The organism is Cellulomonas sp. P2_F12 (assembly GCF_056403775.1).
On record NZ_JBFUEV010000001.1, the window covers coordinates 226,806 to 339,582 of the forward strand.

Consider the following 112,777-nt stretch of genomic DNA (forward strand, 5'->3'; position numbering starts at 1 on the left):
TGGGGGCAGGAGGCAAGTCTGCCGTTCGGTGGGGAGCACGTGCTCCGGTCGGGGGTGTTCACCGTTGAGCTCGTCAATGGGGGGTCGTTGGCGAAGTTCGCGGTGACGACCGGGTTGGGTGATGTGCGACCGCCGGGGGTTGACGGGCAGATAGAGGGAACGGCGCCGCGGTGGTCGCGGCGGGACGTGTTCAATCCTGCGGTGCCGCCTCGGACGGTCGCGGCGCTTTGCGTGCTGGCGTGCGGGTGGCCGGGTCCGGTGCAGTCGATCGGGTCGGCGGAGCTGGTGGGGCACATGGTTGACGACCTGCTCGGGATGACGAAGTCGGACGGGTTCCTCACGCGGCGTCTGGACCAGGCGCTTGCGGATCTGGGGGTGGTGGTGTTCCCCGGGCAGGACAAGGTCCCGACGATCGCGGAGCAGATGCTGCGGGGCGGGGTGCTCGAGGACGCTGTGTATGTCGAGCTGGGGCAGCTCCTGGAGCAACGCCGCCGTGAGGGTGCCCGCGCGGTGGCGGAGCGTGCACGTTCTGAGCATGGGCGCACGGCCCGTGTGCGCCCGGCGCCGCCTCAGCTGCCACGGTTTGGGGGTGGGCAGCGATGAGGGGCTGGGCGGCTTGAGCAGATGTGTTGGTGGCGGCCGTGGGCAGACACCGGTGGTGGGGTGACGTCCATCCCGCTAGACCTGGGTGTCAACGTGGCAGCCGCATCGGCGCCGCCGCCCGGCGGTGACGAACCGGCGAGCTCGCCCGAGGCGCCTCCCGCTATAGCGCCGCACACGGGTGCCGTGAACTACCCGCGGGCGCGCTCAGGCTGAGGGGCCGGGTCAGCGTGTCGGCGTGTCGATGACGGGCGTCTCGACTCCTTCATAGACGGGAAGAATGTGGGTCTCCATCTCCGCGTCCGTCATGGTGGGTGGTTGTCCCTGCCACATCTCGTGTACATCACGCGCGGGCCACTCGTTTTGAGGCATGGACGCCGGACATCTGGGCGGCGATGGGCTACCTTGCGTCGGTGGCCGCGCACGACTTGCCAGTGACGTTCAGCTCCGGCGGCCGCGCCGTGCGCGGGAACCTCTTCCTCCCCGATCATCCGCCGAAGGCGTCCCTGCTCTTCGTGCACGGCCTGCACAGCAATCGCGCCGGCTACCTGCAGCGGGCAGCGAGTGCCAGCCGTCACCTCGGCGCTGCGACGCTCGCCTTCGATCTCAGCGGGCACGGGGAGAGCGACGGCCAGTTGGGGCAGCTGACCCCCGCCGACCACCTGCACGACGTCCTGGCCGCCTACGACTTCCTGGGTGCGAGCGTTCCCGAAACCGCTCTCGCCGCGCCACGGGTGGGTGTCTGCGGCGCCAGCTACGGCGCCTACCTGAGCGCCCTCCTCCCGAGCGCGCGCGCCGTGTGGCGACTTCTCCTTAGGGCGCCGGCGATGTATCCCGACGAACTGTTTCACTTGCCACTCGATCAGCAGCGGCACACCGAGGTGGCGCGCTCACCGAGCATGCTGATCCGGTCGTCGGGCGCGTTTCCCGGGCGACTGCTCGTGGTCGAGTCGGAGGACGACACCGTCATTCCGCACGACGTCGTCGAGCAGTACCTGGCACTTTTCCCACGGGTCGAGCACGCGACCCTGGTTGGCGCCGAGCACGCTCTCGTTCTCCCTGAGCACAAAGCAGAGTTCCTGGCACTCATCCTCGACTGGTTCGGTCGAGCGGGCCCCTAGTTGTGGGCGTTGTCGACGATGTACTCCCGCGCCACGTCGTACGCACTCTCGATGGTCTCGTCCTCCGCCTCCTTCGCGCTCCTACGCCAGTCGATCGTCGCGATGAGGTCGCTCGTTGCGGCGGGGATCAGCGACGCGACGTCGTCGGACCCGTCCCGGTCGATGTCGCGGCTGGCGCGAAGCGTGTCGTAGACCAGCTTCTGTGCGACCAGGACGCGCCAGAGGACCGGCCGCGCGAGAGGGTGGAAACCGAGCAGCAGGAGCTTGACGTCCGGCATCACGCCCGACAGTGGCGATGTGCCGTCCTGCTTGAACTGGAGGAACTCACTGAACGACATGACCCGGTCGAGGTCACGATCGCGCACGGTCATGGCGTCGACCACACGGTCCATCGTGCCCCGGTACATGCCTTGGCGCACGTACCACTCCGGCCGGGAGGCGAGCAACGACCTGTGGCCACGTTCTTCCGGATCGGCTCGGTCCGGCTCGTATGTGAGCTGCGGTGGACGGTGCGCCAGATACTGGTCCTCAGTGGCCGACCGGTAGAGAACGCGGAGCAGCCGGTACTGCATCTTCAGCCGCGAGTCGAGGGCGAGGTCGACGGCGGTCAGTCGTTGTTGGAGTATTCGGATGGCTGCCAGCGGCGCGAAGAATCGGTACACCGTCGAGTTGAAGTAGTAGCCCTCGGTCGCGAGCCACCCGGTGCCGTCGGGCCTGAGGTTTCCCCCGCGACTGTCTCTGGCCAGTGCTCGGACCCGACTCTCTGCGTCCTCGGCGAGCTCGAAGAACTGGAACAGCAGAGGCTCGCACTGGGTGTACAACCGCTTCAGTGCCTCGTACTCGTAGTCCCGGCGCGCGTCACGCGTGGACTCCTCTTCGCGCAGTGCGGACGTCAGCGCAGCGAGCTTCTCGTTGCTCTTCGCCAGCTTCTTGCTGTTGGCGTGGCTCGTCGCCATGGCGATGACGGCCACGACCAGCGACACCGTCGCCGGAACGATCACCTTCATCGTGCTGAGCGTCTCCGGGTCCATTCGCCGCCCCCCGAGGTCGATCCCCCAGATGTCTTCCAGCATGGACCCGGGGTCGTCTCGAGCACCACCCCCGTCCCTTATGGCACGCCGCGAGACGTGGATGAGGCGGCTGACCAGGGGCGTTCGTGCTCGATCGTCGGCGAACCGGTCCGCATCGGTCGATCAAACTGAGGCGTCACCGGAGCTGCGATGCGCGGTTGCCGCCGTTCGCGGTGTGCGGCGACGTCAAGTCCGGCGGTCGCTGTCCTGCTCGGCGCTCAGCCCGGTCCGACGATGCTGAGCATCCCGGCCACGGCGCTGCCTGGGAGGTGGCTTGCCCGGACGGCGGGTCCGCTGAGCGTCGGGAACCGCGCCTTGACCTGGTCGATCAGGAGTCCGGCGATCGCCCCCGCGATCACGTGCGTAGCCCCGGCGAACAGCTGGCCGATCCCGAGACCGACCGCGACGGGGACGAGCAGGAAGACCGAGCGCGTGCGCGCGTCCTTCAGCTCGCGTCGGACGGCCTGGTTGTAGTCGTCGACGAGGCCGTCCAAGAGCTCAGTGACGTCCGCCGGGTCGACCTCCGCCGGGAGCTGACTCTCCCAGGACCAGAGCTGTCGGCGGGCGAGCCTGAAGTCGTCGTCGCCGATGAGGTCCAGCACCCGGTGGAACGTCGCCTCGTTGGGGTCGCTCGCTGTCACGAGCGGAAGTCGAAGTCGCAGGCCTAGCTGTGCTCCCCACTCGAAGGTGAGAGCGGTCAGGTCGCTCGACGCCGATCCGCCGGTGAAGTGCACGGAATCTGCGCCCTGGTACGCCGCGACCAGCTCGGGGTCTGCCCGAGCGACTCGGTCGCGCCCGTCGTGCGCGGCATACGCCGGATGCAGGCTCGGTCGATTCTTGTCGTATTCCTTGAACCGGTCGTCGTCCCTACCCATGAGAGTTCGGAACTGCTGGTCCGCGAGCATCTCGGCCGTCAGCAGGTATCCCCGACCGGGGTCAGCCTGTTCCTCTTGGCTCAGTCCGTCGAACTCGCTGCGCCACCGGTCCCGAAGTGCGGCGTCCCACGGGATCGTCACGGCGGCGTCGCCGAGTTGGGTCACACGGAGGGCGAGGAGCTCGGGATCCCATCCGGCGTCAGCCCAGTGCGTGAAGTCGTCGTCGTCAGCCGGGCACGGGAAGACCACCGCGTCGTGCATGAGGACGTCCGAGACGAGGGCGACTAGGTCTGTGTGCGCACGCACCGAGTACGTCGCCCACCGTGGTCGCGTCGTGGGCGCGGACCCTTCGGTCATCGGGTGTCCTCCCGAGCGTTCACGATGCCTGCTCGACGTGGAGCGCCGGCCCTGCCGCATCCCACCGAGCGCCAGTGCCCAGCATGGACCCCTTGTACTCCCGGCCGAAAGTGCTGGCTCGCGCCTGCCGGCGCGGACATGGGTGGAGCCCCGCCACGGACGGAGCGGGCCCCGGAGGACTAGCGTGAGTCGCGATCGGGGGGTTGGGCGCGAGCGGAGGACCTGATGAGCCCTGGATCCGAGTTGAGAGACCCCGATGGCGCCAGGAAGTGGGTCACACCGAGCCTCGACGAGCTGCTCAAGATCGACCAGGACTCGGTCAACGTGGCGAGCTCGGCGGTGCTCCAGGCCCTGGCGGACGGGCGTGATGCTGCACGGCTGGCGCTCGCGGAGGACGTCAGCAACGCGGTGCGGACCTGGGTGCTGCGTGAGGGCGACCTCGCGGCGAGCTACTCGGCGCTCGACGTCGCCAAGGCGGTGACGTTCCTGTCGACGTCAGGCCGCCCGAACGTTGGCACGGCAGGGCTCGGTCCGGAGCAGCTTGGCGAGCTCCTCGGTATCGATGCCGAGGCGCTGGGCCAGCACCTGGTCGACTCCGGGTTGGCCAGCGCCATCCTGCCGCCGCATGTTCGCGACGGAGTGAACCAGCGGGCAAAGCTCACCGGGCTCGACCCGGGCGCTCTGATGCTCGAGCTGCTGCTCGGGAGTCCGGTGCCGGTGCTCAAGGATCCGCCGGTCCCACCTCCGACACTGGGACCACCGTGGCCGGTGGTCGGACGATCGGGTCGTGCCACCGCCGATCCTGACGGTTCCCTCGGGGTGAGCTCCGACCTGGCTGAGCTCGGCGCCTGGGAGGACTCCGCATCGTGCGGCGCGGTGATCCGTGTCCCGAGCTCGGTCACCTCGATCCGGGTCGACACCTCTGTCCGTGCAGAGTGGTTCGTCTCGGCGTTCGCGATGTACGGGTACGCCGGGGCGGGGGTGAACATCGGCGTGGGCGTCTGGGACGGGAACAACCAGCTCGCGCTCTCCGAGCGCGAGGTGGCCTCGGCGTACGCGCCCGTGCTCTGGCTCGCGATGGTCGATGGTTCCGGTGACGTCGTGCTGTCGGTCGAGCATGATCTGCCCGCTTCCGGGATCGACAGGGACCTGGTCGTTGCGGTCAAGATGCGCTCGAACGTCGGCGGCGCGGCAGTTGGTGCGTTCGGCTCGGCACGCGCGACTGCCCGGGTGGACGCGCTCGGCGTCCGATTCGGTGCCTGACGTGCAGGAACATCGGTCTGCCCGCGGAGCCGATGCTGGTCCGCCGGGGTTCGCGTTGCCCTGCGCGTTCCCCACTCGTCCCCCCGGGTGCGAGACGGTTCAACGGGTTCCGGTTTGTCCTGATTGACCCGGAAATCAGGGACGGATAGCGTCTCATGGCAAGGGGCGCGGCGGACGGAGACATGGCTGCCATGAGAACGACCCAGGCCGGCAGCGGAGCCGGCACGACGGTGCACCGAGGCTAGGCCGTTCCCGTGGCGCTCGGGCTGCTGGACGTCATCGCCCCGTACTTCTTCGCGGGCGACCGTCCGACGTCGAGCCCAGCCTCGACGTCGGGCATCGACCTCGGCGGCGTGTACGACGACGTCATCGGCTTCCTCAAGGTCCGCTCGATCGACTCCACCTGGGACGAGGACGCCGTCTGCATCTGGGGTCGAGCGGGGTTCGACGAGCCGGGTCAGGGCCAGCACACGACCCCGCACGGCGAGGTCTTCGACTGGCACGACATCGAGATCAGGTTCCGCCTGACCGCTGCTCGCACCGAGAGTGCCACGGTCGCCGCAGCCGTCGCCGCGTTGGGGAGCGCGGATCCGCTGAGCGCCGTCATCGCTGCACTGAGCGCGTCGTCCGGTCCGTCCGACGCCCCGACGTCGACGTTCCGGTTGGACCTCCTGATCACGTCCGTCACGCTGCACCTGCCGTTCGCGCGCCCGGCGCAGCTCACTGCCGACGGCCTGCTCGTCCCGGACCCGAACCACAACGACGTCAAGCTCGTGCTGCCGCGGATCATGGTCACCATCGCCCAGGGATCCACGGTCGGGTCCGTCGACGCGACGCTTGACTCGTGGGGTGCGGTCGGTCTGGACACCGAGGCCGACCCCAAAGAGCTCACGGCGATCACGCAGGATCCGCCTTACGCGTTGACCGGGAGCAACAACAGCCTGTTCGGCTGGGGATTTCGCTCGGCCGTCCTGGACTTCTCCGACGAGCACACCCCGCCCGAGATCCTGGCCATCGCGGGCACCGGCGACGACTGGAAGGGGATCTTCCTGCCGGAGGTGCGCATCTTCGTCGCGCCGTCCGGGATCCGCGGGCTGGCTGTCGACGCAGGCGCCAAGAACCTTCTCATCGGCATAGGCCCCGGTGGCGGTGTCTCCGGCGACTTCGACGCGGAGGTCGTGAACCAGGTCGGAGCCGTCGACGCGGACATCCGCTTCCAGACTGCCGACAACCACACCGTCAGTCCGCACTGGACCTCCACCGGCAGCGACGAGTTGCGGCACGGCGAGCTCACCACAGGGCGCGCCGGTGCGCTCATCGTCGACGTGCACGGCGGGCAGCCCCCCTACACCGTGACGATCGACGGCCTTCCCGAGGTCACCCGCAGCCATGCCTACACGGCGGACCACCCGCTGACGGACGGCCAGCACGTCCGGGTAGTCGTCACAGACGGCGGTGCCGCTCGGCCCGGCAAGACGTGGAGCGCTGACCTGCTGTTCCACGTGCACGCACCCGCGTCAGGCGATAGCGGCGGATCGGGCGGGGGCGGCACGCCGGGCGGCACCGCCACGACGACCCCCGGTGAGCTGCACCTCACCTTCAGTCCTGAGCTGCCGACGAGCCGCCGCGTCGTCGTGGTGGCCGGCTCGGACCAGGACCACGTCGGGTTCGCCGTGACACCGGCCTCGACAACCGACTCGACCGTCGCGCTGACCCTGGACGGAGCGAACGTCACACTCGACGCGAGCGGGCACGGCGAGGCGCTGCTGGGCCACGACGACACCGCTGCGCACCGCGTCACTGTCGGCTGGTCCGGACAACCCGTGCCGCGCGAGAGGACCGTCTACTTCGTCCGCGACCACCCGCAGGCGACCAGCGGCGGCGGCTACACACCCGCACAGGCGTGGGCGGACCGCAACCTGATGTACCGCGACCCGGTGCCCGACGGACAGCCGGGCGGCCAACGGGTCAACCCTTCCGATCTGCGCGCATGGGCGGCTCACTTCGCCGACGGCACCTCATTCGCCGTGGTCGGTGAGGCCAGCCACGAGGCCAACACGAGCCACACGACCTACAACACCGACCTCGCGGGACGCCGCATCAGCCTGGGCCGGGCCGCGCTGGACTTCGCGGACCCCTCCACGCCCACGACCTACACCACCACCAGGGGCGCGCCGATCTACTCCGGCACCAGCCAGGCCTCGGACACCCTTCCTCAGCACCGACGCGCCACGATTCGCGCCAGCGTCGACGCGGCCGCCGCCAACGCGTCGTTCTCCGGCTCCCTCCAGCGCAACGCAAGCACGTCCGGCGGCGCCGGCGGCACTCCCGCCCACGTCGAGACCCCGCCCTCCGGACAGATCGCGTCTCCCAGCTGGTTCCGATCCATCAAGGTCGTCGTGCGCCTGGTGCAGAACATCCCCGTAGCCTTCGAGGTCAGCGGAGTGATCCGGCTCGCGTCGCTGGCCGCGGACCAGCTGCGGAGCGCCGACGCCAGCCACCAGCTCGCCGGGTCGGGTCCGGCCGCCGTCCCATCGACGTTGGACCACGGCCTGGTCCGCTACGACCTCACCGCCGAGTGGGACTCGGGGAACGGTGACTTCCGGATCGACCTCATCGTCACCGGTGGGGACGCCGGCGACGCGCCGACGAACTGGCTCGCACAGACCAGCCCGCTGCCCGGACCGGCTGCCAGCCCGACGCCGGATCAGGGCCGGGACTTCGTCGGCCTGCTGACGGCACTCGCGCCTGCGATCGCGACCGCAGCCGGGTCGGCCGGCTCCCCGGTCCAGGGTGTCGAGGCACTCGCGATCGGCACCGGCGTCGTCGTGGCCATCACGATCGCCGACATCGCGCACACCAAGTCGCTCACGCTGTGGGGCTTCGAGATCCTCGTCGAACGCGACGGCGAGGGCTGGCAGACCGCCCTGCTCATCGATGTGGGCGTCGAGCTGTGGTTCGACATCACGTTCGGCTCGACCACCTTGCTGAGGCTTCCGCCCGATAAGGCGATGCGGGTGCGCTACGACGCCGTCGGCGTGCGCTTCGGTGAGCACGAAGGCCACATGGTGCTCGCGCCGGCGTTCGACGCGTCGCGCGGCTACGAGCTGACGGTGCCCGACGCCAGCTCGATCCAGATGCCCGCACCCCTGGGCGAGATCCTGCACCTGCTGGCACTGCGCGTCGCTCGGATCAACCCGCTGCAGATCGAGGCCGACATCGGCATGAAGGTCGACCTCGGCGTGGTGTCGATCGACCGCGCGCGGGTGCGGGTGACGCTGCCCGAGGCCGAGGGTGAGCAGGTCGCCGTGACGCTCACCGCCCTGGGCGCGTCCGTGAGCATCCCGAACGTGCTCGAGGGCGCGGGCAGCCTCGCGATCGACGCGAACGGATTCCAGGGCAGCATCGACCTCGCACTGGTCAGTGTCGGCGTCCGGGTTGCGGCGAGCCTGGCGGTGGAGTCGCTCCAGGACGGCGACCGGCACCTGACTGCGGTGTATGCGACGCTCGAGGTCGACTTCCCGGTCGCGATCCCGTTGGCCGCCAGCGGTCTGGGCATCTATGGCTTCCTCGGCCTGTTCGGCATGCACTACAAGCGAACCGAGGCCGCCGCCACGGGTCCTGACGACAACCCGGCGCTGGACTGGCTCGCGGCGGCTCCCGGCGGCGACGTCACGTCGCTGACCCTGTGGGGACCGCAGGCCGACCACTGGGCGTTCGGTGTCGGCATCGTGCTGGGCACGATGGAGGGCGGCACGATCCTCAACCTCAAGGGCGTGCTGATCCTGGAGCTGCCCGGACCGGAGCTTCTTCTCTACGTCAAGGCGAACTTCCTGAGCAAGCGGCCGGCGCAGAAGTCGACAACCAGCGGCACGATCACCGCGCTGGTCGAGATCCGGACCGACGAGATCCTGATCGGGATCATCGTCCAGTACGACAACCTCGCGCCCCTCCTGAAGCTGCGTGTGCCGATCGGTGCGTTCTTCCGCTACGCCGACCCCCAGAACTTCCACATCGATATCGGCAGCTACCACGCACCGGCGACTGCGCGTGTGCTTGACCTGTTCGACGCCACGGCGTTCGTGGAGATCCACGGCGACCAGATCGACGACGTGGACCCCCTCGTCCAACGGCTGGGCGGTCCCGTGCCTGGCCTCGCGATCGCGGCAGGCATCCACGCCGCGATCGTGTGGGGCGACAAGGGGAGCGGGCTGTACCTCGAGGTCAGCGCCGACGCCATCGTGGGGGTCAGCTTCAGCCCGTTCCAGTTCCTCGGCCTGTTCGACCTGCGGGGGCGGCTGCACCTGTGGATCGTGAGCATCGAGGCGAGCGCGCACCTCGACATCACGGCGCTGGCGCACGGCGGCCACACCGACGTCTCGCTGGCGGGTGACGTCTGCGGCGAGGTCGACTTCATGTTCTTCAGCGTCAAGGGCTGCGTGCACGTCGAGCTGGGGCAGAGCAGCTCGCTCGCGGAAGCACCGCCGCTGGTCTCGGGTCTGACCCTGCAAGCACGCACGACCTCCCCGGTGCACGGCACGGCGACCGCCGACCGTCCTGTCGGGGCCGCGCTCACCACGGCGGACACGGATCCCGACCACCCGGACCACACCGCGGTCGCCGCAAGTGCCGTGCCGGTCGACGTGATCCCCATCATGGGCATGATGACGGCGCCCGTCCTGGGGTCCGGATTCACCACGGTCGGTGACGCCCCGGCGCCTGCGCCGCTGTCGCAGGGCAGTGGGTGGGCGCGGCGCGGCCAGGCCGAGTACCGGTACACGCTGACGTCGGTCACGTTGAGCCCCGCCACCCCGACGCCGGTGACCGGTGTGCAGTCGGTGTTCCGCACAGGGAACCGAGTCCAGGGCGACGACACCACGGTCCAGTACGCAGTCCTCGACTGGTCGCCCGACCCCCTGGACCACATCACGCTCGTCGGCGACGACAACGACGGGCGGGTCGACGACGGATGGGGCTGGGTGTGCGTCCCGGTGGCGGATCCCGCCAACGTGCTGTGGACGTTCGAGCCGTGCCCACCCGGACCGAACCCCGACGGCTGGCAGGTGACCGGGAACGCGTTCCCGGACGAGCCAGGGACCCGGCGGTCCCACCCTGCGCCCACCACGCTCGCCGTCCACGAGCCGTGGCGCACCGGCGTCGCTTCGATCGACCCCTTGCTGGGCATCGATCCCGCCTACGTCGACCAGCTCGCGGTGCCCCACGGCGCACAGCTCAGCTTCGTCAAGCTCATCGGTGCTCGGGCGCTCGCGGCACCGCACGAACGTGCACTGCCCAAGCCGAGCGACGAGCTGAAGGAGCTCGATGCCGTGGTGCTGCGGCTGCGCCAGCAGGTGGACGAGGTGGGGCTGCTCGACGTCCTGACACTGAACGCCGGAGAGGCGACGCACGTGCGGCTGCTCGTGAACCTGGCAGGAAACCTGCTCAAGTTCGGGCAGCTCGTCGTGCGCCCGCTCGGTGCCGACGGCTCGCCGACCGGGCCGGACATCCCGATCACCGCCGCGATGCTCACGACGCCGGTCCCGGCGCAGTGGACCGACCCGACCTTCCCAGGAGCACAGGACGCTGCGCTCGCCATCGCCTACGCGCACCGGCGGGCCCAGCTCGGATGGGTGGCGGCCGTGCTGGACGCGGACCTGCCGAAGGCCACCGTCACGCTGATGCTCGGCGTCTCGGAAGCGACTGTCGAGCAGATGAGGTTCCTCGTCGCGCCCTCCTACGTCGTGTGCGCCGTCGAGCTGGCCCTGGTCGCGGAGTCCGAACGCGCCCAGGCAGACACGACGGACGCCGACGACGCCCAAATCACGATCGGCACGGCGACGACCAGCGATCCGAGGACCCGCGCGCTGCTCGCACCCGGGACCACCTACACGGTGACCATCGACTACAGCTGGCAAGGTCGTCATGTCGGCGACACCACGCCGGTCAACGACGGGACCGCGACGCAGTCGTTCAGCTTCAGCACCAACGCGTCGGCGCCGGACACCCTGGAACCGTGGCTGCTGTACACGTTCCCGAGCCAGGGGGAGAAGTTCCACTTCACCGCCGAGGCGCCGGTCGTGTGCTTCGCCTCTGACGACGTCGACCAGCTCGTCGGCGCGTACGGGCACACCCTGTATACGCACGTCGTGCCGGCGCGGACCGACCTGCAACGCACGAGCGCACCGCTCGGCGAGCTGGCAACCGTCGCCGGCGTCGTGCTCTCGACGTTCGAGCACACCTTGCAGCGCCTCGCCGCCGGCACCGACTCGCGGCCGCCGTCGCTGCCGTGCCTGGTGGTCGACCCCGGTCCCCGCCACGGCAAGGCGACCATCGACGCACCGCTGGACCGCAGCTGTGACTACACCCTGGACCTCACCTACGACCAGACCGCCACGGTCCCGGCCGTGGGTACGCTCAGCCACTCCCTCATGCACCGCGGGTTCTCGACGGGCTCCTACTCGACCCCGACGGAGCTCGCCGCCGCCATCGCGAGCCAGATGCTCGAGCACCGGTCGGTGGCGAGCTCGGTGGCGACGTTCGCGGCGTTGACCGATACCCCGTCGGACACCGATCTGGATGCGGCGCTGGCCACCCTCGGGCTCGGCGCGATCGCCCCGCCTCGGGGCGCGCGACTCGTGCTGCTGTGGGAGCAGCAGACCGTCGTCGTGGGACCGGCCACGCTGGGTGGGCACCTGCCTCCCTTCCCACCGTTCCCGCACAAGCCGCCGCACGTCACCACGGTCGTCCGCACAGTGCCGGTCGCGATCCTCATCGACGCCCCGGAGCCCGTGTGGCGTACGCGCAGCGCCCCGGTCGAGCACACCGACACCCCGACCGGCACGTCGTGGTGGGAGCTCGGCACCCAGGACTGGCTCACCGTCGGCCAGGCACCGATCGGGGAGCTAGGCGCCCCCAACCGCGTTCCGCTGACCAGGGTCATCCGCAACGACGCGGGGACCAGGCTGGTGTGCGTGCTCGGTCCTCTGCCCGGCGGTCCGGTCACACCGGAGGTGCACATCGCGCTGGACCGGGAGGTCGACGCGAGCGGCCTGCTCGACGACCCAGGGGTCAGCGCAACGCACGACACTCTGGTGCAGCTGCAGGTCGTGCGGCCGCCGTGGGAGGCGACGTCGTGAGCCGAACTGTCGCGTCCCAGTGGTTCTTCGGTGAGACCAGCCGACTGGACTGGCCGTCGATCGCCAAGGGCCAGCAGATCAAGACGGCGGGAGAGCTCGTCTCCATGATCGTGCTGCGCTGGGTGCTGCACCCCGACGTCGGGTTCCCCGCCGAACCGTTCACGGTGTGGAGCCGGCCCGGAGGCGGCGTGGACCCGGTCTCGGTGGAACTGCCGGGCGGTGCGCTCACGGTGAACCCGCTGCAACCTCGAGACATCGACCTTCCCGACCGCGCGGTGCACGTGTACGTGTCGACGACCACGACGACCGCGACGTTGACGCTCGAGGCCTACGACACCGGCGGCAACCGGATCTGTGGTGTGGTCGTCCAGGCGGGGGCGACCGGACAGACCGTCGTGCTCACCGGCACCGGGATCGCCCGCGTGCACGTGTCCGGGACCGGAACCATCACTTCTGCAGGGTTCGTCGCCGCGACGCCCTACGCCAACCTGCCCGACTGGCGCCCCGTCGAGATCGTCGGACTGCCCGTCGATGCAGCAGCAGTGCTGCCCTACGACACGGGTATGCAGGGCCTTGTCTCGAGCCCGATCGCACCGGTGGACGCAGCGGTGGACCGACTCGGGCGCGGCGCGCCACGGCTGGGCTGGGTGGCGCCCGTCGGGTTCACCGACCCGCAGTGGGTCCCGCCGGACTTCGCGGCGCTCGTCGATGAGAACCGCCAGACCCTGCTGCCCCTGCTGATGACGATGCTGTCGGCATCCGGCGGACCCGAGCAGCACGCCGGGTTCCGGGTCGAGCAGCCGCTGCCGCAGCCTCAGGACGCCTCCGGCGGGTCGTCGACCACCACCGCGCTCGGCGACTCGCGAGCAGGGGTGCCACCGCTGGGGTTGCTGCAGATCGCCGCGCACGGCGACATGTACTCGGCGCTGGCGATGGGGCTGGCGACCGCCTACCCGAGCCCGCACCTGCCGATCACCTTCTCCGCGCCGCAGGTGGAGTACATGGTGACCGTCAAGCACCGGTTCCAGGTGGACGTCGGACTGTTCAGCTACGCCTTCGACGGCGAGCTTGCCGCGTTCTTCGCTCCTACCCCGGCGACGGCTCCGGTGGCCCCCGGTGTGATGACCGCCCAGCTCGCGCCCGGTGGCCTGCGTCCGGGCGGACGAGACCTGCCGAGGTTGTCCACCGTGATCCTGGGGTGGGACCGGCCCCAGAACAAGGCGGGGTCGATGCAGGCGGTGTCTTCTGTCGTCGCGCGGGCGCTCCCAGGGCGAGAGCCGGTTCTGATCGTGCCGACTCGCAAGCCGGGTGCGCCGATCCCGTTCGTGTCGGCGGTGCCGGACAACCCGACGCTGAGCGAGGTCCAGCGGGTGACGTTCGTCGACGGGGTGTTTCCGGACCCGGCGGCACCGACCGGCACGTACACCTACTGCGCCATCGGGCAGAACCGCTGGGGCCTGTGGAGCAGCTGGTCGCAGGCCCAGATGAGCGTCCCCGACGAGCTGCCACAGCTGCCCGTGCTCGTCGGTGTCCGGCTGCGACCCGTCGACCCGCAGTCGGCGGCATCGACCCAGCCGGCGGACATCAGCATCGACGTGTCCTGGGACTGGCACACCCGCTCGCCGTCACGCATCGAGATGGCAGCGGCGCTCGACGACGGGACCGGCGTGCCGTCGTCGAACCCGCCCGCCGAGGCGTTCGCACCGACCGGATCTGCGACGCCTCTGGCGCTCAGCTGGGGCGTGGGCGGCTCCGGGGCGACCGTGGAGCCACCGACCCTGCCCGCCGGCTCGGGTTCGGTGATGCGCAGCGAGCCCGACCTGCCGGCCGGTGACACGACACCACCCGAGGAGGTCGGGCGCTACACGATGACGATCCCGGTGACGCTGGACTTCACCACCGCCGAGCAGGTCCGCGTGATCTGCTGGATCCGGGGCACCGAGCGGGTGACCGGGCTGACCAGCAGCTGGAGTGCTCCCAGCAGCGCGACCGTGCACTCCCCGGTGCCACCCGTGACCCCTGGGCCGCCTGGTCCGCTGCAGTGGACGTCGTTGGCTGATGCGACCGGCCGGGCACGGGCCCACGTGACGTGGGTGGCGGTACCCGGCGCCGTGAGCTACTCGGTGTACCACGCCGACGAGACAGCGCTGCTGTCCGCGGCCGGACACCCGCCGCCCGATCTCGCGGCGCCGCTGTCCAGCCGGAAGACCGCGCTGGACGCAGCGGTCCGCATCGAGAGCGTCCGTGACACCTTCACCCGCGTCACGTCCACGCCGATCACCGACACCTCCTACGACGCGGAGCTGGCGCGCGGCAGCCAGGTGCTTCACGGGTTCGTCGTGCTCGCGCGTAGCGCAGCGGGCGTCGAGAGCGTGTGGCCGACCACTCCACCGGTGGCGGTGGGCGGTCGCGGATACGCCTTGTACGGGATCCCGCGACCGCACGTGCCCAAGCCGGCGTCCGTATCGGCTGCTCCCGTCTCGGCGACGGCGGTATCGGTCACCGTCCGCGCCGGCGCCGGGGTGGACCGGGTGGACCTTCACCGAACCGCGCTGGCCAGGCTCACCGGGGACGTCGGCGCGATGGGGCCGGCCGTCACCACGCTCACGGCGGCGGGCGACGGCTCGTTCGCGTCGTTCAGCGACACGGTCGCGCCGTCGTGGCAGCCGTACTGGTACCGCGCGGTCGCGTGGGGTTCATCTGACGACGCCAACGGGTTGCGCCCGGCGGCAGGTCCTGCCTCGAGCGCGCAGGCGGTGCTCGTGCCGCCGGCGGCGCCTCCGGGCGTGACGTCCGCCGCGGTCGCGCCCGAGTCCGGTGGGACGCCGGCACTCCTGACGTTCCGCACCGACGCGCCAGCGGTGCGCATCTCGCTCGGGCCGTTCGTGCTTCAGGTCGTGGCGGTTACGAGCGACGGCGCGTCCGGCCACGGCCAGGCGGTGCTGAACACGACGTTGGACTCCCTGCCGTTCGGACAACCGGAGCTGCCGCTCGCCGGCTCGGACGTGATCGGGCCGGCCTTCGTGGCGGACGACGGCAGCATCGGCGTGTTCCTGCGTCCGGCGGTGGGGGACACGCTTGCCAGCGTGCGGATTCGGGTGACCGACCCGCGCGGACGCGCGGCAGATGCGACCGAGGTGATCCCGTGACCGACCTGGCCGCGCTGCTGTTCGAGCAGGAGAAGCTCGCCGCGCTCGGCATCGCCGATCCGCGCCTCGCGCCGAGCTGGGGGGACTCGCCCGACCTCGGCGACACGGGGGCCGTATCGGTCAGCGCCACCCTCAAGGCTCCCTTCGCAGGATTCGTCCAGCCGACCCCGCTGGTGTCGATGCTGGACATGGGCGGCGAGGACATGACCGCAGGCGGCACAACGCTCGAGATGCACCCGGCGGCGTACCTGGCACTGTCGCGGCTGTACCTGAAGCTGCAGGCCACGGCGGACACATCGCTCCAGCGCCCGGTGCCGCGCTACGTCTACGTCTTCGCGGGCAGCTCGGCGCCGACGGGTGCCGTGCGGGCCGGTGACTCGCTGGGCACCGGGCAGACGATGACGTTCCACGACGCCCGCGGGTGGTGCATCGACGCCGGAGCCGTCGCGTCGGCGTTCGCCGCACTGATGACCAAGCTGTCGGGGTTGAGCACCGGAAGCCCGACGGACCTGGCCTCTGGGCTGACGGCGCTCGTCGGCACGACCACCCAGATCCAGGTCGTGGCGTGCTCGCCGCAAGGTGCTCCATGGAGCGACCCGGGTGAAGGGCACGGGATCGCAGTCACCACGGGCACGACCGGCTCGCCGCAGCGGTTCACGGGCGGCGATGCCGTCACGGTCACGGACCGGACGGGCGCACACGTGCACGTCGAGAGCACCTCGTCGTTGGTGCGGGTCGGGCTGTACCCGCAGGGGCTCCTGGGGACCTCCGATGTCGCCCTCCCGTCCGTGGCCAGCGATGTGACCCTTCCCCGCGACTTCGTGCGGGTCGTGGCCGTCGACCTCGCGACCTACCTGCCCGGGCGGCGCGAGTCCGGCGACGTCGACAGCCACAGCGCGGCCGAGCCGAAGCCCGTCGTGCGCGACGGGGTCACGGTGCGCACCCTCGGGGACGGCGTCGACGTGCTGCACGAGGTCGCGGGCGCTCTCGCGGCCGCGGGCTCCAGCGGCGAGGGGTTCCTGGTCAGCCCCGACGTCGCCACCGTGCGCCTACCCGGGTCCGGCACCTCCGCGACCAGTTCCGACCTTCACTGGCCCGCCCACCCGACGCCATCGGGTGTGACCCCCGCGGCGTGGGGACCCGACGGCACCAAGCCGTTGCGGTCGGCGGACGGAGCGACGGCCACCTGGGCCGAGGTGGGCTCCCACGATGTCCTCGTGACCCTGAAGGACGGTGCGGTGCCGGCGGAGGCGTTCCTGCGTGTGTTTCCGCGGCGGATGGTCTTCCCGGACCAGCTCGCGTCGGGGCCGTCCGTGGTCCGCGGGGACGGTGTGTCCACGATTGCGCCTGCGACCGGCCCCGTGGTGCTGCGACTGAAGGACCCGCTGGCGTTGGGGACGCAAACCCGTCCGTCGGGGGCACAGGTGAACTTCGACCTGCTGGTGGCGCCGCGTCCGGCGTCGGGTCCGGAGCGGCCGCGTCTGCTCGGCGGGTTCTCGATACCGATCGCAGACACACCGTCGACGGTGCCGACACCGACGGCCGCCACCGACTTCGACGAGAACGACGGATTCAGCGGGGTCCCGGTGGGCAACCGAGGGGTGAGCCACGCCGGCGTGCTGGGCTTCCCGCTGGCCAGTCCATTGGCGGCGGTCGGTTGGCCGACGTCGGGGTCGATGAGCGACATCGCCGCGTTCGCGATAGCACTGGCGGAGAGCCTGGGCGACGAGGGGAGCACCACCTCGCAGCGCGACGCCCCGCGCATGCCGACGATGGCTCGGCGCGAATCCGTGGTTGCTGCCCGCTCCGGGGGGTCGTCGCAGTCCTGGCACGCGGTGCTGGGCGGGGGTTGGCTCACCCCGCGGTCGCGTACCGCCCGCCCGCGGCAAGGCAACCCGGGCTGGCCGGCGCAGGGCGAGCACGACGTGACCGGCGTGGTCGCGGACGGCCAGCTGGCCTACGACCTGGCTCGGGCGGCACTGCGGCGGGCGCGCGGTCTCGAGGGGCGGATGGCGGGTCTCAACGACGACGCGTCCTGGGGCGAGCCGGCTGCCGGAACCGATCACTGGGCGGGGGCGGTGCTTTCGACGGTGGCCGGCTACTGCGAGACACCGAACCTGGCGCTGGTGCCGGACCCGACCGTGCTGCCCGCTGACGCTAGCGGGGCCAGCTGGTCCTCGACTCTGAACCAGCTGCCCGCGGTCGTGCAGTCGACCTTGTCCGGGGTGGTCCCGACGAAGGACCGGGCGTTCGCCGAGTTGCGGCGCGAGGCGTTCGCCGCCAAGTACGGACGCCGCGACGCGCAGTGGGCACTCAAGAGCGCGATCGGAGCCGCGCGGGAGCTGGTGTACATCGAGGCACCTCGGTTCGGGGCGTCCACCCACGACGGCGGGCCGCAGGACGACTCGGGACACGACGACCTGACGGCCGAGTGGGACATCGTCGAGGCGCTGGTCTCCCGCTTGTCAGCCGTGTCCTCGCTGCGCGTTCTCGTGGCCGTGCCCAAACTGCCGGATCTGCCGCCGCAGTACGAAGCCTTCGCCCTGTTCGAGTACCAAGCGCGCAAGGCTGCCTACGATGCTCTCGTCGCAGCCGGCGGTGACCGGGTCACCATGCTGCACCCGATGGGATTCCCAGGTCGGCCCATGCTGACCGACACGACCGTGGTCTGCGTCGACGACGTGTGGCTGCTCGTGGGAGCGAGCTCGCCGACTCGGCGGGGCCTCACGTTCGACGGGGCTGTCGACGTCGCCCTGTTCGACAGGCAGCTCGATGACGGGTACTCGGCCGGGATCCGGGCGTTCCGACGAGGTCTCATGGCGCGCCTGGTGGGCGCCGCCGCGCCGACCTCCGGCCAGACGTCCTCGCCCGGGTGGGTCCGGCTGGCCCGACCGGGCCCCGCCGCCGTCGCGTTCGCGGAGCTGACGAACGAGGAGGCCGGCAACGCCCTCGTGGAGCCGCTCTACGTCCCCACTCCCGTCGAGGGGCACAACACCGCCCAGTCGGCTCCGATCGCCGACCCGGACGGTCGCAACGTGGCCACGCTGCTCCTCGCGGGCGTCGCCCTGCTCGGGACCCTGGAGACGCTGCCGGCGACATAGACGCGTCGCCCGTGCAGAGCGTCACTCACTCCCGGTCGACGAGCTCGGAGATCGTCGACGATCTGCTGCGCCTGGGCGATGCCAGCCGGCGGTCGCCATCGCAGGCGTGCGATGCGGTCGTCGGGCCAGAGTGCGTCATGGGCGGGGTCGCAAGTTCAAATCCTGTCAGCCCGACAGTGAAAGTCCAGGTCAGGGGCTTCTAGGGTCATCGTAGCAAGCCCCTGACCTCCCGTTTTGGCCCGACTCATGAGTCCCCGAGCCCGCAGCCCCTCGGTTCAGTTCACGCGTCCACGACGGAGATGCAGTCCCCGCCGTGTCCGGAGTGGGGCCGGCCGCGTCGTGGTGCTCACGAGCAGCTCGGCCCAGTCGCGCTCCGCGCGACCCGTCAGCTGCGCCGCGTGCGAACGGGCGCTGTCCCTCACCGCGGCCACGAGGTCAGGTTCATCGAGGAGCCGGTCGAGCAGCGTGCGCACGGATCCCGGGTCGTCAGGATCAATGCAGAACCCAGTGCGTCCGTCGACCAGCACGTCGACCACACCAGTCGTGGGTCTGCCCAGGACGATCACGCCCGCCAGCATCGCCTCGAGGGCGACCCGCGACTGCGACTCCGTCCGGGAGCACAGCAGGAGGCAGTCCAGCTCGCGGTAGAGCTCAGGCATCCGTTCGGGCGGCACCCGGTCGACCAGCACCACGGCGGCGCGCGCTGCCGGCTCCAGCGTCGCGACGAACGAGAGCAGTGCGTGTGAGTACGGGCCGCGGCCCGCCACGACGACTTTGTGGGCTGGCACCAGCGCACGAACGATCGGCGGGAGGTCGTCGCTCCCCTTCAGCACAGACAGCTCACCGACGACCCCGATCGCGACGTGGCGGCTCCACGGCATCCGCTCGACCCCTCCGACGTAGCGTCGAGCGGTGTCCACCGGGATGGGGAGCACCCGGGTGACCGGCAGTCCGGCCTGAAGGAGCGCCTCGGCGTGCGAGGGGCTGAGCGCTATCACCTCGTCGCAGCGGCTCATGAGCCTCGCGACGACGCCGAGCGCCCCGCGCCTCAGCCGGACGGGCCACGCGCTCAGCCTGTTGTACTCGCAGTGGTCGGGTGCGGTGTGGATGACGCATAGCACCGGCCGCCCTACTACGGGAGCGAGCGCCACAGCGAGAGTGGACAGCCAGCGGAACGAGAACGTCCAGTGCACGACGATGCAGTCGTAGCGGACCAGCGTGCTCCATCGGGGGCTGGCAGCGCGAGCGCCCGGCTCGTCGCGGTCGTCTGCGAAGTGGTCCACAGTCCGTGAGCTGCAGATGATGACCTCGAATGCGTCGGGCACCAACGCAGCGAGCTCCCGGACGGCGAGCGCGAGGCCGCCGCCCGTCATCGGCGGGTAGTCGTGCACCATGAGCACGCGAGGGACCGCCGGTGCTGGCCTCATTGCATCGCCCACCAGACCTCGTGGCGCATGGACGACTGCTCGCCGGCGAGACCGCCGAAGTCCGCGTCGATCGCGTCGAACTCGGTCTGGTAGGTCCGCATCGCCGCGTCCTTGGCAGCGGCCTCCTCGTCGGTGAGCTGGACGTGGTGTGCCTGAAGCGTGCCGGCGCCCAGCTCGTGCAGACCGCGACGGAGGAGCCGGTCCGCCGCATCGTTGCGTCGGCCGGTGACGACCGTCGGCAGTCCTGCGGAGAGGTAGTAGGGACTGTCCGCGTAGAAGCGCAACTCGCGGACGTGCTGCGCTAGAAGGAGTGCCGTTCGCCCGACGTCTTGATGATCGGGGTGGCCCCCGATCCCGACCGGCGCGTACACCGTCGTCGTGCTCCCCACCAATGGGGCGATCGCGCCCGACAGCTCGTCGGGGGCCATGCGTGCGCGCGGTTCAGCGGCCACCAAGGGGATCAGGCGACCGGGTTCCGCTTCGAGCGCCTCCCGGAGGCCCTGGATCGCGTTGCTCCGGTAGAGCGCGTCGAGGAGCGGCAGGTGCACCACCCGACACCGGGTCCCGGCCAGCGCGCGCAGGTCCTCTGCGCGCCGGCGCGCGACCCACGCGGCCGACTCGGTCGCGCCGTGCTTCCGGTCCAGGGCGGTCACGAAACCCGTCGCGGGTACTCCGGCGAAGAGCGTCGCGACGACCACGTCCGTCCTGCGGGACAGCACGTGCCAGGCGCTGAAGACGGCGTCGTCCAGGTGCGGGGACAGGACGACGCACGGGGACGGCAGCATCTCCATGGTGCACCGCCGACGTGGTCGTGGAGGGGAGGGACAGAATGATGTGAGTGCGCCGAAGTCTTCCCACCATGGTAGGACCGGGCACCAGGAGGCGACGATGCCGCACATTGCTGTCATCCAGAACGGCACAGACGTAGCCAGATCTGCATGGGCTGACGTCATCTCCTGCTACCAGGAGAGCTGCCGCCTGCTCTCGGCCAATGGCGAGCAGTTCGACCTGACGTTCTACTCGGACGAGACCGTTGCACCCCTGCTCGAGGCATTGGATCGTTCGGAGGTCGACTGCCTCGTCTTCGCGACCAACGCTTTGACGTCCGAGCAGGTCGCCCGGGCCGCGGACCGGCACGCGGGTCGCCTGCGCGACTTCCTTCACCGGGGCGGCGGCCTGGTCGTCCTCCACCAGTGGCTTGAGTCGCTCGACGTCGTGCTGCCCGAGGAGCTCCGCCCCAAGATGACGACCCGGACCGGCGCGGAGCCGGACGACATCAGCCTGTCCTCCGGAGCGCGGGACGACTCCGTGCTCCATGTGCCGTCGTCCGTGATGGTCGACCGGCTCCGGGACGGGGGGCACGAGCATGGACCGTCCTGGCTCTTCTTCAAGGCGCTCGACCGCCGTTCGTTGCCCGAGGGGCTGACCACCGTGCTCGCGAAGGACGAGGACCAGGCCGTGCTCGTGCGGACGGAGGATCACCTACCCGAGCGGATCGTGCTCTGCACGATGCTCCTTGACTGGCAGCACAACGTCGGTCTGCTGGCCAACGTCATCCGCTTTGCTGCGGCCGGGCCGCCGCGCCGTCTGATCTGGCGAGATCCTCAGGTGTCCTCCGCTGAGCTGCTGCACCGTTGGCTCTGCATGGACGACGCGGCATTGGTCCGGCTTGTCCCGGCCCGGGGCGAGGACCTCACGCCCGTGGACGACTGGCTGCTCCGTGAGCGAGGTTCGGCGGTGGAGATGCTGGTCGTCCCCCCCGACCATCTCGACGACGCTGCCGAGAGGCCGGAGGTGCTGAGGTTCCTCGAACGCGGTGGGACCGTCGTGAGCACTGACCGGGCGACCCGTATCTCCGCCAGCAGGATCACGGCGCTGGTTGGTGACTACAGCCAGCGCCAGCTCGCCTCTCGCCTGTACGCCGAGCTGCGCGCGGTGACCGACTGGGAGACCGTCGAATCCGCCTTCGACGCCCGCAACATCATCGCGGCGATCGCCTTGCTGGAGCTGGATCCCGCCAACGTCAGCCCCGTCGCGGTGACGACGGCCGGGCTGCGTCATCTCGCCCAGGATGCGTGCGACCGGCTCCGGACGCCGCGTCATCGCGAGGACATCGCGTCCAGCATCGCACTCGCTCAGATCGTGCCCATGCTGACGCCCGACGGTCCCCTCGACACCTCACTGGTGACCTGGATGGCCTCCCACCCACTCTGCAGGGACTTCGACGCCGAGTTCCAGATTCGCGCGCTCCGAGCCGCGTGGGAACGGGCAGCCGATCACGACTTCCTCGACGACCTGGCCACCGCGATGATGGCGCGTGAGCCCGCGCTCGTGTCGCTCGCTCCGGTCATTCGATGCCTCGACTCCGTGGCGTTCCTCGACCAGCTGGAACTGCTCGCGTCGGACCGGCCGACGACATCCCCGGTCCTGGCCGACGTCGTCGCGCGGGTGCTCGCGCGCTTCCCCGCCGATCAGGCAGCAGGCTGGCTCTCGGTCGAGGCCACGGCCGACGTCGTGCGCGGAGTTGTCGCCTTGCTCCGCCACGTGCCCGCCGACTCCGACGTGGCCGACCGCCTCGCCAGGCACGTGGCGACCGGCGCGGACGTCCTGCGTCGGGCGCTGAACCGTCACGACCGCACGGCCCGGGGCGTGGCCCGACGCGCTCGCCTCACGCACGCCTTGGTCGAGGCAGACCGGGCATTCCCGATCGGGTTGCAGCGCCTGGCGACCCTGCGATGGCCGGACGGCGGGACATCGACGGCCACGGAAGAATACGTGGACCAGGCCCTGGTCGAGCACTTGGCCACGGTGAACGTCCGTCTGCGAAACACGGTCGCGGACATGTCCGCGGACGCCGAGGTTTTGCGTACCGGCCTCCGTGACCAGCGGATCGCGGCGACGTTGGGGCGCGGATTCGCCACCTCGCTCCCGGCCCTGGTGATCACAGCGGCCGCGGTCTGGGTGGCGCTGGCGATCGGTGCTGAGTCGGTGTGGGGGCTTCTCGCCAATGTGGGAAGTCTCGCCACCATCCTGGTCCTCCTCCTGAGCCTGCTGTTCTCCGCCCTGGCTCGGGTGGGCCTCCTCGCAGCGCCGGGTCGCTCGTTCCTCGACGCGGCGGAGAAGGTCGCCGTGCCGGTCATCTCGAGCCTCGGCAAGCTGAAGAGGTCTTGACCGACCGTTCACCAGTCAGTGACTGTCCACGGCGCGGGCTGCTGGACGAACAGGTCGTCCGCGATGGCGACCGCACCTCGACGGCGCTCGACGACCCGCCCGGCCCGCCAGAGCGTGTCGAATGTCGTGCCGCCCAGGTAAACGGCGGCGAGGTCGGCGACGTCCAGGCTCAGATGGGCGGGTCCCGGCCCTCGGACGCAGGACGCGCCATCTCGCCGAGCGTCCAGGCAGTGCAGTCCGGTGTTCGCCGGAAGCACATCGTCGCGCACCTCCAGGACCAGGCGAGCGTCGCCGCCGTAGGTGCGTGCCGAGAGGGCACGATCGACATCGACCAACCGGAGCCACAGGAAGTCGCGGGTGCGCGTGGTCGTCACTGCTCGGGGGTCCGTCAGCATCCATCGCAGCGGGTCGTCTGCCGGAAGGTTGCGGGCACGGGCGGATTGGGCCTGCCGGAACGTCAGGCAAAAGCGCCAGAGCGCCCGTCGAGCGCTGTCCGTGACGGCGATCAGGTCCTCGACGACGAGGGCGGAGACCGGCTGATCGCGAAGGTCTCCTGGAGCGAGCCGGTAGGTGAGGTATCCCGAGGGCCGCCCGTCCTCATCCTCGGCGACGACGAAGAACCGGGCGCCGGGACCCGTCCGGTACAGCTCGTGGTCCATCCACCACATCTCCCAGAACTCCTGCGTACGCAGGACCTGGCCGACCTGCAGGTGCCGGTGGCGCTCGAACAGCGCGGGCAGAAGCCTGCGAGCCTCGTCGGGGTCAGGGCAACGGACTCGCTGCACGGAGCCTGCGTCCGGCCTCAGCCGAACATCGGCCAGCTGGATCTGCACCTCCACCGCGACGTCGGCCGGCGCGTACCCCACGCCGGTGACGAGACCAGGCGTGGAGGTCGACGCGATGGCAAGCGGCTCCCCCCGCTCCGCGAAGTCAGCCAGTTGGTGCGCGAGCAGGGCGGTCGCGTGGCCGTGGCCGCGGCTCGTCGGGGCGATCGCGGTCAGCGTGGGTCGCGCTGCCGGGCAGGTCGTGCCACCCGGGACGGTGAGCTCGAGCGCGTCTGAGGCGGTGCCACCGACGAGACGCTCGTCCTCGAAGACGCCCAACGCACGCGCGCGGGGAATGGCCGACCTCGCGTCGTGTCGCGCACGTTCGCTCGGGTGGCGACCGGCTCCCCGCTCCAGCACGTCGACGAGCTCGTCGAACTCGCGCGCTGAGACGGGTCGGATCGTTCGCTCCACGACGCTACCGTGGCACAACCGCAGATCGATCGGGGTCGTAACGTGAAGCCGCTACGTGTCGCCGTCGTCGCGCCGCCGTTCTACGAGATTCCACCGGACGGTTACGGCGGGATTGAACGTGTGTGTGCCTCGATCGTTGATGGGCTCGCTCGCCGCGGTCACGACGTCACGCTCATTGCCTCGGGCACTCGACGGGTCGCCGGTCGCTTCGTGCAGACCCTTCCCGTGGCGCCGGGGGAGGACACCGGCGACGACGTGGGCGTGGAGCTGTTGCACGCCGCCCGTGCCCACGCCGCAGTGTCGGCGCTGAAGCCGGACATCGTGCACCATCACTCGCGCGCCGGCCTCCTGATGCACACCGGAGGACGAGCTTCAGTCGCGACCGTCCACGGTGCCGTCTCCGGCCCCGAGTCCGAGGCCGACTACCACCGGGCGTTGGGTGGCCGTGTGCCGCTCGTCGCCGTCTCCGACGCCCAACGGCGCACGGCGGCCGAGTTGGCCTGGGCCGGCACGGTGCACAACGGGGTGGACCCGGACGCCTACCCCTTCCGTGAGAGCAAGGACGACTACCTGCTGTATCTGGGCCGCCTGAGCTGGGCGAAGGGCGCCGACATCGCCGTGGCCGCCGCCGTCGCGGCGGGCCGGCGGCTGGTCGTGGCCGGGGGGCCGACGTCGGCGTCGGAACGGCAGTGGGCCGAACTGGTCCTGCGGCGTGAGACGCACGGCGGCGTCGAGTTCGTGGGTGAGGTGAGCGGACACCGCCGACTGGCTCTGCTCGCGGGAGCCTCCTGCCTGGTACACCCCTCCCGCTGGGAGGAACCTTTTGGTCTGGCGGTGGTGGAGGCCATGGCGTGCGGTACGCCGGTCGTCGCGACCCGGCGAGGGGCCCTCCCCGAGCTCGTCCATGACGGTGTCACGGGCGTCCTGGTCGGCCTTTCCGACGAGGCTGCCGCTGGCGATGACGTGGCCGCCGCGGTGGAGCAGGCCGTGGGGCTGAGTCCACGCGCGTGCCGGGCCCGTGTCGTCAACCAGTTCTCCGCCGATCGGATGGTCAGCGGCTACCTCGCGATCTACCGGCAGCTACTCGACTAGAGGCGAACCCGACGGCGCGGGGCGTCGGGTGCGCCTCTGCCGTGTTACGTCGTCGCGGCCGGTCGACGTTCGTCGCTGTTCAGGGCCGTTGTCCGGCCCGAGGTGCACCCCGAACCGGTCGACATGAAGAGGCGACGACCGAACAGCCGGACCGCGACCTCATCCGAGGATTGGGCGCCCCACCCGAGACATCCGGGTCCGGCGCCTTGTTGCCAAGGCCGGAGATGGCCGCGCCCTGTTCGTCCAGGAGGGCCGCCGATACGCTCGTGCGGTGCTTTGGTCGGGCCCGAACACTGGTCGGGCTTGCGCTCCGGTTCTGAGCCGGAGCATCCCTCATCCCCTGGTCGAGGCCGGCGACCGTGCCCGGCCGGCGCACCCAACGGGCCAGCTGCCGGTGCTGCACCGGTGCCGACGCGTCAGGCGGGGGACGAACGTCTCCGGCAGTGAAGGAAGCTCCTGATGGCAACAGCTGAGTCCCCGACGGTCGTCCTCGTGCACGGCGCTTTCGCCGACGCCGGAAGCTGGGTCCCGGTGATCGAACGACTCCTGGCCGCCGGCGTCCCCGTTCGCGCGCCCGCCGTGCCCCTCCGAGGTCTGCACTCGGATTCCGCCTACATCGCCAGCGTGCTCGCGCAGATCCCGGGTCCCGTGCTCGCGGTCGGCCATTCCTACGGCGGCGCGGTGATCAGCAACGCCGCATCGCAGGCTGCGAACGTCAAGGGACTGGTGCTGGTCTCGGGGTTCGCCCCTGAGGAGGACGAGGCACTGAGCGAGGTCGAGGGGACCTCCCGGGACAGCGCTCTGGGACCCGCTCTGGTGCAGGCTCGGTTCCCGACCGGCGTCGGCGACGAGACGGCCGTCGAGCTGTATGTCGACCCGGAGCAGTTCCCTGCCGTGTTCGCCGGCGACCTGCCCGAGGCGCAGGCGCACGCGTTCGCGGCGTCGCAGCGGCCGATCGCCGCCTCCGCGTTCGACGAGAGGTCCGGTGCGCCCGCGTGGAAGCACCTGCCCACGTGGTCCGTCGTCGCCACCGGGGACAAGGCGGCGGGCTCGGACGTCCTGCTGTCGATGGCGCGCCGGGCGAACGCCGAGCTCCTCGAGCTCGAGGGCTCTCACCTGATCATGGTGTCCCAGCCCGAAGCGGTGACGAACGTCATCCTCGGTGCGCTCGAGAAGATCGGCTCAGGGTCGTGAACAGCTCCGGACCGATCGACGAGCTGGCGACGAAGCTGAAGCGCACCGAGCTGCAGCACCAGGCGTCCTCGGTGGCCGGCCGAGACATCGTGCAGGTCCTGACCGAGATCCCGGTCGGTGTCGAGTCGGGCTGGCACACGCACCCGGGGGAGGAGGTCGGCTACATCCTCGCCGGAACGGTCGAGATGCGGATCGAGAGCAGACCCACCCTGATGCTGCAGGCCGGCGACCCGTTCTTGATCCCGCCCGGGACGCCGCACAACGCCCGGGACCTCGGACCGGGCACCGGGATGATGCTCTCGACCTACTTCGTCGACCCGGCGCAGTCGTTGGCGACGTTCGTCGAGGTGGACTGACAGAGAGCCGTCCAGTCTTGTCGATCGAGCGAGTGTCGCGCGTCATCAGGTCATGGAGCTCAAGGAGCGGGTGGCGGTGGTGTACGGCGGAGGCGGCGCTGTGGGCGGTGCGGTGGCGAGGGCGCTCGCGCGCGAGGGTGCACGGGTCTACCTGACGGGCCGCTCGTCGACGGCGGCGCAGACGGTCGCCGACGAGATCGTCGCGTCCGGCGGCCGGGCGTCCGCCGCGGCCGTCGACCTGGCCGACTGGGACGCCGTCGACGTCTTTCTGCACGGCGTGGTCGACGAGGCCGGCGACTTCCACATCGTGGTCGACGCGACGGGCGGGGACCACGTGCAGGGCGTCCCGCTCCGCGAGGTCGGGCTCGCGGACTACCTGGCTCCGATCACGGCGATCGCGACGAACGCCTACGTGGCCGGCGCGACGGCAGCGATCCACATGACCGCCGTCGGGCACGGCGTCATCGTCCTGCTCTCGACCACGGCGGCCCGCGTCACACTGCCCTCCGACGGGTTCGGTCCCGCGTGCGCCGCCGTCGAGGCGTTCGCCCGGCAGCTGGCCGGTGAGACCGGACCGTACGGCGTGCGGGTGGTCTGCGTCCGCGCCGATGCCATCCCGGGCTCCGTGGCCGCTGGGTCGTACGCGGGCGCGATGTGGTCGCGAACGGCCGAGACGCGCGGCTCGACGCTCGAGGACGTCATGGCGACGGGCGGACCCGGAGTCCCCGGTGCGCTGCTGAGCGGTGAGCTCTCGCTCACCGCCCTCGGGGACACCGTCGCGTTCCTCGCGTCCGACCGCGCGAGCGCGATGACGGCGACCGTCACGAACCTGAGCCGGGGGGCACTGCCCGACCTGTGATCGCCAGACGCGCTGCGTTCGGCGGGCGCTCGACGCCCGAACGGCCACACACGGTCGGCCGGGGTCGGCATCGAGCGACTCCATGCCTGCACCGACTGAGGAGGCCCGGAGAAGCGCTGCCGGTCCGGACCTTCGGGCCCTTGTGCCCTGGAAGGTCCACGGGCGTGGTGATTGTCTCGGCCACAGGAGCGCAGGACGGGAGGCCAGGAGATGGTCGGACCTCGTGCCGCCTCGACGGTCGGGGCGATGTCAGGGCGAACGGTGGTGCGCCCTCGGCCGGTGGAGCGGATCCGTCCGGGGGACCTCGCCGAGCTCGCGTCCGACGTCGGCCCGGTGCCGCTGAACGTGGGCATCGTGCTGCTCCTGGGGGCGGGAGCGACGTCCGACGAGCTCACGCAGGTTCTCGTCGACCGCCTCGGCCGGGTGCCGCGCCTTCGACAGCGGCTGGTCACGCCGCGGGGTGTCCTCGGCAGCCCCTACTGGCTCGACGACGACAGCGTCGACATGCACGCCCACGTCCGGCACGTGCTGTGCGCGCCCCCGGGCGACCGCGCCGCCGTGCTCGAGGTGGCGGTGGCGGCGACGACGGAGCAGCTGTCTCGCGCCCGGCCGCTGTGGCGCGCGCTCGTGGTCAGCGTTCCCGATGGCCGGCCCGTCGCGCTCGTGCTCGTCGCCCACCACGCGGTGACCGACGGCGTCGCCGGGTTGTGGGTCCTGCAGCGGCTGCTCGACGGAACGGACACGATCGACCCGGCCCCGGTCGAGGTGGCGCCACAGCCGCGCACGCTCGACCTGTTCCTCGAGAGAGGTGTCGCGACGTTCCGACGAGTCGCGAGGCTGCCGCGCGAGCTCGGCCTGCTGTGGCAGGGCGGGTTGGAGCTCGGCACACGACAGTGGCTCGGCACCGGCGCTCCGCGGTGCTCGTTGAACGCGCCGACGGGTCACTGCCGCCGCGTCGCCGCGGTCGACGTCGCCCTCGCGCCGGTCCTGGCGTCCGCGCGACGCAACCAGTGCTCGCTCAACGACCTGCTGCTGGTGGCTGCGACGGGCGCGATGGCGCAGGTGCTCGCCGCGCGGGGCGAGCACCCGGACCGGCTCGTCGTGTCCGCACCGGTCTCGGGCCGTGGCGCGGCGAGGATCGACGAGCCGGGCAACAGCGTCGGGGCCATGATCGTGCCCGTGCCGCTCACGGGTACGACCGGTGAGCGGGTGGCTGCGGTCGCGCGGACGACCCGGGCTCGCAAGGCGGCCGCGCGAGGCTCCTCGAGCACCCTGATGGTCCCGGCCTTCCGGCTCGCGGGCCGGGCGGGCGCGTTCCGCTGGGTGACCGATCGGCAACGACTGCTCAACACCTTCGTCTCGAACGTCCGCGGGCCGACCGGTTCTCTCTCCATCGCCGGGACACCCGTCGTCCAGCTGGTGCCGATCGCCGCGACGGCCGGCAACGTCGGGGTCGCCTTCGCCGCGCTGTCCGCGGCCGGTCGTCTCGTGGTCTCCGTGATCACCGACCCCGACGTGGCTCCCGAGGCCGACGAGCTGGCGACCCGCGTCGGGGCCGAGCTCACCGCTCTGGGCGACCTCCGCGAGCGCGTCAGTCAGCCGGCGGGATGTTCTGGTTGAGCCGGAAGACGTTGTCGGGGTCCCAGGCAGACTTGACCTCCTGGAGCCGTGCGTAGGTGGCGGCGCCGTACGCCCGGTGCACACCCGTGGCGCCCTCGGCCCCGAGCGCGTTGACGTACACGCCGACGCTCCACGGCTCGATGGTCGCGGCCAGCCGCCGGCACGTCGCCGCGTGGCGCTCGTCGTCGGCCGGGTCCTCCCACTTGGCGCCGACGTCGTACTCGAAGCGCGTGTCGCGGTGCGCGAAGGCCGTCGCGCCCGGGTCGACGTCGGCGATCGCGCCGCCGTAGGCGACGAGGCTCGCCGCCCCGACGTCCACCTCGGTGTGGGCGAGGAACGCCTCGAGCGCCGCGTCGGGCAGCTCCCGGACGTAGTGGCTCTTCGCGTAGCGCCGGAAGCCGTGCGCCGAGCCGACGTCGGACTGTCGCTGCAGGTCGAGGTAGCTGATCGGCGAGACCCGTCGGGCCAGGACGTCGCCGAGGCCGTCGAGCCGTTCGACCAGTGGCGCCGCGTCGTCGGGCGACCCGACCCAGACGAACCCGAGCGTGAGCGGGCCTCCCGCGCGCACCTCCGCGAAGAGCGTCGCGCGCCGAGGTGCGTCGTCCGACATCGCGAGCCACGTCCGGAGAGCGTCGAGGCCACCGGCTGGGTCGAGGTCCACCTCGGCCACGAGTGCCCGCGTGCCGACGTCGTGCAGCGTGAGGTCGAAGCGCGTGACGACGCCGAAGTTGCCGCCGCCGCCCCGCAGCCCCCAGAACAGGTCGGGGTGCTCGTCGGCCGTCGCGTGGACGAGCTCGCCGTCGGCGGTCACGACCTCGTACCCGAGCGCGTTGTCGCAGGTCAGGCCATGCAGGCGGCCGAGCCAGCCGACGCCTCCGCCGAGCGCCAGGCCGCCGATGCCGGTGTGGGACACGATCCCCGCCGTCGTAGCGAGGCCGTACCGCTGCGCGGCCGCGTCGAGCGACCCGAGCAGCGCCCCGCCGTGCACCTGCGCCGTGCGGGACTCCGGATCGACGAGGACGTCCCGCATCCGGGAGAGGTCGAGCATGAGCCCGCCGTCGGGCACCGCCCATCCCGCCGCGCTGTGCCCGCCGCCCCGCACGCCGAGCGGCAGCCCCAGCTCGCGCGCGGCCCGGACCGCCGCGCGGACGTCGGCGGAACCGACGCACCGGACGACGTACGCCGGGCGACGGTCGACGGCGCCGTTCCAGACGGCGCGCGCGGCGTCGTAGTCGGGTGAGCCAGGGACGAGGACCTCGCCCTCGAACGTGGCGGGCAGGGCTCCGGCCGTGGGCATGTCACGACTCTGGCGGCTCGGGGGCGGGTCTGCCAAGGGTCGGGAAGCCCACGATGTCGTCGCGCACGCGGTCCGGTTGCTCCGGAAGGCCCGTGGTCTCGGCGGAGGGGCGGCTCACCGAGCTCCTGTCCGTCAGACGAGATGCCGCCCACGCACGTCGCCGGGCGGGCGGCGCTGGTGCGGGACGGACGTCTGGTCGTGGGCGGTCGGGGCGATGCCGAGCCCCGGCGCCAGGACCGCATGCCGCTGCCTCGGCAGGATCGCGATGACCAGGTCGTCCGCGTCGCGGCCCTGCGCGAGCGCGGCCAGCAGCGCGGCGCACGCCTGCTTGCGGTCGAAGATCCCGTCCGCGATGTACGCGTCGTCGGCGTCGGACCACAGGCCGTACTCGTCGTGGTTCCAGCTGCCCAGCGTGGTGGGCACGATCCGGTCCATCGGCACACCCCCACCGACCACGCTAGACCTCTGCGAGGCCCGTGGCGGTGGCGCTTCCGAACCAGTTCGGGAGCGTCCGGAGCAGGTCCTGCTGGTCGTCGCCGATCCAGACGACGTGGCCGTCCGGTCGGAGCAGGACGGCCGGCGCGTCCAGCTGCGGGCTGACGTCCACGACGAGGTCGATCCGGTCCGTCCACCCGGTCACGGAGAGCTCGCCGGTCTGGTCCAGCAGCAGCCCGCGGCCCTGCCTCGTGAGTTCGTAGAGGCGGCCGCCCCGCGTCAGAGGGACGTCGCGCAGCCGCCGGCCGAGCAGCGCAGGTCCCTCGCCGACGTCGTAGCGGATGCCGGTCGAGGTGACCCTCTCGGCCAGGAACCGGGTGACGTCCTCGAGCTCCATCAGCTCGGTCAGCAGCCGGCGCACGGCCTGCGGGCCGGGCTCGGTGGAGAGCAGCTCGCTCTGGGCGCGGGTGAGGGTCAGCACGTCCTGGGCGACGGGCCGACGCTCCGCGCCGTAGGTGTCCAGCAGCCCGGCCGGCGCCCACCCGGCGACCTCGGCGGCGAGCTTCCAGCCGAGGTTGAACGCGTCCTGGATGCCGAGGTTCAGACCCTGCCCTCCGAGCGGCGGGTGGACGTGCGCCGCGTCGCCGGCGAGGAGCACCCTGCCCTCCCGGTGCCGCTCGGCGAGCCGGGTGGCGTCGGTGAAGCGGGACAGCGATCGGGGGGAGTGCACGCCGAAGTCGGTGCCGGTGTGCGCCCGCAGCTGCGTGCGGAACTCCTCGAGGGTCGGCGGGACGGACCGATCCTCGGCCACCGTCGCCGCGGGCACGACGGCGCGGTACAGGCCGTCGCCGGCGGGGCCGATGCCGAAGCCCCTCTGGGTCTTGCGGACCTCGGCCGACACGGCCGCCAGCTCGTCCGGCGGTGCGGTCACCGCGACCTCGCCCAGGAGCCACTCGGTCCGGGCGGGCTCGCCGGGGAAGGCGATGCCGAGCAGCCGTCGCACCAGGCTCCGTCCGCCGTCGCAGCCCACCAGCCACCGCGCGTCCAGCCGTGAGCCGTCAGCCAGCTCGACGCTCACGCCGTCCGGGCCCTGCTCGAGTCCGGTCACCTCGCAGCCGCGGCGGATCTGGGCGCCCAGCTCGGCGGCGTGCTCGGTCAGCAGGCGGTCGGTGACCGGCTGGGGGATGCCGAGGACGTAGCCGTGCGCCGTGTCCAGGTCCACCGGGCGGGTCGGCTCGATCCCGGCGAACCGGCCGACCCCGCCTGGGTACTGCTGCCCGTGGGCGAGGAACCGGTCGAGCAGCCCGCGCTGGTCCAGGATCTCGATGCTGCGCGGGTGCAGGCCGAGCGAGCGGACCGCCGTGGTGGGCACCTCGTCCCGCTCCAGCACGAGCACGTCGACGTCGTGCAGCCGCAGCTCGGCGGCCAGCATCATCCCCGTCGGCCCGCCGCCGCTGATGATGACGTCGGACATGTGCACCCCCGATCCACGCGCTCGCGCCGCCCGGCGCCGAGCCCGCCATTCTGGTCGTGCGTGGGGGGCCGACGGCAAGCCCTCTCGCCCGTGCGGAGCCGTCATCGAGCGGCGAGCTCGTCCATGCCGTCGAGGTCGAGCTCGTCCACGGGTGCTGTCTCCACGTCCCGCTGGGTGATCGTGAGGAAGGCGACGGTGACGGCGATCGCCACCAGGAAGATGAGGCTCGTGGTCGTCGTGCCGAGCCCGAGCCCACCGTCGGCCGTGCTCTGCGAGAGCAGGTCGCCGATCGACGCACCGAGGGGTCGCGTCAGGATGTACGCGATCCAGAAGGAGAGCACGGCGCCCAGTCCGAACCAGTGGTGCGCGGCCGCGACGACGGCGATGGCGCCGGCGAACAGCAGCGCGGACGCGAGGTAGCCCAGGCCGAGCCCCTCGGCCAGCAGGTCGCCCGCGGCGGTGCCGAGGGCGAAGGTGAACAGGATCGCGAGCCAGTAGAAGACCTCGCGGCGGGTGCTGGTGATCGAGTGGATCGAGAGGGTGTGCTCGACCCGGTACCAGACGGCGAACGTGATGCCGAGGGCGATCGCGAAGACGACCGTGGTGACCCACAGCGGGACGCCGACGACGTCGACGAGGTTGTCGGTGATGAGCGTGCCGACGACGCTGATGAGCACGACGGCCAGCCAGTAGATGGGTGCGACGTACCGCGTCGCGCGGAACTGGGCCGCCAGCGTCGCGACGAGGATCACGCCGACGAGCAGGGTCGCCGTCGTCAGGCTCAGGCCGAGTGTCTCCGTGAGCCAGTCGGCGAAGGTCTCGCCCACCGTGGTGGCGAGGACCTTGATCACCCAGAAGTAGACGGTGATCTCGGGGACCTTGTTGAGCACGCGGCGTGCCGTGGTGGGGTGCTGAGTCATCCGCGTACCGTCCCGGGCCGATGCTGAGGAACTCCTGAGGGTTGCTGTGCCCGGACCGCCGTTCCACGCCGAGGGGCCGCTCAGGACTCGACCGAGAACGCCGGTCGCGGTCGTGGCCGCTCAGGCGATTCTCAGTCCCGGTCGCGCACGGTGGGGTGTCCAGCCGCACACGACCCGCGGGAGCTGCCCTCATGCCCTACGTCCGCCGCTGGCCCCTGATCTCCGCGGCACTCGCCGCGACGGCTCTGCTGCTCGGGCTCGTCGCGACCGACACGGCCTGGCTCCAGCCGCACGGCCTGGCGATCGACGTCGAGATCGCGACCGACCTGCGCTCGGCGGTCCTCACGCCGGTCATGCTCGGCATCAGCCTCCTGGCCTCACCGGTGGTCGGGGCCGTCGTGGTCGTGCTCTGGCCTGGCTGGCTGGTGTGGCGTCGTCGGCCCTTGGCGGCGGCGTCCACGTTCCTCGTCGTGGTGGTGGGCTGGATGGCCGTGTTCGTCGCGAAGCTGCTGGTCGCACGCCCGCGGCCCCCCGCCGGCGTGGTCCACTCGCTCGCCCCCGAGACAGGGTCGAACAGCTACCCCAGCGGCCACGTCGCGTTCGCGTTCTCCGTCGCGGTCGCCGCCTGGTTCCTCGTCCGGGGCACGCGGCGGTCGCGCCCGGTCGCCGTCGCCGGCGCGGTCGGAGTCGCGCTCGTCGCGTTCTCGCGCCTGTACCTCGGCGTGCACTACCCGGGCGACGTCGTCGGGTCCGTCCTCGTCGCGAGCTCGGCGATCGTGCTGCTGACCGGGCTCTGGCACCGGTTCCTCCGGGCCGCGCTGCTGGCCAGGCCGATGGTCGCCCGGATCGAGTCGGGAACACACCGCCGAGACCGGCCGCGAGGGGATGCACCGGATCCCGTGCGGTCCTAGGTTCGTTCTCGTGGTGGCGACATGATTCACCCGGTCCCGATGACCCTGCACATCCCCGCCGGGATGGCCGGCCCGGAGGCCGTGGAGCTCGACGTCCGCGCCTTCCTGGTCGAGCACCCCGACGGCTTCGCGCTGATCGACACCGGGATGGCCGCCGAGCCCGACGCGATCGGGAGCCGGCTCGACGAGCTCGGCGCCGCGTGGTCCGACGTGACCGACGTCCTGCTCACGCACCACCACCCCGACCACACCGGCGGGCTGGCCCGGATCCGCGAGCTCGCGCCCGCCGCGACCGTCTGGGCCAGCCCCCTCGACGACTACGCCGGGCCGGTCTCGCCCCTGTCCGACGGGGACACCGTGCGCGGGCTCCGCGTGCTCGCTCTGCCCGGCCACACGCCCGGGCACCTCGGCCTGGTCCACGTCGCCGACGGCGCCGTGTTCGCCGGGGACGCCGTGGGCGTCGCCGACGGCCGACTGGTCCCCGCGCCGGAGCAGTTCACCGCCGACGCCGCGCGCGCCGCGCAGTCCGTGCGCCGCCTCGCCGAGCACGTCGGGTCGCGCGTGCTGTTCAGCCACGGGCCCGAGATCGACGACCCGGCCGGCGCGCTGCGCGACCTGATCGCGCGGACGGGGTAGTCGCGCGCTACGACGGCAGGATCCCGCGCTCCCGGGCCGTGGCGATCGCCTCCGTGCGGGACTGGACGCCGAGCTTGTCGTAGGCGTGCGCGAGGTGGGACTTCACGGTCGCGCGCGAGAGGAAGAGCTCGCGGGCGATGGCGTCGTTGGACCGGCCGAGCGCCACCAGGTTCAGCACCTCGAGCTCGCGCAGCGTCAGGGAGACGGTGGGGCGGCGCATCCGGTCGAGCAGCCGCGCCTGGATCGCCGGGCCTAGCGCGACAGCACCGGAGTCGGCGGCGCGGACGGCGGCGGTCAGCTCGTCGGTCGGGGCGTCCTTGAGCAGGTACCCGCTCGCACCGGCCTCGATCGCGGAGAGGATGTCGGAGTCCGAGCCGTACGTGGTGAGGATGAGCACCGGGGGACCGCCCGCGGCGACGATCTGGCGCGTCGCCTCGGCGCCGCCCAGCCGACCAGGCCCGAACTGAAGGTCGAGCAGGAGCACGTCCGCCGGGTCGCCACGCCGCACCCGGGCCACCAGCTCCTCCGCCGTGGCCAGCTCGGCGACCACGCGCATGTCGGGCTCGCTCTCGATCACCGCGCGCAGACCCGCGCGGACCACGGGATGGTCGTCGGTGAGCACGACGTCGATCACGGCGTCCCCTGGAGCTCGTCGGGCACCACGGGTCGGACGTCCTCGGCCAGCGGCAGGCGCACGGCGACGGCGGTGCCCTCTCCGCGTGCGCTCTCCACCGTCAGCGTGCCGCCGATCTCGTGCATCCGGGAGCCCATCGCCACGAGCCCGAAGCCGCCGGGGCGAGCGGTGGTGCGCTCCACGTGCGGGTCGAAGCCGCGCCCGTCGTCGACCACGTCGAGGATCACCTCGTCGTCGAGGTAGGTGAGCGTCACCACCGCGTGCCGGGCGGCGGAGTGCTGCACGACGTTGGCCAGGGCCGACTGCGCGACACGGACCAGAGCCGCCTCGAGCGCGACCGGCAACGGTCGGCGGCTGCCCGAGGTCTCCACCCGGACCACGAGCCCGTCGGCCGTGTCCTGCGCGCGCTCGGCCACCCGCTCGAGGGCGGCCACGAGCGTCGCGCCGTCGAGGTCGGCGGGCGCCAGCGCGCGGACGAACCGGCGGGCCTCACCCAGGTTGTCGGCGGCGGTATCGCGCGCCTGCTCGACGAACCGGCGCGCCCGGTCGTCGTCGGTGCCGATGCTCTGGTCGGCGGAGCGCAGGAGCAGCTCGATCGCGGAGTAGCCCTGCGCGAGGGTGTCGTGGATCTCCCGGGCCAGGCGCTCCCGCTCGCCCGCGACCGCGGCGTCCCGCTCGGCCGCTGCGAGGTGCTCGCGGACCGCCGTGAGCTCCTCGACGGTGCGCCGGCGCTCGTCGGACTCCCGGGCGAGCGCTTCCAGCCCGAGCATCACCGCCACAGCGACGGCGGCGCCCACCACGGGTCCGAGGACCAGCCCGGGCGAGAAGTCGCCGGTCCGCTCGACGAGCCCGGCGCCGACGGCGAGCACCGTGGTCGCGACGACGGCGAGCACGCCGCGGTGCGGCCCGAGGACGTGCATCTCGAGCAGGGTCAACGGGAACGCGAGCCACAGGGCCGAGGTGCTCGTGGCCAGCAGCGCCACCCAGAGCAGGAGGAGCCCGGCGACCCAGGCCCCGGCCGGCCACCAGGCTCCCCGCGGCGTGGTGATCGGTTGCTCGTGGATCCGGATCGCGGCGCGGCCCCAGGCGTAGAGGAGGCCGAACGCGAGCGCGGCGACGACCGTCACCCACGGTCGGACCGACGGGTCGGGCTGGAGCACGGCGGTCACCAGCAAGGCCGCCACCAGCACGTCGAGGCCGATCAGCAGCCCGCGGGTCACCGGGAAGGTCGCGTGGGCGGGCACCCAGCCACCGTAGCCACCGGGGGGAGCGGGGCATCAGCCGAAGGGTGGAGATCGGCCGCCACCCTCCGGCTCCGAGGGTCCAGCCCGCGGCCCGATGGGCTCGGGTCGGTCCGCCGCGACGCTGGAGAGAGCCACCCACCGACCCTGGAGGTCACCGATGTTCGTCGCCCTGCGCGACCTGCGCCACGCTCGCGGGCGCTTCACCCTGATGCTCGTCGTGATCGCGATGATCACGTTCCTCGTCACGTTCCTCGCCTCGCTGACCGCGGGCCTGTCCCGCGAGTCGACGTCGGCCGTCACCGACCTGCGCGCCGACCACCTGGCGTTCGCGATGCCCGACCCGACCGACGCGCTCGACTTCACCGCCTCCTCGGTGACCGCCGACCAGTGGCAGGACTGGGCCGCCGCGCCGGGGGTCGTCAGCGCAGACCCGCTCGGCGTCGCGATGACCCGCGCGGAGTCGGGCACCACGACGGCCTCGGTCACGGCTCTGGGGGTCGAGCCGGGCTCCACCCTGCTCCCGGCCGGGGCCGGCACGCTGGCCCGGGGCACCGTCGTGCTGTCGGAGTCGGCCGCGACCGAGCTGTCCGTCGCCAAGGGTGACACGGTGGCCGTCGCGGGCCTGCAGCTGCGGGTCGCGGCGGTCCTGGACACGACGACGTCCTTCGCGCACACGCCGGTCGTCTGGACGACGCTGGACGACTGGCAGGCGATCGGCACGCCGGGTGGCGACGGCGCGACCGGCCCCACCGCCACCGTCGTCGCCCTGACACTCGACGAGCAGGACGCCACGGTCGCCGACACCGACGCGGCGCTGGGCACCCTGACCGTCACGACGGCGCAGGCGCGCAGCGCGATCAGCTCCTACTCGGCCGAGAACGGCTCGCTGACGATGATGCAGGTCTTCCTCATGGCGATCTCCGCGCTGGTCGTGGGCGCGTTCTTCACCGTGTGGACCATCAGCCGCGCGGGCGACGTCGCCGTGCTGAAGGCGCTGGGGGCCTCCACGCGCTACCTCCTGCGCGATGCGATCGGGCAGGCGGTCGTGGTGCTCGTGCTCGGCGTCGGGATCGGCACCGCGCTCGCCACCGTCGGCGCGGCGCTGCTGTCGGGGGTGGTGCCCGTCGTCGTCAGCGCCACCACGGTCCTGGTCCCCGCGGTCGCGCTCGTCGCGATGGGCCTGGTCGGCTCGGCGCTGGCCATCGCCCGGATCACCCGCATCGACCCCCACGCGGCCCTCGCGGCGCGCTGACCCCCAGAAGACCGAGACCGAAGGAGCTGCACGATGGAACTGCACCTGGACCACATCACGCTCGTCTACCCCGACGGGGACACCACCCTGACCGCCGTCGACGACGTCAGCATCGCCATCCCGTCGGGCACGACGACGGCCCTGCTCGGCCCCTCGGGGTCGGGGAAGTCCAGCCTGCTCGCGGTGGCGGGCGGCCTGACGCGGCCGACCTCGGGAGCGGTCCGCATCGACGACGAGGTGCTCTTCGAGCCCGGCACCTCGCTCGCCGGCGCGACCCGGACCCGGCTCGAGCAGATCGGGATCGTGTTCCAGTCGCCGCAGCTGCTGGCGTCGCTGACCGCCCTCGAGCAGCTCGAGCTGCACGCGCACCTGCGCGGCCGGCGCCCCGTCGCGGTCCGGGCGGAGGCGATGGCGCTGCTCGCGGAGGTCGGGCTCGCCGACCAGGCCGGCAAGCGACCGGCGCAGCTCTCGGGCGGCCAGCGTCAGCGGGTCGCGATCGCCCGGGCCCTGGTGGGGTCGCCGCGGGTGCTCCTGGTGGACGAGCCGACGTCAGCTCTCGACCACGAGCGGGGCACGCAGGTGATCGAGCTGATCACGCGGCTGACCCGGGAGCTCGACGCCGCGACCTTGGTCGTCTCGCACGACGCGTCGACGCTGGGCTCGGTCGACGCGACGGTCCGGATGCTCGACGGACGGCTCGAGGGCGCGGGCGCCCTCGTCGCGTGATCGGTCAGTCGGGCGGTCGGAGCTCGAGCCGGTAGAACACGCTGTGCGGGTCGAGCACGTAGTCGGCGAACGGCGGGCACTCGACGAACCCCACCCGCTCGTAGAGCCGCCGGGCGGGAGCGAAGTAGTCCTGCGTCCCGGTCTCGAGGTGGACGGTCCGGATGCCCCGCCCCGAGGCGACGGCGAGCACGTGCGCGAGCACCGACGCCCCGACGCCACGCCCCCGCGCCGCGGTCGCGGTGCGCATCGACTTGAGCTCGCTGTCCGTCGGGCCGAGCTGCTTGAGGGCCGCGCAGCCGAGCAGGCTGCCGGTGGTGTCGCGCGCGGTCCAGAAGGTGATGCCCGGGGCCGTGAGCGCCGACGGGTCCAGCGCGTGCACGGACTCGGCCGGCGAGGTCGCGTACATGTCCGTGAGGTGGTCGTCGAGCAGGGCGAGCACGTCGGGGGCGCGGGGGTCGTCGGTGTCGACGGTGTACCCGGTCGTCGAGGGCATGCGGAGCGACCCGTTCACGTCGAGTCGCGGGCCATGACGAGGAACTCGTCGCCCGGGTGGGCCGGCGCCTCGATGGACTCGTCCAGGGCCGCCAGGACGGAGGCGGCCAGGTAGCCGGCCTGAGCGTCGATGGCCTGCCACACGGTCGTGAGCGGCGGCGCGGCCAGGCTCGCCGCGGGGATGTCGTCGACGCCGATGACCGCGACGTCCTCCGGAGTGCGGAGCCCCTGCGCGCGCAGGCCCGACAGGACGGCGAGCGCGACCTCGTCGTTGTACGCCGCGATCGCGGTCACGGGCGGGTCGGCCGCCCGCCACTCCCGCGCCGCCGCGGCCGCGGAGTCCGTGGTGAGGTCCACCTCCCGCACCATCGGCGCCGGGAGGCCGAGCCTCTCGCACTCGGCGAGGACCCCCGCCAGGCGAGGTTCGGCGAACGCGGTCAGGCGCACGTCGGCCGGGGCGGCGTACGCGAGGACCCGGTGGCCGCGTCCGACCAGGTGCTCGACCTGCAGCCGCCCGATCTCCGACTGCGGGGCGGAGAAGCCGCCCGGGGGTGCGTTCTCGTCGAGCGTGCTCCCCACCACGACGATGCCGGCCTGGCGCATCGCGCGGGCGTCCTCCTCGGCGAAGGGGGCGAGCCCGAGCACGGCGCGCGGCGTCACGGCCCGCCAGAGGTCCGAGAGCGGACGCGGTCCGCGGTCGTGGTGCACCAGCACCGACAGGCCGCGGTCGGCGAGCTGGGCCGTGAGCTGGTCGAGCAGCGAGTCGATGACCGGCCCGATGGTCCAGTTGGGCAGGACGCAGAGCACGAGGTCGCTCCGGCCCGAGCGCAGGGCGCGGGCGGCAGCCGACGGCGTGTAGCCCAGCCGGGCCGCCGCGTCCCGGACTCGCTGGCGGGTGGCCTCGGGGATCGCCACGCCGGTCTTGCCGTTGAGCACGTAGCTCACGGTGGTGCGCGACAGGCCGCTCTCGCGTGCCACGTCGGCACTGGTCAACCGCGGCACGGTTCCTCCCTCGACACCCGGCTCAGCTCCGGCCACCCTAGCCGGGCGGGCCGACCCGCCGTGCTCACCCCCAGCAGAGACAGAAGGGGTGACCTGCCGGGTCGGCGTAGACCTGGAAGCCCTCGGCGGCGTCCGGGTCCCGCGCCGCCTGGAGGAGCTGAGCGCCGAGTGCCATGACCTCGTCGTGCGCGGCCGCCACGTCCTCGACGTACAGGTCGAGATGGATCTGCTGCTGCTCGCCGTCGGGCCAGTCGGGGCGCACGTGGTCGGGCGCCAGCTGGAAGCCGAGCCGCGGGTGCCCGTCGACGTACACGGTGTGCCAGTCGTCCTCGGCCTCGACCGTGCCGCCGAGGAGCCCCGCCCAGAAGGTGCTCTCGGTCGCGAGGTCCGGAGTGTCGACGACGACGACCTGCTTGAGGATCTTCATGCCTGGATGCTGTCACCGGCCGCCGACACGGGCATCGCGGGAGACATCGGACCGGATCCACGACTGCAACCGATTCGTAACGCAGAAGCGCGTTCTCGCAACGGATTTCCGCTAAGTTCCGTCGAAACGGCCGCGATATCGGCGGTCGGAGCGGGTGCCGGCCACGGGAGAGGGGCTGCAGCGATGGGGGATGTCGTCGCCGTCCGGCTACGGGGCGTCCGCAAGGAGTTCGGCGAGGTCGTCGCCGTCGACGGCGTGGACCTCGACGTCCGCGACGGCGAGTTCATGACGCTGCTGGGGCCGTCGGGCTCGGGCAAGACCACCGTGCTGCGCATGATCGCCGGCTTCGAGCTGCCCACCGGGGGGACCGTCGAGCTGGCGGGCGTGGACGTGACCCAGCGGGCGCCGTTCGAGCGGGACGTCAACACGGTGTTCCAGGACTACGCGCTGTTCCCGCACATGAGCGTCCTCGACAACATCGCGTACGGGCTGCGCGTGAAGCGGGTGGGCCGCAAGGAGCGCACGCAGCGCGCCCTCGAGGCGCTCGAGAGCGTGCAGCTCGGCGGTTACGGGGACCGCAAGCCCGCGCAGCTCTCGGGCGGGCAACGGCAGCGCGTCGCGCTGGCCCGGGCGCTGGTCAACCGCCCGCGCGTGCTGCTGCTGGACGAGCCGCTCGGCGCCCTCGACCTCAAGCTGCGCGAGCAGATGCAGGTCGAGCTCAAGGCGATCCAGCGGCAGGTCGGCATCACGTTCCTGTTCGTCACGCACGACCAGGAGGAGGCGCTGACGATGTCCGACCGCATCGCCGTCTTCGCGGGCGGGCGGATCGAGCAGGTCGGCTCGCCCGCCGAGGTCTACGAGCGCCCGGCCACGCCGTTCGTCGCCGGCTTCGTCGGCACCTCGAACCTGCTCGACGGCGCGGCCGCGACGCAGGTGCTCGGACGCGAGGGCACGTGGTCGGTGCGGCCGGAGAAGATCCGCATCGCCGCGCCCGACGCCCGGCCCGGACCCGGCGAGGACGGCGCGGCGGGCACCGTGCGCGAGGTCGTGTACGTCGGCTCGGCCACCCGGTTCCTGGTGGACCTGGACGCCGGCGCGACCCTCGTCGCGCTGCAGCAGAACCAGCAGACCTCGTCCATGGACGTGCAGGAGCTGCGCGGCGCGCGCGTCCTGCTCGTGTGGGCGAAGGAGCACGAGTTCCAGGTGACGACCCCCGCGGCAGCAACCCCCCTGCCGTGAGCCTGCTGAGGACGAAGGAGACCACGATGAGGCACACACGTCTGCTGGCGACGGTGGCCGTCGGAGCGCTGGCGAGTCTTGCCCTGACCGCCTGCGGGTCATCCGGCGGCGGCAGCTCGAGCGGCCCCGCCACGCCACCGGCGATGGACGCCCTGAGCTCGCTGGGCAACGGCGAGGGCGAGGTCAACATCCTCGCGTGGGCCGGCTACGCGGAGGACGGCTCGACGGACCCGGCGGTCGACTGGGTGACCCCGTTCGAGGCCGCGACGGGCTGTCAGGCGAACGTGCAGGTGGCGGACACGTCGGACAGCATGTTCGAGAAGATGGGCACCGGCGACTTCGACGTGGTGTCGGCGTCCGGTGACTCGTCGCTGCGGATGATCTACGCCGGCAAGGTCGCCCCCGTGAACACCGACCTGCTCACCAACTACCCCGACGTGCCCGACTTCCAGAAGATGCAGGCCTGGAACTCCGTGGGCGACGCCGCCTACGGCATGCCGCACGGGTGGGGCGCCCAGCTGCTCGGGTACCGCACGGACAAGGCCGACCCGGCGCCCGACTCGTGGAGCGTGGTGTTCGAGCCCGACTCGCCGTACGCGGGCAAGATCACCGACTACGACTCGCCGACCGACGGCATCGCCGCCGCGGCCGTCTACCTGATGTCGACGCAGCCGGACCTCAAGATCACCAACCCCTACGCGCTGGACAAGACCCAGTTCGACGCCGCGGTCGCGCTGCTCACCGCGCAGCAGCCTCAGGTGGCCAGCTACTGGGCCAGCTACGCCGACGCGCAGAAGGCGCTGGAGAACGGCAGCACCGAGGTGGGCTCGACGTGGCAGATCATCATCAACCTGGCCAAGGGCGACGGCAGCCCGGTCGAGTCGGTGCTGCCCAAGGAGGGCGCCACGGGCTGGGCGGACACGTGGATGGTCGACGCCAAGTCGCCGCACCCGAACTGCGCGTACCTCTGGATGAACTGGGTGACCAAGCCGGACGTCCAGGCGCAGATCGCCGAGTGGTTCGGCGAGGCCCCGGCCAACACCAAGGCGTGCGCGCTGACCACCGACCCGACGCACTGCGACACGTTCCACGCCGAGGACGAGAGCTACTTCAAGAAGATCTGGTTCTGGTCCACGCCGCAGTCCGACTGCCTCGACGGCCGCACCGACGTGAAGTGCATCCCGTACTCCGAGTGGGGCAAGGCGTGGAGCAGCGTCAAGAACGGCTGACCGGGTGACGACGATCGAGCGGCCGGCGTCCACGAGCGTGGGACGCCGGCTCTCGGCCGCCCTCTTCCGACGGCCGCGGGTCCGGCTCGTCGCGCTGCTCGCGCTGCCGACGACGTGGCTGGTGGTGGTCTACCTCTCGGCGCTCCTGGCGCTGCTCGCGACGGCGTTCTTCTCCGTCGACGAGTTCACCAACGAGGTCGTCCGGACGTTCACGCTGCAGAACATCCAGGACGTGCTGGCCGACCCTGCCTACCGGTACGCGACCCTGCGCACGGTCGGCATCGCCGCCGCGGTGACGGTGCTGTGCACGCTGCTGGGCTTCCCGATGGCGTTCTTCATGGCCAAGGTGGCGAAGCCGCGGTGGCGGGGGCTGCTCATCGCGCTCGTCGTGACCCCGCTGTGGGCGTCGTACCTGGTGAAGATCTACGCGTGGCAGGCGATGGTCCAGCCCGACACCGGGGTGCTGGCCTGGATGCTGGCGCCGATCGGCCTGGACGGACCGGGCTACGGCGTCACGGCGACGATCCTGACGCTGTCGTACCTGTGGCTGCCGTACATGATCCTGCCGGTGTACGCGGGCCTGGACCGGATGCCCGACAGCCTGCTCGACGCGTCCGGCGACCTCGGCGCGCGGCCCGGCCGGACCGTCCGGAGCGTCGTCGTCCCACTGGTCTACCCGTCGATCGTCGCGGGGTCGGTGTTCACGTTCTCGCTCAGCCTCGGCGACTACATCACGGTGCAGATCGTCGGCGGCCGCACCCAGATGCTCGGCAACATCGTCTACCAGAACTACACCAGCAGCCTGCCGTTCGCGGCCGCGATCGCGCTCATCCCCGTGGTGATCATGGTCATCTACCTGATGCTCGTGCGGCGGACGGGAGCTCTGGACAACCTGTGAGGAACTCACGCCGCACCCGGTGGACGTTCGGGCTGATGATGCTGTTCGGCCTGGCGTTCATCTACGTGCCCCTGGGCGTCATCGTCATCAACTCGTTCAACGCCAGCACCGTGTTCGCGTGGCCGCCGAAGTCGTTCACGACGCACTGGTGGTCGGCGACCTTCGGCAACCAGAGCGTCCGGTCCGCGGTGCTGACGTCCGTCGAGGTGGGGATCATCGCGACGGCGGTCGCCCTGGTGCTGGGCACGCTGCTGGCGTTCGGCCTCGGGCGGTACACGTTCTTCGGGCGGCACACCCTGTCGCTGCTGGTGGTGCTGCCGATCGCGCTGCCGGGCATCGTCACCGCGCTGGCGTTCCGGACCGGCTTCCGCACGTTCCTCGGGCTCGAGCTGTCCATCTGGACCGTCGCGATCGCGCACGCGACCTTCTGCATCGTGGTCGTCTACAACAACGTCCTCGCGCGCCTGCGACGCACGGGCTCCAGCCCCGAGGAGGCGTCGATGGACCTCGGCGCCGACACGTTCACGACGTTCCGGCTGGTCACCTTCCCGCTGTTGCGCGGCGCCCTCGTGGCCGGCGCCCTCCTCGCGTTCGGGCTGTCCTTCGACGAGATCGTCGTGACCCTGTTCACGGCCCCGCCCGGCGTGGTGACGCTGCCCATCTGGATCTTCCAGAACCTGTCGCGGCCCAACCAGGGGCCGGTGGTCAACGTGGTCGCCGCTGTGCTGGTGCTCCTGTCGATCATCCCGATCTACCTGAGCCAGAAGGTCGCGGGGGAGTCGACCGGCGGCGGCCGCCTCTGAGCGTCCGGATGGTGAGCAGTTCTGGCGGACCGTTGACCGGCGCGCCGACCGTTCCTAGGTTGCGCGCCGACCGGTCCACCGTCGCCGCAGTCCGGAAGGCCCACCATGCCCGTCGAGTTCCTTGGCATCGCCACCACCAGCGATGCGTCCGAGACCACCGCCGCGTCGACCCGGCCCGTCGACCTCGGCTACCTCGAGCGCCTGGTGCGCGCCCACCAGGACAACGGGTGGACCCGCGTCCTGTTCGCGTACGGCTCGGGCGGCCTGGAGCCGTCGGCCCTCGCGGGGTACCTCGCCGGCCGGCTGGACACGATCGAGATCCTGCTCGCCCACCGGCCGAACGTCTCCTACCCGACCTTCGCGGCCAAGACGTTCGCGACGCTCGACCAGGTGTCGCAGGGGCGGTTGTCCGTGCACTTCATCACGGGCGGCAGCGACCACGAGCAGGCCCGCGAGGGTGACCGGCTCACCAAGGACGAGCGGTACGCGCGGACGCGGGAGTACATCCAGATCGTCAAGCAGGCGTGGACCAGCACCGAGCCGTTCGACCACCACGGCACCTTCTACGACTTCGACGACTTCGTGCTCGACGCGAAGGCGTTCGAGGGCCGGTCGCCGACGATCTCGTTCGGCGGGTCGTCGGAGGCCGCGTACCGGGTCGGCGCCGCCGAGGCGGACATCTTCGCCGTCTGGGGCGAGCCGCTGGCCAGCACGGCCGAGCAGATCGCCCGCATCCACGCCGAGTCGGCCGCGGCGGGCCGCACGACGCCGCCCCGCATCCACGCCGCATTCCGGCCGATCATCGCGCCCACCGAGGAGCTCGCCTGGGAGAAGGCGCACCGCGTGCTCGACCGCATCGAGGCGCGCAAGCTCGCCGCGGGCGACGCGCTAGCGCGGTGGCGTCCCGGCAAGCCCGAGAACGCCGGCTCGCAGCGCCTGCTCGAGATCGCCGCGCAGGGCGAGCGGTTCGACACCGCGCTCTGGACCGCGACCGCGAAGGCCACGGGCGGCGCGGGCAACTCGAACGCCCTGGTGGGAACGCCGGAGACGGTCGCGCAGGCGCTCCTGGCGTACTACGACCTGGGCGTGCGCGTCATCTCGGCCCGCGGCTACGACCTCCTGGACGACGCCGTCGACTTCGGTCGCTACGTCATCCCGCTCGTGCAGGAGGGCGTCGCTCAGCGGGACCGCGAGGCGGTCGCGGCCTGACCACCGCCGTCGCGGCTACCGGGTGTCCGTTCCGCCCGCCGGCGGCAGGAGCAGCCGGACGCCGTGCCGGTGGTACACCATCGTGAGCTCGCGCAGCTCTTCCTTGGTCTCGGCGTCGAAGCCGTTCCCCGTCCCGCGTGCGAGCACGGTGGCGGACCCGGACGTCAGGTACCGCAGGGCGGACCGCTGCCACACCTGGTTGTCCACCCGGGGCACCGGCCGACCCTGCGCGTCGCGGGAGCCCTCGTCGTACGTCTGGCCGGACAGGTCGACCGGCACGTCGCAGCCCTGCGCCAGGTCGCGCGAGTAGACGTCGAGCAGCACGAGGGCGGCGGGGGAGTCGGACCGGACGCACCCGTGTGCCGGCAGCCGCGCCTGGATCTGGGCCGCCGGGAACGACGCCTGCGGCGCCGGGGCGAGCGCACCGCCGACCAGCCCGAACCCCAGGCAGGTCGTCGTCGCGACGACCAGCCGGGACGGGACCGGGACGAGCGAGACCGCCGCGGCCACGACCAGCACGAGCGCCGGGGCCGCGTACGCCGCGTAGTGCGGGAGGTAGCTGGGGGAGGCCAGCAGCACGCCGGCCTGGGCGACCAGCAGCGCGACCCACAGCCGGCCCCGGTCCGCGCGCCACGCCACCAGGGCCGCCGCGGCGACGGCCGCGAGCACGCCGGCGACGAGCACGAGCCGTCCCGGGTCGGTGGTCGGCACCACGGTCACGTCCACGCCCGTGATGCTGCCGAGCCTCGCCACGGTGCTGGTGTGCTCGCGCGCCCTGCCCAGCTGGTCGAGGACGACGAGCCGGAACATCCGCGGCCCGGCCAGGACGGCGAAGGGTGCGACGACGACGAGCGCCGAGGCGACGGCTCCGGCGCCGACACGCAGGGCGTCCCGACGCCCCCGGGACAGCAGCTGCCAGGCCACCACCACGACGACCGGGACGACGGCCCAGATCTTCACGACGACGCCGAGCCCAAGGACGGCGCCCGCCGCCCACTGCCAGCGCGCGGGCACCCGCGACTCGGCCGCCCGCAGCAGCAGCACGACCCCGCCCAGCAGGGTGAGGGTGCCGAGGGGCTCGAGGAGGGTGAGCCGGTCCGCGTAGGCGGCGGCGGACGAGACGGCGTACAGCACGCCCCCGACGACGGCGGCCAGGACTCCCCAGCGGCGGGCGACGCGCGTGACCAGCACGGTGTTCACGGCACCGACCAGCAGGAACCCTATCCGGGCGGCGGCGAAGGCCGTGGCGTCGCTGGTCCAGTGGGTCAGGGCCGCGAAGGGCGTCAACGCCAGCATGATCCCCGGCGGGTGCAGCAGGAGGAAGTCGCGGTACGGCATCTGGCCGTGGACGAACGAGACGGCCGAAGCGAAGTACACGCCGTCGTCGTAGCCGTGGTAGGACCGCAGCCCCACGGCGCCGCCGACCAGGTGCCAGCGCACCAGCACTGCGAGCACAGCTGCGACGGCGGCCACCAACCACGTGGTGGACCGCCGGGTCTGCGCCGCAGAGGACCCCACAGGCCCATCATGCCTCAGCGCGTCCAGGGACCCGACGACCGGGAGGCCGTACCGTCCTGTCATGCCGATCCGCCGCCGCCCGTGACCGTCGCGCCGCTCGGCCAGGTCGCGGTCGCGCTCGTCGCGCTGCTGGCCATCACGCTGCTCGTCCTGACGCTCGCCCGCGTGCCCGTCCGCCGGGACGCCCTGGTCGCGGCACTGCGCGCGGGGATCCAGCTCACGCTCGTCGCGCTGGTCATCGCCTGGGTGTTCCTGCACCCGGCCGGGGCGGCCCTGTACCTGGCGGTGATGCTCGCAGCGGCCGCGTGGACGTCGACCCGCCGGATCGGTCTGGGGCGCGGCGTGCTGCCCGTCGCGGTCCTGGGCATCACGGCGGGCGCGCTCGCCGCGACCGTCCCGGTGCTGGCCAGCGGGGCGCTCCCGCTGCGCGCGGAGACCGTCGTCCCGTTCGCGGCGCAGATCATCGGCGGGTCGATGACCGCGGTCTCGCTGACCGGGGGCCGGCTGCGCGACGACGTCGGCACGGAGTGGGAGCAGGTCGAGGGCTGGCTCACGCTCGGTGCGACCCCGCGCCAGGCGGTGGTGTCGCAGACCCGTCGAGCCGTGGCGCGCTCCCTCGTGCCGGCGCTCGACCAGACCCGCAGCGCCGGCCTGGTCGTGCTGCCCGGTGCCTTCGTCGGGCTCCTGCTGGGCGGCGCGAGCCCGGCCGCGGCCGCGCAGGTCCAGCTGCTCGTGCTCGTGGGCCTGCTCGCCGCCGAGTCGGTCGCCGCCGTGGTGACGGCCCAGCTCCTGGCCCGTCGCCTGGGCACCGTGCGCCCCGCGGCCGCCGGGTGACGGGCAGAGCACGCGGTCGTGGCGGATGTCGCGGTTCTCGGCCCCATACCCGTAGCGTCGGTCAGCGATGCTGAGGAACGACTGAGCCGGGGGAGACCGCGTGAAGGTGCTGGTGGTCGAGGACGAGGCGCAGCTGGCCGACGCCGTCCGCCGCGGGCTCGAGGGCGAGGGCATCGCCGTCGACGTCATGCACGACGGGGTCGACGGCCTGTGGGCTGCCACCGAGACTGCGTACGACGCCATCGTGCTCGACCTCATGCTGCCCGGGCTCAGCGGTCGTGACGTGCTGGTCGGCCTGCGCGAGCGCGGCGTCTGGACGCCGGTGCTGGTGCTCACCGCGCGCGACGGCGACGACGTGCAGGTCAGCCTGTTCGACCGGGGCGCCGACGACTTCCTGCCCAAGCCGTTCTCGTTCGACGTACTGCTCGCCCGCCTGCGCGCGCTGGTCCGGCGGGGCGCACCGGAGCGGCCGGTGGTGCTCGCCGCCGGCGACCTGCGCCTCGAGCCGGCCCGGCGCCGGGTGGCGCGCGGCGGGGTCGAGATCACGCTCACGCCCCGCGAGTACGGGGTGCTCGAGCTGCTGCTCCGGCGCGGCGGCGACGTCGTCACCAAGCGCGAGATCCTGGAGAACGTCTGGGACTCGGCGTTCGACGGGGACCCGAACGTGGTCGAGGTCTACATCAGCTACCTGCGTCGCAAGGTCGACACCCCGTTCGGGTGCCGGTCCATCGTGACCGTGCGCGGGATGGGCTACCGGATGTCCGTCGACGGCACCTGAGGCTCCTCGGCGAGCGGCAGCCGGACGACGAAGGACGCGCCGCCGAGCGAGGAGTCGTCGACCACCACGGTCCCGCCGTGCGCCGTCACGAGCCCGCGGACGATCGCGAGGCCGAGGCCCGAGCCGCCCGCCGCGCGGTCGCGACCCTCGTCGAGCCGGGCGAACCGGTCGAACACCAGCTCGCGGGACCCGAGCGGCACCCCGGGTCCGTCGTCGTCGACCCGCACCTCGGCAGTCCCGGCGGTCGCCCCGACCGACAGCCGGACGCGGCCGGCCGCGTGCCGGAGCGCGTTGTCGGCGAGGTTCTGCACGACCCGCTCCAGGTCCCGGGGGTCGCCGTGCACGCGGGCCGGTGCCGTCACCACCTCGACCGCCACCGAGACCGGCGGGCGCAGGCCGAAGCCGACCCCCTCGACGACGTCGTCGAGGTCGACGTCCTGGTCACGGCTGGGGCCGCCGCCCTCGGCGGTCCGGGTGAGCACGAGCAGGTCGTCGACGAGCTGCTGCATCCGCTCGCCGGCCGCGCGGACGAGGTGGGCGGTCCGGGGCCAGTCCGCGGACTCGGGGTGCCGCTCCGCGACGTCCAGCTCGGCGCGCACGGCCGCGAGCGGGCTGCGCAGCTCGTGACTGGCGTCCGCGACGAACCGGACCTGGGCCTGGTGCGCGGCGTGCAGGCGGTCGAGCATCCCGTTGAGCGTCACCGCGAGCCGGGCGACCTCGTCACCGGTCGACGGGACCTCGATGCGGGTGCTCACGTCGGTGTCGCTGATCTGCGCGGTCCGGCGACGGATCTCCTCGACCGGGCGCAGCGCCCGACCCGTGAGCACGTAGGTCAGCGCCCCCACCACGAGGACGAGGGCCGGCACCGCGAGGAGCAGCGCCTGCGCGACGTCGACGATCGTCTCGGCGCCCTCCGCGTACGACTGCTGCACCAGGACGGCGTCGGCTCCCTCGACCCCGTCGACGCCCAGGAGCACCGTGACGAACGGGCCGTCGCCGGGACCGTCGGAGTCCGCGGGCACCTGGACCGCCGTGCCGGGGACCGCCGGCGCCGACGCGAGGGGAGGCGCGCCCCCGACCGCCGGGCTCGCCGCCACGACGGTCGTGCCGTCGAGGATCTGGACGTGCGCGACGTCGCCCGGACCGGGCGCGAGGTTGATGCCGGACGTGACCTGCCCGTCGGTGGTGAGCTCGGCCGCCACGTCGTGCGCGCGGGTGGTGGCCGCGGCGACGGCGTTGCGCTCGACCGAGTCGTGCAGGACGACCAGCAGCCCGAGCGCGGCCAGGACGAGCGCGACCGCGACGGCCCCGGACGCAGCGAGCGCGGAGCGGGCCCGGACCGAGAGGTGCCGGGGCCGGTGCATGGGATCCACGCTAGCGGCCGGCCCTCCGGGTCCAGCTCATGCGTGCGACCAGCGCGGCGATCGCCAGCGCCAGGACGAGCGCCACCGGTCCCGACCCCAGGCCGAGGCCACCGCGCTCGGGGGAGACGCCGAACCAGTCCGCGAACGACGCGCCCACCGGCCGGGTCAGCACGTAGGCGAACCAGAACGCCACGATCGCGTTGAGCCCGAACCACCGGTACCCGATCGCCGGGATCAGCAGCAGCGCAGAGAAGACCAGACCGGCCGCGAGGTAGCCGAGGTGCAGGGTCACGGCCAGCATGTCGCCCGCCGCGGTGCCCAGGGCGAAGGTCGCCATCACGGTCGCCCAGTAGAAGAGCTCGCGGCGCCGGGTCCGGATGCTGTGGATCGAGAGGGTGTGCTCGCTGGCGTACCAGAGGACGAAGACCGCGGCCAGCGCGATCGCGAACCCGACGGTCGAGACGAGGTACGGCACGCCGAGCCCGACGTGGACCACGTCCGCGGCCATCGTGCCGAAGACGCCGACCATCGCGACGGCGAGCCAGTACCGCCACGGCACGTACTCGGCGGCGCGGAGCTGGATCACCAGCGCGACCGCGAGAGCCACCGCCCCCAGCAGCACGGCGATCTCCGGGGGCATCGCGCGCACCAGGTAGTCGGAGCTCGACTCGCCCATCGCGGTCGTCAGCGCCTTGGTGACCCAGAAGATCGCGGTCACCTCGGGCACCTTGCTGGCTGCCTGCCCGAGGACGCTGCGTGGTCGGGTGGCGGTGGGCTCGCTCGTCGTCACGCGCCCATGGTCCGGGGACGCACCTTGGGATCGCCTGAGAACCTGCGCCCGAACGGTCCGATGTGTCGCTAACGTTCGTCCCACGTGACGGCTACGCGAGAGAAGGCGACATGAACACGTTCGGGCAGTGGCTCTGGTTGATGATCTGGTGGTTCCTGTTCTTCGTCTACCTGGTGATCCTCTTCCAGATCATCGGTGACCTGTTCCGGGACCGTGAGCTCGGCGGCTGGGCGAAGGCGCTGTGGATCATCGGTCTGGTGTTCCTGCCGTACCTCATCGCGCTGATCTACCTGATCGCCCGCGGTCAGGGCATGGCGGACCGGGGCCGCGACGCGGCGGTCAAGGCGAAGCAGGACACGGACGCGTACATCAAGCAGGTCGCGGTCGGAAAATCCCCGGCCGAGCACATCGCCGACGCGAAGGCGCTGCTCGACTCCGGCGCCATCGACGCCGCCGAGTACGCCGCGCTGAAGGCCAAGGCCCTCGCGTGACGAACGCCTGACCCTCCGGGCTGTCCCGGAGGGTCAGGCGTCGTCGTCCGTCGTCAGCTCGAGAGGATCCGGCTCTTCTGGACCTCGAACTCGGCGTCACTCAGCACTCCGGCGTCCCGCAAGGCACCGAGCTGCGTGAGCTGCGCGAGCTTGGCGTCCATGTCCTCGGCCGGCGGCGGGGGAGCAGCGACGTAGACCGGCTGCGGCGGCGGTGCGTACTGCGGGGGCGGGGGCGGCGCGTACTGCGGCTCCGGGGCGGCCGGCTCCTGTGCGGCCCACCGACCCGCCTGACGGCGCGAGACCCGGTTGGACACGGCGGTGGCGGTACCGGCGACGACGGCCGTACGGCCCACCGCGCGGATCAGTCCTGGCATCTGTTGCTCCTTCTCGACAGGCGACGGTGCCGGGTCATCCGACCGGCTCGGTGGCGTCCAGCGCGGCGATGATCGCCTGCACCGGGATGCGTCCGCTGGCGACGAGCTGCCCACCAGTGCGGCGCAGGGCGACCGCGAACGGTGCCGCCCAGACGTTCTCGTACACGAGCACCCCGGCGGCGTCGCCGGGCTCGAGGGCGTTCGCCGCCTCGGCGAGGTCGTCGTCGCCGAGCAGACCCGAGGACACCCCCTCGAAGATCGTGAGGTCGATCCCGCCGTCCGCCAGCTGCTTCAGGTCGAGCGCGACGACCGATCCGTCCTCGCTCTTCTGGATGAAGACCAGGTCGAGGATGCGGATGATCCCGCGGTCCACCAGGTCGACCAGCTTGGGGAACGCCTCGCCGGTGAGCTTGGCGTTCGGGAACGCCACCACCAGGTAGTCGATGGGGCCGGTCTCCTCGAGCTCGGCCAGGTCCTCCGTCATGGGCTGTTCCTCTCCTCGGGCACCGCGCGGATGCATCGCCGCTGTTGACGTGCCCATTCCTCCGGAACGTATCAGGCGAATTCGGATACCGGACAGGGGAGTCCACCGAGTGCGCGTACGGCCTGATCAGCCCCGCAGCGCAGCGAGGAGAGCGCCGGCGGTGGCCGCGGCTCCTGCGACCCACAGCAGCGTCGGCAGCCTGTGCCAGAACGGCTTCACGCGCGGACCACCTCGCCCTGGTCGGTGACCTCGACGGCCACGGCCGCCAGCGGCGTCGTGGCCGGTCCCTGCACCACGGCACCCGTCGTGGCGTCGAACGCGCTGCCGTGGCACGGGCAGTGGATCTCGCCGCCGCTGACGCTCCCGACGAGGCAGCCCTGGTGGGTGCAGACCGCGGTGAAGCAGTGCACCGCCGACCCGTCGCGGGTCAGCACGACCTTCTCGTCCTTGAGCACCAGGCCGCCGCCGTCCGGGACGTCGACGACGGCGGCCAACGGTCCCGCGCCCGTCCCGGAGCCGGCGCCGGCGGCGGGGTAGCCGGCGCCGGTGGGCTGGGTGCTCCCGGGGGCGGGCCCGAACGCGACGAACGCCGCGTAGCCCGCGGCACCGGCGACGAGCGCGACCCCCGCGCCCTCGATGACCGAGCGGCGGCTGACGTCGGGAGCGGCGGCCACGTCAGTAGCTCGCGTACCCGGACTGGCCGAAGAACCAGAACGCGGAGCTGAACCAGAGCACGACGAGCACGCCCGCGAGCAGGCCGCCGAGCAGGGGGACCACGACCGGCGGCAGCCCCCGCAGTCGCAGGGCCAGCATCTTCGCGGCGAACACCCCGTAGAACACGCACCCGGCCACGCAGTGCACCAGGACGCGGGTCGAGGTGTCCGCGAACCCGAGCGACCACACGCAGTGGAAGACGACGGGCATCGTGAGCAGGAAGGCGACCGTCCCTGTCCAGCGGTGCAGGCCGGTCACCCACGGCGGGGCGGTCGTCACGCCGGGGAGCCGACCCCACATCGCGAGGGCCGAGAGCACCTGCACGACGACGAGCGCGGTCGCGGCGGTGGTGAGCCACGCCTTCATCTGCAGCATGCCGCTGAAGCCCAGCGTCGTGAGCGCGGCACCGTTGCCGGGGTGGACCTTCGAGTAGGCCGCGAGCGCCGCCGCCACCGCGAGCCCCACGGCTCCGAGTGCGGCCAGACCCCACTGTGGCCGGTCGGCCGCGTGCGCGTCGGTGCTCACCCGTCGATCGTGCTCCCCTCGACGGGCGGCGGATAGTCCCGGCAGGGCATCCTCGGACGGTGGACGACCTGAGGCCCCTCGTGCACTTCACCCCGGAGCGGGGCTGGATGAACGACCCGAACGGGCTGGTGCAGGTGGACGGGCTGTTCCACCTGTACTTCCAGCACGACCCCGAGTCCCTGGTTCCCGGGGCCGTCTCCTGGGGGCACGCGACGTCGCCGGACCTGGTCCGGTGGACCCGGCAGCCCCTGGCGATCGCGTGCGACGAGCGCGAGCAGGTGTTCTCGGGCAGCGTCGTCGTCGACCGGCCCGGGTCGCTGGTGGCGATCTACACCAGCGAGTTCCGGGACGCTGGCCGGCCCGGCGGCCGGGAGGCCCAGTCGCTGGCGCACAGCGCCGACGGGGGGCTGACGTGGACCAAGGACGCGCGGAACCCGGTGCTCGAGCGCCCGGGCTCGCGGGACTTCCGCGACCCGAAGGTGTTCCGGTACGGGGACTCGTGGGTGATGGTCACCGTCGAGGCGGCGGACCGCCAGGTGCTGATCCATCGCTCCGACGACCTGGTCGCGTGGGAGCACGTGAGCACGTTCGGCCCGGCGAATGCGGTCGACGGCCTGTGGGAGTGCCCCGACCTGTTCGAGCTCCCCGTGGACGGGGACCCCGCGACCACCCGGTGGGTCCTCCTGGTCAGCGTGTCGTCCGGAGCACGCGGCGGAGGGTCGGGGACGCAGTTCTTCGTCGGCGAGTTCGACGGCATCACGTTCCGCGCGGACGGACCTCCGACCGCCTGGCTCGACCACGGGCGCGACTGCTACGCCGCCGTCACGTTCCACGGGGTCGCCGACGGCCGACGCCTGCTCGTGGCCTGGATGAGCAGCTGGGAGTACGCCCGCGACACGCCCACGGGATCCTGGCGGGGAGCCATGACGTTCCCCCGCGAGCTGAGCCTGGCGACCGTCGGAGGCGCGGTGCGGCTGGTCCAGCGGCTGGTCGACCTCCCGGGCGCCACGCGGGCCCCGAGGTCGCGCGGGCCTGTCGTCGCTCTCGGACCGGGGGCCCACCTGCTCGACGTCGACGCCCGCCCCGGGGCCGGCCCGTTCCGGCTGGAGCTGCGGTCCGCGACGGGCGAGGTCGTGGCGCTCGGCTGGGCCGACGGGGTGCTGTCGCTCGACCGGCGGGCCTCGGGGTCGTTGCCGGCGCCGACGTTCGCGTCCGTGGAGACCGCCGACGTCGAGCTCGTCGACGGGGTCCTGGCCCTGACCGTGCTGGTGGACCGGTGCTCGGTCGAGGTGGTCGCGGCGCAGGGGACCGTGGTGGTCACCGACCTGGTGTTCCCGGCGACGCCGCTCGACCGGGTGGTCCTGTCGGGCGACGCCGGGGTCACAGTCACGAGCTTGTCGCCCGACGCGGTCACCAGCCCAGCGGGACCGGGTCCAGCTCCCGCAGGACCTCCGGGTCCATGACGAGCCGGATCTCGGAGACCACGTCGCCGACGACGGTGAACACGAAGGCCGACCGCGGGATGCCGCCCGGCGCCCACATCGCGCCGACGGCGCCGCCGAGCAGCGCGAGCTCCGCCGTGTGGGCCCGCCCGCAGAAGTAGCGCGCCACGGCGTCCGCCCCGAAGGCGTCGGCGGCGTCGAAGCGGGCGATCACGGCGTCCACCCTCAGCTCGACGTCCGGGTCCAGCATGGCCAGCAGTGCCTCGAAGTCGCCGCCTCGCGACGCGGCCAGGAACGCATCGACCACGTCCCGCTGCTTGGTCAGGTCCGTCTCGGGGGTCACGGGCGCGCCCTGCACCCGCCGGCGGGCGCGACTGGCCAGCTGGCGTGTCGCCTCGGGGGAGCGGCCGACGATCGGGGCGATCTCGTCGAAGGGCAGCGCGAACATGTCGTGCAGCACGAAGGCGAGCCGTTCCGCGGGCGTGAGGGTCTCGAGGACGACGAGCATCGCCAGACCCACCGACTCGGCCAGCACGGCCTCGTGCTCGGGGTCGACCACGGCGGTCTCGGCCCCGGCGCGCGGGTGCGGGACGTCGACGTCGAGGACGTCCTCACGGCGGGAGGTGCGGCTGCGCAGCCGGTCGAGGCAGAGGCGCGCGACGACGGTCGTGAGCCACCCCGCGAGGTTGTCGACGCCGTCGGCGTCGGCCCGGTCGAGCCGCAGCCACGCGTCCTGCACGGCGTCCTCGGCCTCGCTGGTCGACCCGAGCATCCGGTACGCGACCGCGCGCAGGCGGCCACGGTTCTCCTCGAACCGCTGGGCCAGGTAGTCGTCGTCGCTCATCGGCCAGATCCTCTCGGCGGGGGTCGTCATCATCGTGACGGATCCCGGCGGCGGGACGTGACGGGTGAGGTGGTGCACGGATGTGCAGATGCCCTGGACGTCCGTCCGGCCCCGTTCTAGCGTCGGGGTGCCGGCCCGCCGATGGACGGCTGGCCCGCGAAGGAGGCCTCATGCTCTCCGACCACGCCGCCATCCCCGTCGTCGCCGTCACGGACTTCGAGCGGGCACGCGCGTTCTACGAGGGGAAGCTCGGGTTCACGAGCGTCGAGGACGTCCCCGAGGGGGGCGTCATCTACGGCACGTCGAACGGCGGTCTGCTGGTGTACCCGTCGTCGTTCGCCGGCACCAACAAGGCGACCGGTGTCTCGTTCCAGGTGGCGGAGGCGGCCTTCGACGCCGAGCTCGACGCGTTGCGCGCCGCCGGTGTGACGTTCCAGACGTTCGACGTCCCCGCCGAGTTCGGCACGTGGGCAGACGGCGTCCTGACGGGGGGCACGATGCGCTCCGTCTGGTTCGCCGACCCCGACGGGAACGTCCTCAACGTCGAGACGCACGCCGGCGGGTGACGGCCGTTGACGGGCCGGCGGCCGTGCGCGGCCGCCGGCTCGTCCGGCTGCGTCAGTCGGAGTCGATCTCGGTGCCGTCGGGTGCGATGACGTACCAGACGCTGTTGAGTCCCTGGCCCTTGACGTCGCCGGGCGCGGAGTCCTGGGCGAAGGTGTAGATCGGCCGGCCGTCGATCGTGACCTGCATCTTCCCGTCGGTCCCGGTGATGGTCCCGACCTCGCCGGTCACGCCGGTCACGGTCGGGGTGGCGTTGTCCGTGGTGATGGCGGGCCACGCGGCCGCGCAGTCGCCCGAGCACGCGCTGGTGCCGGAGCCCTTGGTGTCCTTGAGGAAGTAGTACGCCGTCATGCCCTTGCCGTCGACGACGATGGTGCCCAGCGACGAGTCGCCGGTCGACAGGTCGGTGCCCGCCGCGGCGGCAGGCGACTCGGCGGCGGTCGACGACTCGCTCGAGGGCGTGGAGTCGCCGTAGCCCCCGGACGACGTGTCGTTGCCCGATCCGCCCCCGCAGGCTGTCAAGGTGGCCGCAGCCACCAGCGTGGTGATCGAGAACAGGATGGTCCGTCTCACGATGATCTCCTCGGGTCGGTAGCGGTCCCTGTGCCCGCTACTGGGACCACGGGGTGGGGACGGCCGAGGTTCAACGCGCGGTGAACCCCGACGGCACGTGTGCCGTTGAAGGGGTAGGACGCAGAGCGAGCGAGGAGGGAGGCGGCGTGGCAGAGGAACCCGACGCGCTCCTGCGCGCGCTCCACCAGGCCTACGCCCGGCCTCTGCAGCACTACGTCGTCCGCCTCACGGGGGACCACGCGCTCGCCCAGGACGTGGTCCAGGAGGCCATGGTCCGCGCGTGGAAGCACCCCGAGGTGCTGGCCCGCGAGGAGGGCGCGACCCGCGCCTGGCTCTACACCGTGGTGCGCAACCTCGTGATCGACGACCGCCGGAGCGCGCGGCACGTGCGGGAGCGGACCACCGACCAGGCGCCCGACACCCCCCAGCCCGACGAGTCGCAGGCGGTGCTCGACAGCTGGTTGGTGGCCGACGCGCTCGAGCAGCTGACCGCCGAGCACCGCGCGGTCGTCGTCGGCGCCTACTACGGCGGCCGGTCCGTGGCCGAGCTCGCCCGTGAGCACCAGATCCCCGAGGGCACCGTGAAGTCACGCATGCACTACGCGTTGCGCGCGCTGCGCCTCGCGCTGCAGGAGAGAGGAGTCTCGTCATGACCGGGCGGGATGCCGACGAGCGACAGGGCGACGACGAGTTCCGGGACTGGGACGCCGCGTACGTCCTCGGCGCGCTCGACTCGGAGGACCGGCGCGCGTACGAGGACCACCTGCGCACGTGCGCGTCCTGCCGCGCCGCTGTCGCCGAGCTGGCCGGGATGCCGGGGCTGCTCCGGATGGTGACGCCCGAGGACGCTGCTGCGCTGGGTGACGGGACCGACCCGGAGGCCGAGGCGGAGGTCGTCGAGCTGGCCTCGGTCGCGCGCGCCGCGCACCGCGTCCGCCGTCGCCGCCTGGTCGGCCTGGTCGCCGCCGCGGCCGCCCTGCTGGTGATCGGCGGTGTCGCAGGCGCCCTCGTCGGCACCGGCACCGGGACGCCGGAGGCTGCACCGTCGTCGACCGCCCAGGTCACGGCCCTCCAGCTGGAGCCGGTCGGCGCCGTGGACGTCAGCGCGGACCTCACGCTGCAGAAGAAGGGCTGGGGCACCCGGATCGACTGGGAGTGCCGCTACCCGACGGCGGCGTGGCCGGAAGGCACCGGGCCGACGTACGAGCTCGTCCTGGTCGACGACGCCGGCCGCAGCACGGTCGTCGCGACCTGGCTGGCCCGGAACGTCGGCGCGCGCGGGCTCGGCGCGTCGTCGAGCATCGTCACGGAGTCGATCCGCCGGGTGGAGATCCGCGTGGAGGGTTCCGACTCGCCGCTGGCCGCCGCGCAGACCTGACGGGTCTCAGGCGGGCGGACGACCGTTCACCGCGATCGTGATCGCCGCCTCCTCGCCCAGCAGCTTGCGGGCCGCCACCGGCAGCTGGACCTTGGCAAGCCAGCTGCCCGTCGTCGTGTCGAGGTCCTTGAGCTCGTCGTCGCTGGCCTGGTCGGGCACCCAGTCGCGGATCGCGGTCGGGAGCGCCGAGCTCCACACGGCCCACGACCGCGGCGGGGTGCCGTCCGGGTGGAACTCGATGTCGACCACCAGCACGTCCGACCAGTCCGCCGTCTGCTCGAGGTGGTCGAGGAACGACAGGAGGTGGTCCTTCTTGCGCAACGAGATCAGGCGCAGCTGCAGCACGTGCCGCATGGTCGGCACGTCGGGCCGGGCTGCGGTCGTCGACAGGTACGTCCGCACGAGGGGGGTCGGCTTGCTCGTGGTGTCCGGGGCCTTCGGCCACTCGAGCTGGATCGGGCACAGGTGCGCGGTGCTCTGCTCGTGCAGCACCACGGGCAGCCCACGGATCGAGAGCGAGGTCTCCAGCTGCCAGACCGTGTTGTCCTTCGGCGTGCCCGGGACCACGACGTCCGTGAGCTCGGCCTCCACCTCGACGTTGCCGAAGAGGAACCGCTGCAGGTTCTGGTAGCCCTCCTCGGAGTTGACGATGCCGAACCGGCCGGAGTGGCTCCGGTGCACCAGCGCGCGCGGAGCGCCCTTCACGTACGCGTTGTCGATCTGGACCAGCCCGTCGCTGCGCGCCCCGACCGCCTTGGCGGACAGTCCGAGCGCCGTCGTGTAGTCCGTGGAGTTGGTGCCGACGAGGCAGAAGAACCGCTCCGTCGGGAACCCGTCCGCGGGCATGACCCTGGCGTCCCACCCCTCGGGGACGTGCTTCTGGGTCGACGCCTCCGGCGTCAGGTACTGGTACATCCGGCCGGGGCCGAAGATGTCCGCCCCGGCGAGCCCGGTCAGGTCGCGCAGCTTCTCCAGGGCACCGAAGCCGAGCGCGAACTCGATCCCGCCGTGCGGGGTGGCGTACGTGAAGACGCGGTCGACGAACTCCGTGGCGGCGGAGGGCGACCCGTCCGTCTTCTCGGGCGCGACCTTCTGGATCATCGACCGCACGATGAGTCCGCCCATGGAGTGGGCGATGAGGAACACCCGCGGCGCGCCGGTCTTCTTGCGGACGAGAGTGACCAGGTCGAAGAGGCTCTCCGCCGCCCGCTCGATGCTGAACGCGTTCGGGTCCTTGGTGAGGTCGGGCGCGAACTCGTCGTAGAACCGGTGCACCCAGATCGTGGCGGGGTCGACCTTGTCGTCCTCGTGCTGCTCCAGGTAGGCACGCTGGTTGCCCTGCACGAGCAGCTGGTAGCGGTAGTCGATCATCAGTCGCAGCAGGGGGCTCTCGAACTGGTGGAACGCCGGCCGGTCGGTGTCGTCCACCCGCACCTGGACCGACCCCTCGTTGAACCCGTAGAACGGGTCGTCGACCGCGTTGTTGATGCCGGATGGTCCGCCCGCGAAGCCGCGCACGTAGATCACCGGAAGCCTGCCGTCGGTCTGGTCACCCATCAGAGCTCCTCCGTCTGCACCGTCGTTGGTGTCGAAGGCGCTCGTCCTCACGACCCTGCCGACGGGCCGGGGAGACGATCGTCGATACGCGATCCTTCCAGCGGATCAGGGCCGTGACGAGAGGAAGGGCGTCCCGGCGACCTCGAGGGTCTGCGCCGCCGGTGTCCCCGGGGGTGCCACCACCTGCAGCTGGTCGGTGGTGCGCAGCAGGGACTCGAGCACCCGCACGCCGGCGCTGCCGAGGTGGACGACGTCGCGCAGGTCGACGGTCACAGGGATCAGGCCGTTCCGGGACAGTCGCAGGATCTCCGCCTCGACCTGAGCGGCGGCGGCCCGGTGGTCGACGGACCCGCCGACGTGGACGACGTGGGCGCCGGCCGCGTCGGAGCGCAGGGACAGCGGGGCGGCGGAGCGGGTCACGGAGTCCGAGACGGCATCGGCCTGGTCGACGGGTGCCGGCCGGCGGGCCGGGCACTCCAGCGTGACGGCGGTGCCGTCTTCCCCGGACTCGACGCTGACCTGCAGCCCGGCCGACGCCATCATGCTGAACCCGCGGCCGCGCTCGCCGGGGTCACGGTCGGGCTCACGCCAGCGGCCGTGGTCGCGCACGACCAGCTCGACCATGGCGTCGTCCCGGATGGTGGCCCGGATCTCCACGGTGCCCGGGTTCACGCCCCGGTAGGCGTGCTCGACGGCGTTCGCCATCACCTCGCTCACGCCGAGCACCAGCGCAGAACGGTCCCGCGAGCCCAGGCCGACGTCGAGCCCCCAGGTGTCCATCGCCCCGCGTACCCGCGCCAGCTGCCCGGGGTCGGCGGTCACGTCGAGCCGGAGGGGGGCCGGTGCCGGTCGGCGGTGCGCGGCGAGCACGGTCACGTCGTCGGTGAAGCCGTCGTCGATGAGCACCGACGGCACGTGCTGGCAGATCCGTCCGGCCACCGAGGCGCCGCCCGACGTGTCGCGGTACGCGTCCAGCGTGGTCCGCTCGAGGGCCGCGAGGCCGTCGCGCAGCGGGCGGTGGGTGTTCTCGACGAGCCCGTCGGTGAAGAGCACGATCGCGGACCCGTCGGGGAGGTTCGCGGTGGCCACGCGTCCCTCCGTGCGGGAGCCGAGCGGCCCGTCGCCGGTGGTCGGCAGGACGTGGGCGCCGTCCGGACCGACGACGAGGGGAGCGGGATGCCCCCGGGTGGCGTACTCGAGGTCTCCGGTGTGGGGGTCGAGCAGCGCGACGCACAGGGTCGCCGCGAAGGCACCCGAGACCCGCCCGGCGAAGGCCTCGACGGCCTCCAGCGCGCGCAGGATCCCGGCGCCCTCGAGCAGCCGCGCGGCGAGCACCGCGCGCAGCTGGCTCATGATCGCCGACGCCTCGACGCCGTGCCCCACGACGTCGCCGACGGTGAGGGAGAGGCGGCCGTCCGGCAGGGTCGCCGAGTCGAACCAGTCGCCGCCCGCCGCCTGCTCGAGACCCGCCACCAGGTAGGACGCCGCGACGTCGACCCGCGGCAGGAGGGGGACCGTCGACGGCAGCAGCGCGCCCTGCAGCCGCAGGACGACCTCGCGGGCGCGGGCCAGCCGCTGGTCGGCCGTCGCGGCGCCGGCCCGCTCGAGCTGCGCCGCGCGCAGGCGCGTCGTGATGTCGACCCCCGCGGCGACCGCGCCCCGCACCGAGCCGGACTCGTCGCGCGTCGGCGTCACCGTGAGGTCGAGCCAGATGCCGGACGCCGGGTTGGACCAGTCGGCCACCACGGGCACCTGGTCGTCGTGGAACGGCTCGCCGCTGCGCACCGCCTCGGTCAGCGCCGACACGACGGCCTGGAAGCCCGGGTCCCGCAGGTCCCGCAGGCGGACGTCGAGCAGGCTGCCGCGCTGGAACGCGTCGCGGGCACCACGGTTGGCCGCCACGATGCGCAGGTCGGGGGCGCTGACGACGAGCTGGACCCCGGGGGAGGAGTCGAAGGCGCGCAGGACGGCGTCCTGGTCGACGTAGCCGTCGGACGCCATCGGGACCCCTCAGCTCATTGCGCGACCTGGTCGAGCCGGTCGCGGTCGGTCGACCTGTCGGTGGGTGCGCTGATCACGTCCAGGCCGTGCGCTCCTGCCAGCCCGAGGCTGGTCCCGGGGGAGAGCACGATACGCATCCTCACACCTGCGGCGGCACTTCGCCGGTGGGCGGCGGTCAGGGCCGAGACCCCGACCGAGCCGAGGTGGGACACGTCGCGCAGGTCGACCACCATCTCGCCCGTCTCGCGGGCCTTGATCATCAGCTGGGTCACCGCCGCGGTGAGCTCGTGCGCGGTCGCCAGGTCGACGGGCCCCTCGACGCGGACCACCGGCACGTCGCCGGACGTGTCGAACGCGATGTCGAGCCCCGGGCTCGTCCGCGCAGTCTCCTGCGAGGCGTCCGAGAGGCTGGCGAAGAAGAAGTCGTCCAGCCGCTGCCGCGTGTCCGAGCCGAGACCGCCGCCCACCTCGACCGCGGCGACGAGGCGCTCGGCGAGCGTCAGGAGGCGCACGTTGCGCTGCTGGGAACCCCAGCGCAACAGCTCGAACGCGGCATCGCCGTCGATGCCGTACCCGAGCATGAACGCGCCCTTGGCCTGGTCGATCACGGCGTGCGAGCGCAGCGCCTGGGTGAGCTCCTCGTTCACGCGGTGGGCGACGGCGTCGCGCTGGGACGCCGTCACGTCGACCAGGAAGCCGGTCACCGTGCGCAGGCCCGAGTCGTCGGGCTCGCCGGCGCCGGTGAGCGTCACGGAGTGCTCGGCGCCGCCCAGGTCGAGCAGGCGGTACTGGCAGCCGAACGGCTCCCCGTCGACGCCGCACTGCCCCAGGGCGTCGAGCACCCGGCCGCGGTCCTCCGGGTGGATGTGCCGCGAGATGAGCGCCAGCGTCGGCACTACCTCGCCCGGTGCCATGCCGTGGATCCGGAACGTGCCGTCGGACCACCACCATCGCCCCGTCGGCGCCGTGTAGCGGAAGCGACCGACCTGGGCAGGCGTGGTGTGGGGGGTGGGCACGACGACCTCCGAGATGTCCCCGTCGGGGCGTGAGCTCCTCGTGGGCTCCTGGCTGAACCCGGTGCGCCCGTCGGACGCGGAGGCCCGCCGTGGTGCGACCGCAGCGTATGCCAGGAACGCACGCGCAGCGCGTCGGGCGGCTCAGTGCAGGTGCCGGCGCCAGTCCTCGGGCACGCGTCCCGCCGGGCCCGGCACGGTCTGCTCGAGCGGGCGGTGCTCGGGCGCCGCCAGCGGGGGGCCGTCCGTGTACGCGTCCGCCTGGTAGTCCCAGAACCAGTCCTCGTCGGGCTCGAAGGTCCGGACCACCGGGTGCCCGGTCGCGCGGGCGTGGGCGGTCGCGTGCTGGCTGGGGGAGGTGTCGCAGCAGCCCACGTGCCCGCAGGCCGCGCAGCGCCGCAGGTGGAACCACCAGCCGTCCACCTGGTCACACTCGAGGCAGCCGGTGCCGCTGGGCGGCACGGTCGGGTCGATCGCGATCACGGAGTCGGTCCTTCCGTCGAGTGGTACGGCAGTCGGACGCGGAAGCGCGTGTCGCCCGGAACAGAGGTCACGGACAGGTCGCCGTGGTGCTTGGAGACGACGATCCGCCACGAGATGTCGAGCCCGAGCCCGGTGCCCGAGCCCACGGGCTTGGTGGTGAAGAACGGCTCGAAGATCCGTCCGACCACGGCGTCGGGGATGCCCGGACCGGTGTCCGCGATCTCGACCTCGAGCCAGTCGTCGATCTGCCGGGTGGTCAGCGTCAGGGTGCCGTGACCGTCCATCGCCTGCGCGGCGTTGTCGATCAGGTTCGTCCACACCTGGTTCAGCTCCGCGGCGAAGACGTGGATGGGGGGCAGGGTGCGGTCGTACTCCCGCACGACCGTGATCCCCTCGCCCAGCTGGCGTTCCAGCATGGTGAGCGTGCTGTCGAGGAGCTCGTGCACGTCGACGGTCTGGTCGGGGGCGCGGCCGATCTGCGAGTACTGCTTGGCGGCCCCGACCAGGCTCGAGATCCGCCCGGTCGCGTCCTCCACCTCGTTCATGAGGGACTCGGTCTCGAGCGTGTACGCGAGCCACCGGACCGCGCCCTCGAGAACCTCGGGTCCCACGCACGACGCGACCGAGTCGAGCCACTCCACGCCCAGCCCCGCGGCCACGAAGCTGGGGGCGAGCTCCCAGCCGCCGGCGATGTCGTGCTCGTCCATCCACTCGCCCAGCGAGTCCTCCAGGTCCGAGACCTGCATCGCCGTCGGCACGACGTCCGAGGCGCGCTCCCGCGCCAGCGCGTCGACCGCCTTCTCCTGCAGGTGGATGATCTGCGCCAGCTGCTCGCGGTCGTACGGGCCGGAGGCGATGAGCGCGAGCTTGTGCCGCATCCCCGCGACCCGTTCGCGCAGGGTCGCGGTGGCCCGGGTGGCCGCCGCCGCGGGGTTGTTGAGCTCGTGCGTGAGCCCGGCCGACAGGGAGCCCAGGGCGAGCAGGCGCTCCCGCTGCCCGATCGCCTGCTGCGAGCTCTGCTGCCCGAAGAACAGCCCCTCGAGCAGGTGGACCGCCATCGGGAACCAGTCGTTCATGAATGCCGCGAAGTCGTCGGCGGACAGGACGTAGTAGCGGGACGGCTCCAGCACGCGCAGGGTCTGCGAGTACGTCTGCGGCACGCGGTCCCCGAGGTAGGCGGCCCACGCGCCCGCGTAGACCCCGACCTGGGCGGTCCGTGCGATCTCGACGTCGTCCACGCCGACCCGTCGGTACAGCGCCAGGGAGCCCTCGAGCATGACGTAGAAGTCGGTCGCCGGGTCGCCCTCGCGGTACAGCACCCCGGGGTCGATGAACTCGACGTGCCCGTGCCCGCACAGCCAGAGCAGCTGCTCGTCGGTGAGGTGCTCGAACAGGAACATCGTCCGCAGCTCGTCGATGTCGCACGCCAGGTGGGTCCGGGTGATCGACGCGAGCGGTACGGCGGTCGGTTGCATGGTGGTCACAGCTGCTCCAGGTAGCGGTGGACGAGCATCACGGCCATGGCGCCCTCGCCGACGGCGGAGGCCACCCGCTTGGCGGACTCGGCGCGCACGTCGCCGGCCGCGAAGACCCCGGGGACGCTCGTCTCCAGGTGGTACGGCGGCCGGTCGAGGGGCCAGGTGTCCGGAACCTTGCCCTCGACCAACAGGTCGTGACCGGCGCAGACGAATCCGTGCTGGTCGCGTGTCACGGTGCCGTCGAGCCACGTGGTCAGCGGGGCGGCCCCGATGAACACGAACAACCATCCGGTGGCCACGGATTCCTTCTCGCCCGTGACGGTGTCCCGCAGCACGATCTGCTCCAGGTGGTCGTCGCCCGACGCCTCCACCACCTCCGAGTGCACGCGCACCCGGATCCTCGGGTTCTGCTGGACCTGCTCGATCAGGTACCGCGACATCGACTGGTCCAGCGACGCCGCGCGCACGACGAGGGTCACCGACCGCGCGTGCCGGGACAGGTACATCGCCGCCTGGCCGGCCGAGTTGGCCCCGCCGACCACGTAGATGTCCTGGTCGGAGCACGCGGTCGCCTCGGTCAGCGCGGACCCGTAGTAGACCCCGCGCCCGGTGAGCGCGCCGATGCCCGGGCCGTCGAGCTCGCGGTAGGCGACCCCGCTGGCGACGATCACGGTGTGCGCGTCGACCGAGCTGCCGTCGTCGAACCTGACCGACCGGCCCGAACCGTGCACCTCGAGCCCGACGGCGTCGCGGGTCATCACGATCTCGGCGCCGAACTTGAGCGCCTGCCGCCGGGCGCGCTCGGTCAGCTGGGCGCCGGAGACGCCGTCGGGGAAGCCGAGGTAGTTCTCGATGCGGGAGCTCTGCCCGGCCTGCCCGCCCGTGGCGCTCCGCTCGACCAGTGCCGTCCGCAGGCCCTCGGACGCGCCGTACAGCGCGGCGCTGAGCCCGGCCGGCCCGCCGCCGATGACGACGAGGTCGTAGAACCGCTCGGACGGGTTGACCGAGAGCCCCACCTGCGCCGCCAGGTCGCCGTCGGTCGGCGCCACCAGGACGGTGCCGTCGGTGGTGACGACGACCGGGAGCGCCGAGTCGTCGGCCTTCGCGACGTCGAGCAGCACGCGACCCTCGGGGCTGTCGCTGGCGTACCAGCGGTAGGGCACCTGGTTGCGGGCGAGGAACTCGCGGACCTCCGACGACCGCGCGGACCAGCGGTGCCCGACCACCTTGGTCTCGGCGACGGTCCTGGGCGGGTTCGTGGTCCACGCCTCGAGCTGCGCGTCGATCACCGGGTAGAACTTCTCCTCCGGCGGGTCCCACGGCTTGAGCAGGTAGTGGTCCAGGTCCACCACGTTGACGGCGTCGATCGCGACGTCCGTGTCGGCGTAGGCCGTCAGCAGGATCCGCCGCGCCTGCGGGTAGATGTCCATGGCCTGCTCGAGGAACTCGATGCCGGTCATCACCGGCATCCGGTGGTCGGCCAGCAGGAGGGCGACCTGGTCGCCGCGCAGCCTGAGCTCGCGCAGCGCGTCCAGTGCCTCCGGGCCGGAGTCCGCACGGACCACGCGGTAGGCGTCCCCGTACCGTCGTCGCAGGTCACGGGCCACGGACCGGGACACCGCCGGGTCGTCGTCGACCGTCAGCAGCGCCGGCTTGCGCTGCGGGTCACCGTTCACCTGCACCACGTGGTCCCCTCTCGTCGTGCCCAGTCTGTGCCGATCGCTGCCCGCCGCGCATCCGCCCGGTACGGCCCTCAGTCGCCGACCACGAGCGCGGTGCCGCCGGTGATCCGGACCAGCTCGTCGAAGGTCGTCGGAAAGACGGTGTGCGGCGTCCCGCCCGCGGCCCAGACCTGCGGGTAGTCCGCCAGCGCGACGTCGACGACGGTCTCCACCGGCTGCGGGTGACCCAGGGGAGCGACCCCGCCGATGGCCTGCCCGGTGGCCTCGCGCACCTGGTCCGGGGTGGCGCGGCCGATGTGCGACCTGCCCAGGAGGCCGGCGAGCGCCACGGTGTCGACGCGGTGCCGACCGCTGGTCAGGACCAGCAGGGGGTGGTCGTCGGCCCAGAAGACGAGGCTGTTCGCGATCGCCCCCACGTCGGCGCCGACCGCCGAGGCGGCCTCGGCCGCGGTGCGTGCAGAGTCGGGCAGCTCGACGACCCGGCCCGGCACGCCGGCGTCGTCGAGGGCCGCGGCGACCAGCCGGGAGCGGACGGGCAGGTCGGTCACGAGGTCTCGCCCAGGGTGCGCGGGAGGCGGCGGCGCGGCTGGAGGCGGATGTTCGGCAGCTCAGGGGCCGGGATCCGGGCACCGTCGTGACCGGCGACCAGCCCGAAGCGCTCGGCGCGCTCCGGCGACTCCCAGTCCGCGCGGGCCCGCGCGATGTCGGCGTGGTCGCGGCCGACGAAGTTCCACCACATGACCAGATCGTGCGCGAAGGGCGCCCCGCCCAGCAGCAGCAGCCGCGCGCCGTCGTGCGACCGGACGCGCACGAAGTCCCGCCCGTCGCCCAGGTAGAGCAGGCCGCTCGTGGTGTGCGGCGTGCCCGCGACCTCCGCCGAGCCGCCGAGCAGCAGCACCGCGTGCTCGAAGCCCCGCACCAGCGGCACCTCGATGTCGGCGCCGGCGTCCAGGGTGATCTCCGCGCCGAGCAGCGGCGTGTGCACGCGGGCCGGGGACCACGACCCGTCGAGGTCGCCGATGAAGACCGTCACGCGGGCGCGCGGCGCCTCCCAGACCGGCAGGTCGCCCACCTGCACGAACCCAGGCGCACCCTCGGCGACCCCGTCGGGCAGCGCGACCCAGAGCTGGACGGCGTGCAGCAGGGGCTCGGTGCCCAGCGAGAACTCGGAGTGCGCGACCCCGTGCCCGGCCGTCATGAGGTTGAGCTGACCGGGCCGGACCACGGCCTCGGACCCGACGCTGTCGCGGTGCAGGATCTCGCCGGCGACGGGCCAGGTCACGGTCTGCAGGCCCGTGTGCGGGTGGGGGAGCACCCGCATGTCGACGTGCTGCGGGCCGAACTCGTCGAGGAAGCACCAGGCGCCGACCATGGGCAGCGCGCGCTGCGGCAGCGTCCGCCGCACCCGCATGGCGCGCACCCCGCCGAGCGGGACGTCCCGCGCCTCGTGCAGCTCGACCACCGGTCCGCGCGAAGGAACGAGGTCGCACACCTCCGGCACCGGCCGCACCTCGAGGTTCGTCATGAGGCCACTCTAAAAGTCGGACCTCACACACGGGGGGCCTTGTGCGTCTGCAGACTGTGAGCGTGAAGGAACCCTTCGAGCGGGTGGTCGTGGTCCACGGACCCACCGTGCTGCGCGTGTGCCGCGCGGTGGTCGGCCCGGTCGACGCCGACGACGCCTGGTCGGAGACGTTCCTGGCCGCGCTCCGCGCCTACCCGGACCTGCCCGCCGACGCCAACGTCGAGGCATGGCTCGTGACGATCGCCCACCGCAAGGCGATCGACGTGGTGCGCCGGGCCGCCCGGCACGCCGTGCCCGTGGCGGACGTCCCCGACCGACCGCTGCGCCCCGAGGGCCGCGACCTCGACCTGTGGGCGGCGCTGGCCGCGCTGCCCACCAAGCAGCGCCAGGTAATCGCATACCACCACCTCGGGGGGCTGCCCTACGACGACGTCGCCGCGCTCGTCGGCGGCACGGCCGCAGCCGCGCGGCGGGCGGCGTCCGACGGTGTGGCCACCCTGCGCCGCACCGTGACCGACCAGGAGGAGCCATGATCGACTTTCCGGACGCGAGCGCCGACGACCTCGCTCGCCTGCACCGCGATCTCGCGGCCCGTGCGGCCGCCGACGGCCTGATCGACGTCGCCTACCGCACGGTCGACAGCCCCGTGGGCCGCCTGCTTCTCGCGGGCACGCCCGCGGGCCTGGTCCGGGTCGCGTTCGAGGTCCAGGACCACGACGCCGTGCTGTCCGCGCTCGCGTCGTCGGTGAGCCCGCGCGTCCTGGAGGCGCCGCGGCAGCTCGACGACGTGGCCCGCGAGCTCGACGAGTACTTCGGGGGCCGGCGCACGGCGTTCGACGTGCCGCTGGACCTGCAGCTGCTGCGCGGCTTCCGCCGGGACGTCGTCCTGCACCTGCCGGACATCGCCTTCGGCCGGACCGCGAGCTACGCGGCGATGGCTGCCCTCGCCGGCAGCCCGCGGGCGGTGCGCGCGGTCGGCACGGCCTGCGCGCTCAACCCTCTGCCCGTGGTGCTGCCGTGCCATCGCGTGGTGCGCTCGGACGGCTCGCCGGGCCAGTACGCCGGGGGAGCGGAGGCCAAGCTGACGCTCCTCGAGCTCGAGACGCGTGTCGGGGCGGCGGCGTAGCGTCCTCACCATGTGCCGGAACATCACCACGCTCCGAGGGCTCGAGCCACCCGCCACCTCGGAGGAGATCGAAGCCGCCGCGCGGCAGTACGTGCGCAAGGTCACCGGGGTCCAGTCGCTGAGCGACGCCACGCGGGAGCCGTTCGAGGACGCTGTCCGGGAGGTCGCCGCCATCACGGCCCGCCTGCTGGACGAGCTGCCCGCCCGCCGGCAGCCGCCGACCACGGTCCCGCCGCTGCGGCGCGCGGACGTGCAGGCGCGGATCGCCGCGCGTGAGGCGCACGAGCGGGCCCACGAGCTGGGGCTGCCCCACGAGCACGACGAGGACGAGCACGAGGACGAGCACGTCCACGTGCACGCCGGCGTCTAGAGGGGCCAGCGCACCAGGCGGGGGATGCCGTCCGGCGCGACGGCGGCCAGCGCCAGGAAGCGCGCCTCCGCGCGGTGCAGGCGGATGTGCTCGTCCAGCGACCAGGTCGGTCCGTTGGTGAGCACCATGCCGCACGCGCAGGCGATGGTCACGCGCCCGTCGTCGGTCTGCGTCACCTGACCCACTGTCGTGTGCTCGGTGGCGGCGCGGACCTTGGCGTGGCGCATCTCCGCGCTCACGGCCTCGACGGGGTGGGGGTCAGCCATGACCCCATCGTGCCGCAGCGCTGTCAGCTGTCGGTCCGGATCTGCTCGTCGTCGACCAGCTGGTCGAGCTCGAACGACTCGTCCCACTCGCCGCCGCCGAGGCTCGGCATCATCGCGCGCAGGCGCGGCTGCCAGGCGTCGGAGCGGTCCGGGAAGCACCGCTCGAGCAGGTCGAGCATGGTGGCCACCGCGGTGGACGCGCCCGGCGAGGCCCCGAGCAGCCCGGCGATCGAGCCGTCGGCCGACGTGACGAGCTCCGTACCGAACTCCAGGACGCCGCCCTTGGCCTTGTCCTTCTTGATGACCTGCACCCGCTGCCCGGCCGCGATGAGCTCCCAGTCGCGCGGGTGGGCCGTCGGCATGAACGCCCGGAGCGTGCGCAGGCGGTCCGTGTCGGTCGCGGTGACCTCGCCCACCAGGTACTTGACCAGGTCCAGGTTCCGGATGCCCACGGCGATCATCGGGACCAGGTTGTTCGGGCGGATCGACCGGACGAGGTCGGTCCACGAGCCGTTCTTGAGGAACTTCATGCTCCAGCCCGCGTACGGGCCGAACAGCAGCGCCGTGCCCCCGTCCACCACGCGGGTGTCCAGGTGCGGCACCGACATCGGCGGCGCGCCGATGTCCGCCTTGCCGTAGACCTTCGCCTGGTGCCGCGCGACGATCTCGGGGTTCGTGGTCTTGAGGAACTGCCCGCTGATGGGGAAGCCACCGAAGCCCTTGGCCTCGGGGATGCCCGACGCCTGCAGCAGGCCGAGCGCGCCACCGCCGGCGCCGATGAACACGAACCGCGCGGCGACCTTGCGGCTGCGCAGGTGCCCGTTCCAGCGGCGGTCGGCCACCCGGAGCGACCAGGTGCCGTCCTTCTTCTGGCGGAGCTTCGTGATCTCGGACTCGAGGTGCAGGCGCGCGCCGCGCGTGACGGCGTCGGCGACCATCGCGCGGGTCAGGCGGCCGAAGTCGACGTCCGTGCCCTCGGCCGCGCGTGTCGCCGCGACGGGCTCCGACGGGTCACGGTCGTCGACGAGCAGCGGGGCCCACCGCGCGATCTGCGCGGGGTCGGTGCTGAACTCGAGGTCGGAGAACAGGGGGTGCTTGCGCAGCGTCTCGAACCGGCGACGCAGGTAGTCGGCGTTGTCCGCGCCGCGCACGAACGTCATGTGCGGGGTGGTCGACAGGAAGCCGTCGCCGCCGGGCAGCCGGTCGTGCGTCGCCAGGTGGTTCCACAGCTCGCGGGACAGCTCGAACTGCTCGTTGATGGTGACGGCCTTGGAGATGTCGATCGTGCCGTCGGCCCGCTCGGGCGTGTAGTTGAGCTCGCAGAGGGCCGCGTGGCCCGTGCCCGCGTTGTTCCACGCGTTCGAGCTCTCCTCGGCCAGCGCCGGGCGCCGCTCGTGGATCTCGACGGTCCACGTGGGCTCGAGGGTGGTGATGAGAGCGGCGAGGGTGGCGCTCATGATCCCGCCCCCGACGAGGAGGACGTCGACGATCTCTTCGCGTTCTGGCACGTTTTCGATCGTATGTTGACGTCGAGATACCTCCCGGCCAGGCGGCCTGTGATCTTGCACACGCGGGGTGGGCGGCGTGTCCGTGTCACGCGCCACCCACCCCGCGGCTCCTCGGGGCGGCTCAGCCGTTGCCGCAGCCGGCCCCGTTGACCGTGAACGCGCTCGGCCTGGTGTTGGTCCCGGTGTGGGAACCGTTGAAGCCGATGTCGACGCTCCCGCCCGCCGGGATCGTGCCGTTCCAGGCGGCGTTGGTCACGGTCACGGCGGCGCCCGTCTGGCCGTACACGCCCGACCAGCCGTTGGTCACCTGCTGGCCGTCGGCGAACGCGAAGCCCAGCCTCCAGCCGCTGATCGCCGACGAGGAGCCGTTGGTGATCCGGACCGACGCCGTGAAGCCCGTGTTCCAGTCCGACGTCGTGTACCTCACGGTGCAGGCCGCCGCCGGCGGCGTGGGGCTGACCGTCGGCGTCGGGCTGGGGGTCGGCGAGACCGTCGGCGTCGGCGTCGGCGTGACGGTCGGCTTCGGGGTCGTCGGGGTGGGCGTCGGCGTCGGTGACGTCGTGGGGTCGGTGCCCGTCAGGTTGCCGACGACGATGCCGCGGCCGTTCGTCGCGACGTACACCCGGCCGTACACGTCGGGGTCACCGATGACGTTCTCGCCGGTCCAGCCCCACTGGTGCTGGTCGTCGTTGATCCGGACCCAGGTGGCGCCGGCGTCGATCGAGCGGAAGATGCCGCGCACCCCGCCGATCTTCGAGGACGTGTAGATCGCCGGGTAGGTCGCGCCGGGCGCTGCCTTGCCGAACCCCACGGTGTCGCCCTGCTCGACCGCGGCGTTCTTGGTGAACGTCGCGCCCGAGTCGGTCGAGTGCCACAGGCCGTAGGCGCCGCCCTTGTCGTCACCGCCCGCGAGCCAGACGTCGCCCTCGCGGCCGAAGACCGCGGAGAAGCGCGCGGGACCCGCCGCGGGCAGACCCGTGGCCTTCGACGCCGTGAACGTCACGCCGCCGTCGACCGAGGTCCAGAACGTGCCGGCAGAGAACGCGTAGAACTTCAGCGGGTTGACGCGGTCCGACTCGACGCGCGCACCGATGGGTGCCCCCGTCGACCTCGTCCAGCTCGAGCCCAGCGTCGAGGACGTGTAGACGCCGCCGCCGTCGGTGCTCCAGACGATGCGGCCGCCGTCCGCACCCATCGCGATCGTGCCCGGACCGGTCACGCCGGGGGGCTCCTGGCCGGCCCACCACGAGCTGCCGCCCGACGTCGAGATGCCGATCCGCGACACCCCGGCGTCGCCCTTGCCCACCCGGACCATCGTCGCGGGCGTCTTCTCGGCGAAGTCCACGCCGGTGATCGAGCCCAGGGCGGGCGCGGTCGACGAGTACGCCGGCGGGACCTTCGTGATGTCGCTGTGCACGAACCCGCCGATGTCCCCGAGCCCGGAGATGAGCTGCGTGGCGCCCGGGGGAGAGGCCAGGTCGAGCACGGCCGTCTCCTCGAGCCCCTGCGCGCGCACGCCGATGGCGACCTTGCCGCCGGTGTCCCACGCGGTGAGGTTGGAGCCGCCGTAGACCGTCGCGCCCGTGCCGTAGAGGAACGAGCTCGAGTCGAACGGGTCGATCTCGAACGACTCGGTCATCCAGCCCAGCTTCGGGCTCGGTTCCGGGGGAGCGGCCTGCTTGCCGAAGTCGAGCCAGGGCGCCCCCGAGATGTCGAGGGAGTAGCGCAGCGTCCGGTCCGGGTAGCCGTTCCAGTCCCAGATCCGGGACCACGTGGCGCCGCGGTCGGTGGACCGGAACACCTGGATGTCCGGGAACCACGAGATCTGCGTGACGGCCATGATCGTGTTCGGGTGCTGGCGGTCGATGGTCAGGCCGCCGTACCCGAAGTAGTTGTCGCTGCTGCTGGAGGGCACGGGGCTGATCTGGGTCCAGACCCCGGTCGCCGCGTCGAGCCGCCAGAGGTCGCCGTGGCCGCCGTCGTACGGACCGCCCGTGTCGCTCGTGGCGATGTAGAGCTGCTTGCCGACGGAGTCGAAGACGCCCTTGTGCGCGATGAACCCGGTCGGCTGGCCGGCGACCCGCGACCAGGTCGCCCCCGCGTCGGTCGACCGGTAGACGGTGTCGTCCTTGTCGGCGACGCCCACGTAGATCGTCCTGGTGGGGGAGCCCTTGGTGCCGCTGGTCGGGTCGAACGTGACCCACACGACACCCTGGTTGGTGGTCAGGTACCCGTTGACGTCGCTGGGGTCCTGCACGTAGGTGCCCACGTTGGTGAAGCTCGAGACCTTCGCCCACGTGACACCCGAGTCGGTGCTCCGCCACAGGCCGTTGCCGCCCTCGGTCCCGAAGTACAGGACGCGGTCGTCGTTGGGGTCCACCTGCAGGCGCTCGCCCATGCCGCGGCCGGGCATGTTGCCGCCGACCTTGAACGGCAGGGCGGTCGTCGCCCACGTGGCACCGCGGTCGGACGAGCGCAGGATCGCGCCGTTGTTCGGGTCCCAGCCGTTGGTGTACATGCCCGTCGCGACGAACACCTTGTTCGGGTTCACCGGGTCGGTGGCCAGCGACAGGACACCGTTGTGCCCCCAGTCGGACCAGCCGATGCTGTCGAGCAGCGGAACCCACCGCTTGGTCGTCTGGTCGAGGCGGTAGGCGCCGCCGATGTCGGTCCGGGCGTACACGAGCCCCTTCTCCGACTGGTTGTAGACGATGCCGGGGACGAACCCACCGCCGACCACCTCGACATTGCCCCACGTGTACGGGGTCGTCGCGGCGTGCGCGGGTTCCTGGGTGGCGACGGCGACGAACGCGCCGGCGACCAGGGCGCTCGCGGCGGCGACGGCCGCGAGCCGGGCCGGGGTGCGGGGTACGAGCGAGGGGGCGGGCATCCGCGGCACTCCTTCGTGAGGGCGGGAGGGCGCCGGGCGGACTTGCCCGGGGACCCAGAGGGCCACCGCGGGGCGACGGCCGCCGCGACCGTATCGACGCGTTCCGCAGCCGCAGCAGGTCGCGAATCGTTTAGTCCGTCTCGGGACGGACCGGACCAGGTGCTGGTCGCCGCGTGCACAGGGGGTCGGCGAGCGGTAGAACCGGAGCATGAGCCGCAACCGCGACCTGACGTCCGACCCTGCCGCCGAGCACCTCGCCGACCGCGAGCACGCCCAGGCGGAGCTCGATGCTGCCGACGCACGATCCGGTGGCAACCCCGACCGCGCCCCGCGGTCCCTCCACGCCGTCGAGCTCGAGGCCGACGACGAGGCCATCGCCAGCAGCGACGAGTGGGACGACCCCGAGCGTCTCTAGCCCAGCCGGACCCCGCGCTCCCACACACCCTGCAGGAGCGTCTGACCGTCGGCTCCCTGGATGACCGGGACGCCGTCAGGCCGGCGCGCCGCGGCCTGCTCCGCGCGCACGGCCTCCGTGGTCGGCGCCGGGACGCCGTGCGCCAGCACGTGCTCGCTGAAGGTCAGCTGCCGGATCAGGATCGCCTGCACGTGGTCCGGGAAGCGCTGGGCCGCTCCCGCGTAGATCTGCGGGTCGCGCTGACCGTCGTCGCCCACCAGCATCCAGCGGACGTCCGGCAGCTCCTCGAAGAGCCGCCGCAGCTGGGCGACCTTGTGCGCGGGGCCGCTGCGGAACCAGCCGCTGTTCGTCGGACCCCAGTCCGTCAGCAGCAGCGGGCCGGCCGGGTAGCGCCACCGGCGCAGGAACCGGGCGATCGCCGGCGCCGCGTTCCAGGCGCCCGTCGACAGGTAGACGACCGGGACCTCCTGCCCGCCGGCGCGCAGCTCGCTGTACAGGCGTGCCATCCCTTGCACGGGCTCGCGGGCGTTCTCGTGCCGCATCAGCACGTTCCACGCGGCCACGAGGGGCCGGGGCAGACGGGTGACCATGACGGTGTCGTCGATGTCGCTGACGATGCCGAACCGGCTCCCCGGCCCGATCACGTGCACCGGGGCGAGCGCGACCCTGCCGTCGGTCGTGGTGAGCCGGACGTCGTGCCAGCCGGGCGTGAGGTCGGCGGCCAGGACGGCGTCCACGTAGCCGCCGCGGTCGGTCACCACGCGGTGGGTCCGGTCCCCGACCTGGACCTCGAGCTCGGCGCCGGACACCTGAGCGGTCGCGAAGCTGCGCCAGCCGCGCACGGCGCTGGCCGACCGGGCGCCGACCTGGGCGTCCGACCCGGCACCGGGAAGGTCGTCGTCCCCGACGTGCGGTGCCGCGAGCACCGTGCGGGCCAGCACGCGCACCCACCCGGGCGCGCCGTACCCCGCGTACGGCTCGATGCGGACGGTCCATCCGCGTCGCCGCAGGCCGCGGGCGACGGCGCGGTCGAACCCGTCCTCGAGGCGGGCGGCGAGGTGGCTGCGCGGGATCGCCGACGTCGGTCCCGCCGGACGCGCCGAACGGAGCACCGGCCCGCCGCGGGACGAGCCGACGACGGGCCGGGCGCTGGGGGGAGGCGTCACGCGACGTCCTTGGCGGCGGCCTTCCGTGCAGAGGCCTTCTCGGTCTCGGACTGGCCGGTCGTGAGCGCACCGCCGACGGACTCCAGGTGGGCGCGGACGAACCAGTGGAAGAGCTCCAGCTCGTGCAGGTGCCCGATGAGCAGGTCGTTGGTGACGTCGTCCAGCTCCTCGACGTCCTTGGCCGCCTTGCGGTGCGCCTCGATGACGCCCACGTAGACCACGTCGAGCGCTCCGAGGTGGGCGATCGCGCTGTCGCGGCCGATCGAGTAGTCGTCCCACGTGCGGTTCTTCACCAGCGCGCCGGGGGTGCCGACGGGCGCGACGCCCAGCGTGGCGATCCGCTCGGCGATGGCGTCGACCATGAGCCGGACCGCGTCGACCTGCGGGTCGAGCATCTCGTGCACCGCGATGAAGTGCGGACCGACCACGTTCCAGTGGATGTGCTTGAGCGTCAGCGCGAGGTCGTTGAGGGCGTCCAGCCGCTCTTGCAGGACAGCGGCTACCTGCGCGCCCTCCTTCGGGGTCAGGGACGGGACGGTGTACTTGGGCAACGCCATGACGGCTCCTTCGGTGCAGTTCGCGGGGTGTCTTCCCGAGCTACTGACCACGCTGCCAAACGTCGACGCAGGCCGCCATCCGAACGGGCTCAGGCGAACGGATCTCCGCGCTCGGCGTAACGCGCCGCGACCTCGTCGGGGCCCAGCTGTGTCAGTCCCGGGCCGATCTCGTCCCACCAGCGCGGCGCGGCCACGTGCGGAACGTCCCGCCCCCGCAGCGAGTACGGCGTGATCGTCGTCTTCGCGGGGTGGTTCTGTGACCAGTCGATGAGCACCTTGCCGCCTCGCAGGTCCTTCTTCATGATCGCCACCACCTGGCCGGGGTGTGCCGCGGCGATCTCGTAGGCGACGTCGCGCGCGTACTGCCGGACCTCCATCACGCTCTGCGTGCCCGGCAGCGGCGCGTACAGCTGCATCCCCTTGCTGCCGGATGTGACCGGCACCGTGACGTCCAGCCCGTCCTCGCGCAGCCGGTCTGCGACGAGGTGCGCCACGGCCGCGCACTCGGTCAGTCCCGCGGGCGCGCCGGGGTCCAGGTCGACCACCAACCGGTCGGGCCTGTGCACCTTGCCTCGCGGACCGACCCGCCACTGCGGCGTGTGCAGCTCGAGCGCGCCCTGGTTCGCCGCCCACACCAGCCCCGCGAGGTCGTCCAGGAACGGGAGCTCCAGCTCCGCGCCCTCGTCGTCGGACCCCGGCGCCGCCCGCAAGGTCTGCCGACGCACCCACTCGGGCGCACCGCGCGGCGTGTTCTTCTCGAAGAACTTCTCGCCGGCGACGCCGTCGGGCCACCGGATCCGCGTGACGGGCCGGTCGCGCAGCTGCCCGAGGAGCGCGGGGGCCACCTGCACGAGGTAGTTCATGACCTCGGCCTTGGTGAGCCCGGTCGTCGGGTACATCACCTTCTCCAGGTGGCTGACCCGGACCTGCCGGCCCTCGACGTCGACCATCTGCCGTTCGGGTGTCATGGCTGCTCCCACGGGTCCGCGTCGGTGTCGGTGCGCACACCCCGGACCACCGGCTGGCGCAGCCGTCCGGTGGGCGTGCGGGTGAGGTAGAGGGTGTCGACGACGACCGTCGGCTCGACCCAGTGGGTGCCGCGCGCGTCGATCGGCGGCACCTCGTCGTCGAACGGGGAGCCGGCACGCGGGACGAGCCGCCGCTGCAGGTCCGCGGCCCGCTTGCCGGTCAGACCGCTGCCCGCGCGACCGAGGTAGCGCAGGGCGCCGCTGGCGTCGGGGGCGCCGAACAGCACCGCGCCGAGCCGCCCGGACCCCGTCGTCTCCTCGCGCCACCCGCCGACGATCGCGGCCCGCGTGTGCCGGTGCGGTGCCTTGACCCAGTCGGGCGACCGACGCCCCGGCTGGTACGCGGACGAGCGGCGCTTGGCGACGACCCCCTCCAGGCCGAGCGACCTCGTCACCTCCCACAGCTCCGCCCCGTCGGGGTAGATCGGGGAGAGCTCGACGCGGGCGGGCAGCTCGAGGCGGGCCAGGGTCTCGCGCCGCTCGTCGTACGGGCTGCGCGTGAGGTCGACGCCGTACAGCCGCAGCACGTCGAACACCAGGAACGTCACCGGTCGCTGGGCCGCGAGGGACTCGGCGCGCCGCGGGTCGCGGACGTGCATCCGCTCGGCCAGCGCGCTGAACGACGGGATCCCGTCGGCCATCAGGACGATCTCGCCGTCCAGGATCGCGCCCTGCACGTCCGCCAGGCCGGACAGCTCCGGGTAGGCCGGGGTGATCTCGCGCTCGTTGCGGCTCCAGAGGCGCAGCCGGCCCGACGTGGTGTCCGCGAGCGCCCGGACGCCGTCCCACTTCACCTCGAACGCCCACTCGGGCCCGCGCGGGAGCTCCGCCGGACCGGTCGCAGGGGTGGCGAGCATGGGCTCCACGGGTCCATCCTGCCCAGAGAAGGTCGCGCGGGGCGCGGCCGGGAGTCGACACGCCCACCAACGACCACGGAGGTCACGGCCATGCGAGCGATCTGGAAGGGCGCGGTCGCCTTCGGGCTGGTCAACGTGCCGGTGCGGCTGTACTCCGCGACGGGCGAGCACGAGGTGACCCTGCACCAGGTGCACAAGGAGGACGGCGGCCGGATCCGGTACCGCAAGTTCTGCAGCATCGACAACGAGCCGGTCGAGATGTCGGACATCGCCAAGGGCTACGAGACCGACGACGGCGAGCTGGTCGTGCTCACCGACGAGGACTTCGCCTCGCTGCCCCTGTCGACCGAGCGCGAGATCGAGGTGCTCGAGTTCGTCCCGGTGGACCAGGTCGACCCGATCCTGCTGCAGAAGACGTACTACCTGGAGCCGGAGAAGACCGCGGCCAAGCCGTACGCCCTCCTGCGCGGGGCGCTCGAGCAGGCGGACCGCGTGGCCGTCGTCAAGGTGGCCCTGCGCCAGCGCGAGTCGATGGCGATCCTGCGCGTGCGGGACAACGTGATCGTGATGCAGACGCTGCTGTGGCCCGACGAGGTCCGGGCGGCCGACTTCCCGGTCCTGGACGACGACGTGTCCGTGCGACCGCAGGAGCTGGCGATGGCGGCCTCGCTGGTCGAGTCGCTCGCAGCGGACTTCGACCCCTCGCAGTACGAGGACCGCTACGCCGGCGCGCTCGAGCAGCTGATCGAGGCCAAGGTCTCCTCCGGCAGCACCCGCACCGTCCCGGTGCCGCCCGGCGAGGAGGCCGGTGCCGACGGCGGCGACGTCGTCGACCTGCTGGCCGCGTTGCAGCGCAGCGTCGAGAAGGCCCGCAGCTCTCGCGGCGAGGCCCCGGCGTCCGACGACGAGGACAAGCCCAAGGCCAAGGCGAAGAAGCCGAAGTCCGACGAGGACGAGCCGACCCCGCGCAAGTCGCGCCGCAAGGCGTCGTGAGCGGGGCGGCCGACAAGCAGGCCGAGTCGGTCGCCGCGCTGCGCCGCATCGCCTTCCTGCTGGAGCGCGCGCAGGCGAGCCCGTACCGCAGCGAGGCCTTCCGCAAGGCGGCGGTCAGCGTCGAGCGGCAGGACGCCGACCGGCTCGTGGCCCTGGCGGCGTCCGGCTCGCTCGCCGACCTGCCCTCGGTCGGCGCTCGGACGGCCGACGTCGTGGCCCACGTGCTGCGCGGCAAGCCGGTCGAGTACCTGGACACCCTCGAGGCGGAGTACGCGGCGTCCCTGACGGCCACGGCCGACCCGAGGGCGCTCGCCCTGCGCGAGGCCCTGCGCGGCGACCTGCACTCGCACACCGAGGCGTCCGACGGGGCGACGCCCATCCAGGAGATGGTGCTCGCCGCGCTCGAGCTGGGCCACGAGTACCTCGCGATCACCGACCACTCGCCCCGGCTGACCGTCGCCAACGGCCTGTCGGCCTCGCGCCTGCGCGCCCAGCTCGACCAGGTGGCGGCCCTCAACCGTGCCGTCGGCCCGTTCCGCGTGCTCACGGGGATCGAGTGCGACATCCTCGACGACGGTGGCCTGGACCAGGACCCCGACCTCCTGCACCAGCTCGACGTCGTCGTGGCGTCGGTGCACTCGAAGCTCCGCATGGAGTCCGGCCCGATGACCCGCCGGATGATCGCCGCGGTGAGCAACCCGCGCACGGACGTCCTGGGCCACTGCACGGGACGGCAGATCAAGGGCAAGAGCCGGCCGCAGAGCGAGTTCGACGCGCGCGCCGTGTTCGACGCCTGCGCCGAGCACGGCGTCGCCGTGGAGATCAACTGCCGGCCCGACCGCCTCGACCCGCCGCACGAGCTCCTGGCGGTCGCGATCGAGGCGGGCTGCGACTTCTCCATCGACACGGACTCCCACGCACCGGGCCAGCTGGACTGGCTCATGGCCGGCTGCGCGCGGGCCGCTCAGCACGACCTGGATCCCGCGCGGGTCATCACGACGCTGCCTGTCGAGGACCTCCTGGCGCGTACTCACAGGTGACGCGACACGCCCGATGCACGGATCCACGGGGTCCACGGGTTAGTGTCAGCCGATCGTCCCCGGTTGCCGCGGTCATCCGCGCGCCCGGGAACACGGCCCGAACAGGGCCTGCAAGCCCCGAGTGAACACAGAGGAGCACATCCAGTGAGCGTGAACCGCACCGAGCTCGTCCAGGCCGTCGCGGCCAAGACCGGCCTCACCAACACCGACGCGGACAAGGCCCTCAAGGCCTTCCAGGAGGTCCTCGTCGAGAACCTCGCCGCCGGCGAGGCCGTCACGATCCCCGGCTTCCTGGCCGTCGCGCGTGCCGAGCGCGGTGCCCGCACCGGCATCAACCCCCAGACGGGCGAGAAGCTCGAGATCCCCGCGGGCTACCGCGTGAAGCTCACGGCCGGCAGCGCCCTCAAGCGCGCCGTCCAGGGCTGACCTCAGCACCTCGGCCGGGCCCTCGATCCTTCGGGATCGGGGGCCCGGCCGCGTTATAGTGGGAACCAATCTCAGGAAGGCGAGGTGACGTGATGGTGGTCGTGCCGCGGCAGACGCGCCAGCGCGCCGAGATCCTCGACCTGCTCGAGGACGTGGACGAGTTCCGCAGCGCTCAGCAGCTGCACGAGATGCTCCGGGCCCGCGGCTCCAGCGTCGGTCTCGCCACCGTGTACCGCGCGGTCCAGCTCCTGTCGGAGCACGGCGACGTCGACGTGCTGCGCACGGAGGACGGCGAGTCCGTGTACCGCCGCTGCGAGCAGCGCAGCCACCACCACCACCTCGTGTGCCGGTCCTGCGGCCGGACGGTCGAGATCGAGGCCGGGCAGGCCGAGGCGTGGGCCGCCCAGGTGGGTGCCGCGCACGGGTTCGACGACGTCGACCACACCATCGAGCTCGTCGGCACCTGCGCGACCTGCCGGGCTGCCGCGGCGTCCTGACCTCTACTCCGGCGCGCGCCGTGCGATGAGCCGGGGGAGCAGCCACCAGGACGTTCCCAGGAGCACGAGCGACAGGATCCCGACCGTGCGGCCGGCGCCGCGCGACACGACGATGTCGAAGATCAGCATCGCGCTGCCCGCCATGACGAGCGCCAGGACCAGCAGGCCGGCGCGCGCGAACGTGCCCCCCGCGGTGACCAGCTCCGGCTTGAGCCGACGGCCGAAGAGCACACGGTGCAGGCTCACCGGAGCCACGAACAGGGCGGTCGCGAGCACGGCCAGGACCACCAGCACGAGATAGAGGTCGGTCTGGTAGTCGTCGAGGTCGGCGAACCGCTGCTGGAACGGGATGGTCAGCAGGAAGCCGGTGAGGATCTGCGTGCCCGTCTGCGTGACGCGCAGCTCCTGCAGCAGCTCGGTCCAGTTGCGGTCCGCGCGCTCGTTGGACGTCTCGGTCCTGCCGTCGTCGGGCGACACGTCGGGCTGGGTCACCGTCCACCTCCTCGCGCTGCTCGGATCATGCCGCACGGCACGCCGGGAGTGCATGTGCAGCGGCGTCGCCGCTCGGGAGAGACTGCTCCCCGTGACCCGACTGCATGACGCCGACCGCCGCGACTTCGCCTCCGACAACTACGCGGGGGTGCACCCCGAGGTGCTCGCCGCGATCGCCGAGGCCAACGGCGGCCACCAGACCGCGTACGGCGAGGACGTCTACACCGCGAGGCTCCAGGAGGTCGTCGCGCAGCACTTCGGCGACCAGGCGACCGCGTTCCCGGTCTTCAACGGCACCGGCGCCAACGTCCTGTCGCTGCAGTCCGTGCTGCCGCGCTGGGGTGCCGTGGTCTGCGCCGAGACGGCCCACATCCACACCGACGAGAACGGCGCGCCCGAGCGGATGGGCGGCCTCAAGCTGCTCACGGTCCCGACGCCCGACGGCAAGCTCACCCCGGACCTCGTCGCGACCCAGGCGTGGGGCTTCGGCGACGAGCACCGCGCGCAGCCGGGCGTCGTCTCGATCACGCAGTCCACCGAGCTGGGCACGCTGTATACGCCCGACGAGGTCCGCGCCCTGGCCGACCAGGCGCACGGGCTGGGGCTGAGGCTCCACCTCGACGGCGCCCGGATCTCCAACGCGGCCGCCAGCCTCGACGTGCCGCTGCGCGCGTTCACCACCGACGCGGGCGTGGACCTGCTGTCGCTGGGCGGCACCAAGAACGGGCTGCTGTACGGCGAGGCCGTCGTCGTGCTGGATCCCGCGGCGGACGGCGGGCTGACCTACCTGCGCAAGATGGACATGCAGCTCGCGTCGAAGATGCGCTTCGTGTCCGCCCAGCTGGTCGCGCTCTACGAGGGCGACCTGTGGCTGCGGTCCGCCCGCCACGCCAACGCGATGGCGACCCGGCTCCGGGCGGGCATCGAGGGGCTGCCGGGCGTGCAGGTCACGCGCCCGACGCAGGCCAACGGCATCTTCGTGATCTTCCCCGCGGGCGTCGCCGACGTGCTGCGCCGCCGCTGGCGCTTCTACGACTGGATCGTCGAGACCGGCGAGGTCCGGCTGATGTGCTCGTTCGACACCACCGAGGCGGACGTCGACGAGCTGGTCGCTGCCGTGGCGGACGCGGTCTCCTGACGGCCTGACGACCGAACGGGGGCCCTCCCGTGGGAGGACCCCCGCTGCGGTCGTGCTCCCGCTAGATCACGCGACGACGGTGCAGGTCGCACCGTTCAGCGTGAAGGCGGTGGGCGCGTTGTTCGTGCCCGTGTGCGAGCCGTTGAACCCGATGTCGGTCGAGGCTCCGGGCGCCAGCGTGGCGTTCCACGACAGGCCCTTCGCCGTGACCGCCGCACCGGACTGCGCCCAGTCGGCGCTCCAGCCCTGCGTGACGACCTGACCGTTGGCGAACGAGAAGCCGAGGGTCCAGCCGTTGATCGCCGAGGTCCCCGTGTTCGTCAGCCTGATCGAGCCGGTGAACCCGGTGTTCCAGCTGTTCGCGGTGTACTTGACCGAGCAGCTGCTCGTGGTCGTGGCCGTCTTCGTGGTGGCCGAGGCCGCCGACGACGCCGCGGAGACGTTGCCCGCCGCGTCCTTGGCCTTGATCGTGAACGAGTAGGCCGTGCCGGCCGCGAGGCCGGTGACCGTGAAGCTCGTCGTGGTGGACGAGCCGACCAGCGTGCTCCCGCTGTACACGTCGTACCCGGTGACGCCGACGTTGTCGGTCGACGCGGTCCAGGTCAGCGGGACGGTGCTGGTGGTGGTGGTGCCGGCCGCGAGACCCGTCGGTGCCGAGGGCGCCGTCGTGTCCGTGGTCGTCGCCGTCTTGGTGGTCGCCGACACGGCTGCCGAGGCCGCCGAGACGTTGCCCGCCAGGTCCTTGGCCTTGACCGTGAACGAGTACGCGGTCGCGGCCGTCAGGCCGGTCACGGTGTAGCTCGTCGAGGTGGTCGTGGCGACGAGCGTGGTGCCGCGGTAGACCTCGTAGCCCGCGACGCCCGTGCCGCCGGTGTTGTCCGTCGACGCGTTCCACGTCAGCGGGACCGTGGTGGTCGTCGTGGTGCCGGCAGCCAGACCCGTCGGCACCGAGGGAGCCGTCGTGTCGGTGACCGTGCCGGACGCCGTGGTCGCGGAGACCGCCGCGGAGGCGGCCGAGACGTTGCCCGCCGCGTCCTTGGCCTTGACGGTGAACGAGTACGCCGTCGAGGCGGTGAGGCCGGTCACGGTGTAGCTCGTGGAGGTGGACGACCCCACCAGCGTGGTGCCGCGGTAGACGTCGTAGCCGGTCACGGCCACGTTGTCGGTCGAGGCGGTCCACGACAGCGGGACGCTCGTCGAGGTCGCCGTGCCCGCCGTCAGACCGGTCGGGGCCGAGGGCGCCGTCGTGTCGGGCGGGGGAGTGGTGCCGCCGGCGATCACCGGGTAGGCGTTGGTGACCAGCGTCTTGAACTGGGCCTCGAACCACTGGCCCGCGAGCGGGGCGCCCGGCGTGGCGCCGGTCAGCTGGTCCTTGAGCTTGGGCGAGACGAAGGTCGGGTCGCACATGCGGTCGAACTTCTTGCCCTGGTCGTTCGGGATGTCCGTCGACGCACCGTCGGACTCACCCGGGGGCTTGATCCACACGAACGCGTCGAGGTGCGAGGCGGCGTAGCCGGACGGCGTGGCCTGCGGGAGCTCGCCGATGCCGGCGCCCTCCGGGTTGCACCAGGCGCCGCGGTGCACGCGGCGGTCGACGCGCGACTGGTTCACGTAGGTGTTGAGGTCCGTGCTCGTGGACACGGCGGTCGGCCGGGCCGCACCGCCCCACCCGTTGCGCGACGTGTCGACCACCATGCCGAGCGTGGACGGGAAGCCCGCGGCGGTGAGCAGCCGGTACATGTGCGCCGTGAAGTCGGCCTCGTCGAAGTCGTAGTTCCACTCGTAGAAGCCGCTCGAGCGGATCGGCGTGTTGTTGAGCGACGCGGCCCCGTCGGTGAGGAAGGGCTCGTTGAGCGGGGTCGTGTTGGCGACGTCGCTGATGAACCCGTCGACCGACGCGAACCCGGCGGTCGTGGACTTGGCCACGTCCGCGAAGAGCGTCGCGGCGGGACCGGCGTTGCTGTCCCAGCCGAGCCAGCCCGAGTGGCCGATGTCGATGTACGTGTAGACGTTCGGGATCGCGTGCAGCTTGTCCAGCGCGTACTTCACGCCGGCCCGGTAGTAGGGAGCGGCCTGCTGGCAGAGCGCCTCGGAGCTGTTGGTCACCAGGTTGGGCAGCGAGTCGGGCTCGATCGTCGCCGAGATCCGCAGGTTGGCGTACTTGGCGTCGCTGAGCAGAGCGGCGATCGCGTCGATGTACTCGGTCTTGTACCGCGCGAGCCCCGCGTCGGTGGCGGGGAGCTCGCCGTTGGACGCCAGGGCGTAGCAGTCGCGGCCGGGCAGGTCGTAGATGACCAGGTTGACGACGATGGGGCCGGACCCCTTCTGCGCCAGGGCGTTGTCGAGGTGGAACTTCAGCCCGCTGCCGTCGGCGTTGCCGGTGATCGCGCTGATCCGGTCCATCCAGACCGCGGTGGGCTGCTTGGCCACCGTGTGCATCTTCGCGGCCAGCGTGGCGTCGCCGGCGCGTGTGGCAGCGCTCTCAACCGACGCTGCCCAGGTCGGGTTCACGTACTGGGTGGCGCCGGCGTAGGGGTTGTCGACGTGCGCCTCGGCGGCGCTCGCACTCGTGGTGATGCACAGCGGTGCCGCCATCAGCGCCATCGCTGCCGCTGCGGTCGCGGCGGCGCGCACGCGCTGCCTGACCGCTCTCTTGCCGTGTGTGGACACGTGGTCCTCCGGGTGGTCGTTCGGCGCGCCCGGCCGGCCGTCCCGTCCGGGCGCAGGTCGCCCGGGGAAGTCCACGGCGACTGGTTCGCTAGACCACCACGGGGATTTTCCGGGCGGCACGGGGCAAAACGTTTAGGCTCTTCGCGTTATCAAACTGTGACTCGCATGAGAGCGTTCTCATCTTGACCGGGGACCGGTGCTGCCCCGCACCGCGAGGCCCCCGATCCGGAGGTCCCGACGGGCCCGGAGGTCCCCGTCGATGACCGCCAGGACCGCCTCGCCGGTGGCCGTCCCGAGGTCCCTCTGGGCCGAGGGGAGGGTCGTGATGGAGGGCGTCGCCAGCCGGCACAGAGCCGAGTCCGAGCCGGCGACGATGGAGAGGTCCCACGGCACGGCGAGCCCCGTCCGGCGTGCGACGTCGAGCGCAGCGACCGCCATCTGGTCCGAGTCGTAGACGATCGCCGTCGGTGCGCGACCTCCCGTCAGGAGCCTCCGGGTGGCCACCGCGGCCTCCTCGGCCGTGCCCCCCGTGGCCTCGTGCACGAGCACACCGCTGGCCGCGTCGAGCGCCGCCGAGAGCGCGCTGAGCCTCGCGCGCGTCCGCACCAGCTGCTTCGGACCGCTCACCAGAGCCACGTGCCGGTGCCCCAGCTCGAGCAGGTAGCGGCCCACCCGGACGAACGCCTCGGCGTCGTCGAGACTCACGGTCGCGAGGTCGATATCGCCCTGACCTGCACCGACGACGACGGCCGGCGCGCGCAGGCGGCGCAGCGCGTCGATCCGTGGGTCCTCGGTGAGCACGTCGGTGACGACCATGACGTCGAAGCGGCGCTCGGCCCACCACTCGCCGTAGAGCGCCACGGCTGCCTCGGGCCCGTCGACGATCTGCAGCACGAGCGCGAGGTTCCGGGTGGCCAGGACCTCCTGCAGAGCGATGACGAACTCGAGCACGCCGGTGGCCTGGGCGACCGGCCCCGCGACTCCGCGGTCGAACACCAGGCCGACCGCCCGCGGACCCGTCCGCATCGAGCGCGCCGCCGCGCTCGGGCGCCAGCCGAACTCGTCGGCGACCCGCAGGACCCGCTCGCGCGTCGCGGCCGACACCCCCGGCCGACCGTTCAGCGCGTACGAGACGACGGCGATCGAGACGCCCGCGGCACGCGCCACGTCGGTGATCGTCGGGCGGCGCGCCGGGGCCGGCGCAGGGGCGGGGGAGGACGGCCCGGAGCTCGGCGTCGGGGGCGACGCGGAAGAGCCGGGTGCTCCGGAGTCATATGCAGGTGTGACCACGATCACCTAGTGTGTCGCCCGATGCGGGTGAAATGCATCATCTCGGCTCCGACGACGTGGGCGAGGGATGTGGGGTCATGGGAACAGTGCGGCGCGGACCGGTCTCGCCGACGGCACGGCGGACGATCGGCGTGCTCTCGCCGGTGGTCGGCGGGTTCTACTTCGGGGCCCTGATCGCCGGGGTCGCACGGGCCGCGCGGGCCGCCGGGCACCGCGTGGTGGCGGTGCAGACGTACCCCGCCGGCCTGGACCGCGAGCGGTACCCCGACGAGTCCATCCTCGACGCACCGGTAGCGCTCGGCGCCGTCGACGGGCTGGTCGTCGTCGGCAAGGCGCTGCGCAGCGACCGGCTCGCCTCGGTGCAGCAGTGGGGCCTCCCGGTCGTCCTGGTGAGCGAGGAGCCGCAGTCCGCCGACGACGCGGTCGTGCTCCCGGACAACCTCGGTGGCGTCAAGGCGGCCGTCGAGCACCTGCTCGGGCACGGGCACACGGCCATCGGGTTCGTCGGCTGCCTGACGCAGCGCGACATGCGGGAGCGGTTCGCCGCCTACCGCTCGACGCTCGCGGAGCACGGCATCGAGGCCCCCGACGCCTGGATCTTCGAGGCGTCCGACAACCACGAGCAGGGCGGCGCCGATGCGGCCGCGCGCATGCTCACGCTCGGCACGCCGACCACGGCGGTCGTCGCGGCGACGGACCGGAACGCGATCGGCTTCCAGCGTGCCCTGCGCGCCGCCGGCCTCGTGCTGCCCCGCGACCAGGCCGTCATCGGCTTCGACCACGCCGACTCCGGAGCGCGCGTGACCCCACGCCTGTCCACCGTCGACGCGCACTACGACCGCGTCGGCGAGACGGCCGTCTCCCTGCTGCTCTCCCGGATGCGCGGCGAGGAGGTGCCCGGAGGCGAGTACCGGGCGCCGTCGACGCTCGTCCTGCGGGAGTCCTGCGGGTGCACGGATGCTGGCCAGGCAGCTCCGGACGCGGGGTCGTCAGGCGGGCGCGGCGGCTACCAGGTGCTCCGTGCGCTGGCGGAGTCCGCGTTCGTGGGGCCGTCGGGAGTCGGCGGGGTGCGCCGCACCGGCGCGGCGCCGCGGGAGGCGTGGTGGCACGCGGTGGTCGAGCCGGTCGAGACCGCGGCCGAGCGGGGGACCGCACCGGGCCCCGCGACGCTGGGTCGGCTGGCCGACCTGACGGCCGCGATGCAGCCGCACCCGGAGGCGCTGGAACAGCTGGTGACCTGTCTCCGGGCTGTCGAGTCAGACGTAGTGGAAGCGCTCTCGCGCCCGCAGCACGAGCCCGCCGTCCGGCGGGCGGTCACCGAGGTGCTGCTGGCGGTGACCAAGGGCTGCACGCGGTCGATGCTCGCGCGCAGCGGGCAGCTGGAGCGCACGATCGTCGACCAGTACGAGGTCGACATGGACCTCCTGCGCGGGGACGGCGCCAGCCCGCGCGCCCTCGGGTGGCTGCCGCGGGGGGTCCGCGGGCACGCCTGCCTCGGGCTCTGGCTCGGTGCGGACCGCGGACCGGGGGACCGCGAGATGGAGCTCGTCGGCGTGCACGACACGTCGGGCACCCTGTCCCGGCTGGTCGGTGTCCGCACGACCGCCAGCCAGTTCCCGCCGACCGCCCTGACCCGCGCCGGCACGATCGGGTCCAACGAGCTGACGTTCGTCGTCCCGGTGACGTTCGGGGGCAGTGACTGGGGCCTGCTCGCGATCGACGGCACGGTCGAGACGAGGGCCACCAGCGCGCGCGACCGGTTCAACCACTGGGCCGCGCTGCTCGCGGTCGCCCTCGACCAGGAACGGCTGCTGGCCAACCTGCGCGAGCAGCGGCGGGCGCTCGAGCAGGCCGCCGCCCGGGAGCGGTCGCTGGCGGACACGGTCCGGGCCAGCGAGGAGCGCTATGCCCTCGCGTCGATGGCCGCCCACGACGGCACCTGGGACTGGGACGTGTCGGCCGGGACCGTCTACTACTCGCCCCGCTGGAAGCAGACCCTCGGCTACGCCGACGACGTCATCGGAGACTCGCCGGGCGAGTGGCTCGAGCGCGTGCACCCGGCGGACCGGGACGAGCTCTCGGCGTCGATCGCCTCGCAGCTGGCCGGAGCCGGCTCACCGCTGGAGCTGGAGCACCGCGTCCGGACGTCCTCGGGGGACTACCGCTGGATGCTGTGCCGCGCGGTCACGGTGCTGGACGACGCCGGCTGCCCGGCCCGGCTGGTGGGGGCGCTGGTGGACGTGACCGAGCGCAAGGAGGCCGAGATCGCCCTCCAGCGCGACGCCCTGCGCGACCCCGAGACCGGGCTGGTGAACCGCCTGCTGTTCCTCGACCGCCTCGGCGCCGCCGTGCTCCGGACGCGCCGGTCGCCCGGCTACGACTGCGCTCTCGCCCTCGTGCGCGTGCTCGACGGACCGACGCTCCCGGGCCAGGACCGGCTCGACGGGGACGCCGACGCCCGGCTCGACCTGCACCGCGAGCTGGTCCGCCGGCTGCGTCGGTCGCTGCGGGAGGGGGACACCCCGGCTCGGATCGCCGAGGACGACTTCGTGGTGCTCCTCGACGACGTCGGTCCCGGCGGGCTGCCGGCGCGGCTGTCGTCGCTGCTGGACCAGGTGCGCCAGGAGCTGGGCTCGCGCGTCGCCGTCGGGGTGCTCGGCAGCATCCGGGGCTTCCGGGACGTCGGCGAGGTGCTGCGCGAGGCGGACATCACGCTGCTGCGCGGGGCGTCGCGACCCGGGCGGCCGGAGCCGCGCCCCGGGTCGGTGCTCAGGTAGCACGACGCCCCTGCCTCCCGGAGGGGAGACAGGGGCGGTGTCGTGCGATCAGCTGCGGCCGCGGGCCGGGCCGTGCGTCGGGCGCGAGGCGCCGTGGCCCGGGCGCGGGCCCGAGTCGAGGCGGATGCGCAGCGGGCGACCGGCGACGCGCGTGCGGGCGAGGCGGTCGATCACGTCGGCGGACAGGCCGGCCGGGATGTCGACCAGCGCGAAGCTGCCGAAGATGTCGATCTTGCCGACATCCTTGCCGGTCAGGCCGCCCTCACCGGTGAGCGCGCCCACGAGGGCACCCGGCTGGAGGCCGTCACGGTGACCGACAGCGACGCGCCAGCGCGGCGAGCCCCCGGCGATGTGCGTGTCGGCCCGGCGACGCTCGCCCCGCTCGGGACGGTCGTAGCCGCGCTCGCCGTCACGCTCGCGAGCGTTGCCGCCGGTGAGGTGGGCGCGGGAGAGCGCGTCGTCGAGGTCGTCGCCCTGGACGGCCACGGGACCCTCGTCGCCGACCGCGAGCGCGGTGACGACGGCGAGCAGGTCGACCGGGTCGACGTCGGGGTTCTGGGCCAGGTGCACGGCGATGGCCTCGCGGTACAGGTCCAGGCGACCGAGCTCGGCCCGCGCACCCGTCCGTGCGAGCAGCGCCTGCACGCGGTGCGCGGAGACCTCGGCGGGCGAGGGGATCTCGACCTGCAGCAGGGACTGCCGCGTGGTCCGCTCGATCTGGCGCAGACGCGACTGCTCGGCGGGCGTGACGAACGACAGCGCCTCGCCCTCGCGGCCGGCGCGACCGGTGCGGCCGATGCGGTGCACGTAGGTCTCGGGCTCGCGCGGCACGTCGAAGTTCACGACGAGGCCGATGCGGTCCACGTCGAGGCCACGGGCGGCCACGTCGGTGGCGACCAGCACGTCGAGCGCGCCGGTTCGCAGCCGGTCGACGATCTTCTCGCGCTCGGTCTGGGCGACGTCGCCGGAGATGTACGCGGCGGAGATGCCGCGCTCGATCAGCGCGCTGCCGACCTCCTCGGCCGCACCGCGGGTGCGCACGAACACGATGGCGGCCTCGGCCGGCGACACGGCGAGCACGCGGGCGAGCGCACCGGTCTTGTGGCGGTGCGGGACGACGGCGTACGTCTGGCGCACGCTCGTCACGGTGGACGCCTGGCGCGAGACCGTGATCTCGACCGGGTGGTTCAGGTGCTGCTCGGCGACCCGGCGGATCTGCGGCGGCATCGTCGCGGAGAACAGGGCGACCTGACGCTCGCGCGGCGCGGCGGACAGGACCTTGTCGACGTCCTCGGCGAAGCCCATGCGCAGCATCTCGTCGGCCTCGTCGAGCACGAGGAAGCGGACCTGGTCCATCTTCAGCGTGCGACGGTCGAGGTGGTCGAGCACGCGGCCGGGGGTGCCGACGACGACCTGGGCGCCGCGGGACAGCGCGCGCTGCTGCGGCAGGAACGGCGAACCGCCGTAGACCGCGAGGACGTTGAGCCCGGGCAGGTGCGTGGCGAACGACTGGATGGCGTCGGCCACCTGCATCGCGAGCTCACGCGTCGGGGTCAGCACGACCGCCTGGACGGCGGGGATGTCGTAGTCGATCGCGGCCAGCAGCGGCAGCCCGAACGCGGCGGTCTTGCCGGTACCGGTCTGCGCGACGCCGACGATGTCGCGGCCGCTCAGCAGGGCGGGGACGGCCTGCGCCTGGATGGCGGACGGGGTGGTGAAACCGAGGTCCGCGATCGCGGCCTGGAGGGCCGGGGGCAGGCCCAGCTCGTCGAAGGTGCCGTTCTCGGGCATGGAAGAGGGCGCAACAGAACTCATGAAATGAGGGAACCGATCATCGCGGGGCGGAGCCCTGAACCGTGCACCAGGTCGGCGAACAGCGGGTCGCAGCCCCGGACCACCCAGTGGCAACCGCTCACGCGATGCCTAGACCACACGACGCGAGGCGGGCCCCGACCGGCTCAGCGGTGGTGGCGACGCCTCGAAGGGGGACGCGACGAACTCCAGATTCGTGGATGAGTCTACCGGGTGGGCGCCTCGCGCGGCAGGCAGGGTGCAGGTGACGTCGCGCACAGGGTCACAGACCGCGGCGCGGACCCTCGATCGCCGGGCAGGCATCCATCACCACGTCGAGCCCGGCGGCGCGCGCCCGGTCCGCCGCGGCCTCGTCGACGACGCCGAGCTGCAGCCACACCGCGCGGGCGCCGACGGCGATCGCCTGGTCGACGACGTCGCCGGCGAGGTCGCTGTTCACGAACACGTCCACCACGTCGACCGGCCCGTCGACGTCCGCCAGCGTGGCGACGCCCGGGGCGCCGTGCACCGTCTCGGCGTGCGGGTGGACGGGGACGATCGTGTGCCCGATCGACTGTACGTACCGGGCGACGCCGTACGCGGCGCGCGCACTGTTGGTCGAGAGCCCGACCACGGCCCACCGGCCGGGGGTGCTCAGGAGCCGGGTGATCACGTCGGGGTCGTTGCGGTGCACCATCCCAGAACTCTCGCACCCGGACCGGGGGTCTGCGCGCCGTCGTCCTGGAGCCCCCCGCGGGCCGCATAGGATCGACGCCGCCAGGACGGGACGGCGACGGGGGAGGCAGTGGCGAGCAACGACGTCGTCTCCTCGCGCGTGCTGACGGTCCCCAACGTGATCAGCATGGTGCGACTCCTGCTGGTCCCGGTCTTCGCCCTGCTCATCGTCCAGGGGCACGACGGATGGGCCGTGGTGGTGCTCGCCGTCTCCGGTGCCAGCGACTGGCTGGACGGCGTCCTCGCCCGACGGCTCGGTCAGGTCTCGAAGCTCGGGCAGATGCTCGACCCCGCGGCGGACCGTCTCTTCATCATCGTCACCCTCGTCGCCCTGGCCTGGCGCGACGTCGTGCCGTGGTGGCTGCTCGCGGTCCTGGTGCTGCGCGACGTCGTGCTCGCCGTGATGCTCGTGGTGCTCGCCCGCGCCGGGTACGCGCCGCTGCCGGTGCACCTGGCCGGCAAGGCCGGCACCTTCGCCCTGCTCTACGCCTTCCCCCTGCTCCTGCTCGCGCAGTGGAGCTCGTGGGTGGGCACGGTGGCCGGGGTGGTCGGGTGGGCGTTCGCGCTGTGGGGCGTGGCGCTCTACTGGTTCTCCGCCGTCCTGTACCTCGCCCAGGCGCGCCGCCTGCTGCGTGACGCCCGCGGATCCGCATGAGCACGCGGCACGGGAGCGCCGGTCCGCCGCGGTCGCCCGACGCCTCGATGACGCTGATCACCGAGTTCTACCGGCGCCCGCTCGACCCCGGCTACGCGGAGGCCGCGGCGCGCCGTGCGGCCGGAACCGCCCCGCGCCGGACGGGCCGGTCCACCGCGGGACTGGTCGTGCTCGCCATGGCCCTGGGCCTGGGCGCGACCGCCGCCACCCTCGCCCTGCGCCAGCCGGCGGGCTCGGTGCAGGCGGCGCGTTCCCTGCTGGAGAAGCAGATCGAGCAGCGCAGCGTCGAGGCCGACGCCACGCAGTCGGACATCGCCGCCATGACGACGCAGATCGCCACGCTCCAGGCGGACCTGCTCGGCGACGAGGGCCAGTCGCTGCGGGACCAGGTCGAGGCCGACTCCGTGCACTCCGGGGTCGTGGCCGTGACCGGACCCGGCCTGCGGCTGGTCCTCACGGACGCGCCGTCGGACGACCCCGACACCGAGGACCCCGAGCTCCGCGTCCAGGACGTCGACCTGCAGGTCGTCGTGAACGGGCTGTGGGCCGCGGGCGCCGAGGCCGTCGCGGTCAACGGGGAACGGCTGACGGCGATGACGGCGATCCGCAGCGCCGGCGACGCCGTCCTCGTCGACCTCGTGGCCCTGAGCAGCCCGTACACCGTCGAGGCCATCGGCGACGCCGTCGGCATGCAGACGGCGCTCGCCCGGGCAAGCGCGGGGCAGCACCTGGCGACGCTGCGGTCGACGTTCGGCATCGGGGTCCAGCTCACGTCGCAGAGCTCGCTCTCCCTGCCGGGCACGGGCCTCGTCACGCTGCATGACGCTCAGGTCCCGGACGCGACACCCACGCCCGGAGCGGAGCAGGGTGCACCGGACGAGAGCGATGTGGCAGGGTCTGCAATTCCGACAGGGAGGGACGGCACGTGATCGCGCTCATCGGTCTGCTCGTGGGGGTCGTCGGCGGCCTGCTCCTGCAGCCCACCGTCCCTGTCGAGCTCCAGCCCTACCTGCCCATCGCGGTCGTGGCGGCGCTCGACGCGCTGTTCGGCGGCCTGCGCGCGATGCTCGACGGCATCTTCGACGACCGCGTCTTCCTCATCTCGTTCCTGTCCAACGTCGTGGTCGCGGCGCTGATCGTGTTCCTGGGCGACCAGCTCGGGGTGGGCACGCAGCTGTCGACCGCCGTCGTCGTCGTCCTGGGTATCCGGATCTTCTCCAACGCCGCGTCGATCCGTCGCCACCTCTTCAAGGCATGACCGTGACCCCGTCGCAGGAGGATCGGGACGACCGGGACGTGCAGCCGCACGGCCCGGCCGACGACGCGCTGAGCCTGCCGCCGGTCGTGCCCGACGACGAGTCCTCGAACCCGCCGCCGGTCGCTCCCGCCGACGAACCGCTGAGCCTGCCCCCGGTCGTGCCCGACGACGAGCCCCTGAGCCTGCACCCGGTCGTGCCGGAGGACGAGCCCGCGAGCCTGCCGCCCGTCGTCACGGACAGCGACGACGACGCACCTGCCGAGCAGGTCGTCGCGGCCGACGACCTCGCGTCGGCACCCGTGGATGCCCCGGTCACCGACGAACCCCCCTCGGAACCCACGGCGGACGCCACCGAGCGCAGCGGCTGGGCGGTGCTCGGCCGCGCCCTGCAGCCGCGCCTGACGCGCGCCCAGGTGCTGGCCGGCGTGCTCTGCGCGGTGCTGGGCTTCGCGCTCGTCGCGCAGGTGCGCCAGTCCAGCGGCGCGGACCTGGCGGGCATGCGCCAGGGCGACCTCGTCCGCATCCTCGACGAGACGACGAACCGCGGCGACGCCCTGGCCCGGGAGGCGGCCGACCTGGCGCGCGAGCGGGACGACCTGCTGTCGGGCTCGGACCGCCGCCAGGCCGCGCTCGACGCCCTGCGCCGCAGCGCCGAGACTCAGGGCATCCTCACGGGCCGCCTGCCGGCCGAAGGCCCCGGCGTCATCGTGACGCTCACGGAGCCCGACGGGCTGATCAAGCCGATCACGATGCTCAACATGCTCGAGGAGCTCCGCAACGCCGGCGCCGAGGCCGTGCAGCTCAACGACCAGCGGGTCACCGCGAGCAGCGCGTTCACGGGTACCGGCGGGGCGATCGTCCTCGACGGGGTGGCCCTGACGGCCCCGTACCGCTGGGTCGCGATCGGCGACCCGGACATCATCTCGCCCGCGCTGCAGATCCCCGGCGGCGCGATGGCGCAGGTGCGCAACAACGGCGGCAAGGGGACGGTCGAGAGCGCCGACCACGTCGACGTCGACGCGATCCGGGACGTGCCTGACCCCGTCTACGCCACGCCGGTGCCGCCCACGGGCGATTGATCCCGGTCTGGACCGCCGCGGAGCCGGACGCGTTCCGCCAGGTGGGTAGGTCGTGCTGCGCCGACGGGCTCGCTCCGCATAGGGTGTGGCTGACCCCGACGTGCACCGGTGGTCGACGCGAGGAACGGGCCCGGGAGGTGGCATGAGCGACGAGGACCAGCAGGTCGAACCCCCCGCCTACGGACCCGACACGACGGTGAGCTTCGGAGCGATCGAGCCGGTCGAGATCGAGGCCGCGGCGCCGGTCGGCCTCACGCCGGACGAGGTCGCAGCCGTGCACGCGCTCCCGCCCACCTCGGCGCTCCTGGTGATGCAGCGCGGCGCCAGCGCGGGTGCCCGGTTCCTGCTCGACGCCGAGCGCACGGTCGCGGGCCGCTCGACGGGGGCCGACATCTTCCTGGACGACGTGACGGTCTCGCGCAAGCACGCCGAGTTCGTGCGCGACGGGCAGTCCTTCGTCGTCCGTGACATCGGCTCGCTCAACGGCACGTACGTGAACCGCACCCGCATCGACCAGTCCGTGCTCCGGGCCGGCGACGAGGTGCAGATCGGCAAGTACCGCATGACGTTCCACCCGAGCCCGCACCGCGACGCGGCCGGCGCGTGACCGGCCGGAACCTGGGGCTCCACCCGACAGGGAGCAGCACGTGACGAGTGCCCGAGCGCAACGCGTGCAGACGGACACGGACACGGACGCGCCGGCAGCCCCGGAGGTCGAGCACGAGCCGTGGCCGCGCGGGATCTCGCGGCGGGCGTCGATGCGCATCTCCGACGTCCTCGCGTCGTTGCAGATCGAGTTCCCCGCGGTGACCACCAGCAAGCTGCGCTTCCTCGAGGAGCAGGGGCTGGTCGAGCCCGTCCGGACCGCGGCCGGCTACCGGCAGTACTCCCCGGCGGACATCGAGCGGCTGCGGTTCGTCCTGCGGCAGCAGCGGGACCGGTACATGCCGCTCAAGGTCATCGGCGACCGCCTGGCGGCGCTGGACGCCGGTGAGGAGGACGAGCCGGCACCGCGCGCACGGCTGGCCACCCGTGACGGCGTGCGCGAGGCGGCGGGGACGCGTCTGACGGTCGAGTCGCTGGCGCGCGAGTCCGGCGTCGAGGTCTCGTTCGTGGAGGAGCTCGTCGCGGCGGGCGTGCTGCGGGGGCACGGCACGACGTCGTTCGACCCGTGGGCACGCGAGATCGTCGTGGCGGCCGCGGCCCTGGCCGAGCACGGCATCGACGCCCGGCACCTGCGGCAGTTCCGCACCGCGGCCGACCGGCAGGCCGACCTCGTCGAGCAGGTCGTCGCCCCGTGGCGCGGCCAGCGCAGCGCGTCGTCGCGGGCCCGGGCGGGCACGCTCGCCGCCGAGGTGGGCGAGCTCTGCAACCAGATGCACACGGCTCTGGTGCGGGCGGCCGTCGCCGACCTGGCACCGTAACGATCCCGACACACACTGCCTGCCCGCGGGGGGAGCCGGATCGCCGTCGGCGTCGTAGCGTGGGCGCCATGGGGGACGACGCCGAGCTCGTACCGGTCGAGATCGTCGGGGTGCGACAGCACCTGGCCGACGACGAGATCGTCGTGCTGCTCCTGGACCCCGACTCCGAGCTGCTCGTCCCCATCCTCATCGGACCGACGGAGGCGAGCGCGATCGCGTCCGCCCAGGCCGGCATCGTCCCTCCGCGCCCGATGACGCACGACCTGCTGCGGGACGTGCTGATCGCCACGGGCTCCGGGCTGACCCGGGTCGAGATCACGCGGCTGGAGGACGGGGTGTTCCACGCCGAGCTGGTGCTCCGGACCGGGCCGCGCGTCGACTCGCGGGCGTCGGACGCGATCGCCCTCGCGCTGCGGTTCGGCTGCCAGGTCCTGTGCTCGGCCGAGGTGGTCGCCGTGGCCGGTGTCGAGGTCCGGACCACCACCTCGGAGCAGGATCTCGAGCGGTTCCGGCGGTTCCTGGACCTGGTCACGCCGGAGGACTTCAGCACCGGCGCGGAGCCGGACGACGACCCCGGCGCGGAGGGCCGTTGACGGCCTGCGGGCGGTCAACCTTCTCCCTCAGGTCGAAGGTGAGACTCGCCGGCCGCGACACGCCCGGCGGGCGTCATGGCGTCTGTCGCGTCACGGGCCTACTCTGACAAGCAGCCGGGGGAGCCGTCCGCCGACCGGCTCGCGACGAGTGGAGGATTCGTGACCAGCAACGAGAATGCCGAGAGCGTCAGCGGGGCAGTCCCGCAGCGCGCTCAGGGCATGTTGTTCGACGACGACCTCCCCGACCTCGACACCGCCACCGGTTACCGCGGTCCCACCGCGTGCCGCGCGGCCGGCATCACGTACCGCCAGCTCGACTACTGGGCCCGCACCGGCCTGGTCGAGCCGTCGATCCGACCGGCCACCGGCTCGGGCACCCAGCGCCTGTACAGCTTCCGGGACATCCTCGTCCTCAAGGTGGTCAAGCGCCTGCTCGACACGGGCGTCTCGCTGCAGCAGATCCGCACCGCCGTCAGCCACCTGCGTGAGCGCGGTGTCGACGACCTGGCGCAGATCACGCTGATGTCCGACGGCGCCAGCGTCTACGAGTGCACGTCCGCCGACGAGGTGATCGACCTGGTGCAGGGTGGCCAGGGCGTGTTCGGCATCGCCGTCGGTCGGGTCTGGCGCGAGGTCGAGGGCACGCTCGCCGAGCTTCCGTCGGAGCGTGCGGACGAGGACGACGAGCTGGTCGGCGAGCCGTCGCCGCACGACGAGCTCGCGATGCGGCGTCAGGCGCGCACGGCCGGCTGACCACACGAACGTACCGAGAGCGGCGGCCCCAGTCGGGGTGGCCGCTCTCGTCGTCTCAGTGCCGGGGTGCCCGCAGCGCTCGCTCCAGGAGGGCGTCGAACGTCCGGGCCAGCTCGTTCGCGGCCGCTCCTGGCCACGCGTGCACGGGCTGCGCCGCCCCCTGCGCCTGCTGCAGCGCGGCACGCTCGGGGACGGGCGGGGTGAGCACCAGCGGTCCGTACAGCGTCTGGAGCTCCTCCAGCCGGAACGCCTGCTCGATGGAGCGGGCGCGGACGCGGTTGACGACGATGCCGAGCGGCTGGAGCGCTGGGGCCGGGCCGCGGCGCAGCTCGTCGATCGTGCGCATGGCGCGACCGACCGCCATGACGGCGAACAGCCCGGGCTCGGTCACGACGAGCGCACGGTCGCAGGCGGCGAGGCCCGTGCGGGTCAGGCCGCCCAGGGACGGCGGGCAGTCGACCAGGACCAGGTCGTAGCCGTGCACCCAGGAGAGCGCGTACCGGAGTCGGTCGATGTCGTCGCCCTCGAGCCGGTCGTGCGCGGCCGACCGCTCAGAGCCCGCGAGCACGTCGAGGCCCTCGTCGGCCCACGAGGAGAGAACGGTCGCGGCGGCCATCGTCGCCTCGCCCGGCTCGTCCAGCACGGACGCGACGTCGCCGGTCAGGGGCCGGGCGCCGAGCGCCATCGTGCTGTCGCCCTGTGGGTCGAGGTCGATGACCAGCGTGCGCAGGCCCCGCTCGAGAGCCGCCGACGCGAGACCGAGGGTGATCGACGTCTTGCCCACGCCACCCTTGAGACTGCACACCCCGAGCACCAGCACGGCGCAACCGTATCCGTGCCGCGCCCCGCCGACGAAACGCCGCGCAGATCGGTACGGGTGCGCGCACGGGTTCCGGGGGCACGGACGCCCTGGTCAGGACAGACTGGCCCGATGAGCATCCGACTGACCCGTTGGGGACACGCCTGCATCCGCCTCGACCGCGGCGAGGACCGCCTGGTCATCGACCCCGGGGTCTTCTCCGACGTGCCGCTCGCGCTCGATGGCGTCTCCGCCGTCCTCGTCACGCACGAGCACCCCGACCACGTGGCCACCGAGCCGGTCGTCGAGGCGATCCAGGGCGGTGTGGAGGTGTGGGCGCCGCAGGCCGTCGTCGACATCCTGGTCGCCGCGGGCGCCCCCTCGGAGAAGGTGCACGCCGTCAGTGCGGGAAACGCTTTCACGGCCGGCGGCTTCGACGTCGACGTGCTGGGGGAGTGGCACGCGCTGATCCACCAGGACGTGCCGCGCGTGCACAACGTCGGCTACCTGGTGGCCGGGATCCTCCACCCGGGCGACTCCTACGTGGACACCGCCGGCGCCCACGTCGACGTGCTGTGCACCCCGGTGGGCGCGCCGTGGCTGAAGCTGGGCGAGGTCGTCGACTTCGTGCGCGCCGTGAACCCGGGCCAGATCGTCGTCATCCACGACGCGCTGCTCAGCGCGATCGGGCAGGGGATGGCGAACAACCTGCTCGGACGCCTGGGCGGGGCCGGCGACGCGATCTCGCTCGACCCGGGCGAGGGCATCGACATCTGAGCGTCCCTGCTGTCGCGGCACCCGTGCCGCCCCGTAGCGTGAACGAGTCGGAAGGAGACCGCCGTGACGGAGTCCGTGGGGCACGAGGTGCCCGAGCTCGAGTACGACGAGACCGTGCCGCCGCGTCCCGAGGAGGAGATCGCCGACGCGGCCCGCGCCGTGCCGGACCCCGACGGGCACGGCGGAACCCCAGCCGATCTCACGGCGCGCGACGAGCCCTGAGGCCGTCTGCGCCGGTCGTGGGGCATCCTGTGCAGGTGATTGTCCAACAGGTGGGGGAGAACGACTGGCGCCTCGTCCAGGACGTGCGCCTGCGCGCGCTGCGGGAGGACCCGGACGTCTTCGGCGCCTCGCTGGCGCGCGAGGAGCGGTTCGTCGAGTCGCACTGGAGGATGCGCCTGCGTACCTCGACCACCTGGATCGCCGTCGACGACGGCGGCGTCGGCCGGGGGATCGTCACGATGATGCAGGAGCCGGGCTCACCGGTGGACGACAGGCACGTCGTGTCGCTGTGGGTGGCCTCCGAGGCGCGGAGGCACGGCGTCGGGTGGGCGCTGCTCGACGCGGTGCGCACGGCCGCCGCCGCCGAGGACGCGCGGACGGTGTCGTTGTGGCTGCTCGACGGGAACCACGCCGCGGGTGACCTGTACGTGCGCGCCGGGTTCACGCGGACGGGGGAGCGGCAGGTCCTGCCACGGGACCCGTCGCAGACCGAGGAGCGCTACGTCCTGACGCTGCGCTGAGCGACCAGGGCGAGCAGGTCGGCGGCCGCCACCGAGCCGGGAGGCGTGCCCGCCGCTGCCGCCTGCCGCGAGAGCGCCTGGAGCAGCGCGTTCACCGGCGTCGGCACGCCGTGCAGGCGGCCGAGCAGCACGATCTCGCCGTTGAGGAAGTCGGTCTCGATGGAGCCGGTGCCGCGGACCAGCGACTGCCACGACGAGCCGCCGCCGTCCTCGCCGGGGAGCCGTCCCATCTGGAACTCGGCCCGGCCTGCGTCGTGCTCGTCGTCGGGGATCACGTGCACCCCGGCCGCGGCCAGGACCGCACGGCCCTCTGCGGTCGCCCGCGCGCCGAGCTCACGGGCAGCCTCGTCCCAGCCCGTCCCGCACAGCGCCTCGACGGCGTTGGCCAGGTTGGTGAGCAGCTTGTAGTACTTCCACGCCATCACGTCCTCGACGACGGGCGCACGGAACCCGGCGGCGACGAGGTCCGCGGCGATCGCCGTCGGCGCCGGTCCACCCGTCGGGACGGGACCCAGCGTGAGGACTCCCGGGACCGGTGTGCTCCCCGCCGAGACCCGACCGGGCTCGAGGAACGTCGCCGGCAGCCAGACGCACATGCCCACGACGTGCGCGAACCTGCGCAGCGCGGCCCGCTCGTTGTCGACGCCGTTCTGCGCGCAGACCAGGGGGAGCGCGCTCGACGCCGTGCCGCCACCTGCGACCGGACGGTCCGCCCACGCCTCGAGGACGGCGGCCGTGTCCTGGCTCTTCACGGCGACCACGAGGACGTCGCCCGGACGCAGCTCCACGTCCTGCGGACCCGCGGCAGTCGGCGGGTGCACGTGGCTGACGCCGTCGACGGTGGCCACCTCGAGACCGCCGGATCGCAGGACCTCGAGCTGCCGGTTGCGAGCGACGAGCACGACGTCACGTCCGGCCGCCGCGAGCAGCCCGCCGATCACTCCGCCGACCGCACCTGTCCCGATGATGATGTAGCGCACGCCCGCAGGCTACGTGGCGGGGAGCCCGTCGGCTGCGATGATCGGAGCGTGAGCTCGAGACGGGTCGTCGTGTACGAGCTGGTGTCCCTCGACGGTGTCGCCGAGGATCCCGCCGGCTTCCTCACCGACTGGGACGACGCCGTGGACGCCACCATCGGCGACGTGATCGCCACGCAGGACGCGGTCATCCTGGGGCGTCGCACCTACGACGACTGGGTCGGGTTCTGGCCCGCCAGCGACATCGAGCCGTTCGCGTCGTTCATCAACGCGGTCGCGAAGTACGTGGCGACCTCGTCACCGCTCGACGGCAACTGGGCCGGCGCGCGGGCGATCGAGGGCGGCCTCGTGGAGTTCGTTCGCGACCTGAAGGATCGACCCGGGGGTGACATCGGCGTCCACGGGAGCATCTTGGTCGCCCAGTCGCTGCTGGCGGCCGGACTGGTCGACGAGCTCAGGCTCGTGATCGCCCCGACGATCGTCGGCACCGGGCGTCGACTGCTGGACGGGTTGCCGCCGATCCGCCTGCAGCCGATCCGCAGCGTGGTCTCACCGACGAGCCACCTGCTGCTCGACTACCGCGTCCTTGGGTAGCCGTTCCCGGGGCACCGGGGAGTGGAGCCAGCCCACGCACCTCGCTCGATCTCGGTCCGTCACAGGTGGAATGTCATAATGTGCATTATCGGCGTAGCGCACATGCCCACAATCAGCCACACGGGACTGCACCACACATGCATGCGGCGAGACGTGCTCCACGATGGCTGACAGCCCGCGGATGCTCTCGACTCCGTCGCGACGACCTGTCTGCGACAACCACGCCACGCCCGTGTCAGGAGTCCGTCCACGGACGCCTTGTCTGCGACACGCGAGCTGGACCAGCGACAACCACGCCAGGGACGTGTCGGGCCAGGCGGCGCGTGCGGAGCTCGTCCACGGTGGCAGCCTCCCCGCGAGACTCGTCGACGATCTGCGGCCGGCGAGCCATGCTGACATAATCGCGGGATGCCTCGCCTGTCCTGGCGAGAACGTCGTCACCTAGCGGCGCCGGGGACGGTTCTGGACGTCGAACTCCTGGCTCAGCAGCGACCAGACGGACTTGTCGTGGAACGTGCCGTCCACGAGCCAGGCCTCTCGCAGCACACCCTCGTGCACCATGCCGAGCCGTCGGGCGACCGCGATGCTGCGGAGGTTGTCGCTGCGGCAGCGCCACTCCACCCGGTGGAGCGCTCGCACCTCGAACGCGTAGCGCAGCAGGTGCCTGACGGCCGCGGTGATGTGCCCGTGCCCCTCCCCCGCGGGCTCCGACCAGCAGCCCACCTCGCAGACGCCGGCGGCTGCGGAGAACGCCACGAACATCACCCCGCCCACCAGGGTGCCGTCCACCCAGATGCCGTAGATGCGCGGCCCGTCGAGCGCGAGCTGCCCTGCGTACCGGGTCAGCGTGGCGTGCGCGCCGGCGACGTCGTCGCTGAGGAACGACGGCCCGACCCACGGACGGATGTGCTCGCGAGCGCGCTCCATGTGGGCGGCGAACTCGGCCGCGTGCGACGGCTCGAGCGCATCGAGGTGTGCGCCTGTCTCCAGTGCGATCGGGTTCATCGTCCCCCCTGACTGTGTCGTCCGTCTCTGCGTGGTGCGGCCGGAGCGCCTGCTCCGACCTGCGGCCGGTCGACCGTACGCTCCCGGCATGGCTGTCGGTGGGAGTCGCAGGGCCCGCGCGGCGCGGCGCCGCAAGCGCCGCATGGACGGCGTGGAGCACGACCTGACCCCGGCGCAGTGGGCCGCGCTGCAGGAGGCCTGGGCCGGGTGCGCGTACTGCGGCGCCACCGACGGGCCCATGCAGCGCGACTGCGTCCTGCCGATCTCCCGCGGGGGCCGCTACACGCTGGAGAACGTCGTCCCGGCGTGCCGGTCGTGCAACACGAGCAAGTGCAACGACGAGGTCACCGGCTGGATCCGGCGGAAGCGTCTCGACGAGCGCGCGTTCCTCGCGCGCTACGTCGAGCTCCGCACCGAGCTCGGCCTCCGCTTCCCGGCGGCCGTCGAGCCCGAGGCGGTCAGCTCACCGCCTTCGTGACCAGCGCAGCGATCCTCTTCTCGTCGGCGGCCGTGAGCGAGGTCAGGGCGAACGCGGTCGGCCACATGGTCCCGTCGTCGATCTTGGCCGCGTCGTTGAAGCCCAGGGTCGCGTACCGCGTCTTGAACTTCGAGGCCGCCTGGAAGAAGACGACGACCTTGCCGTCCTTGGCATAGGCCGGCTGCCCGTACCAGGTTTTGGGCTCGAGGTCCGGAGCAGCCTCGGTGATCACGGCGTGGATCCGCTCGGCCATCGCGCGGTCGGCATCGCCCATCTCGGCGATCTTCTCCAGCAGGTCGGCCTCGCCGTCACCGGACTTCTTGCCCCGCGTCTCCTTGGCGCGCTCCTTCATCGCGGCGCGCTCCTCGGCCGAGAATCCCTCGGTCGTCGTGCCCTTCTTCGTCTCCGCCATGACGGGTTCCTCTCAGGTGGTGGGTGGTGCGCCGACGGCCCAGGTGGGGTGGTCAGGCGCCGACGTACGCGGCGAGGTGCTGACCGGTGAGCGTGGAGCGGGTGGCGACGAGGTCGGCGGGCGTGCCCTCGAAGACGATGCTGCCGCCGTCGTGGCCGGCGCCGGGTCCGAGGTCGACGATCCAGTCCGCGTGGGCCATGACCGCCTGGTGGTGCTCGACGACGATCACGGACTTGCCCGAGTCGACCAGACGGTCGAGCAGGGCGAGCAGGCGCTCGACGTCGGCGAGGTGCAGTCCGCTGGTGGGCTCGTCGAGGACGTAGGTGCCGCCCTTCTCCCCCATGTGCGTCGCGAGCTTGAGCCGCTGGCGCTCGCCGCCGGACAGCGTCGGCAACGGCTGGCCGAGGCTCACGTAGCCCAGGCCGACGTCTGCGAGCCGGTCGAGGATGGCGTGCGCGGCCGGCGTGCGGGCCTCCCCCGCGCCGAAGAACTCCTCGGCCTCGACCACGGACATCGCCAGGACCTCGCTGATGTCGCGACCGCCCAGCTTGTACTCCAGGACCGACGCCTGGAAACGCTTTCCCTCGCACTCCTCGCACGTGGTGGCCACGCCGGCCATCATCGCCAGGTCGGTGTAGATGACGCCCGCCCCGTTGCAGGTCGGGCAGGCGCCCTCGGAGTTGGCGCTGAACAGCGCCGGCTTGACCCCGTTGGCCTTGGCGAACGCCTTGCGGATCGGCTCGAGCAGGCCGGTGTAGGTCGCCGGGTTGCTCCGGCGGGACCCCTTGATGCCGCCCTGGTCGATGGACACGACACCCGCGCCGGACGGGATCGAGCCATGCACCAGCGAGCTCTTGCCCGAGCCGGCGACGCCCGTGACGACGACGAGCATCCCGAGCGGGATGTCGACGTCGACGTCCTGCAGGTTGTTCGAGGTGGCGCCGCGGATCTCCAGCGTGCCGGTGGGCGTGCGGACCGCGTCCTTGAGCGTCGCCCGGTCGTCGAAGTGGCGGCCCGTGAGGGTGCCGCTGGTCCGCAGCTCCTCGACGCTGCCCTCGAAGCAGATCGTCCCGCCGGCCGTGCCGGCGCCGGGACCGAGGTCGACGACGTGGTCGGCGATCACGATGGTCTCGGGCTTGTGCTCGACCACCAGCACGGTGTTGCCCTTGTCGCGCAGCCGCAGCAGCAGGTCGTTCATCCGCTGGATGTCGTGCGGGTGCAGCCCCACGGTGGGCTCGTCGAAGACGTACGTGACATCGGTCAGCGACGAGCCGAGGTGGCGGATCATCTTGATCCGCTGCGCCTCGCCGCCGGACAGCGTGCCCGACGGCCGCTCCAGCGAGAGGTACCCGAGGCCGATGCTCACGAACGAGTCGAGGGTCTCCTGCAGGGAGACGAGCAGCGGCGCCACCGACGGCTCGTCGAGCCCGCGGACCCACTCGGCCAGGTCGCTGATCTGCATCGCGCAGGCGTCGGCGATGTTGACCTTGCCGATGCGGGACGACCGCGCCCCCTCGTTGAGGCGGGTGCCCCCGCAGTCCGGGCAGGCGCCGAACACCACGGTGCGCTCCACGAACGCCCGGATGTGCGGCTGCATCGCCTCGACGTCCTTGGACAGGAACGACTTCTGGATCTTCGGGACCAGACCCTCGTAGGTGAGGTTGATGCCCTCGACCTTGATCTTGGTCGGCTCCTTGTAGACGAGGTCGTGCAGCTCACGCTCGGTGAACTCCCGGATCGGCTTGTCCGGGTCGAAGAAGCCGGACCCGGCGAAGATCCGGCCGTACCAGCCCTCCATGCTGTAGCCCGGGATCGTCAGCGCACCCTCGTTGAGCGACTTGGAGTCGTCGTAGAGCTGCGTCAGGTCGATGTCGCTGACCTTGCCCGTGCCCTCGCACCGCGCGCACATGCCGCCCGTGATGGTGAAGCTCCGCCGCTCCTTCGTGGTGGTGCCGCCGCGCTCGATGGTCACCGCCCCGGCCCCCGAGATCGACGCGACGTTGAACGAGAACGCCTGGGGCGAGCCGACGTGCGGCTGACCGAGCCGGCTGAACAGGATGCGCAGCATCGCGTTCGCGTCGGTGGCGGTGCCGACGGTCGAGCGGATGTTGGCGCCCATCCGCTCCTGGTCGACGATGATCGCCGTGGTCAGGCCGTCGAGGACGTCGACGTCGGGTCGCGCGAGCGTCGGCATGAAGCCCTGCACGAATGCGCTGTAGGTCTCGTTGATCATCCGCTGGGAGTCCGCCGCGATCGTGCCGAACACCAGCGAGCTCTTGCCCGACCCGGACACGCCCGTGAACACCGTGAGCCGGCGCTTCGGCAGCTCGACGCTCACGTCCTTGAGGTTGTTGACGCGCGCGCCCTGGACCCGGATCAGGTCGTGGCGGTCGGCGGGGTGCCGCGTCTGCGCGGCCGCGTCCGTCCGGGTGTCCGTGCTCATCGTGTCTCCGTCTGTCGGGTGGGCCTGCGCACGAGGTCGTGAGGGCGTCGTCTGGTTCGATCCAACCAGGTGGCAGGGGTGGGACGCCCCGTCGTGGGCGTGGCGGCTCAGCCCACCGCGTTGATGCGGACCAGATTGCCCGAGGGGTCGCGGAAGGCGCAGTCGCGGACGCCGTACGGCTGGTCGGTCGGCTCCTGCACCACCTCGACGTCGCTGGCCTGCAGGCGGTCGAAGACGCCGTCGAGGTCGTCCGTCGCCAGGGTGATCGCGCCGTAGCTGCCCTTGGCGATCAGCTCGAGGATGGTCCGGCGCTCGTCGTCGGTGATGCCCGGCTCGGCGGCCGGCGGGTGCAGCACGATGGACGTTCCCGGCTGGTTGACCGGACCGACCGTGATCCAGCGCATCCCCTCGTACCCGACGTCGTTGCGGACCTCGAAGCCGAGCGCGTCGCGGTAGAAGGCCAGCGCCGCGTCCGGGTCGGTCTGCGGGAGGAACGTGTGGTGGATGCTGATGTCCATGGCAGTCACGCTAGTTGGGGCTCTGCGGCCCGTGCTTCTCGATTCCTGATCGGTCTGGTGACCTGCCTGGCGATGCACGCCGGCAGCTCGGGGCCCGCGGGAGCGGTCCGCGCCCGGTAGATGCTGGGCGGGATGCCGACGAGCTCGGTGAAGCGCGTGCTGAAGGTGCCGAGCGACGAGCAGCCGACCGCGAAGCAGACCTCGGTGACGCTCAGGTCCCCCCGCCGCAGCAGCGCCATCGCCCGTTCGATGCGGCGCGTCATCAGGTACGCGTACGGCGACTCCCCAAACGCGAGCCGGAACTCCCGGCTCAGGTGGCCGGCCGACATGTGCGCGCCGCGCGCGAGAGCCTCGACGTTCAGTGGCCGCGCGTACTCCCGGTCGATGCGGTCGCGGACCCGGCGCAGCCGCGCGAGGTCGCGCAGGTGCTGCTCGAATGCGGGATCGTCGATCATCTCCACGATCGTGCCACGTCGTGCGGACACGCTCACGGGCGGCGTTATAGTTGAAGTCTCAATCATCTGCATGGAGGAACCCCGGGATGTCCGACTACGGCCACGACCTCGTCCTCGGGACGTTCCTCACCCCCTCGGCGAAGCAGCCGCAGCAGGTCGTCGCACTCGCGCAGGCGACCGAGCGCGCCGGCCTCGACCTGGTGACGTTCCAGGACCACCCGTACCAGCCGGCCTTCCTCGACACCTGGACGCTGCTGTCCTGGGTCGCCGCGTCCACGGAACGGGTCCACGTCGCCGGCAACGTGCTCAACCTCCCGCTGCGGCCGCCCGCGGTCCTGGCCCGCGCCGTCGCGAGCCTCGACCTGCTCTCGGGCGGCCGGTTCGCGCTGGGCCTGGGCTCTGGGGCGTTCTGGGACGCGATCGTCGCGATGGGCTCGCCGAGGCTGACCCCGGGGCAGGGCGTGGACGCCCTCGACGAGGCGATCGACATCATCCGCGGCATCTGGGACGCCGACGAGCGCCGGCCCCTGCGGGTCGACGGGACGTATCACCACGTCGCCGGCGCCAAGCGCGGCCCGGCCCCGGCGCACGACGTCCCGATCTGGCTCGGCGCGTACAAGCCGCGGATGCTCGGCCTGGTCGGCCGCAAGGCGGACGGCTGGCTGCCGAGCCTGGGCTACCTGCAGCCGGGCGACCTCGCCGCCGGGAACGCGCGCATCGACGACGCGGCGCAGGAGGCGGGACGCGATCCCCGCGAGATCCGTCGGCTCCTCAACCTCGGCGGCGGCTCCTTCGAGGGGTCGGGCTTCCTGCAAGGACCGCCCGAGCGGTGGGTCGACGACCTCCTGCCCCTGGTCCTCGAGGACGGCATCTCGACCTTCATCCTGGCCGGCGACGACCCGTCGGTGATCGCGAGGTTCGGCGCGGAGGTCGCGCCTGCCCTGCGCGAGGCCGTCGCGGCGGCCCGTGGCGCCTCGGGCACGGTCGCGGGATCGGTGCGACCGGCGATCTCGCTGGCCAAGCGCCGACCCGGCATCGACTACGACGCCGTGCCCGCGTCCCTCGCCGCCACCGCCGTCGAGCCCGGCGACCGCGAGTACGGGCGCGTGCGGTCGTCGTACATCTACTCCGGCTCCCCCGGCCTGGTGCTGCGCCCGCGGGACCCCGAGGGCGTCCGCGACGCCCTGGCCTTCGCGCGCGCCCAGGACGTGCCGCTCGCCGTGCGCAGCGGCGGGCACGGGATCAGCAGCCGGTCGACCAACGACGGCGGCGTCGTCATCGACGTCGGCGCGCTCGACGCGGTCGAGGTGCTCGACCGCGCGCGCCGGATCGTGCGGGTGGGTGCAGGGGCCCGCTGGGGCGACGTCGCGGCCGCCCTGGCCCCGCACGGGCTCGCGATCAGCTCAGGCGACAGCGGCGACGTCGGCGTGGGCGGGCTGGTCACCGCGGGTGGCCAGGGCTTCCTGAGCCGCTCCTACGGCCTGACCCTCGACCACGTGGTCGCCGCGGAGCTGGTGCTGGCCGACGGACGGATCGTGCGGACGGACGCCGAGCACGAGCCGGACCTGCTGTGGGCCGTGCGCGGCGCCGGTGCCAACTTCGGCATCCTCACCGCGGTCGAGATCGAGGCGGCCGAGGTGCAGAACGTCGTGCACGCGACGATCGTCTACGACGCGACAGACACCGCGCCGTTCGTGCAGGCCTGGGCGGCGCTGGTCGAGAACGCCCCGCGCAAGCTCACCAGCTTCCTGACCCTGGTGCCGCCCCGCGGGAGCAACCCGGCCGTCGGCTACGCCATCATCGTGTGGGCGGACGACGACACCGAGGCCGCCATCGTGCAGCTAGAGCGGTTCCTCGACCTGGCGCCCGTGCTCCAGCAGCAGGCGCAGCTGCTCCCGTATGCCGCGGTCGTCACCGCCCACCACGGCGAGCACACCGGCGGCGCGGACTCGGCGGCCCGCGGCGGGCTGGTCGAGCACGTCACGCCCGAGCTCGCCGCGCTGCTCGGCGAGCTGGTGACCGACGGCGACGCCGACATGATCCAGCTGCGCGCGGTGGGCGGCGCGGTCAACGACGTCGACCCGGACGCCACGGCCTACGCCCACCGGACCCAGAACTTCTCGCTCTTCGCGTCCGCCCGGCCCAGCCGTCGCGCCCGGATCGACGCCTGGTGGGACCGCCTCGCCCCCCACCTGCGGGGCGTCTACCTGAGTTTCGAGACGAACCAGTCCCCCGACCGACTCACCGAGGTCTTCCCGCCGCGGACGTTGGACCGCATCGGGCGGCTCAAGGCCGTGTACGACCCCGAGCACGTGTTCGACGGCAACTTCGGCGTCCCTCCCCTGAGCTCAGGGGCCCGTGCCACGATGACGCCATGAGCACCCTCGATGACATCGTCGGCACGATCGCCCAGGTCGAGCAGCAGGAGCACGACCTCGTCTTCACCAGCTTCAGCAACGACGACGCGTGGCGCCTCGGCTGCCTGCTGGTCGAGCTCGCCCAGGAGCGGGACCTGCCCGTGACGGTCGACATCCGCCGCGGCACCCAGCAGCTGTTCCACGCGGCGCGCCCGGGCACCACTCCGGACAACGACAGCTGGGTCGAGCGCAAGGTGCGGGTGGTCGAGAGGTTCGGCGCGTCCTCGTTCCTGGTCGGGCTGCGCGCGAAGGCGGCCGGCACCACGTTCACGGTGCAGCACGACCTGCCCCTGCAGCAGTTCGCGGCGCACGGCGGAGCGTTCCCGGTCCGCGTGCGTGACGTCGGCGTGGTGGGCGTCGTGACCGTCTCGGGCCTCCCCCAGGCCGACGATCACGCCCTGGTGGTCGAGGCCATCTCGTCGCACCTGGCCTGAGCCGCCCCCAGCCCGGCCGGGCACTCCACGCGTCCACAGAAGGCCGCCCCGGCCGTCCCACGGGCCGCATACGGCCCACTCTGGCCGCATGGCGGAGAACGTGGACCACGGCTGGTTCGAGGACGACTGGGACGACGACGAGCACGACTCGTGGGGCGACGAGCCCTGGCTCGTCGACGACGACGGGCCGGACGACGACCTCCCCGACCCGCCCGGTGCCCGGCTCGGATCGGCCGGCGACGCGCTGGCCGTCGCGCTCGACCTGGTCGGTCCCGAGCGGGCCGGCCCTCCCGCGCTCTGGTTCCTGCTGCTGGACGGGTCCGACCGCACGCTCCCGCTGGTGCTGCCCATCACCGACGTCCCGCTGCGGGCCGACCGCGCGGTCGCCCGTCAGCTCATGTCCGTCCTGGCCTCGGTCATCGCGGCCGACGCCCCCGGTGGCTCCGTGGTCGTCGTCTGCGTCCGCGCGGCAGGCGGGGACCGTGGGGCGTTCGAGGCCTCGTGGGTGCCCGCGCTGCGGGAGGCGGCCGACGACCACGGGGTCCGCGTGTGGGCCGTCGTCGCCCTCGGCGCGAACCGCGCCCGGGTCCTCGAGTGGTGAGCTCAGGCGGTCGGACCGGGCGCCGCCTCGTCGATCGCGGCCAGCTGCTCCAGGGTGGGCTCCCAGGCGATCGACGCGACGTTGGCGCGGAGCTGCTCGGGCGTGCGCGCGCCGGCGATGACGGTCGCCACGGCCGGCTGGGCCGCGAGTCCGCCCAGCGCGAGGGTCGGCAGGTCGATCCCCCACTCGCCGGCCAGCGCGGCCAGGGCGTCGATCCGGTCGAAGTTCGCCCGCGCCAGCCGCTCGGGCATGCGGGTCAGCCGGCTGCCCTCGGGCGCCTGCTCGTCGCGCCGGTACTTGCCCGTGAGCAGCCCGGAGGCCAGCGGCACGAACGGGATGAGGCCGACCCCGGTCTGCTCCAGCGCCGGGACGAGCTCCGCCTCGGCCCCTCGGTCCAGGAGGTTGTACCGGTTCTGCGCGGACACGAAGGGTGTCGCGCCGGCGCTCCGGGCGGCCCAGTCCGCGTCGACCACCTGCCACGCCGCGAAGTTCGACGAGCCGATGTACCGGACCTTGCCCTCGGACACCAGCTCGTGGAGCGCCGCGAGGGTCTCCTCGATCGGGGTCACCGGGTCCGGCGCGTGCATCTGGAGCAGGTCGATGTGGTCGGTGCCCAGCCGGGCTAGGGAGCTCTCGACCGCCCGGCGCACATACCGCCGAGAGCCGCGGACGCCCCAGTCGGGCCCGTTGAGCCCGCCGGTGTCCATGCCGAACTTGGTGGCGACGACGACCTCGTCGCGGAGCGAGCCCAGGGCCGCGCCCAGCAGCTCCTCGCTCTGCCCGGGGACTCCGCCGTACACGTCGGCGGTGTCGATGAAGGTGATGCCCGCGTCCAGCGCCGCCGCCACCAGGGCGGGAACGCCGTCGGGATGCAGCGTGGCACCGAACGTGTTGCACCCGAGGCCCGCCACGGACACGACGAGTCCGCTGTCACCGAGCTGTCGGAAGGACATCTCGGCTGAGGTGCGGGAGGCTGGAGAGGTGGTCGCGGGCGCCTGCGGCGCGGGGATGCTCACCCGGGCAACCCTAAGCCTCTCCGCTGTGCACCACCGGTGTTCACCAGACCTTCACGTCGACCTGGAACACTGGAGGGGCGACCACCGTTGACATCGGTGGAAGTTCTCACTCTCGACGGCCGTACAACGGCACGGAGGTTCCCCAAGATGGCAAACCGGTCCCTGCGCGGCATGCGCATCGGGTCCCACAGCATGGAGACCGAGGACGGCGTTGAGTTCGCCCCCCGGCTCCAGGCTCACTACGACTGCCCCAACGGGCACACCATCATCCTGCCGTTCTCGGTCGAGGCCGACGTCCCGGTGGTGTGGGAGTGCCGGTGCGGCGAGGAGGCGCTCCTGCGTGACGCGTCCAAGCCCGAGGTGAAGGCCGGCAAGCCGCCGCGCACCCACTGGGACATGCTGCTCGAGCGCCGCACGGTCGGCGAGCTCCAGGAGCTGCTGGACG

General features: G+C 72.5%; 106 protein-coding genes (2 of these 106 only partly in view). 55 read left to right on the top strand and 51 right to left on the bottom strand.

The genetic code is table 11. The features are described from left to right. Both AC1DWH_RS01030 and AC1DWH_RS01035 read left to right on the top strand, forming a co-directional pair. On the top strand, positions 1-603 hold the 3' portion of the coding sequence (locus AC1DWH_RS01030) for a hypothetical protein (protein ID WP_477092105.1). 45 nt of this gene lie to the left of the window's left edge; only the last 603 of its 648 coding nucleotides appear in the window; its start codon lies off the left edge, out of view; it ends in the stop codon at positions 601-603. A 410-nt stretch (positions 604-1,013) separates the two neighbouring features. Then, positions 1,014-1,721 carry an alpha/beta hydrolase gene (locus AC1DWH_RS01035; protein ID WP_477092106.1) on the top strand — a complete coding sequence of 236 codons (708 nt, stop codon included), beginning with the start codon at positions 1,014-1,016 and terminating at the stop codon, positions 1,719-1,721. Here the strand turns inward: AC1DWH_RS01035 and AC1DWH_RS01040 are convergent. Then, entirely contained in the window at positions 1,718-2,794 is a 1,077-nt protein-coding gene (locus AC1DWH_RS01040; protein WP_477092107.1) for a hypothetical protein, read from the bottom strand. The two genes, AC1DWH_RS01035 and AC1DWH_RS01040, sit on opposite strands and share 4 nt — an antisense overlap. A 215-nt stretch (positions 2,795-3,009) precedes the next feature. Continuing rightward, positions 3,010-4,023, bottom strand: coding sequence for a hypothetical protein (locus AC1DWH_RS01045; protein ID WP_477092108.1), 1,014 nt, complete (start codon positions 4,021-4,023; stop codon positions 3,010-3,012). A gap of 420 nt (positions 4,024-4,443) precedes the next feature. Here AC1DWH_RS01045 and AC1DWH_RS01050 point away from each other — a divergent pair, with 420 nt between their 5' ends. From AC1DWH_RS01050 to AC1DWH_RS01065, 4 genes are all read left to right on the top strand, one after another. Then, positions 4,444-5,286, top strand: a complete 843-nt coding sequence (locus AC1DWH_RS01050) for a hypothetical protein (protein WP_477092109.1) — start codon at positions 4,444-4,446, stop codon at positions 5,284-5,286. 254 nt (positions 5,287-5,540) lie between these two features. Further along, entirely contained in the window at positions 5,541-12,422 is a 6,882-nt protein-coding gene (locus tag AC1DWH_RS01055) for a hypothetical protein (protein WP_477092110.1), read from the top strand. Further along, positions 12,419-15,571, top strand: coding sequence for a hypothetical protein (locus AC1DWH_RS01060; RefSeq protein ID WP_477092111.1), 3,153 nt, complete (start codon positions 12,419-12,421; stop codon positions 15,569-15,571). The genes AC1DWH_RS01055 and AC1DWH_RS01060 overlap by 4 nt, the downstream gene beginning before the upstream one ends. Further along, positions 15,568-18,672 carry a hypothetical protein gene (locus AC1DWH_RS01065; protein WP_477092112.1) on the top strand — a complete coding sequence of 1,035 codons (3,105 nt, stop codon included), beginning with the start codon at positions 15,568-15,570 and terminating at the stop codon, positions 18,670-18,672. The genes AC1DWH_RS01060 and AC1DWH_RS01065 overlap by 4 nt, the downstream gene beginning before the upstream one ends. Before the next feature lie 275 nt (positions 18,673-18,947). Here AC1DWH_RS01065 and AC1DWH_RS01070 read toward each other — a convergent pair whose 3' ends face one another. Together AC1DWH_RS01070 and AC1DWH_RS01075 are read right to left on the bottom strand one after the other, a co-directional pair. Further along, positions 18,948-20,099 carry a glycosyltransferase family 4 protein gene (locus AC1DWH_RS01070; protein ID WP_477092113.1) on the bottom strand — a complete coding sequence of 384 codons (1,152 nt, stop codon included), beginning with the start codon at positions 20,097-20,099 and terminating at the stop codon, positions 18,948-18,950. Beyond that, positions 20,096-21,052: a PIG-L family deacetylase gene (locus AC1DWH_RS01075; protein WP_477092114.1), complete on the bottom strand. Its 957-nt coding sequence runs from the start codon at positions 21,050-21,052 to the stop codon at positions 20,096-20,098. Before AC1DWH_RS01075 ends, AC1DWH_RS01070 begins: the two co-directional genes overlap by 4 nt. On the opposite strand from AC1DWH_RS01075, the gene AC1DWH_RS01080 reads away from it, so the two are divergent. Next, entirely contained in the window at positions 20,988-23,270 is a 2,283-nt protein-coding gene (locus tag AC1DWH_RS01080) for a serine/threonine-protein kinase (RefSeq protein WP_477092115.1), read from the top strand. The two genes, AC1DWH_RS01075 and AC1DWH_RS01080, sit on opposite strands and share 65 nt — an antisense overlap. 8 nt (positions 23,271-23,278) lie before the next feature. Here AC1DWH_RS01080 and AC1DWH_RS01085 read toward each other — a convergent pair whose 3' ends face one another. Next, a complete protein-coding gene (locus AC1DWH_RS01085; RefSeq protein WP_477092116.1) occupies positions 23,279-24,508 on the bottom strand; it encodes a GNAT family N-acetyltransferase in 1,230 nt (409 codons plus the stop codon). Positions 24,509-24,517: 9 nt separating this feature from the next. Between AC1DWH_RS01085 and AC1DWH_RS01090 the strand changes: the two genes are divergently transcribed. The 5 genes from AC1DWH_RS01090 to AC1DWH_RS01110 all read left to right on the top strand — a co-directional run bounded on the left by AC1DWH_RS01090 (position 24,518) and on the right by AC1DWH_RS01110 (position 29,629). Next, positions 24,518-25,600: a glycosyltransferase family 4 protein gene (locus AC1DWH_RS01090; RefSeq protein ID WP_477092117.1), complete on the top strand. Its 1,083-nt coding sequence runs from the start codon at positions 24,518-24,520 to the stop codon at positions 25,598-25,600. 459 nt (positions 25,601-26,059) lie between these two features. After that, positions 26,060-26,794, top strand: a complete 735-nt coding sequence (locus AC1DWH_RS01095; RefSeq protein WP_477092118.1) for an alpha/beta fold hydrolase — start codon at positions 26,060-26,062, stop codon at positions 26,792-26,794. After that, entirely contained in the window at positions 26,791-27,150 is a 360-nt protein-coding gene (locus tag AC1DWH_RS01100; protein ID WP_456844686.1) for a cupin domain-containing protein, read from the top strand. Before AC1DWH_RS01095 ends, AC1DWH_RS01100 begins: the two co-directional genes overlap by 4 nt. Positions 27,151-27,202: 52 nt before the next feature. After that, positions 27,203-28,009: an SDR family NAD(P)-dependent oxidoreductase gene (locus tag AC1DWH_RS01105; RefSeq protein ID WP_456844685.1), complete on the top strand. Its 807-nt coding sequence runs from the start codon at positions 27,203-27,205 to the stop codon at positions 28,007-28,009. A gap of 246 nt (positions 28,010-28,255) precedes the next feature. Further along, positions 28,256-29,629: a wax ester/triacylglycerol synthase domain-containing protein gene (locus AC1DWH_RS01110; RefSeq protein ID WP_477092119.1), complete on the top strand. Its 1,374-nt coding sequence runs from the start codon at positions 28,256-28,258 to the stop codon at positions 29,627-29,629. Here the strand turns inward: AC1DWH_RS01110 and AC1DWH_RS01115 are convergent. The 4 genes from AC1DWH_RS01115 to AC1DWH_RS01130 form a co-directional block, all read right to left on the bottom strand. Then, positions 29,601-30,926, bottom strand: a complete 1,326-nt coding sequence (locus tag AC1DWH_RS01115; protein ID WP_477092120.1) for an FAD-binding oxidoreductase — start codon at positions 30,924-30,926, stop codon at positions 29,601-29,603. The two genes, AC1DWH_RS01110 and AC1DWH_RS01115, sit on opposite strands and share 29 nt — an antisense overlap. Positions 30,927-31,058: 132 nt before the next feature. After that, a complete protein-coding gene (locus tag AC1DWH_RS01120) occupies positions 31,059-31,361 on the bottom strand; it encodes a hypothetical protein (protein ID WP_477092121.1) in 303 nt (100 codons plus the stop codon). A gap of 22 nt (positions 31,362-31,383) precedes the next feature. Next, positions 31,384-32,835: a rifampin monooxygenase gene (rox, locus tag AC1DWH_RS01125; protein WP_477092122.1), complete on the bottom strand. Its 1,452-nt coding sequence runs from the start codon at positions 32,833-32,835 to the stop codon at positions 31,384-31,386. A gap of 101 nt (positions 32,836-32,936) precedes the next feature. Continuing rightward, the gene (locus AC1DWH_RS01130; protein ID WP_477092123.1) at positions 32,937-33,755 is read right to left on the bottom strand and encodes a COG4705 family protein; all 819 of its coding nucleotides are present in this window, start codon (positions 33,753-33,755) and stop codon (positions 32,937-32,939) included. 191 nt (positions 33,756-33,946) lie between these two features. On the opposite strand from AC1DWH_RS01130, the gene AC1DWH_RS01135 reads away from it, so the two are divergent. Next, on the top strand, positions 33,947-34,666 hold the full coding sequence (locus AC1DWH_RS01135; protein ID WP_477092124.1) for a phosphatase PAP2 family protein: 720 nt from the start codon (positions 33,947-33,949) through the stop codon (positions 34,664-34,666). Positions 34,667-34,687: 21 nt separating this feature from the next. After that, on the top strand, positions 34,688-35,302 hold the full coding sequence (locus tag AC1DWH_RS01140; protein ID WP_477092125.1) for an MBL fold metallo-hydrolase: 615 nt from the start codon (positions 34,688-34,690) through the stop codon (positions 35,300-35,302). 7 nt (positions 35,303-35,309) lie between these two features. On the opposite strand, the gene AC1DWH_RS01145 is transcribed toward AC1DWH_RS01140, so the two are convergent. Together AC1DWH_RS01145 and AC1DWH_RS01150 are read right to left on the bottom strand one after the other, a co-directional pair. Next, positions 35,310-35,936, bottom strand: coding sequence for a response regulator (locus AC1DWH_RS01145; RefSeq protein ID WP_477092126.1), 627 nt, complete (start codon positions 35,934-35,936; stop codon positions 35,310-35,312). Continuing rightward, complete coding sequence (locus AC1DWH_RS01150) at positions 35,933-37,180, bottom strand: sensor histidine kinase (protein WP_477092127.1); 1,248 nt, start codon at positions 37,178-37,180, stop codon at positions 35,933-35,935. The genes AC1DWH_RS01145 and AC1DWH_RS01150 overlap by 4 nt, the downstream gene beginning before the upstream one ends. 157 nt (positions 37,181-37,337) lie before the next feature. Between AC1DWH_RS01150 and AC1DWH_RS01155 the strand changes: the two genes are divergently transcribed. Beyond that, positions 37,338-38,432, top strand: coding sequence for an ABC transporter permease (locus AC1DWH_RS01155; RefSeq protein WP_477092128.1), 1,095 nt, complete (start codon positions 37,338-37,340; stop codon positions 38,430-38,432). 33 nt (positions 38,433-38,465) lie between these two features. Further along, complete coding sequence (locus tag AC1DWH_RS01160) at positions 38,466-39,158, top strand: ABC transporter ATP-binding protein (protein ID WP_477092129.1); 693 nt, start codon at positions 38,466-38,468, stop codon at positions 39,156-39,158. A 4-nt stretch (positions 39,159-39,162) separates the two neighbouring features. Here the strand turns inward: AC1DWH_RS01160 and AC1DWH_RS01165 are convergent, their stop codons facing one another. From AC1DWH_RS01165 to AC1DWH_RS01175, 3 genes are all read right to left on the bottom strand, one after another. Continuing rightward, on the bottom strand, positions 39,163-39,651 hold the full coding sequence (locus tag AC1DWH_RS01165; RefSeq protein ID WP_477092130.1) for a GNAT family N-acetyltransferase: 489 nt from the start codon (positions 39,649-39,651) through the stop codon (positions 39,163-39,165). Positions 39,652-39,665: 14 nt separating this feature from the next. Further along, positions 39,666-40,652, bottom strand: a complete 987-nt coding sequence (locus tag AC1DWH_RS01170; RefSeq protein ID WP_477092131.1) for a LacI family DNA-binding transcriptional regulator — start codon at positions 40,650-40,652, stop codon at positions 39,666-39,668. A gap of 64 nt (positions 40,653-40,716) precedes the next feature. Continuing rightward, positions 40,717-41,079, bottom strand: coding sequence for a VOC family protein (locus tag AC1DWH_RS01175; RefSeq protein ID WP_477092132.1), 363 nt, complete (start codon positions 41,077-41,079; stop codon positions 40,717-40,719). A 183-nt stretch (positions 41,080-41,262) separates the two neighbouring features. Between AC1DWH_RS01175 and AC1DWH_RS01180 the strand changes: the two genes are divergently transcribed. The 5 genes from AC1DWH_RS01180 (at position 41,263) to AC1DWH_RS01200 (ending at position 46,457) form a co-directional block, all read left to right on the top strand. Next, positions 41,263-42,318: an ABC transporter ATP-binding protein gene (locus AC1DWH_RS01180; protein WP_477092133.1), complete on the top strand. Its 1,056-nt coding sequence runs from the start codon at positions 41,263-41,265 to the stop codon at positions 42,316-42,318. A gap of 26 nt (positions 42,319-42,344) precedes the next feature. Then, complete coding sequence (locus AC1DWH_RS01185) at positions 42,345-43,547, top strand: extracellular solute-binding protein (protein WP_456847144.1); 1,203 nt, start codon at positions 42,345-42,347, stop codon at positions 43,545-43,547. Between the two features lie 4 nt (positions 43,548-43,551). Then, positions 43,552-44,445 (top strand): ABC transporter permease, encoded by an 894-nt coding sequence (locus AC1DWH_RS01190; protein ID WP_477092134.1) that lies wholly within the window; start codon positions 43,552-43,554, stop codon positions 44,443-44,445. Next, positions 44,442-45,248, top strand: coding sequence for an ABC transporter permease (locus AC1DWH_RS01195; RefSeq protein WP_477092135.1), 807 nt, complete (start codon positions 44,442-44,444; stop codon positions 45,246-45,248). Before AC1DWH_RS01190 ends, AC1DWH_RS01195 begins: the two co-directional genes overlap by 4 nt. Positions 45,249-45,353: 105 nt before the next feature. Continuing rightward, entirely contained in the window at positions 45,354-46,457 is a 1,104-nt protein-coding gene (locus tag AC1DWH_RS01200; RefSeq protein ID WP_477092136.1) for an LLM class flavin-dependent oxidoreductase, read from the top strand. 15 nt (positions 46,458-46,472) lie between these two features. On the opposite strand, the gene AC1DWH_RS01205 is transcribed toward AC1DWH_RS01200, so the two are convergent. Next, positions 46,473-47,975 carry a glycosyltransferase family 39 protein gene (locus AC1DWH_RS01205; RefSeq protein WP_477092137.1) on the bottom strand — a complete coding sequence of 501 codons (1,503 nt, stop codon included), beginning with the start codon at positions 47,973-47,975 and terminating at the stop codon, positions 46,473-46,475. An 81-nt stretch (positions 47,976-48,056) separates the two neighbouring features. On the opposite strand from AC1DWH_RS01205, the gene AC1DWH_RS01210 reads away from it, so the two are divergent. After that, the gene (locus AC1DWH_RS01210; RefSeq protein ID WP_477092138.1) at positions 48,057-48,809 is read left to right on the top strand and encodes an ABC transporter permease; all 753 of its coding nucleotides are present in this window, start codon (positions 48,057-48,059) and stop codon (positions 48,807-48,809) included. Between the two features lie 100 nt (positions 48,810-48,909). Next, entirely contained in the window at positions 48,910-49,587 is a 678-nt protein-coding gene (locus tag AC1DWH_RS01215) for a winged helix-turn-helix domain-containing protein (protein ID WP_477092139.1), read from the top strand. Here the strand turns inward: AC1DWH_RS01215 and AC1DWH_RS01220 are convergent. Continuing rightward, entirely contained in the window at positions 49,560-50,951 is a 1,392-nt protein-coding gene (locus AC1DWH_RS01220) for a sensor histidine kinase (protein ID WP_477092140.1), read from the bottom strand. The two genes, AC1DWH_RS01215 and AC1DWH_RS01220, sit on opposite strands and share 28 nt — an antisense overlap. 10 nt (positions 50,952-50,961) lie before the next feature. Further along, positions 50,962-51,741: a COG4705 family protein gene (locus AC1DWH_RS01225; protein WP_456846854.1), complete on the bottom strand. Its 780-nt coding sequence runs from the start codon at positions 51,739-51,741 to the stop codon at positions 50,962-50,964. 110 nt (positions 51,742-51,851) lie between these two features. On the opposite strand from AC1DWH_RS01225, the gene AC1DWH_RS01230 reads away from it, so the two are divergent. Continuing rightward, positions 51,852-52,232: a hypothetical protein gene (locus tag AC1DWH_RS01230; RefSeq protein ID WP_477092141.1), complete on the top strand. Its 381-nt coding sequence runs from the start codon at positions 51,852-51,854 to the stop codon at positions 52,230-52,232. A gap of 53 nt (positions 52,233-52,285) precedes the next feature. On the opposite strand, the gene AC1DWH_RS01235 is transcribed toward AC1DWH_RS01230, so the two are convergent. The 4 genes from AC1DWH_RS01235 to AC1DWH_RS01250 form a co-directional block, all read right to left on the bottom strand. Further along, positions 52,286-52,606: an SHOCT domain-containing protein gene (locus tag AC1DWH_RS01235; RefSeq protein ID WP_456846852.1), complete on the bottom strand. Its 321-nt coding sequence runs from the start codon at positions 52,604-52,606 to the stop codon at positions 52,286-52,288. 34 nt (positions 52,607-52,640) lie between these two features. Beyond that, a complete protein-coding gene (locus tag AC1DWH_RS01240) occupies positions 52,641-53,090 on the bottom strand; it encodes a DUF6325 family protein (protein ID WP_477092142.1) in 450 nt (149 codons plus the stop codon). A gap of 215 nt (positions 53,091-53,305) precedes the next feature. Further along, entirely contained in the window at positions 53,306-53,764 is a 459-nt protein-coding gene (locus tag AC1DWH_RS01245) for a Rieske (2Fe-2S) protein (RefSeq protein ID WP_477092143.1), read from the bottom strand. A gap of 1 nt (position 53,765) precedes the next feature. Next, the gene (locus AC1DWH_RS01250) at positions 53,766-54,329 is read right to left on the bottom strand and encodes a DUF6529 family protein (protein WP_477092144.1); all 564 of its coding nucleotides are present in this window, start codon (positions 54,327-54,329) and stop codon (positions 53,766-53,768) included. Positions 54,330-54,388: 59 nt separating this feature from the next. On the opposite strand from AC1DWH_RS01250, the gene AC1DWH_RS01255 reads away from it, so the two are divergent. Further along, positions 54,389-55,792, top strand: coding sequence for a glycoside hydrolase family 32 protein (locus tag AC1DWH_RS01255; protein ID WP_477092145.1), 1,404 nt, complete (start codon positions 54,389-54,391; stop codon positions 55,790-55,792). On the opposite strand, the gene AC1DWH_RS01260 is transcribed toward AC1DWH_RS01255, so the two are convergent. Next, on the bottom strand, positions 55,740-56,615 hold the full coding sequence (locus tag AC1DWH_RS01260) for a sigma-70 family RNA polymerase sigma factor (protein ID WP_456846847.1): 876 nt from the start codon (positions 56,613-56,615) through the stop codon (positions 55,740-55,742). The genes AC1DWH_RS01255 and AC1DWH_RS01260 overlap by 53 nt on opposite strands. A 170-nt stretch (positions 56,616-56,785) precedes the next feature. On the opposite strand from AC1DWH_RS01260, the gene AC1DWH_RS01265 reads away from it, so the two are divergent. Further along, the gene (locus tag AC1DWH_RS01265) at positions 56,786-57,181 is read left to right on the top strand and encodes a VOC family protein (protein ID WP_477092146.1); all 396 of its coding nucleotides are present in this window, start codon (positions 56,786-56,788) and stop codon (positions 57,179-57,181) included. Between the two features lie 52 nt (positions 57,182-57,233). On the opposite strand, the gene AC1DWH_RS01270 is transcribed toward AC1DWH_RS01265, so the two are convergent. After that, on the bottom strand, positions 57,234-57,752 hold the full coding sequence (locus AC1DWH_RS01270) for a COG4315 family predicted lipoprotein (RefSeq protein ID WP_477092147.1): 519 nt from the start codon (positions 57,750-57,752) through the stop codon (positions 57,234-57,236). Between the two features lie 146 nt (positions 57,753-57,898). Between AC1DWH_RS01270 and AC1DWH_RS01275 the strand changes: the two genes are divergently transcribed. Together AC1DWH_RS01275 and AC1DWH_RS01280 are read left to right on the top strand one after the other, a co-directional pair. After that, entirely contained in the window at positions 57,899-58,405 is a 507-nt protein-coding gene (locus AC1DWH_RS01275; RefSeq protein WP_456847486.1) for a sigma-70 family RNA polymerase sigma factor, read from the top strand. Further along, positions 58,402-59,130, top strand: coding sequence for an anti-sigma factor family protein (locus AC1DWH_RS01280; protein WP_477092148.1), 729 nt, complete (start codon positions 58,402-58,404; stop codon positions 59,128-59,130). The genes AC1DWH_RS01275 and AC1DWH_RS01280 overlap by 4 nt, the downstream gene beginning before the upstream one ends. 6 nt (positions 59,131-59,136) lie before the next feature. On the opposite strand, the gene AC1DWH_RS01285 is transcribed toward AC1DWH_RS01280, so the two are convergent. The 8 genes from AC1DWH_RS01285 to AC1DWH_RS01320 form a co-directional block, all read right to left on the bottom strand. Further along, positions 59,137-60,687 carry an esterase/lipase family protein gene (locus AC1DWH_RS01285; protein ID WP_477092149.1) on the bottom strand — a complete coding sequence of 517 codons (1,551 nt, stop codon included), beginning with the start codon at positions 60,685-60,687 and terminating at the stop codon, positions 59,137-59,139. Between the two features lie 105 nt (positions 60,688-60,792). Next, positions 60,793-62,688, bottom strand: a complete 1,896-nt coding sequence (locus AC1DWH_RS01290; protein WP_477092150.1) for a SpoIIE family protein phosphatase — start codon at positions 62,686-62,688, stop codon at positions 60,793-60,795. A 14-nt stretch (positions 62,689-62,702) separates the two neighbouring features. Further along, positions 62,703-63,704 (bottom strand): ANTAR domain-containing protein, encoded by a 1,002-nt coding sequence (locus AC1DWH_RS01295; RefSeq protein ID WP_456846431.1) that lies wholly within the window; start codon positions 63,702-63,704, stop codon positions 62,703-62,705. A gap of 141 nt (positions 63,705-63,845) precedes the next feature. Further along, entirely contained in the window at positions 63,846-64,184 is a 339-nt protein-coding gene (locus tag AC1DWH_RS01300; RefSeq protein ID WP_477092151.1) for a UBP-type zinc finger domain-containing protein, read from the bottom strand. Beyond that, positions 64,181-65,659 carry an ATP-binding protein gene (locus AC1DWH_RS01305; protein WP_477092719.1) on the bottom strand — a complete coding sequence of 493 codons (1,479 nt, stop codon included), beginning with the start codon at positions 65,657-65,659 and terminating at the stop codon, positions 64,181-64,183. Before AC1DWH_RS01305 ends, AC1DWH_RS01300 begins: the two co-directional genes overlap by 4 nt. A gap of 5 nt (positions 65,660-65,664) precedes the next feature. Beyond that, complete coding sequence (locus AC1DWH_RS01310) at positions 65,665-67,344, bottom strand: NAD(P)/FAD-dependent oxidoreductase (protein ID WP_477092152.1); 1,680 nt, start codon at positions 67,342-67,344, stop codon at positions 65,665-65,667. Positions 67,345-67,415: 71 nt separating this feature from the next. Beyond that, positions 67,416-67,892 (bottom strand): YbaK/EbsC family protein, encoded by a 477-nt coding sequence (locus AC1DWH_RS01315; RefSeq protein WP_477092153.1) that lies wholly within the window; start codon positions 67,890-67,892, stop codon positions 67,416-67,418. Next, positions 67,889-68,869, bottom strand: a complete 981-nt coding sequence (locus AC1DWH_RS01320) for a pirin family protein (RefSeq protein ID WP_477092154.1) — start codon at positions 68,867-68,869, stop codon at positions 67,889-67,891. Before AC1DWH_RS01320 ends, AC1DWH_RS01315 begins: the two co-directional genes overlap by 4 nt. 62 nt (positions 68,870-68,931) lie before the next feature. Between AC1DWH_RS01320 and AC1DWH_RS01325 the strand changes: the two genes are divergently transcribed. The 3 genes from AC1DWH_RS01325 to AC1DWH_RS01335 are packed head-to-tail and all read left to right on the top strand — an operon-like array spanning position 68,932 to position 70,365. Next, the gene (locus tag AC1DWH_RS01325) at positions 68,932-69,402 is read left to right on the top strand and encodes an RNA polymerase sigma factor (RefSeq protein WP_477092155.1); all 471 of its coding nucleotides are present in this window, start codon (positions 68,932-68,934) and stop codon (positions 69,400-69,402) included. After that, positions 69,399-69,995: a methylated-DNA--[protein]-cysteine S-methyltransferase gene (locus AC1DWH_RS01330; protein WP_477092156.1), complete on the top strand. Its 597-nt coding sequence runs from the start codon at positions 69,399-69,401 to the stop codon at positions 69,993-69,995. The genes AC1DWH_RS01325 and AC1DWH_RS01330 overlap by 4 nt, the downstream gene beginning before the upstream one ends. Positions 69,996-70,005: 10 nt before the next feature. Then, complete coding sequence (locus tag AC1DWH_RS01335) at positions 70,006-70,365, top strand: DUF2277 domain-containing protein (RefSeq protein WP_477092157.1); 360 nt, start codon at positions 70,006-70,008, stop codon at positions 70,363-70,365. On the opposite strand, the gene AC1DWH_RS01340 is transcribed toward AC1DWH_RS01335, so the two are convergent. The 3 genes from AC1DWH_RS01340 to AC1DWH_RS01350 form a co-directional block, all read right to left on the bottom strand. After that, positions 70,362-70,631: a hypothetical protein gene (locus AC1DWH_RS01340; protein ID WP_456846422.1), complete on the bottom strand. Its 270-nt coding sequence runs from the start codon at positions 70,629-70,631 to the stop codon at positions 70,362-70,364. The genes AC1DWH_RS01335 and AC1DWH_RS01340 overlap by 4 nt on opposite strands. 23 nt (positions 70,632-70,654) lie before the next feature. Further along, positions 70,655-72,139, bottom strand: a complete 1,485-nt coding sequence (gene mqo / locus AC1DWH_RS01345) for a malate dehydrogenase (quinone) (protein ID WP_477092158.1) — start codon at positions 72,137-72,139, stop codon at positions 70,655-70,657. A gap of 121 nt (positions 72,140-72,260) precedes the next feature. Continuing rightward, a complete protein-coding gene (locus AC1DWH_RS01350; protein ID WP_477092159.1) occupies positions 72,261-75,029 on the bottom strand; it encodes a cellulose binding domain-containing protein in 2,769 nt (922 codons plus the stop codon). 208 nt (positions 75,030-75,237) lie between these two features. Here AC1DWH_RS01350 and AC1DWH_RS01355 point away from each other — a divergent pair, with 208 nt between their 5' ends. Next, positions 75,238-75,444, top strand: a complete 207-nt coding sequence (locus tag AC1DWH_RS01355) for a hypothetical protein (RefSeq protein WP_477092160.1) — start codon at positions 75,238-75,240, stop codon at positions 75,442-75,444. Here AC1DWH_RS01355 and AC1DWH_RS01360 read toward each other — a convergent pair. The 4 genes from AC1DWH_RS01360 to ligD (AC1DWH_RS01375) all read right to left on the bottom strand — a co-directional run bounded on the left by AC1DWH_RS01360 (position 75,441) and on the right by ligD (AC1DWH_RS01375) (position 79,052). After that, positions 75,441-76,610, bottom strand: a complete 1,170-nt coding sequence (locus tag AC1DWH_RS01360; RefSeq protein WP_477092161.1) for an App1 family protein — start codon at positions 76,608-76,610, stop codon at positions 75,441-75,443. The genes AC1DWH_RS01355 and AC1DWH_RS01360 overlap by 4 nt on opposite strands. Next, on the bottom strand, positions 76,607-77,167 hold the full coding sequence (locus AC1DWH_RS01365) for a Dps family protein (protein WP_456847311.1): 561 nt from the start codon (positions 77,165-77,167) through the stop codon (positions 76,607-76,609). Before AC1DWH_RS01365 ends, AC1DWH_RS01360 begins: the two co-directional genes overlap by 4 nt. 89 nt (positions 77,168-77,256) lie before the next feature. Next, on the bottom strand, positions 77,257-78,135 hold the full coding sequence (gene ligD, locus AC1DWH_RS01370; protein ID WP_477092162.1) for a non-homologous end-joining DNA ligase: 879 nt from the start codon (positions 78,133-78,135) through the stop codon (positions 77,257-77,259). Continuing rightward, a complete protein-coding gene (gene ligD, locus AC1DWH_RS01375; RefSeq protein WP_477092720.1) occupies positions 78,132-79,052 on the bottom strand; it encodes a non-homologous end-joining DNA ligase in 921 nt (306 codons plus the stop codon). Before ligD (AC1DWH_RS01375) ends, ligD (AC1DWH_RS01370) begins: the two co-directional genes overlap by 4 nt. Before the next feature lie 90 nt (positions 79,053-79,142). On the opposite strand from ligD (AC1DWH_RS01375), the gene ku reads away from it, so the two are divergent. The 4 genes from ku (at position 79,143) to AC1DWH_RS01395 (ending at position 82,008) form a co-directional block, all read left to right on the top strand. Next, entirely contained in the window at positions 79,143-80,045 is a 903-nt protein-coding gene (gene ku / locus AC1DWH_RS01380; protein ID WP_477092163.1) for a non-homologous end joining protein Ku, read from the top strand. Further along, a complete protein-coding gene (locus AC1DWH_RS01385; protein WP_477092164.1) occupies positions 80,042-81,085 on the top strand; it encodes a PHP domain-containing protein in 1,044 nt (347 codons plus the stop codon). Before ku ends, AC1DWH_RS01385 begins: the two co-directional genes overlap by 4 nt. A 144-nt stretch (positions 81,086-81,229) precedes the next feature. Then, positions 81,230-81,511, top strand: a complete 282-nt coding sequence (locus AC1DWH_RS01390) for an HU family DNA-binding protein (RefSeq protein WP_055914607.1) — start codon at positions 81,230-81,232, stop codon at positions 81,509-81,511. A gap of 92 nt (positions 81,512-81,603) precedes the next feature. Then, a complete protein-coding gene (locus AC1DWH_RS01395) occupies positions 81,604-82,008 on the top strand; it encodes a Fur family transcriptional regulator (protein WP_456845046.1) in 405 nt (134 codons plus the stop codon). Positions 82,009-82,011: 3 nt separating this feature from the next. Here the strand turns inward: AC1DWH_RS01395 and AC1DWH_RS01400 are convergent, their stop codons facing one another. Next, positions 82,012-82,500 (bottom strand): DUF6328 family protein, encoded by a 489-nt coding sequence (locus tag AC1DWH_RS01400; RefSeq protein ID WP_477092165.1) that lies wholly within the window; start codon positions 82,498-82,500, stop codon positions 82,012-82,014. A gap of 91 nt (positions 82,501-82,591) precedes the next feature. Here AC1DWH_RS01400 and AC1DWH_RS01405 point away from each other — a divergent pair, with 91 nt between their 5' ends. Beyond that, positions 82,592-83,638 carry a threonine aldolase family protein gene (locus AC1DWH_RS01405; protein ID WP_477092166.1) on the top strand — a complete coding sequence of 349 codons (1,047 nt, stop codon included), beginning with the start codon at positions 82,592-82,594 and terminating at the stop codon, positions 83,636-83,638. A 66-nt stretch (positions 83,639-83,704) separates the two neighbouring features. Here the strand turns inward: AC1DWH_RS01405 and AC1DWH_RS01410 are convergent, their stop codons facing one another. Both AC1DWH_RS01410 and AC1DWH_RS01415 read right to left on the bottom strand, forming a co-directional pair. Then, positions 83,705-86,308, bottom strand: a complete 2,604-nt coding sequence (locus AC1DWH_RS01410) for a glycoside hydrolase family 6 protein (RefSeq protein ID WP_477092167.1) — start codon at positions 86,306-86,308, stop codon at positions 83,705-83,707. Between the two features lie 177 nt (positions 86,309-86,485). Beyond that, positions 86,486-87,475 (bottom strand): LacI family DNA-binding transcriptional regulator, encoded by a 990-nt coding sequence (locus AC1DWH_RS01415; RefSeq protein ID WP_477092168.1) that lies wholly within the window; start codon positions 87,473-87,475, stop codon positions 86,486-86,488. Between the two features lie 200 nt (positions 87,476-87,675). On the opposite strand from AC1DWH_RS01415, the gene AC1DWH_RS01420 reads away from it, so the two are divergent. After that, positions 87,676-90,375: a substrate-binding domain-containing protein gene (locus AC1DWH_RS01420; protein ID WP_477092169.1), complete on the top strand. Its 2,700-nt coding sequence runs from the start codon at positions 87,676-87,678 to the stop codon at positions 90,373-90,375. A 48-nt stretch (positions 90,376-90,423) separates the two neighbouring features. Here the strand turns inward: AC1DWH_RS01420 and AC1DWH_RS01425 are convergent, their stop codons facing one another. Beyond that, complete coding sequence (locus AC1DWH_RS01425; protein ID WP_456845040.1) at positions 90,424-92,166, bottom strand: DEAD/DEAH box helicase; 1,743 nt, start codon at positions 92,164-92,166, stop codon at positions 90,424-90,426. Between the two features lie 283 nt (positions 92,167-92,449). Further along, the gene (locus tag AC1DWH_RS01430; protein ID WP_477092170.1) at positions 92,450-92,863 is read right to left on the bottom strand and encodes a CoA-binding protein; all 414 of its coding nucleotides are present in this window, start codon (positions 92,861-92,863) and stop codon (positions 92,450-92,452) included. Positions 92,864-92,971: 108 nt separating this feature from the next. Between AC1DWH_RS01430 and clsA the strand changes: the two genes are divergently transcribed. The 8 genes from clsA to AC1DWH_RS01470 all read left to right on the top strand — a co-directional run bounded on the left by clsA (position 92,972) and on the right by AC1DWH_RS01470 (position 98,663). Next, positions 92,972-93,556 carry a cardiolipin synthase ClsA gene (gene clsA, locus AC1DWH_RS01435; protein WP_456845038.1) on the top strand — a complete coding sequence of 195 codons (585 nt, stop codon included), beginning with the start codon at positions 92,972-92,974 and terminating at the stop codon, positions 93,554-93,556. After that, a complete protein-coding gene (locus AC1DWH_RS01440; RefSeq protein WP_456845037.1) occupies positions 93,553-94,485 on the top strand; it encodes a DUF881 domain-containing protein in 933 nt (310 codons plus the stop codon). Before clsA ends, AC1DWH_RS01440 begins: the two co-directional genes overlap by 4 nt. Then, positions 94,482-94,814, top strand: coding sequence for a small basic family protein (locus tag AC1DWH_RS01445; protein WP_456845036.1), 333 nt, complete (start codon positions 94,482-94,484; stop codon positions 94,812-94,814). Before AC1DWH_RS01440 ends, AC1DWH_RS01445 begins: the two co-directional genes overlap by 4 nt. Then, positions 94,811-95,893, top strand: coding sequence for a DUF881 domain-containing protein (locus AC1DWH_RS01450; protein WP_477092171.1), 1,083 nt, complete (start codon positions 94,811-94,813; stop codon positions 95,891-95,893). The genes AC1DWH_RS01445 and AC1DWH_RS01450 overlap by 4 nt, the downstream gene beginning before the upstream one ends. A 142-nt stretch (positions 95,894-96,035) precedes the next feature. Then, positions 96,036-96,500, top strand: coding sequence for an FHA domain-containing protein (locus AC1DWH_RS01455; RefSeq protein WP_477092172.1), 465 nt, complete (start codon positions 96,036-96,038; stop codon positions 96,498-96,500). Between the two features lie 40 nt (positions 96,501-96,540). Further along, complete coding sequence (gene ftsR / locus AC1DWH_RS01460; RefSeq protein ID WP_477092173.1) at positions 96,541-97,317, top strand: transcriptional regulator FtsR; 777 nt, start codon at positions 96,541-96,543, stop codon at positions 97,315-97,317. Positions 97,318-97,385: 68 nt separating this feature from the next. Next, positions 97,386-97,910: a bifunctional nuclease family protein gene (locus tag AC1DWH_RS01465; protein WP_456845032.1), complete on the top strand. Its 525-nt coding sequence runs from the start codon at positions 97,386-97,388 to the stop codon at positions 97,908-97,910. Positions 97,911-98,129: 219 nt separating this feature from the next. Beyond that, positions 98,130-98,663 (top strand): MerR family transcriptional regulator, encoded by a 534-nt coding sequence (locus tag AC1DWH_RS01470; protein ID WP_477092721.1) that lies wholly within the window; start codon positions 98,130-98,132, stop codon positions 98,661-98,663. 55 nt (positions 98,664-98,718) lie between these two features. Here the strand turns inward: AC1DWH_RS01470 and AC1DWH_RS01475 are convergent, their stop codons facing one another. Continuing rightward, positions 98,719-99,483, bottom strand: a complete 765-nt coding sequence (locus tag AC1DWH_RS01475) for a ParA family protein (protein ID WP_456845031.1) — start codon at positions 99,481-99,483, stop codon at positions 98,719-98,721. Positions 99,484-99,594: 111 nt separating this feature from the next. Here AC1DWH_RS01475 and AC1DWH_RS01480 point away from each other — a divergent pair, with 111 nt between their 5' ends. The 3 genes from AC1DWH_RS01480 (at position 99,595) to AC1DWH_RS01490 (ending at position 100,982) form a co-directional block, all read left to right on the top strand. Continuing rightward, the gene (locus AC1DWH_RS01480) at positions 99,595-100,239 is read left to right on the top strand and encodes an MBL fold metallo-hydrolase (protein WP_477092174.1); all 645 of its coding nucleotides are present in this window, start codon (positions 99,595-99,597) and stop codon (positions 100,237-100,239) included. Positions 100,240-100,302: 63 nt separating this feature from the next. Further along, entirely contained in the window at positions 100,303-100,461 is a 159-nt protein-coding gene (locus AC1DWH_RS01485; protein WP_456845029.1) for a hypothetical protein, read from the top strand. A 35-nt stretch (positions 100,462-100,496) separates the two neighbouring features. Further along, positions 100,497-100,982, top strand: a complete 486-nt coding sequence (locus AC1DWH_RS01490) for an N-acetyltransferase family protein (protein ID WP_477092175.1) — start codon at positions 100,497-100,499, stop codon at positions 100,980-100,982. Here the strand turns inward: AC1DWH_RS01490 and AC1DWH_RS01495 are convergent. Next, entirely contained in the window at positions 100,961-101,962 is a 1,002-nt protein-coding gene (locus AC1DWH_RS01495; RefSeq protein WP_477092176.1) for a ketopantoate reductase family protein, read from the bottom strand. The genes AC1DWH_RS01490 and AC1DWH_RS01495 overlap by 22 nt on opposite strands. A gap of 48 nt (positions 101,963-102,010) precedes the next feature. Between AC1DWH_RS01495 and AC1DWH_RS01500 the strand changes: the two genes are divergently transcribed. Beyond that, entirely contained in the window at positions 102,011-102,553 is a 543-nt protein-coding gene (locus AC1DWH_RS01500; protein ID WP_477092177.1) for a dihydrofolate reductase family protein, read from the top strand. Between the two features lie 441 nt (positions 102,554-102,994). On the opposite strand, the gene AC1DWH_RS01505 is transcribed toward AC1DWH_RS01500, so the two are convergent. After that, a complete protein-coding gene (locus AC1DWH_RS01505) occupies positions 102,995-103,558 on the bottom strand; it encodes a GNAT family N-acetyltransferase (protein ID WP_477092178.1) in 564 nt (187 codons plus the stop codon). An 88-nt stretch (positions 103,559-103,646) separates the two neighbouring features. Here AC1DWH_RS01505 and AC1DWH_RS01510 point away from each other — a divergent pair, with 88 nt between their 5' ends. Then, a complete protein-coding gene (locus AC1DWH_RS01510; RefSeq protein WP_477092179.1) occupies positions 103,647-104,036 on the top strand; it encodes an HNH endonuclease in 390 nt (129 codons plus the stop codon). Here the strand turns inward: AC1DWH_RS01510 and AC1DWH_RS01515 are convergent. The 4 genes from AC1DWH_RS01515 to AC1DWH_RS01530 all read right to left on the bottom strand — a co-directional run bounded on the left by AC1DWH_RS01515 (position 104,017) and on the right by AC1DWH_RS01530 (position 107,864). Beyond that, complete coding sequence (locus AC1DWH_RS01515; protein WP_477092180.1) at positions 104,017-104,448, bottom strand: iron chaperone; 432 nt, start codon at positions 104,446-104,448, stop codon at positions 104,017-104,019. The genes AC1DWH_RS01510 and AC1DWH_RS01515 overlap by 20 nt on opposite strands. Before the next feature lie 52 nt (positions 104,449-104,500). Further along, the gene (locus tag AC1DWH_RS01520) at positions 104,501-106,891 is read right to left on the bottom strand and encodes an excinuclease ABC subunit UvrA (protein WP_477092181.1); all 2,391 of its coding nucleotides are present in this window, start codon (positions 106,889-106,891) and stop codon (positions 104,501-104,503) included. A gap of 107 nt (positions 106,892-106,998) precedes the next feature. Beyond that, a complete protein-coding gene (locus AC1DWH_RS01525) occupies positions 106,999-107,409 on the bottom strand; it encodes a VOC family protein (protein WP_477092182.1) in 411 nt (136 codons plus the stop codon). Positions 107,410-107,414: 5 nt separating this feature from the next. After that, on the bottom strand, positions 107,415-107,864 hold the full coding sequence (locus AC1DWH_RS01530; RefSeq protein ID WP_477092183.1) for a helix-turn-helix transcriptional regulator: 450 nt from the start codon (positions 107,862-107,864) through the stop codon (positions 107,415-107,417). Between the two features lie 86 nt (positions 107,865-107,950). Between AC1DWH_RS01530 and AC1DWH_RS01535 the strand changes: the two genes are divergently transcribed. The 3 genes from AC1DWH_RS01535 (at position 107,951) to AC1DWH_RS01545 (ending at position 111,316) form a co-directional block, all read left to right on the top strand. After that, the gene (locus AC1DWH_RS01535) at positions 107,951-110,242 is read left to right on the top strand and encodes an LLM class flavin-dependent oxidoreductase (RefSeq protein WP_477092184.1); all 2,292 of its coding nucleotides are present in this window, start codon (positions 107,951-107,953) and stop codon (positions 110,240-110,242) included. Beyond that, positions 110,239-110,715: a heme-degrading domain-containing protein gene (locus AC1DWH_RS01540; RefSeq protein ID WP_477092185.1), complete on the top strand. Its 477-nt coding sequence runs from the start codon at positions 110,239-110,241 to the stop codon at positions 110,713-110,715. The genes AC1DWH_RS01535 and AC1DWH_RS01540 overlap by 4 nt, the downstream gene beginning before the upstream one ends. A gap of 88 nt (positions 110,716-110,803) precedes the next feature. Then, on the top strand, positions 110,804-111,316 hold the full coding sequence (locus AC1DWH_RS01545) for a hypothetical protein (RefSeq protein WP_477092186.1): 513 nt from the start codon (positions 110,804-110,806) through the stop codon (positions 111,314-111,316). 2 nt (positions 111,317-111,318) lie between these two features. Here AC1DWH_RS01545 and AC1DWH_RS01550 read toward each other — a convergent pair whose 3' ends face one another. After that, positions 111,319-112,269 carry an aldo/keto reductase gene (locus tag AC1DWH_RS01550; RefSeq protein ID WP_477092722.1) on the bottom strand — a complete coding sequence of 317 codons (951 nt, stop codon included), beginning with the start codon at positions 112,267-112,269 and terminating at the stop codon, positions 111,319-111,321. A 210-nt stretch (positions 112,270-112,479) separates the two neighbouring features. Between AC1DWH_RS01550 and AC1DWH_RS01555 the strand changes: the two genes are divergently transcribed. After that, positions 112,480-112,777, top strand: the 5' portion of a protein-coding gene (locus tag AC1DWH_RS01555; RefSeq protein ID WP_055914529.1) for an RNA polymerase-binding protein RbpA. 47 nt of this gene lie beyond the right edge of the window; only the first 298 of its 345 coding nucleotides appear in the window; it begins with the start codon at positions 112,480-112,482; its stop codon lies beyond the right edge, outside the window.

What these genes read in the sequence shown, in the direction of transcription:
- AC1DWH_RS01040 (WP_477092107.1), bottom strand. Translation starts at nt 2,794, where the DNA reads ATGCTGGAAGACATCTGGGGGATCGACCTCGGGGGGCGGCGAATGGAC.
- AC1DWH_RS01045 (WP_477092108.1), bottom strand. Translation starts at nt 4,023, where the DNA reads ATGACCGAAGGGTCCGCGCCCACGACGCGACCACGGTGGGCGACGTAC.
- AC1DWH_RS01070 (WP_477092113.1), bottom strand. Translation starts at nt 20,099, where the DNA reads ATGAGGCCAGCACCGGCGGTCCCTCGCGTGCTCATGGTGCACGACTAC.
- AC1DWH_RS01080 (WP_477092115.1), top strand. Translation starts at nt 20,988, where the DNA reads ATGCCGCACATTGCTGTCATCCAGAACGGCACAGACGTAGCCAGATCT.
- AC1DWH_RS01075 (WP_477092114.1), bottom strand. Translation starts at nt 21,052, where the DNA reads ATGACGTCAGCCCATGCAGATCTGGCTACGTCTGTGCCGTTCTGGATG.
- AC1DWH_RS01095 (WP_477092118.1), top strand. Translation starts at nt 26,060, where the DNA reads ATGGCAACAGCTGAGTCCCCGACGGTCGTCCTCGTGCACGGCGCTTTC.
- AC1DWH_RS01105 (WP_456844685.1), top strand. Translation starts at nt 27,203, where the DNA reads ATGGAGCTCAAGGAGCGGGTGGCGGTGGTGTACGGCGGAGGCGGCGCT.
- AC1DWH_RS01110 (WP_477092119.1), top strand. Translation starts at nt 28,256, where the DNA reads ATGTCAGGGCGAACGGTGGTGCGCCCTCGGCCGGTGGAGCGGATCCGT.
- AC1DWH_RS01115 (WP_477092120.1), bottom strand. Translation starts at nt 30,926, where the DNA reads ATGCCCACGGCCGGAGCCCTGCCCGCCACGTTCGAGGGCGAGGTCCTC.
- AC1DWH_RS01120 (WP_477092121.1), bottom strand. Translation starts at nt 31,361, where the DNA reads ATGGACCGGATCGTGCCCACCACGCTGGGCAGCTGGAACCACGACGAG.
- rox (WP_477092122.1), bottom strand. Translation starts at nt 32,835, where the DNA reads ATGTCCGACGTCATCATCAGCGGCGGCGGGCCGACGGGGATGATGCTG.
- AC1DWH_RS01130 (WP_477092123.1), bottom strand. Translation starts at nt 33,755, where the DNA reads ATGACTCAGCACCCCACCACGGCACGCCGCGTGCTCAACAAGGTCCCC.
- AC1DWH_RS01135 (WP_477092124.1), top strand. Translation starts at nt 33,947, where the DNA reads ATGCCCTACGTCCGCCGCTGGCCCCTGATCTCCGCGGCACTCGCCGCG.
- AC1DWH_RS01140 (WP_477092125.1), top strand. Translation starts at nt 34,688, where the DNA reads ATGATTCACCCGGTCCCGATGACCCTGCACATCCCCGCCGGGATGGCC.
- AC1DWH_RS01155 (WP_477092128.1), top strand. Translation starts at nt 37,338, where the DNA reads ATGTTCGTCGCCCTGCGCGACCTGCGCCACGCTCGCGGGCGCTTCACC.
- AC1DWH_RS01160 (WP_477092129.1), top strand. Translation starts at nt 38,466, where the DNA reads ATGGAACTGCACCTGGACCACATCACGCTCGTCTACCCCGACGGGGAC.
- AC1DWH_RS01165 (WP_477092130.1), bottom strand. Translation starts at nt 39,651, where the DNA reads ATGCCCTCGACGACCGGGTACACCGTCGACACCGACGACCCCCGCGCC.
- AC1DWH_RS01175 (WP_477092132.1), bottom strand. Translation starts at nt 41,079, where the DNA reads ATGAAGATCCTCAAGCAGGTCGTCGTCGTCGACACTCCGGACCTCGCG.
- AC1DWH_RS01180 (WP_477092133.1), top strand. Translation starts at nt 41,263, where the DNA reads ATGGGGGATGTCGTCGCCGTCCGGCTACGGGGCGTCCGCAAGGAGTTC.
- AC1DWH_RS01185 (WP_456847144.1), top strand. Translation starts at nt 42,345, where the DNA reads ATGAGGCACACACGTCTGCTGGCGACGGTGGCCGTCGGAGCGCTGGCG.
- AC1DWH_RS01200 (WP_477092136.1), top strand. Translation starts at nt 45,354, where the DNA reads ATGCCCGTCGAGTTCCTTGGCATCGCCACCACCAGCGATGCGTCCGAG.
- AC1DWH_RS01220 (WP_477092140.1), bottom strand. Translation starts at nt 50,951, where the DNA reads ATGCACCGGCCCCGGCACCTCTCGGTCCGGGCCCGCTCCGCGCTCGCT.
- AC1DWH_RS01230 (WP_477092141.1), top strand. Translation starts at nt 51,852, where the DNA reads ATGAACACGTTCGGGCAGTGGCTCTGGTTGATGATCTGGTGGTTCCTG.
- AC1DWH_RS01235 (WP_456846852.1), bottom strand. Translation starts at nt 52,606, where the DNA reads ATGCCAGGACTGATCCGCGCGGTGGGCCGTACGGCCGTCGTCGCCGGT.
- AC1DWH_RS01240 (WP_477092142.1), bottom strand. Translation starts at nt 53,090, where the DNA reads ATGACGGAGGACCTGGCCGAGCTCGAGGAGACCGGCCCCATCGACTAC.
- AC1DWH_RS01260 (WP_456846847.1), bottom strand. Translation starts at nt 56,615, where the DNA reads ATGAGCGACGACGACTACCTGGCCCAGCGGTTCGAGGAGAACCGTGGC.
- AC1DWH_RS01265 (WP_477092146.1), top strand. Translation starts at nt 56,786, where the DNA reads ATGCTCTCCGACCACGCCGCCATCCCCGTCGTCGCCGTCACGGACTTC.
- AC1DWH_RS01280 (WP_477092148.1), top strand. Translation starts at nt 58,402, where the DNA reads ATGACCGGGCGGGATGCCGACGAGCGACAGGGCGACGACGAGTTCCGG.
- AC1DWH_RS01285 (WP_477092149.1), bottom strand. Translation starts at nt 60,687, where the DNA reads ATGGGTGACCAGACCGACGGCAGGCTTCCGGTGATCTACGTGCGCGGC.
- AC1DWH_RS01290 (WP_477092150.1), bottom strand. Translation starts at nt 62,688, where the DNA reads ATGGCGTCCGACGGCTACGTCGACCAGGACGCCGTCCTGCGCGCCTTC.
- AC1DWH_RS01305 (WP_477092719.1), bottom strand. Translation starts at nt 65,659, where the DNA reads ATGCAACCGACCGCCGTACCGCTCGCGTCGATCACCCGGACCCACCTG.
- AC1DWH_RS01320 (WP_477092154.1), bottom strand. Translation starts at nt 68,869, where the DNA reads ATGACGAACCTCGAGGTGCGGCCGGTGCCGGAGGTGTGCGACCTCGTT.
- AC1DWH_RS01330 (WP_477092156.1), top strand. Translation starts at nt 69,399, where the DNA reads ATGATCGACTTTCCGGACGCGAGCGCCGACGACCTCGCTCGCCTGCAC.
- AC1DWH_RS01335 (WP_477092157.1), top strand. Translation starts at nt 70,006, where the DNA reads ATGTGCCGGAACATCACCACGCTCCGAGGGCTCGAGCCACCCGCCACC.
- AC1DWH_RS01340 (WP_456846422.1), bottom strand. Translation starts at nt 70,631, where the DNA reads ATGGCTGACCCCCACCCCGTCGAGGCCGTGAGCGCGGAGATGCGCCAC.
- AC1DWH_RS01350 (WP_477092159.1), bottom strand. Translation starts at nt 75,029, where the DNA reads ATGCCCGCCCCCTCGCTCGTACCCCGCACCCCGGCCCGGCTCGCGGCC.
- AC1DWH_RS01355 (WP_477092160.1), top strand. Translation starts at nt 75,238, where the DNA reads ATGAGCCGCAACCGCGACCTGACGTCCGACCCTGCCGCCGAGCACCTC.
- AC1DWH_RS01365 (WP_456847311.1), bottom strand. Translation starts at nt 77,167, where the DNA reads ATGGCGTTGCCCAAGTACACCGTCCCGTCCCTGACCCCGAAGGAGGGC.
- ligD (WP_477092162.1), bottom strand. Translation starts at nt 78,135, where the DNA reads ATGACACCCGAACGGCAGATGGTCGACGTCGAGGGCCGGCAGGTCCGG.
- ligD (WP_477092720.1), bottom strand. Translation starts at nt 79,052, where the DNA reads ATGCTCGCCACCCCTGCGACCGGTCCGGCGGAGCTCCCGCGCGGGCCC.
- ku (WP_477092163.1), top strand. Translation starts at nt 79,143, where the DNA reads ATGCGAGCGATCTGGAAGGGCGCGGTCGCCTTCGGGCTGGTCAACGTG.
- AC1DWH_RS01395 (WP_456845046.1), top strand. Translation starts at nt 81,604, where the DNA reads ATGGTGGTCGTGCCGCGGCAGACGCGCCAGCGCGCCGAGATCCTCGAC.
- AC1DWH_RS01420 (WP_477092169.1), top strand. Translation starts at nt 87,676, where the DNA reads ATGGGAACAGTGCGGCGCGGACCGGTCTCGCCGACGGCACGGCGGACG.
- AC1DWH_RS01425 (WP_456845040.1), bottom strand. Translation starts at nt 92,166, where the DNA reads ATGCCCGAGAACGGCACCTTCGACGAGCTGGGCCTGCCCCCGGCCCTC.
- AC1DWH_RS01430 (WP_477092170.1), bottom strand. Translation starts at nt 92,863, where the DNA reads ATGGTGCACCGCAACGACCCCGACGTGATCACCCGGCTCCTGAGCACC.
- AC1DWH_RS01440 (WP_456845037.1), top strand. Translation starts at nt 93,553, where the DNA reads ATGAGCACGCGGCACGGGAGCGCCGGTCCGCCGCGGTCGCCCGACGCC.
- AC1DWH_RS01450 (WP_477092171.1), top strand. Translation starts at nt 94,811, where the DNA reads ATGACCGTGACCCCGTCGCAGGAGGATCGGGACGACCGGGACGTGCAG.
- AC1DWH_RS01455 (WP_477092172.1), top strand. Translation starts at nt 96,036, where the DNA reads ATGAGCGACGAGGACCAGCAGGTCGAACCCCCCGCCTACGGACCCGAC.
- AC1DWH_RS01465 (WP_456845032.1), top strand. Translation starts at nt 97,386, where the DNA reads ATGGGGGACGACGCCGAGCTCGTACCGGTCGAGATCGTCGGGGTGCGA.
- AC1DWH_RS01470 (WP_477092721.1), top strand. Translation starts at nt 98,130, where the DNA reads ATGTTGTTCGACGACGACCTCCCCGACCTCGACACCGCCACCGGTTAC.
- AC1DWH_RS01480 (WP_477092174.1), top strand. Translation starts at nt 99,595, where the DNA reads ATGAGCATCCGACTGACCCGTTGGGGACACGCCTGCATCCGCCTCGAC.
- AC1DWH_RS01505 (WP_477092178.1), bottom strand. Translation starts at nt 103,558, where the DNA reads ATGAACCCGATCGCACTGGAGACAGGCGCACACCTCGATGCGCTCGAG.
- AC1DWH_RS01510 (WP_477092179.1), top strand. Translation starts at nt 103,647, where the DNA reads ATGGCTGTCGGTGGGAGTCGCAGGGCCCGCGCGGCGCGGCGCCGCAAG.
- AC1DWH_RS01515 (WP_477092180.1), bottom strand. Translation starts at nt 104,448, where the DNA reads ATGGCGGAGACGAAGAAGGGCACGACGACCGAGGGATTCTCGGCCGAG.
- AC1DWH_RS01520 (WP_477092181.1), bottom strand. Translation starts at nt 106,891, where the DNA reads ATGAGCACGGACACCCGGACGGACGCGGCCGCGCAGACGCGGCACCCC.
- AC1DWH_RS01525 (WP_477092182.1), bottom strand. Translation starts at nt 107,409, where the DNA reads ATGGACATCAGCATCCACCACACGTTCCTCCCGCAGACCGACCCGGAC.
- AC1DWH_RS01530 (WP_477092183.1), bottom strand. Translation starts at nt 107,864, where the DNA reads ATGATCGACGATCCCGCATTCGAGCAGCACCTGCGCGACCTCGCGCGG.
- AC1DWH_RS01535 (WP_477092184.1), top strand. Translation starts at nt 107,951, where the DNA reads ATGTCCGACTACGGCCACGACCTCGTCCTCGGGACGTTCCTCACCCCC.
- AC1DWH_RS01540 (WP_477092185.1), top strand. Translation starts at nt 110,239, where the DNA reads ATGAGCACCCTCGATGACATCGTCGGCACGATCGCCCAGGTCGAGCAG.
- AC1DWH_RS01545 (WP_477092186.1), top strand. Translation starts at nt 110,804, where the DNA reads ATGGCGGAGAACGTGGACCACGGCTGGTTCGAGGACGACTGGGACGAC.
- AC1DWH_RS01550 (WP_477092722.1), bottom strand. Translation starts at nt 112,269, where the DNA reads ATGTCCTTCCGACAGCTCGGTGACAGCGGACTCGTCGTGTCCGTGGCG.